We start from the raw sequence: 114,719 nt of genomic DNA, 5'->3' as shown, positions 1-114,719 counted from the left end.
GGCGCTGGTACGGGGCCGGGTGCCGGAACAGGACACCGCGCTGTTTATCGCCCTGGATGATCCGCTGGCCCTGATCGATGACCTGACCGTGAACCTGACCGGTCGCCTCCTGGAGCAAAGCCGGTTTGAAAGCCTGCATCAATACCCGGTGGAAAGCGCAATCGCCGTGCAGCGTTTGTGCGGGTTTGATACCGAGGCGTTTGTGCCCGACGCGCTGACCGACCCGGTGCAACGTCAAGCCTGCAACGATGACCTGTATGCGCTCCTGAAAGCCCAGGATGAAGTCGAGTGCGGCAAGGACCTGGCGTCCGCCGACCAGGTGGGATTGGTGACGCTGGGCGCCACCTCAACCGTGGAAGCCGGCATGGCCTCGTTCAAGGCCAGATGGGGCCAGTTGCCCGATCATCGCCAATGGCAGCAGGCCCTGGAAGAGTGGAACGCCAAGCGCTTGTGGCGCGAAGATGTGCGCTTTGACGACGTACAGCAGTACCTGCGTCAGACCACCGCCGAGGCGCGGCGGCTGCGCGAGCATGGCCAGCGCAGCGAGCGCGACCTGCTGACCTGGCTGGATCAGCTGGGTCCGGGCGCGGAGGAGGTCTACCACGATACCTGCGATGAAGGGCACGCCAGTCAGTTACTGGAAACCGCCCACGCCCTTTACACCGTCCTGGGCAACGGCGAAAACGGCCAACTGTGGTTGTGCGCGCAGGCCCGCCAACCGAGCACCCTGTTCGGCATGGCGCTGTTCAATTTCAATGCCGAAGTCGCCACCTTGATCAGGACCGTGTCGCACAACTTCAGCACCACCGGCAAACTGGACTATCAGGGCCGTGAAGGGAACGGCAGCTCGCCGGTCCTGACGCCTGCCTCGGCGGCGGGCGCGACAAACCTCGCCACTCGCTTCAGCGAAATCAAGGCGGTACTGGACCTGGAGACGCTGCGCAACAGCAAGCTCTACCAGGCCATGAGCAGCACGGCCAGGCAGGCCATGACAACCTTGATCAAGGTCGCCAACCACCAGGCGAAGGAGGCCTGGCACGGGCTCAGTGGCATGTTGCTGCCGGCCATGAAGCAGCAGGCAGGGCTTATCCTCGCCGTGCCCCAGGTGCTGATCTCCAGCGAAATCTCCAGCGCCACGCAACTGCTCTTCAACCCAAACTACCCGCGTGATTATCAAGCCTGGCTGCTGGAGGTCGAGGCCGTCAAGAACAGGATCAACGTCGCCCAAAGGGTGCTGCTGCGCCCCGGCGCGGCGTACGATCAACGCGCCGCGCGCATTGCCCAGCAGGCCCATGAAGCCTCACTGAAAAACCTGTTCCTGAGCCGCCCCAACCAGATCCTCGCCCACGCCTCGGGCCACACGCGGCTTGCGGCGGGGCTGGTGCAAATCAACCACTGGCTCGCCGACCTGGGGCAAAGCGAAGTGCTGGCCCAACTCAAGCTGACAGGCACCTATGAGCACATAACCCGCACGAAAGCCTGGATGAACCAGAACCTGGGCCACGCCCTGCCGGCCCTGTTGGTCGGCCTGAACGCCTGGAACCTGCATCACAGCGCTCGGCAGGCGCAGAACGACGGGCGGTTTTCCGCGCAGGAGTGGCGGGTTGTCGGGGCCAATGCGGCGTATGCGGGCAATGCCGTTGCGGCGTTGTGGGTGGGGCCGGCGTGGAGTCGGGCGGGGGGGATGGTTGGTGAGCTGGGTGCGGAAACGCTCAAGGTGGCTCAGGTAGCTTATAAACGTTGGCTGTCTGCCGCTGAACAAGGGCTGGCCAAAGGAGAGGCTGCCAAGGCTGCGGTAGCCAACGAGTTTGCAACGTTTTCGAAAGGGCTGATTTGGCGCACGGTGACGTGGGCGGCCTTGGGGGCTGTTGCGGCCGGGCTTGAGGCTTGGCAGATTTCCCATGATGTCGATAGTGCCACCAGTAAGCAGGAGGAAGCGCTGCTTTGGACAAAATTTGGTGTGGTATTCGGGATGACGCTAGTGTCCGCGAGCCAACTGGCTGGCGCAGGTCTCGGTTACTGGTTTGGTTTTGCCTGGGTCATGTCCACCCCGGTAACAGTCATATTGGCCGGCCTTGGCATCGCTTATCTGATGATCACCATGGCCGCCAACCGTTACAAACGTGAAGGGCTGCGTCTGTGGCTGCACCGTTGCAGTTGGGGGCGCGGGGCTATACCCGAGTGGCAGGGCGATGAAGGCCATGCCCAACAAATGTTCGCCCTGCTGGAAACCCTGCAACGACCCACCGTGATGGGCAGAGCCTTGCATTACGACGGCGACCGGATGCCGAGCAGGGGGCTGGGCTTCTGGGTACAGATCCAGGTGCCCGTCGCAGTGGCGGGCAAAGCGCTGACCTTGCAACCGTGGCTGGTGGAAAAGAGCCATTTTTCCGAAGGTGATCTGCGCACCTTGAACACCGCCGCCGTCCACGACCAGTTTCTTAACGGCAACTGGGTCGACCCCCAGCAGCTCGGCGAACTGCCCAGCGTGCCCGCCCGCACCGTCAGGCCGGCGGACTTCAGTTATGCCGATACAGACCAGCACCGGCTGTGGCAGGTGTGGGTCGAAACCACGACCCGACGGCCGATCCTGGAACTGGAGATTACCTATCCGCCCGGCGTGCGTCAGCGCTCGGACTTTCGAGGATACATGTTTCGACTGGCGTTGGAATGGACCACGAATGAAGCAGACCGACTCAACAATGTCTTTACCAGCGAACTGACGCAAGAGAGTGGTGTGCTGCTGGCCAATAAACACATTCAGCCCTTGCAGTTGATTGTTCCCTTGTCAATGAGCGATGAGCGTGACGATGTTTAACTTTAACAAAGCCCTTGATTTGCCGCCGCAACTGCAATGGAAATACGCCAATGAGCCCGAATTATTGGGCTGGACGATACGGGCGCGTAATTACAATACGTTTGTGGCTAACTGCATGTTCGTATTTATGTCCGTTGTAATAGTTGGGGCTGGATTCATCATGTACTCCGTCTATAGCGGGATGAGTCAGCCTTGGCGTACATTGTCTTGTGTGTTTTTTTGTACGGCCATGTTTTTGGTGATCGTCGGTATGACCCATCAGCGCATGAATTTCGCTTATCGCTTCACGGAATCTGGCGTGGAGTATTGCAAATGGAAAGACTTTCCAAAATGGGTGTTGCCGTTTGTAAAGTGGTTTGCGGGCATAACGGCAGTGATGTTTATTTTTCTTGCAACACTTGATCCTGCGTTCTTGATCGGTGCGCTCATAGGTCCGGGGGGGATGGGGTTGATGTACCTGTCAATGGCGAGCTCAAAGAGCTATCGAGAGCTACATACTCAATATCACAATCATTTTTTTCATTGGAATGAACTGACAAAACTAACGATCGCGACAAATAGAGATATGGTGGAGGTTGACTATAGCGTGCCGAAGGAAGGTTCTATTTACATGACCGAAGGGAGTCTGTATGTGTTTTTTAAACGCGATAGAAAAAATGAGGTAGTAACCTTGATCAAAACACATTTACCGCCTGCCGTTCCTTGTATTGTCGGAAAAGTGGATGTTCTGAACTAATCACGATGCCATGGGTGTTTAACCGCAAGCGGCGCGAAACGGCTGATATAGATGTCCGTTCCACAACAGCTCGGCGAACTGCCCTGCGTGCCCGCCCGCACAGTCAGGCCGGCGGACTTCAGTTATGCCGCTACATACCAGCACCGGCTGTGGCAGGTGTGGGTCGAAACCACGACCCGACGGCCGATCCTGGAACTGGAGATTACCTATCCGCCCGGCGTACGTCAGCGCTCGGACTTCCGGGGATACATGTTTCGACTGGCGTTGGAATGGCCCACGAATGAAGCAGACCGGCTCAACAATGTCTTTACCAGCGAACTGACGCAAGAGAGCGGTGTGCTGCCGGCCAATAAACACATTCAGCCCTTGCAGTTGATTGTTCCCCTGTCAATGAGCGATGAGCGTGACGATGTTTAACTTTAACAAAGCCCTTGATTTGCCGCCGCAACTGCAGTGGAAATACGCCAATGAGCCCGAATTATTGGGCTGGACGATACGGGCGCGTAATTACAATACGTTTGTGGCTAATTGTATGTTTGCGTTTATGTCTCTGGTGATTATGGGGTGGTCTTATTTTTTGTATGCGACGGCTGATGCAAATGAAAGTGTCGCCTCCAAATTTGTATTTTGCCTGTGTTTCTATATGTTTTTTTCATTTGTGATTTCTTGGATGACCCATCAGCGCATGAATTTCGCCTATCGCTTCACGGAATCTGGTGTGGAGTATTGCAAATGGAAAGACTTTCCCAAATGGGTATTGCCGTTTGTAAAGTGGTTTGCGGGCATAACGGCAGTGATGTTTATCTTTCTTGCAACACTTGATCCTGCGTTCTTGATCGGTGCGCTCATAGGTCCGGGGGGGATGGGGTTGATGTACCTGTCAATGGCGAACTCAAAGAGCTACCGAGAGCTACATACTCAATATCACAATCATTTTTTTCATTGGAATGAACTGACAAAACTAACGATCGCGACAAATAGAGATATGGTGGAGGTTGGCTATAGCGTGCCGAAGGAAGGTTCTATTTACATGACCGAAGGGAGTCTGTATGTGTTTTTTAAACGCGATAGAAAAAATGAGGTAGTAACCTTGGTCAAAACACATTTACCGCCTGCCGTTCCTTGTATTGTCGGAAAAGTGGATGTTCTGAACTAATTACGATGCCATGGGTGTTTAACCGCAAGCGGCGCGAAACGGCTGATATAGATGTCCGTTCCACAACAGCTCGGCGAACTGCCCAGCGTGCCCGCCCGCCCGCACAGTCAGGCCGGCGGACTTCCGTTATGCCGCTACAGACCAGCACCGGCAGTGGCAGGTGTGGGTCGAAACCACGACCCGACGGCCGATCCTGGAACTGGAGATTACCTATCCGCCCGACGTACGTCAGCGCTCGGACTTCCGGGGATACATGTTTCGACTGGCGTTGGAATGAACCACGAATGAAGCAGACCGGCTCAACAATGTCTTTACCAGCGAACTGACGCAAGAGAGTGGTGTGCTGCCGGCCAATAAACACATTCAGCCCTTGCAGTTGATTGTTCCCCTGTCAATGAGCGATGAGCTTGACGATGTTTAACTTTAACAAAGCCCTTGAGTTGCCGCCGCAGTTGCACTGGAAATACGCCAATGAGCCCGAATTATTGGGCTGGACGATACGGGCGCGTAATTACAATACGTTTGTGGCTAACTGCATGTTCGTATTTATGTCCGTTGTAATAGTTGGGGCTGGATTCATCATGTACTCCGTCTATAGCGGGATGAGTCAGCCTTCTTTCTTGCAACCCTTGATCCTGCGTTCTTGATCGGTGCGCTCATAGGTCCGGGGGGGGGATGGGTTTGATGTACTTGTCGATGGCCAATTCGAAGGATTATCAAGCCATGCACACCCAATATCATCACCATGCTTTCAAGTGGGAGGAGCTTACACAGTTGGCCATTGCGACTAATAGAGAGGTGGTGGATTTAAAATATAGCGTCATTTTGGCGGGGAATGACTATAAGACGAACTGGAGTCTAAATGTTTTTTGCAAACGCAAGCATAAGGAAAGTGTGGCTGATTTCATCAGGCCTTATTTATCTCCCGGCGTGCCCTTCATCAAAGCCAAGGTGAATGTGCCAATGAGCACTGACTGACGGTTGCAGGTGGTAAAAGATCTATTTTGGATGCCAGTTGCTGGTCTTTATCAACAGCACCAGCATTTTTACGTGCAGCCGATAATGGCCATCCTCAGCCAATGATTGCCCTGCTGGAAACCCTGTAACGACACATCATCATGGGCACAGCTTTACGGTTGTCAGCTCGAGAGGTAGCGCAACACCCCGGATCAAATTTCAGGGCATTTCCTTCGTTGCTTGCAGATAACTCCTACATCAATGCGTGGCGCAAAACTCAATACTTCCAGTCGCTTTTAGGGGAATCGGTTCAGGGTCAGTCTGGGATCGATTACGCCAAACCGTAGCGTCGTGAATGGAATTAGTATGCAGCGAGTTCACCTCTGATGAGGTCAGTCCGCAAAGCCCTGATTAGCGGGGCGGATCATTTCTGCGCTACCCGGGATACGGTTTTGCCGCGAGCGCGCTGGAGCCTGGGTCCGGGTGGGTCGCAGCTTGATGAGGTGCTTTGCGGCTACCTCCTCGGACCGGTGCTGATCGCTAGCTTTGGCTGCTTGCGGCAGCGCGATCTGTATGGCAATCAGCGGCAAGTAGTGATGGCCGGCAGTTGTCTGGAAAACTTTCAGTCTGTCGCCAGCACTGGTTTTGCGCGTGAACTCACGCTACAGGACGAGCCGTAAATGTCCTATTCAAGCAAGCTATCGGCTCACTATCTTGAACTCGCGAAGTCAGCTATTGGTGAGCAGTCCTTTGCAGGTGAAGACGTTCGTTTTTCGAGCGAGTTCGAGACGTTGGAAAGCGAGTTGGCCAAAGCCCGATCGATGCATGAAAGCGGGCAGGTTGACTGGCTGAAAGTGCAGGAAGTCGGTGAGGCGTTGCTACGTACTCAGTCCAAGGACTTGCGGGTTGCGAGCTGGGTAACGTGGGCGCTGTACCAGCGTGAGTCCTTTTCCGGCCTGGTGGCCGGCTGTGGGCTCATGCATCACTTGTGTAAGCACTCGTGGTCGCAGATCCACCCGGTCAAGTGGCGAACCCGCGCTGCGGCTGTCGGCTGGCTGGTGCCGCGGCTTGAGCAGGTACTCACTGACAGTGTCGCAATCAAAGAGCAGTTGCCGGTGTTCCGCCAACTGGTTGAACACCTTGAAGGTCTCGATGCCGCCTGCGCAGAGCATCTGGGTGGCGATGCGCCGCTGCTGTTGCCGATCACTCGCCGCTTGAGAAGCAGGGTTCTGCGTGCTGCAAACAACCAGCCAGAGCCTGGTGTGGTGGGCGCAACAGTGGCTCAGGTCAAGCAAGCAGCTACACAGTTGTTTACCCCTGGCGCTACGATCGACAACGAAAAAGACGCCCATAAGGCCCTGCGCGATCAGCAGGAGGCGGCACGGCCTTTATGCGCGTGGTGGCTCAAGCAGAAAGCCACCGACCTGCGGGCCTATCGCCTCAATCGAACGCTTCTGTGGTTACCCATTGACGTCGTCCCTGAACGTAATTCCGAGCAAATCACTGCATTGCGCGGTTTGCCGACGGACAGGCTGAAGGCCTATCAGGCCCAATATGACCAGTCCAAGTACGCCGACCTGCTGGTGGAGCTGGAGGCGAGTGTCGCAAAGGCCCCGTTTTGGTTTGATGGCCAACGGATGGTTTGGGAATGCCTTCAGGGCTTGAGCGCGGAAATGGCGATGCGAGAAGTGGAAATCCATTTCGCGCTGTTGATTCAGCGCCTGCCAGGCATTGTCGAATTGCGTTTTCATGATGGCTCCCCGTTTGCCGATCCAGCCACTCAGGCATGGATCGCCGCCAACGTCATGCCACACCTGCAATCCGCCAGTACGCCGCGCAAGGTCGAAGCCATCGACGCGCAGTCCGCCTGGGAGCTGGCCCTGGAAGAAGCCCTGCCGATTCTGCGCACGGAAGGCCTCAAGGCGGCCGTGCAGTCCCTCAAGCCGGGCTTGCAAGGCGCCCAGGGCGGGCGCGTTAGATTCTTCTGGCAGTTCGCTCTGGCGCGGCTGTGCTTCATGGCAAAAAAGTACGAATTGGCCAAGACCCAGCTCGAAACACTGGACCAGACACTACAGGGCTCGGGCCTTAACGCCTGGGAGCCCGACCTTGTACTGGACGTGCTGCATTTGCTGCATAGCTGCTGCGAGTTGTTGCCACAGAACCATGCCGTACGTGAATGCAAGGAAGAGATTTATCGCAGGCTGTGTCACCTCGATCTCGAAGTGGTACTGCAATAGGCCTCAGGGCCACAACCGCAAGGAGAAAAGCCATGGCCAAAGAAGGCTCGGTAGCCCCCAAGGAACGCATCAACGTCACTTTCAAACCTGCCACCGGTGCTGCCAGGGAGGAGATCGAACTGCCGTTGAAACTGCTGGCAATCGGTGACTACACCCACCGCAAGGATGAGCGCAAGGTCGAAGATCGCAAGCCGATCAGCATCGACAAGATGACGTTCGACGACGTGCTGGCCAAACAAGAGTTGAACCTGACACTTAGCGTACCGAACCGACTGCAGGAAGACAGCGACACGCAAGAGCTGGCGGTGAAGCTGCATGTGAACTCAATGAGGGACTTCAATCCGGCCAGCCTGGTCGAGCAAGTGCCTGAGCTCAAAAAACTGATGGAACTGCGCGATGCGCTGGTAGCCCTCAAGGGGCCGCTGGGTAACGCACCGGCATTTCGCAAAGCCATCGAAGGCGTACTCGCCGACGACGAATCCCGCGCTCGCGTTCTGGGTGAGCTGGGCTTGAGCACCGCCGCTCAGGATGCCTGAGTCCCCATCAGCCAAGGAAGCCAAGACAATGAGCACTAGCGCAGCACAGCAGAACAACAACGAGCAGGGCGAATTCAGCATTCTCGACAGCATCATTGCCGAAACCCGCCTGACGCCGGGCGACGAAGCCTACGACATCGCCAAGCGCGGCGTGTCAGCGTTCATCGAGGAGCTGCTCAAACCGCAGAACGATGGTGAACCGGTCAAGAAAGCCATGGTTGACCGCATGATCGCCGAGATTGATGCCAAACTCAGCCGTCAAATGGACGAAATCCTCCACCACTCGGACTTCCAGTCTCTGGAATCCTCGTGGCGTGGCCTGCAATTGCTGGTCGAGCGCACCAACTTCCGCGAAAACATCAAGATCGAGATTCTCAACGTTTCCAAAGAAGACCTGCTGGACGATTTCGAAGATTCACCGGAAGTGATGCAGGCTGGCCTGTACAAGCACATTTATACCGCTGAATACGGTCAGTTTGGTGGTCAGCCGGTGGGCGCGATCATTGCGGACTACTTCATGACTCCAAGCTCGCCGGACGTAAAGCTGATGCAGTACGTGTCCAGTGTGGCCTGCATGTCCCACGCGCCGTTCATCGCCGCAGCCGGCCCGCAGTTTTTCGGCCTGGAAAACTTCACTGGTTTGCCGGCCCTGAAGGATCTCAAAGATCATTTCGACGGCCCGCAATTCGCCAAATGGCAGAGTTTCCGCGAATCGCAAGACGCCCGATACGTAGGTCTTACCGTCCCGCGTTTTCTGCTGCGCAACCCCTACGACCCGGAAGAAAACCCGGTGAAGTCGTTCGTGTACAAGGAAACCGTAGCCAATAGCCACGAACACTACCTGTGGGGTAACACCGCCTACGCGTTCGGCACCAAATTGACCGATAGCTTCGCCAAATTCCGCTGGTGCCCGAACATCATTGGCCCGCAAAGCGGTGGCGCGGTGGAAGACCTGCCGTTGCACCATTTCGAAAGCATGGGCGAAATCGAAACCAAGATTCCTACCGAAGTGTTGGTTTCCGATCGTCGTGAATATGAGATGGCGGAAGAGGGCTTTATTTCTCTGACCATGCGCAAAGGCTCCGACAACGCGGCGTTCTTCTCCGCAAGCTCGGTGCAAAAGCCAAAGTTCTTCGGCAACAGTGCAGAGGGCAAGACGGCCGAACTGAACTACAAGCTCGGCACCCAACTGCCGTACATGATGATCGTCAACCGCCTGGCTCACTACTTGAAAGTACTGCAGCGCGAGCAGATCGGGTCGTGGAAAGAACGTACTGATCTTGAGCAGGAGCTGAACAAATGGATCCGTCAGTACGTGGCCGACCAGGAAAACCCCAGCGCCGAAGTCCGTGGCCGCCGTCCACTGCGTGCTGCCCAGATCATCGTCAGTGATGTCGAAGGCGAGCCAGGCTGGTACCGCGTGAGCCTGAACGTGCGGCCCCACTTCAAATACATGGGCGCAGACTTCACCTTGTCACTGGTCGGCAAGCTGGATAAAGAGTAAGCGGAGCCTGACTCATGACTGGATACGGCAGCCTTTTCGAACGCCTGGGTGGCGATGCTGGAAAACGCATCGATTGCAGCCTCGAGTTTTGCGCCATGGCGTCGGTGGCTGCCCATCTGGCCAAGATGTTGAGTACACGTGCGGGCAGTGTGCAAACGCTGTCCGATTACGGGCTTCCCGATCTCAATGACATGCGTCTGAGCCTGCACGACGCCTTGAGTCAGGCCCGTTTGGCTATCGAGAAATTCATAGAAGCCTACGAGCCACGCCTGAGCAACGTGCATGTCATCTCCCTACCGCCTGACCACGAACAGCTCCGCTTGTCCTTCAGCATCAACGCGCTTATGGAAGTTGAGGGTTTCAAGCGACGGGTCAGCTTTGCCGCGCGCCTGGATGGCAACGGCCAAGTCAAAGTCAGCACATGACGGAGATCGAAACAATTTTATTGATTGATCGGCATCGACGTTCGGGACGTTTCTTTAACGCCACTGACCTCACACCTTTCGCGAACAAGAAAAGCGGGTAGCCGACTGTGTCCTTTAACCATTACTACCAAAGCGAACTCACGGCACTTCGCCAGTTAGGCCGCCGATTTGCCGAGCGCAACCCTGCGTTGGCGCCTTTCCTCGGGCAGGCCGGACGTGATCCGGATGTTGAGCGGTTGCTGGAAGGCTTTGCGTTTCTGACCGGTCGTCTACGGCAGAAGCTCGACGATGAATTGCCTGAGGTCAGCCACTCGCTGATGCAATTGCTGTGGCCGAACTACATGCGGCCGCTGCCTGCGTTCAGCATTTTGCAGTTCGACCCGCTGAAGCGCTCCGGACCTGCATTGATGGTTGGGCGCGATACGCCGGTCCAGAGTCAGCAGATCGACGAGGTACATTGTGGTTTCCGCACCTGTTACCCGACCGAAGTTCAGGCACTGGATCTGACCGGACTGACGTATTCGGTGAAGGGCAGTGGTTCGTTGCTGAACCTGCGCCTGGAGATGAGCGCCGACGGCCACCTTGGCGAGCTGGAATTGAACCGCTTGCGTCTGCACTTGGCTGGCGAGCGTTACATCAGTCAAATGCTGTACCTGAGTTTGTTGCGTAATCTGGAAGGTATTGAACTGATTCCGCTCGATAGCGCCGGCATGGCAATCAAAGGTGTCGACGGCAAGCCAATGGCGTTCAAGATGCCATGCAACCGCGTACAACCGGTGGGGTTTGCCGAAGACGAGGCGTTGATCCCTTATCCGCTGAACACCTTCCGCGGTTACCGCTATCTGCAGGAATACTTCGCCTTCCAGGACAAGTTCATGTTCGTCGATGTCCTCGGTCTGGATCTGCTCAAGGCGCTGCCGCAAGACACGCTGAAACAGATGCGGGGACTGGAGTTGCGTTTCGACATTCGCAAGAGCGGCAACCTGCGCATGCCTCCGACCCTGGACAACGTGAAGCTGCATTGCACCCCCATCGTTAATTTGTTCAAGCACGATGCGTTACCGATTCGTCTCGATGGAAAGCAGGACGAATACCTGCTACTGCCCACAGAACATAACCTGGAAAGCTGCGGTGTGTTTTCCGTGGAAACGGTGACCGGCTGGAAGCCCGGCGGCACCGGTTATCAGGAATACGTGCCGTTCGAATCCTTCGAACACGATCCGAGTTTCGACGTGCCCAACAGCCGTCCGCATTACAGCGTCCACCAGCGTTCGTCATTGCTCCACGACGGCCTCGATACCTATCTGAGCTTTGGCATCCGCCACACCGAAGCTCACGAAACCTTGTCAATCGAGCTGATGTGCACCAACCAGAATCTGCCGCGCAGACTCAAGCTCGGTGATATCAACATGGCCTGCGAAGGCACGCCGGAGTTCCTCGGTTTCCGCAACATCACCCCGGTCACCGCAAGTTTCGCGCCGCCGCTGAACGGTGACTTCCTGTGGAAACTGATCAGCAATATGTCGCTTAACTATCTGTCCCTGGCCGACGTCAACGCGCTGAAGGTCATTCTCGAAACCTACGATCTGCCGCGTTACTACGATCAGCAGGCAGAGAAGGTCAGCAAGCGTCTGCTCGACGGGCTCAAGTCGATTGAGCATCAGCATGTCGACCGATTGCATCGCGGTTTGCCGGTGCGAGGACTGCGCACCGAGCTGACCATCGACCCGCAAGGCTATATCGGCGAAGGGGACCTGTTCGTGTTCGCTTCGGTTCTCAACGAGTTTTTCGCGCTTTACGCCAGTCTCAATTCGTTCCACGAGCTACGGGTAAAAAGCACACAGGGAGAGGTGTACCAATGGGCGCCACGTATGGGCTTGCAGCCCCTGCTTTAAGCGGGTTGACCCGGGTAATACGCGAGTATTCGCTGTTTCAGGCCGTACTGCTGGTACTCGACCGGCTGCGTGTGGCTCACCCGTACATGAGCGAAGAGGAGCTGTACGACCAGCTGGAGTTCCAGGCCAACCCGAGTCTGGGTTTCCCTGGCAGCGACGTCGATCGCGTGGAGTTTTTCGAAGAACACGGGCAGATGCGCGCGCGACTGCGATTCAACCTGATCGGCCTGGTGGGGTCCGGTTCGCCGCTACCGGCGTTCTATGGCGAACAGGCTCTGGGCGACAGCGAAGAAGGCAATTCGACGCGCAACTTCCTCGATCTGTTTCACCATCGCCTGCACCGGCTGATGTTGCCGATCTGGCGCAAGTATCGCTACCGCGCGCGATTCCTGAGCGGCGCGCTCGACCCGTTTTCCTCACAGCTGTTTGCCTTGATCGGTCTAGGCGGCGAAGAGATCCGCAAGGCCGGGGAACTGAACTGGAAGCGCCTGCTGCCGTACCTCGGGTTGCTCAGCTTGCGGGCGCACTCTGCGGCGCTGATTGAGGCGGTACTGCGTTACTACTTCAAGCACGAAAACCTGTTTATCGAGCAGTGCATCGAGCGTCGCGTGGAAATGCTCGACGAACAGCGCAATCGTCTGGGTCGTGCCAACAGTCTGCTGGGCGAAGACCTGGTACTGGGCGAACACGTACGCGACCGCAGCGGCAAATTCCGCATCCACATCACCCAACTCGATTGGCAACGCTTTCACGAATTTCTGCCGATCGGTTTCGGTTACCAGCCGTTGCGCGCGCTGGTTCGGTTCACTCTGCGTGACCCGCTCGATTACGACATTCGCCTGGTACTGCGACAGGACGAAATTCCCGAGCAGCGCATCGGCGAGCAGAACGCCTGTCGTCTGGGATGGACCAGTTGGCTGGGCCGCGAAAGAGCGGACGGCGTGGTGACGCTGGGCAGCAAAATTCATTAAGGACAGATGATCCATGATCAACGTAGACCTGCAACAACTTATCCACGCCCTGGATGCCGAAACCCGTCGCGATCTGGAGCGTTCGGCTGAGCGTTGCGTCGCCCGCGGCGGCAGCAAAATCCTGATCGAAGACTTGCTGCTGGGTTTGCTGGAGCGCCCGCAAGGCTTGCTCGTCCGTGCATTGCAAGATGCCGGGATGGACGCCGGTGTATTGAGCGCTGCATTGCACTCCCGGATGGAACACAGCGGCTCGCGCAATCCGGTGTTCGCCCCGGAACTGCTGCAATGGCTGCAAGATGCGTTGCTGGTGGCCAACCTCGAACTGGGGCAGAGCCAGGTTGAACAGGCTGCGCTGATCCTCGCGCTGCTGCGCAACCCGATGCGTTATGCCGGCAGTCGCTACCAGCCGTTGCTGGCGAGGCTGAACATCGAGCGTCTCAAAGAGTTCGCCTTGTCACAGAAAGAACCAGCGGCCACTGGCAAACCCACCGCACCGGGTGAATCGCTGTTGGAGCGTTTTACCCACAACATGACTCAACAGGCTCGCGACGGCAAACTCGACCCGGTGCTGTGCCGTGATGGCGCGCTCCGGCAGATGATCGATATCCTCGCTCGTCGGCGCAAGAGCAACCCTATTGTTGTCGGCGAAGCCGGTGTCGGTAAAACCGCGGTCGTCGAAGGCTTGGCCTTGCGCATCGCCGCCGGTGAAGTGCCCCCTGTGCTCAAAGGCGTCGAGTTGCTCTCGCTGGACGTTGGCCTGTTGCAAGCGGGCGCCAGCGTCAAAGGCGAGTTCGAACGCCGCCTCAAGGGCGTCATCGACGAAGTCAAAGCCTCGCCGCATCCGATCATCCTGTTCATTGACGAAGCTCACACGCTGATCGGCGCGGGTGGCAATGCCGGTGGCTCCGACGCGGCCAACTTGCTGAAACCGGCCCTGGCCCGTGGCGAGTTGCGCACCATCGCCGCCACCACGTGGGCGGAGTACAAGAAGTACTTCGAAAAGGATCCCGCACTGGCTCGTCGTTTCCAACCGGTGCAATTGCACGAGCCGACGGTCAGTGAAGCCGTCACTATTCTGCGTGGCTTGGCTCAGGTTTACGAAAAGAGCCACGGCATCTACCTGCGCGATGACGCAGTGGTTGCTGCCGCTGAACTGTCCGCCCGTTACCTGACGGGTCGCCAGCTGCCGGACAAGGCGGTCGACGTGCTCGACACAGCCTGCGCCCGTGTGCGCATCAGCCTCGCGGCTGCCCCGGAAAGCCTTGAGCGCCTGCGTAGTGAACTGGCTGAAAGTGGCCGTCAGCGCCAGGCTCTGTGCCGTGATGGAGACGCCGGTTTGCTGATCGATTACCCAGCGCTGAAGGCGTTGGAGCATCGCCTCGACGAAGCCGAAAGCGAAATGATCGCGCTGGAATCGCTGTGGACTGAACAGAAAGCACTGGCCGAGCAGCTGCTGGATCTGCGTCAGCGACTGGCCATGGCCCGTGAAGCCAGCGCCGTCGAGCCGACGATTGAGCAAGGCGCGGTGATCGAATCCCTTCATGCCGATGAATTACAAAGCGTTGAGTCTCTGGAAGCATCGCTGAACGCCGCCCACCGCGCCTTGACCGAGGCTCAAGTAAAAGAGCGTCTGGTGAGTTTCGAAGTCTGCCCGCGCCTGGTGGCCGAAGTCATCAGTGCCTGGACCGGCGTGCCATTGGCGCAACTGGCCCGCGAACACAACACCAAGGTCGCCACTTTCGCCACCGAACTGCGCATGCGCATTCGTGGTCAGGAGCAAGCCGTTCGCGCCCTGGATCGCACTATGCGTGCCACTGCGGCAGGTCTGAACAATCCGCAAGCCCCCGTTGGCGTATTCCTGTTGGTCGGCCCGAGCGGTGTCGGCAAGACCGAAACCGCACTGGCTCTGGCTGACTTGCTGTATGGCGGCGATCGTTTTATTACGACCATCAACATGTCCGAGTTTCAGGAGAAACACACTGTGTCGCGCCTGATCGGTGCGCCACCGGGCTATGTCGGTTACGGCGAGGGAGGCATGCTCACTGAAGCGGTGCGCCAGAAACCGTATTCCGTCGTCTTGCTTGACGAAGTCGAGAAAGCCGACCCGGACGTGCTGAACCTGTTTTACCAGATCTTCGACAAAGGCGTGGCCAACGACGGTGAAGGACGCGAAATCGATTTTCGCAATACGTTGATCCTGATGACCTCGAACCTGGGCAGCGACCGCATCATCGACCTCTGCGATAACGGCGCGCGGCCCGCCGCCGAAGTGCTGGAAGAAACCATTCGCCCGATACTCAGCAAACACTTCAAGCCGGCGCTGCTGGCGCGCATGCGAGTGGTGCCTTACTACCCGGTGGGAGGTCCGGTGCTGCGTGAACTGATTGAAATCAAACTCGGCCGGCTGGGCGAGCGTCTGAACCGTCTTCAGCTGGCTTTCACCTATTGCCAAAGCCTCGTCGATCATTTGGCCGAACGCTGCACGCAGAGTGACAGCGGCGCACGCCTGATCGACCACTTGCTCGATCTGCATGTGTTACCGCTGGTGGCCGACCGCTTGCTCGATGCGATGGCCTGCGGTGAAAGCCTCAAGCGTGTGCATGCCACGCTCGACGGTGGCGCCAGCGTGATTTGCGAGTTCGCCTGAGGTGGGTGTGATGTTCACTCAGGTATCGCAACCACTGGCCTATGCCGAAGCTTTGCTGGGGCAGTTTACCAAGTTGTCACGTGCGGCGAACGATGCTGCGCTGCTGGGTGAATTGGTGCAAGGGGTGGCCGAGCTAAGCGGTTGCGAACTGACGCAACTCTACTTGCTGGATGCGACTCACACATGCCTTGGGATGAACGCCGAGTGCCTCAACGGCATACTGCAATCACGCGAAGTGGCGAGCCTGCCAGCGGATTACAGCGGTGGGCAATTGCTGCAATTTTCTCTGTGCCAGAACCGCGTGGTAAGTCTCGAGGGGTTGAGCAGCAGCCTCCACGAAACCAGTTTCATGCCGCCACAGGCATCACCTTGGCAATCTCTGTTGTGTGTGCCGCTGGTCAATCAACTCAAAGCGGTCAAAGGCTTGTTGCTCTGTGCGAGTCACCGGCACATTGATTTGCAAGTCTTTGCAGACTCGCTCGGGCAGTTAGGCTCGTTCGTGCTGGGCCAACTGAATCTGCTGCAACGCTCGCGTCAGCCCGCCGTGGATTTGTCGCCAGTGCCTGTCAGCCTGCCCTGTGCCAGCGGTTACGGATTGATCGGTGAGAGTCTGGCCATGCGCCAGACCCGTGCGTTGATCAGCAAAGTCCTGCACAGCCCGTACACAGTGCTGCTGCGCGGTGAAACCGGCACTGGCAAGGAAGTGGTCGCGCGGGCGATTCACGATTGCGGCCCACGACGCTCGCAGACATTCATCGTGCAGAACTGCGCGGCGTTCCCCGAAAATCTTCTGGAAAGCGAGCTGTTCGGCTATCGCAAAGGTGCGTTCACCGGTGCCGACCGTGACCGCGCCGGACTGTTCGACGCGGCCAATGGCGGCACTTTGTTGCTCGATGAGATTGGTGACATGCCATTGTCGCTGCAAGCCAAGTTGTTGCGCGTGTTGCAGGAAGGCGAGATTCGCCCGCTGGGCTCCAGCGACACTCATAAAATCGACGTGCGCATTATCGCCGCGACTCACCGTGACTTGTCGGTACTGGTGAGTGAAGGCAAGTTCCGTGAGGACCTGTATTACCGTCTCGCGCAGTTTCCGATTGAGTTGCCGGCCCTGCGTCAGCGCGAAGCCGACATTTTCGACCTGTCCCGACACTTTGCCGATAAAGCCTGTTCGTTTTTGCAGCGCGATGCGCTGCGTTGGTCCGAAGAAGCGCTGGATCATCTGTCCGGTTATGCCTTCCCAGGCAACGTGCGCGAACTCAAAGCGATGGTCGAACGCGCGGTTTTGCTATGCGAAGACGGCGAGTTGCTGGCCGAGCATTTCTCCCTGCGCACGCAAACCTTACCGCCAGACAGCCGCTGGAGCCTGCGTGAACGCCTGGAGCAGGTCGAGCGCAGGCTGCTGCTCGATAGCCTGCGTAAAAACGACGGTAACCAGACTCTCGCCGCCCGTGAACTCGGCCTGCCACGCCACACGCTGCTCTACCGACTCGGGCGCCTCAACATCAGTTTGGGAGATTTCGATGGGTAGGCAAAGGACCTCACTGGCTTTTAACAATGCCACCCAAATGGGTTGGCGCTTTGTCCATTCTGGAGAACCTCAGATGCCTGTTCGTTGCTGGCAAGCCTTCCTGCTGACCCTCGTCGTTCTATTTGGCCTTGGCGGGTGTAGTGGCAATTACAAACATGACGACAACACCTATCGCCCATTGGGTGATCCGCAAGCGGTCAATCGCGGCAAGTGACCGTAAGGAGTATCACCATGGAACTGGTTCTCGAAATACTGAGCACCCAGCAATTCGCGTCCACGGACTTGTGCCGCAAGACCTTCAAACAGACCGGGGGCGTCGTCGGCCGGGGCGAGGATTGCGACTGGATCATCCCTGATCCAAAGCGTCACGTGTCCAATCACCACATGATCATCAGCTACCGCGAAGACATGTTTTTCCTGACCGATACCAGCAGTAATGGAATCCAGGACGGGGAGAGCGGTGCGCGCCTGCGCAGAGGCGAAGCGGTGCGCATTGAGCACGGCAGCACCTATGTACTGGGTGACTTCAAGATTCTCGCGCGACTGGTGCGTGATCCGACGACCTTTGGCGAAGTCGGCCGTCCACGCGCTGCGGGCAGTATCATTCCGGATGAAGCCTTCCTCGACCTTGATCCGCTGAAGATCCTCGAGCAGCAAGAACGCGTGTATTCGCAAATCGAAGAGCTGATCTCCCCGAACACCACCATCGAGGACGCCCGCCAGCGCGCCGATTGCGCGCGTATTGACATCGAAAACCTGCTGGTTCCGGAACTGGTCAAGGCCACAGTAGGACCCGCGCCGGCGGCGAAAGTGGTCGAACGTCAGAGTGAAGGGTTCTGGGAACGTTTCGGGACGACGCTGGGCGTGGATGTGAACGGCCTCGACCATGACGCCCGCGAAGCATTGGCGCTGAGCGCGGCACACTTGCTCAAGCAAAGTGTCGGCGGTTTGCAGCAGAGCCTGCACACCCGCAATGAGCTCAAGAACGAATTGCGCCTGGCCCGGACCACCTTGCAAGGCGGCAACAAAAACCCGCTTAAAACGACCGGCGATGCGGTTGAAGCGTTGGGCATTTTGTTGCAGCCAGACAAGCCTGGTCAATTATCGGCCGAGCAGGCGATCTCTCGCGCATTCCGCGATTTGCAGGCCCATCAAGTGGCCTTGCTCACTGCCAGCCGCGCCGCCGTACGCGCAACGCTGGAGCATTTCTCGCCGCAGCAGCTGACCCTGCGTTTCGAGCGAGATAACAAGCCGTTATTCGCCACCTCCGGCAATCGCTGGAGAGCCTACGGTCGTTATCACCAGGGCCTGCGTGAGGACGATGACTGGAGCGAGCGGCTGCTGGCCCGTGACTTTGCTCAGGCTTACGAAGAACAGATTCGCCTGATTTCCACCCTATACACCGACCACCAAGGATGATGCGCATGTCCCGCTGTTCGACCACTTTTTTCAAGACGGTGCTAACGGTCATGACCTTGGTGCTGCTGGCCGGGTGCACGTCGTTGTCGCCCTATTCGAAAATGACCAAGCTCAACCTGAAGCTGACTGCCAGCGATCAGTTGAACCCGGACCTGAACGGGCGTCCGTCGCCAATCGTTGTTCGTCTATTCGAGCTAAAGCACCCGGTGACCTTCGAAAACGCCGACTTCTTCAGTCTGTATGAACGTGCCAGGAAGTCTCTGGCTCCAGACCTGGTGACTAGCGAAGAACTTGAACTGCGCCCCGGCGAGACCGTCGAGCTGAAACTCAGCGTGGGGGAGGGCAGCCGTTATGTTGGTGTACTCGCCGCCTATCGCGACCTGCCGGAAACCAAATGGCGCTATACCGTGCAGATCTCTGCGCTGGCGGTCACGAATGCTGATCTGACGCTCGATTCTGCCGGTATCCGCAACAACCATGATGTGCTTTCCAGGGTAGATGACTGACCATGAACATCCATAAAGTCATTTGGCAGGAAGGTATGCTGCTGCGTCCACAGCACTTCCAGCACAATGATCGCTACTACGACCACCAGATGAAGAGCCGCACTCAATTGCTGGGTGGTTACACCTGGGGGTTTCTCAATCTGGATATCGACTTGCAGTTCCTCAATATGGGTAAGCTGGTAATCAGCCAGGCCTCGGGGATACTCCCGGACGGCAGTCTATTTGAGCTCGGCGGAAGCACCGAGCCACTGGCGCTGGACGTGCCACCAAACACCTGCAACACACCCATCTATCTGGCGCTGCCGCTGGTCACCGGAAATCACATAGAGTCGCGCCGCCCAGAACAATCTGATGTGTTGGCGCGTTACACCACCTATGAAACAGAAATCGCCGACTCCAATGCCGGTGATGCTTGCGTCAGCCAGATTTATTGCGCACGCCCGGACTTCAAACTGTTGCTTGGTTTGCAGGAGAGCGACCAGACCTATGTAAAACTTAAAATCTGCGATGTACTCGAAGCGACGCCCGACGGCGTGATCAGCCTCGATCCGGATTTTTTGCCGACCTATATTCAGGCGCATTCCTCCAGCTACCTGCTGTCGTGTCTCAAGGAAGTGATCAGTATGCTCGCCCATCGCGGCGACACTATCGCTGACCGGATTCGCTCCAGCGGCAAGGTCGGTGGCGCCGAAGTCGGCGACTTCATGATGCTGCAACTGATCAACCGTACTGAACTGCTGATGCGTCACTATCTGGAACTCGAGCAGGTACATCCGGAGGAGTTATACCGCACGCTGTTGACCATGCTCGGCGATCTGGCGACCTTTTCCAGCGAAAGCAAACGCCCGCGCCTGCACAGCCGTTACCAGCACAGCGATCAGGGTGCCAGTTTTCGCGAGCTGATGGAGGCGATTCGTCAGGTGCTATCGATGGTGCTGGAGCAGCACGCCATTGAACTGGACCTGCAGGAGCGTCAGTACGGGATCATCGTTTCGCCGCTGCACGATCATAAACTGCTGGGCTCGGCTACTTTCGTGCTGGCGGCCAGTGCCAATTGCGATTGTGAAGAACTGCGCCACCGCCTGCCGGCACACCTCAAGGTCGGCCCGGTTGAGCGCATCCGCCAACTGGTCAACCTGCACCTGCCAGGCATCAAGGTCAAACCGTTACCGGTGGCTCCGCGACAGATCCCGTTTCACTCCAACAAAACTTATTTCATCCTCGAACTCAGTTCCGAAGACGTTGCACAACTGGAGCGCTCTGGCGGTTTCGCCTTCCATGTGGCCGGCGAATTCTCCGGGCTTGAGTTGAAATTCTGGGCCATCAGGAACTGACAGACATGACCAGGGACACGGAACACCATCAGGACGATAAAACCGTCCTGCTCGACCGCCAGGGCCACAGTCCGGCACAAAGTCCGATGACCGACTTCACCGCGCCACCGCGCTTCGAGCAACTGGAAGAGCGCATGATCTACGCCGCGCGCCTGCGCCCGGCCGAGGCGTTCAACATCAGCCTCAACTCGCTGGTGGCCGCCGCGTCCGGGCTGTTTTCTGACGTGGTGCGGCTCAAGCATAGCGACATCCGCGAAGACCTGACTGCGCTCAACGAGCGACTGACCGCCGGGATCAATCTATTTGAGGTGCAGGCACTGCATAACGGTGTCGAAAGCAGTCAGGTAATGACCGCGCGTTACGTGTTGTGCACCGTTATCGACGAAGCTGTCGTGACCACGCCGTGGGGCAACGAAAGCGAGTGGTCGCAAAAGAGCCTGCTCAGCAGCTTCCACAACGAAACCTTTGGCGGAGAGAAGGTCTTTCAGCTGCTGGAACAGCTGTCGAAAAGCCCGATCAAACACCTGCCGTTACTGGAGTTGATGTACCTGTGCCTGTCCCTCGGTTTCGAGGGCAAGTACCGCGTGCAAGCGCGTGGCCTGCTTGAGCTCGAAGGCCTGCGCGACGCCTTGTATCGGCAGATTCGCCAATTGCGCGGCGACGTGCCACGCGAACTGTCGCCGCACTGGGAAGGATTGAACGATCAGCGCCGCAGGCTGGTGCGCATTGTGCCAGCGTGGATGGTGGTGCTGTTCACCTCCGTCTGCCTGGTGGTGATGTATTCAGGTTTCGCCTGGGTTCTGGGCGAGCGGCGCGACACTGTTCTGCAAACCTTTCAGCCGCTTGATCCGGTCGTAGTCCAGCCGCAGTCGCAGCCGTAAACAGGAGCGCGTGATGAAAAAGTATTTCAAGAAAGTCGGCGCATTCTTGCGCAAAACCTGGGTCTGGACCTTGCTGGTGGTGCTGTTCGTCGCGCAACTGGTGTGGTTCGTCGGGCCGCTGTTGGCAGTGAATGACTACAAGTTCTGGGAAGGTTCGAGCTCTCGCTTGCTGACCATCAGCGTGCTGTTCCTGACCTGGGGCCTGACCATGGTCTTCGTCAGCTGGCGCGCCGGTGTGCGTAGAAAAGCCGTCGAAGAAAGCGAAACCGGCCAGGAGCGTATCCGCCGTGAAGAGCAGATCGACCAAGAGCAGACTGAGTTGAGGACACGCTACAAGGATGCCCTGAAAACCTTGAAGACTTCGAGCTTGTATCGCGGTCGCAGCGAGGACTGGCGCAATGACTTGCCGTGGTACCTGGTGATTGGCCCTCAGGGAAGTGGCAAGACAAGCCTGCTGGATTTCTCGGGTCTGGACTTTCCGATCAACAAGATCGACCGCAAGCTGACCCGCGACACCGCCGGCACTGGTCATTGTGACTGGTACTTTGCCGACCATGCTGTCTTGATCGACACCGCCGGGCGTTATCTGACACAGACGGATGTCGACGTCGACGGCAGTGCCTGGAGCACCTTGCTCGACCTGCTGAGCAAACGTCGCCGCAACCGTCCATTGAACGGTGTGCTGGTGACCATTGAAGTGGAAACCCTGCTTTGCCCCGATGAGAAAAGCCTCGATCCCCTGGCCCGCCAGGTTCGTTCGCGTTTGCAGGAGGTGCATCAAAAACTCCACGTCGACGTGCCGGTTTATCTGGTACTGAGCAAGGCTGACAAGCTGCTCGGTTTCAATGAGTTCTTCGATCAACTGACCCGTGAAGAAAGCGATCAGGTGTTCGGCGCCAGCTTCCGCAAAGAAAAGAGTGGCACCGATACTGTCGTGCTACGCGCCGAGTTCGAAGAGCTGCTGCGTCGCTTGAACAGCCAGGTGGTCATGCGCATGCACCAGGAACGCGACACCCGGCGCCGTGGCCGCATCCTCGACTTCCCTCATCAACTGGAGCGGGTCGGTGAGCGGCTGTGCGTGTTCGTCGACATGGCGCTCACCGGTAATCGCTACCAGCGTGCCAGCCAGTTGCGCGGTTTCTATTTCACCAGCGCACCGTATCTGACCCAGGAAATGGACACGACCGCCGCTGCTATGGGCGCCAAAGCAGGCGTGAAAACCAGCATGCTCCCAACCCTTCGCAGCGGGCGCTCGCGGTTCATTCACCACGTGCTCAGCCGGGTGATCTTCCCTGAGGCCGATCTGGTTGGCCTGGACAAACGCGAACGCCGTCGCATCCATTGGGGCCAGCGTGTGTTGTACGTAGGTGCGCTGGGGACGTTGACACTGTTTGGCATGCTGTGGGCAGGTGGTTTCTCGGCCAACTATGAGCGCTTGGAAAACCTGCGCAATCTCGCACAGATCTGGACGCAAAAGCGCTTGGCATTGACTGCGCAAGATGACTCCCTGGTCGTGCTCAAGACCCTCGACGCCAGCTATGCGGCGACTCAGGTCTTCCCGAAGATAGATGACGTGTCGTACCACGAACGAAGTGGCCTGTACCAAGGCGAAGACGTCAATCCAGTGGTCAATACCGCTTACGAACGTGAGCTCGAAACACAACTGCTGCCCAAGGTCGCGACGCTGCTCGAACGGCAGATTCAGGCCAACATGCAAGACCGCGAACGCCTGCTCAACAGTCTGCGCGCGTACCTGATGCTGAACATGAAAGATCGCCTTGATGCGAAGTGGCTCAAGGATTGGGTCGCCACGGATTGGTCCCAACGTTACGCCGGCAACACCGCGGTGCAGAATGGTTTGAACACTCACTTGGAGCGATTGTTGCTGCAGCCGTTTTCCTATCCGCTGAATGAGAAACTGGTGGATCAGGCGCGTCAGGTATTGCGCAGCGAATCGCTGGTCAACGTCGTTTACCGAATGCTGCGCGAGCAGGCTCGCAGCCTCCCCGAGTACCGCCTCAGCCAACACCTCGGCCCACAGGGCTCGCTGTTTGTCGGTACCGCTTACGGGATTCCGGGCTTTTACACCCAGCAGGGTTATCGGCAGTACTTCTCGGTGCAGGGTTCTGCGCTGGTCACCCATATCCTGCGAGACAACTGGGTGCTGGGCGATGGTTCTGGCATCAGCGGCATGGACTTGCGTCGCCTGATGGTTGAGCTGGAGCAGCTTTATTTCCGCGACTATGCCACTTTCTGGAGCGAGGCGGTCGGCCAGGTTGCGCTGCCACCGATCAACGACGCAGGCGAGGGTGCCGAGCAACTGGCGGGCCTGACCTCGGCCAATTCGCCGGTGCTGCAACTGCTGGTGGAAGTGCGAGAAAATACCCGGTTTTCGGTGGTTGCCGACAGCGTTGATGTGGCTGCTGCGACCGGGGCGCTCACCGAGAAAGGCAGCAAGCTCGGCAAGCTGGCCTCGGCGGCAGCGGACAAAGCGGTGGACATGGCGAATAACCTGCCGGACACCGCGAAGAAGTCCCTGCAACGTCGCTTCGAACCGCTGCACCGTCTGCTGGATGACAACAATGGCCCGGCCGCTGATTTGATTCCGGTCCTGACAGCACTCAACGACCTGCAGCTGCAGCTGGCAAGCCTGGCCCGCGCCAGCGTGCCGGAGCTTGCGGCGTTCGAAATGGCCAAGACCCGCATGGGCAATCAACGCGACGCACTGAGCGCCATGCGCAATGCCTCCAGTCGTTTGCCGCGTCCGGTCAGCGTGTGGTTCAACGTGCTGGCCGAAGACACCTGGCGGCTGGTGCTCAGCGATTCCTATCGGTACTTGAACCAGCGCTATCAGAGCGAGCTGTACAATTTCTATGGCAAGGCGATCAACCAGCGTTATCCATTCAACGCCCACAGCGCCAGTGACGTGGCGCTTGGCGACTTCCGCGAATTCTTCAAGACCCAGGGCATCAATGACCGTTTCTTCGACACCTATATGCGTCCTTTCGTGAGCGGTGATCCGGGCAACTTCCGTCTGCGCGTCATTGATGGTCAAAGCCTGCCGATGTCCAGGGGTTACCTCGACCAGATGGCGGCAGCACAAGTGATTCGCCAGAGCTTCTTCTCGATCAACCCAGCCGAGCCGCAAGTTCAGTTCAAATTGGAGCCCTACACCCTTGATCCGGTAGTCAGCCGTTCCGAGTTCAGGTTTGGCGACAAGACCATCGAATACCGCCATGGTCCGATTGTGTCGGTATCGTTCCTATGGCCAACCGACGCTGAAGACGGTCGTACCAGTCTGGTGCTGCACAAGATCGCGGGCCGCCCGGTCGGCATAGAGAAAAACACCGGCCCATGGTCGTTGTTTCGCCTGTTTGACCTGATGCAGACCGAGTACTTGACCGGTCGCGACGTATTGATATTGAAATCCGACGTGGGCGGCCTGCGCGCTAACTACTTGCTCAGCAGCCAGCGCGCGCCGAACCCGTTCGATATGGGCGTGCTGCGTACTTTCCGTATGCCGGCACAGCTCTGATGGCTGACGGCCGCTGGCGAAGCGCTGCGCGAACCGACGCCGGCAAGGTTCGCACGCATAACGAAGATGCTTTTCTGGACTGTCCAAATCTGGGGCTGTGGGTGGTCGCTGACGGCATGGGCGGTTATCAGGGGGGCGATATCGCCAGCCAGTTGATCGTCGAAAGCCTGTCGGAGCTACCGTTACAGGATGACTTTGACGAACGCCTCAAAGGCATTCGCCAGTGCCTGCACTGGCTCAATCGCCGTTTGGGCCAGGAATTGACCGTCACCGCCGGGCACCACGACAGCATCATGGGCAGCACCGTCGTGGCGCTGCTGGTGGAGGGCAATCGCGCTGCCTGCATCTGGGCTGGCGACAGCCGTTGTTACCTGTGGCGCAACCAGCGTCTGTATCAGCTATCCAGGGACCATTCGCTACAACAGCAACTTATCGACCAGCAAAACATGAGTGTCGAGGATGCCAAGGCTCACCCTGATGCCCACGCCCTGACCCGTGCGGTCGGGGCGACGGATCGGTTGACGCTCGATGTTATCGAGCTTGAGGTTTACCCCAGCGATGCTTTTTTGTTGTGCAGCGATGGTTTGTACAACTGTCTGAACAGCGACGCCTTGGGTAACGCCTTGAGCCTGGCCGCGCCACAGGTTGCACTGGAGCGTCTGTTTGACGGCGCTCTGCGTGGCTTGGCGCGGGACAACCTGACTGCCGTAGTGATCCGCCAATGACCCCACTCATGCCGCCACTCGACGACATTCTGATGAAGCAAGCACATGCCAGTAACCTGACTTACTTTGCGTTTGACGCTGCGCAAAATGGAAAACCGCGAAACGCCAAATCGGCTAAGGCACCCACAAAGGCCAGCATCGGCACACTGCCGGACGTTTTGGGGGGACGTTATAGAATAGAGCGCCTGCTCGGTGCTGGCGGCATGGGTGCGGTTTACCGCGCAAAGGACCTGCTGAGCGAACAGTTTGGTGATCCCGATCCCTACATCGCGCTGAAAATTCTCAGTGAGGAGTTTGCCGAGTCACCGGACGCCAGCGTCTTGCTCTACAGCGAGTTCGCCCTGACCCGACTTCTGCGCCACAACAATGTGCTGCGCTTGCACACCTTCGAAGTGGACGCGCACTGCCAGCGCCCCTTCATTACCATGGAACTCATGCGCGGCTTTACTTTGGACAAATTGCTCTGCGAACGCCCCCTGGGTCTGCCGTGGAAAGAACTGCGCGACATCGCGTTGCCGCTACTCGATGGGCTTGCCTACGCCCACGCTCGCGGTGTGGTGCACGGCGACATGAAACCGAGCAACGTGATGCTCAGTGATGACGGAGTGCGTTTGTTCGACTTCGGTCTGGGGCAGGCGCAGGAAGGGGTCCTGCCCGGTCTGCCGCGACTGAACCGCAAGTGCTTCAACGCCTGGACTCCCGGTTACGCTGCTCCCGAACTTCTTCAAGGTGAACCGCTAACGGCTGCTGCCGACGTGTACGGCGTAGCCTGTCTGTTGTACGAATTGGCGGGTGGTAAACACCCGTTCCGGCGCTTGCCGTCGACCGAAGCCCGCGACGCTAACCTGGAGCGCGAGTTGCGTGCACCGCCGAATCTGCCGAAACACTGCTGGCCAGAATTGCGAGAGGCGTTGAGCTTTGATCCGGTTGCCCGGGTCACCACGGTTTCCCGTCTTCGGCGTGCCTTGGGAGAACCGGCCTCGTGGTGTGAAAAGTGGTCGTATCGGATGCACCTGACAAAGAGCTGAGCGACAAATGCCCGTAGGCGCGAGCTTGCCCGCGTTCAATCAGTAAGCACGCGTTATCGTTAACAGCTTCGCGAGCCAGCTCGCTCCTATGGTTCCCCGAAGATTTCGATCAATTCGTTGAGAAAAGCACTCACCAGATCCCGCTGACGCGCCGAGTGTCGCACCGCCGCATGAAACCCCACCTCATAACGCAGCAGTTGCGGATTCAACGGATGCAACTGCCCCAACTGTTCATGCCGGGCCGCATAGTGCTGAGGCAGAAACCCCAGGTGCTGGCCCGAAAGGATGAGCAGCGCAGCGCCGTCCATGCTGTCGGTGAGCACGGTCAGGCGTTCGATTGAGGTGGGGGCGGGCATTTCCGGCAGGGGATGGCTCGGCCAGACCCAGTCAAACGCACTGACATCGGCGCGGGTCAAGGCGCCTGCCTGTTCCGATAGCGGATGCGACGGCGCGCAGTAGGCGATCTGGGTTTCCTCGAACAACGGAACGTAATCGATGTTGGGCAAGCGGTGCCAGAAGTAACCGATGGCCAGGTCGATGTGGCCGTTAATGATTTTTTCTTCCAGCAGCGAGGAGGACAGTTCGGTGAAATGAAAGTACAGGCCTTCGTGCCGGGCCCTCAAGCGTGCAATGGCCAGGCCGATTTTCTTGTTCGCCACCGGGTCGATCTGCCCGAGCAGACCGATGTTGATGTTGCCCGAGACTTTACGGTTGATGTGCTGGACTTCGACCCGAAATCCTTCGGCGGCCGCCAGCAGACGGCGAGCCGCCTCGATGAATTGCTCGCCCTTGGGCGTCACTGAAAACCCGCCGCGGCCGCGCTCGCACAAGCGAAAACCGACCCGCGCCTCCAGCGTGGCCAATTGCGCGCTGATGGTCGGTTGCGTGGTATTGAGAGCGGTTTGCGCCGCCGAGATCCCGCCCGCTTCAACGACGGTCAGAAATACCCGGATCAAACGCAGATCCAGCTCCGTAACAGTTCCCAGCATGGGGTCTCCAGATAATCACTTACATAGGTTTGGATCTATGTGAACAGTGTGCCTGCGATATTTTATCGCCCAGTTCGACGGCCTACATTGCCGTGAAACCAGCGTCATCGTCAGATTTTTCTGGATTTTCACCTGAACCGGACCTCGAAACGAGCGCTGCACCCACAAAAACAATAAACAACTGCATAGGAACAATCGTATGTCAGGTTCCCCAGTGTCTGCGCACGCCACCGAGGCGAGCGGCGGGTTGGCCATCGAAGGCCACTCCATCGATTACATTCCGCAAAGCGAGCGTCACGCCAAACTCAGCAGCCAGGGGCCGTTCTGGTTTCTCGGCAATTTTCACTTCTTCACCATTTCCATCGGATTTGTCGGCCCGAGCCTTGGCTTGTCGGCGATGTGGACCCTGCTGGCTGGTGCGCTGGGCATCATGTTCGGCACTATCTTCATGGCCTTTCACGGTTCCCAGGGGCCGGAAATGGGCTTGCCGCAGATGATCCAGTCCCGCGCCCAGTTCGGATACCGCGGGGTGATCCTGGCCTTGATGGCGACGATGTTTGTATTCGTCGGCTTCAACGTGGTGAACATCTCGCTGATCATGAACGGCCTGGAGCATGTGTTCGGCATCGACCCCACCATCGTCGCCGTGGTCGTAGTGCTGATTGGCGCATTGTTATCGATCTACGGCCACGACCTGATGCATAAGGCCTTCAAGTGGGCGTTGCTCGCGACCTTGCCGCTCTATGCGCTGGTGACCATTGCCCTGATGTTCGGCGCCGGTTCCGAAGGCGTTACGCCGGCGTCCGACCTGGGCTTCAACTGGGTCGCGTTCGCCACACTGTTTGCCATCGGCGCCAGCTACAACATCTCCTATGCGCCGTATGTATCCGACTATTCCCGCTACCTGCCAAAGAACACCAGCCGCAAAAAGCTCATCGCCGCAGTGTTCATCGGCGCCTCGTTGTCGGGCAGCTGGATGATCGGTCTCGGTGCCTGGTTGGCCCAGGAGTTGAAAGCGGCGGATGCGTTGGTGGCGTTGAATCAGGTCGGCTCGTCGATGCTGCCTGGGCTGGGCAATCTGCTGGTGATTGTCTCGGTACTGGGCTTTCTGCCGATCATTGCGCTCAACACCTACAGCGCCATGTTGACGCTGCTGACCGGTGTCGACTCGATCCGGAGAATCACCCCGACACCCCGCGCCCGAGTCCTGTCGATCAGTGTGATCAGCCTCATTTTGCTGACCTGTGTGTTGTCGATCAAAGGCGACGGCATTGCCCTGTTGAACACCTTCCTTGTGCTGCTGTTGTACTTCCTCGTGCCGTGGACAGCGGTGAATCTGGTGGACTATTTCTTCGTGCGCAAAGGTCGCTACGCGATCCCGCATTTCTTCACGCCGAAGGGCATCTACGGCGCCTGGCAGTTTCGCGGGATCGTCTCGTACCTGATCGGCTTCGCCGCCATGGTGCCGTTCTTCTACATCTTCGATGCCGCCGCCGGCAAAGAGGTGTTCGTCGGCCCTGTGGCACGAGTGCTGGCAGGCGTGGACATCGCCTGGCTGGTGGGTCTGTTGGTCTCGGGCCTGACGTATTACCTGCTCAGCCGCTCGCTTGATCTGGTGGCCGAACGTCGAGTGATCGACGCGCTGACCGAGCATGACATTGTCGCCATGACCCATTCATCTGCGGAGGCAGGGCGTTGAACAACGCAAGAAATACCGTGGTCGCCTGCTGCCAACTGGCGCCGAAAATAGGCGATCTGGCCTACAACCGAACACTCACCGAGCGTGCAATTCGTCAGGCAGCCCATCAGGGCGCCCAAGTCGTGGTGCTGCCCGAGCTTGTGCAGAGCGGCTACCTGTTTGCCGATCGAGAGGAAGCGCTGTCTTTGGCGGAAACGGTCGATGGGCCAATGTTGCAGTTGTGGCAAGCGCTGGCCCGCGAGTTGAACCTGGTGATCGTCGGCGGGTTCTGCGAGCGCCTGGAAGGTGACGAACTGGCCAACAGTGCGGTGATGATCGACGCCAACGGGCTGCGTGCGGTGTACCGCAAGGCGCATTTGTGGGATGCGGAGAAAGACCTCTTCACCCCCGGCGATGCCGCGCCGCCCGTGGTCGAGACCGTCCATGGACGTCTCGGCATGCTGATTTGCTACGACCTGGAGTTCCCCGAGTGGGTGCGCCTGCCCGCATTGGCTGGCGCTGACTTGCTGTGCGCGCCGGTCAACTGGCCCGACGGCCCGCGACCGCAGACCGAGCGTCCAGCCGAGGTCCTGCGGGTGCAGGCCAATGCCTCGGTCAATCGGATGTTCATCGCCGCGTGCGACCGTTACGGCCACGAACGCGGGGTCGGCTGGGTGCAGGGCTCGGTCATCGTCGACGCCGACGGTTATCCGTTGGCCGGACCGGCAGAGCAGGGCGGCGAACAAATCCTGCTCGCGACGCTGAATCTCGCCGAGGCGCGCAACAAACGCATCAGTGCGCGTAATGACCTGCATCAGGACCGTCGACCCCCGTTGTACGGGCTGGACAGCGGTTTGTAACCGTTGATGTCAAAGTGAGCTGGACCCGTTCCCGGCCCTATGGCATCGTCAAGCCACCAGACCATGCAGTGAACGGGATCGCAATGATGGAGGAGGGGATCAAGGCCGGTGACAACACGTCCATGGCCACGCTGAAGGCGTTCAATCGCTGCGTGTTGCACGTTGGACGGCTGGCGCGGGATAGCGGTGCGTCGCGCTTCATCGCCGATGGCTTGCAGGCCTTCGGTGAGCTGGTGCCGTTCGCGTCGGCCTGGTGGGGCGAGATGTCCACTGCGGGTCCCAATGTTGCACCGCAGAGCTGGATGCACGGCAGCATCAATCTTCCTGAGTCGTTTGCCGCCGAATGGCACCCGGTGGCGGCCAACGATCAGTTCTCCCATGCCACTTTGAGCCAGCCCGGCGAGGTGGTGCGTGATACGGGGTTCAACGACCCGTGCGAGGCGGTCAACGATTTCGCCCGGCGCTACGATCTCTACCACTTGATGAGCATCACCTTTGAGTTGCCCGAAAGTGGCTTGATGTTCTTTGTCTGTCTCTACCGTGGCCTGCATGAGCAGTCGTTCGATGAACACGAGGCCCAGTTGTTTTCGGCGTTCTGCGATCACCTGTTCCAGCTGTGGCGGTTTCAGGTGCAGGACATGATTCGCTTCGATACCGACGATGGCGCGAGCGACTTCGGTGTTGCGCGCCTGGACGGCAGCTTGCTGTATGTCGGTGCGCGGTTATGCGCGGCGATTCAACGTGAAATGCCCGGCTGGAATGGCTCGATACTGCCGGTCGAGGTGGTCTCACAGCTGCAAAAAGCACCTTGCGTGGTGCGTCTGGGTCGTTGCGCGTTGACCCTGAGCCCCAACGCCGAGCATGTGATCCTGTCTCTGGAAGCGCCGTCGCGGGCCGAAGGCCTGGCCCCTCGGGAGCGCACGGCGGCGATGTTGTTCGCCGCGGGTCACTCCTACAAGGAAATCGCCAAACTCCTGTCCCTGAGCCCGGCCACCGTGCGCACTTACCTGCGCAACTGCTATTTGCAGCTCGGCGTCAAAAGCAAGGTGGAGCTCGGTTCGGTGCTGCGCTATGCGGGTCCGCCGACGGAGTCTGCACGCCGCGATTAATCGCGTCTTTTCAACTATTTGCCTCACCCCTCCTCATTTGCAGAGGTCCATTCGAACGCTGCGCCCTATAGGGTAGGCCCTGTCTATCAGGGGCTGGCGCAGTCGCTTCGGGCCGCTTCAAAACAATAAGAACAGGGGTGTGGCATTTGAGACTTTCCAGGCTTTTTGTCGCCATTGCGGCGACGACGGCGATTTCCGGCATGGCGTTGGCGGCGACACCCGCCGACATGGTCATGCGCAATGGCTACGTCTACACCGTCGATGGCCAGAACTCCGTGCAGCAAGCGATAGCCGTTTCGGCTGGCAAGATTGTCTATGTCGGCAGCGACGCCGGCATCGACGACTACATCGGCAAGCAGACGCGATTGATCGACCTGGGCGGGCGCATGTTGATGCCGGGCTTCGTCGATGCGCACATGCATCCGGGCGACGGCGGTCGCGCCATGACCTTGTGTGACCTGAAGTACCAAACCCTGACCCGCGCACAGTTTCAGGCCAGCATTCAGGCCTGCCTTGATGCTGACAAGGACAAGGGCCCGGACGTGTGGCTTGAAGTCGGCAGTTGGGACCGCATGGGCATGACCGGACTCGACGGCGACGCCGATAAAGCGACCCTAGACGCGCTCAAGACACAGCGTCCGATCCAGGTGCGCTCCACCGATTTCCACACCATCCTGACCAACTCCCGGGGTCTGGAACTGGCCGGGATCAGCAAGAGCACCGCTGATCCCGAAGACGGCAAGTACCGTCGTGACAGCGCCGGCAACCCGAACGGCATTTGCGAAGATGGCGCCGCCGAGTCGATGGCCGCCGTAGTGCCGCCTGCGACCGACGCAGAAAAACTCAACCAGCTCCGTGCCGCCCTCGACGCCATGCGCCAGCAGGGCATCACCAGTTTCTTCGATGCGCTGTCAGGGCCGGAAAACGGCAAAGCCTTCACTGGCCTGCAAAACTCCGGCGAGCTGACCGCCCGGGCCTTACTGGCCATCAAACTTGACCCGGCTGCCGCCATTGCCGATCCAGCGAAGACCATCGCCGAGGCCAAGGCACTGGCCAGCACGTACGATCAGGGCGAGGTGAAGGTCGCGCCGGGCGTGAACATGCGGCACGTCAAACTGTTCATGGACGGCATCATCAACGCCCCGGCAGATACCGGCGCCATGTTGAGTCCCTACCTGAGCAACACTGGCTCCGAGGCCGCACCGAAATGGACGCCTGGGCACAACGTCGGCGAGCTGTATTTCCCGCCGCAAGTGCTCAAGCCGTTGCTGTTGCAAGCGGTGCAGGCTGGTTTCGACCCGCACCTGCATGCGACCGGCGACCGGGCGGTCCGCGACTCGCTCGATGGTATCGAGTACGTGCGTCAGCAACTTCCCGGCAACGGTTTTCGCCCCACGATCACCCATGCCGAATCGGTCGACCCCGCGGACTACCCACGCTTCAAGGCACTCGACGTCACCGCCAACATGTCTTTCCAGTGGGCCCAGCAGGCACCGTCCACGGTCGACGGCACCAGCGAACACCTGGGCACCGCCCGTTTTGCGCGCATGGAACCCTCGGGCAGCATCGCCCGGGCCGGTGGCCGAGTGGCGTATGGCAGTGACTGGCCGGTCGATCCTCTCGATGAATTCCTGGCGCTGAAAGTCGGTGTCACCCGCTCCGGCGATCCGACCAATCCGCACAGCTATGGCACCAAATACGCAGGACGGTTGAACGCCGACCCGGCGCTGTCGCGCAGTGACGTGTTGCGCAGCATCACCCTCAATTCCGCCGAACAGTTGAAGCTGGACGCGGTGCTCGGCTCGGTCGAAGTCGGCAAATTCGCCGACCTGATCGTGCTGGACAAGAACTTCATGCAGGTGCCCGAAGACGAACTCGGCCGTAACCAGGTGCTGTTGACGGTGGTCGGCGGCAAGGTCGTCTGGGCCAAGGCACCGTTCCTGGGGACTGCGCCGCAAGTCGCTTCCCAGTCTGTCATTTCCCGATCCGCCCAATAAAAAAACCAGAGAGCGTTCTGATGCGATTGATTCCAAACCTGTTGGCCGCTGCGTTGGCCATCTCCTCGGTGCCGGCGATGGCCGCCGCTGACTTGGTGTTGTTCAACGGCAAGGTCTTCACCGCCGAGCCTGGACAAGGCCTGGTGCAAGCCGTGGCAGTCCAGGACGGCAAGATTCTTAAAGCCGGCAGCGATGCCGAAATCAATGCCCTGGCCGATGCCAAGACCCAGCGCATCGACCTGGCGGGCAAAGTATTGATGCCTGGCATGATCGACACCCACAGCCACCCGGTCTCGGGCGCTTTCGACAGCATGAAAGCCAACCTGTTGGATGAGGTCAAACCCATGCCGGAACTGGAGCAATGGTTGATCGAAGAGGACAAGGCCGGGCGTGCCCGGTCCGGTGACGTGATCAGTGTGGCCGGGGTCAGTTCGGCCTATTGGGAGAAAGCCCGTGAACTGGGCAAGGTGTTCAACCAGGGGCGCTGGGCCGATCAGCCGATTGTGTTCAGCGGCATCGACGGCCACACCGGTTGGGCCAACAACGCGATGCTCAAGCGCTTGAACATCGACGCGGCGCTGGTGAAAAGCCTGCCGGAGAAAGAGCGCGGTTACATCGGCCATGAAGCGGACTTCACCCCTAACGGCTACTTTGCCGAATCCCGCTGGGACGTAGTGCGCAACGGTGTTCCGGCACCTACCCCGGAAGCGATGCTCAAAGCCGCTCGCGAGGCGGTGAAAATCAACAATCAATACGGCGTCACGGCCTGGATGGACGCAGCGGCGAACGGCGGCAGTGAGGATTCGCTGTTCGATTTCCATGCCACCGCGGAAAGTGTCGGCGTACTGCCGCTGTACAAAGAGCTGTCGCAGAACGGCGAGCTCAGCGCCCACGTAGCGGCGTTGATGGTCACCAACCCGAAGAGCAAGCCCGCTGATCTGGAAGTGATCTCCACGGTCATGAAGCAATTCGAAGGTGTGCCTAACCTCACGTTCCCTGGCATCAAGATTTTTGTCGACGGCATTCTCGAGTTCCCGGGACAAACGGCGGCGGTCGTCGTGCCGTACAAGAACAGCCACAAGGACGGCCAACTGCTGACCGACCCGGCGCACTTTGGCGAACTGGTAGTGGCGGCGGAAAAACGCGGCTGGATCGTGCACATGCACGCTGTCGGCGACCGCGCAGTGCGTGAGGCGCTCAATGGCGTGGCGTATGCGCGCAAGCTCAGCCCGACGCCGGTGCCGCACAGCATCGCGCACTTGCAACTGGTCAATCCGAAAGAGTTTCCGCGCTTCAAGCAACTGGGCGTGATCGCCTCGATGCAACTGCTGTGGGCCACCGGCGAGTCTTACACCGTCGAACTGGTCAAGCCTTACATCAGCGCGTTTGCCTACGGTTATCAGTACCCCGCGCGGTCCCTGCATAACGCCGGCGCGATGATTGCCGGTGGCAGCGACTGGCCGGTGTCGAGCAACAACCCGTTCAACGCCATCGCCCAGGCCAGCACCCGCAAAGGGCCGTTGGGTGTGCTCAATGCCAAGGAAAGCATCGACCGCCAGACCATGTTCTACGCCTACACCATCAACGCCGCCAAAACCTTGCGCCTGGATGAGCAGATCGGTTCCCTGGCACCGGGCAAGCAGGCTGACCTGATCATCCTCGACCGCGATGTGTTCAAGGTCAGCGATGACGAACTGTTCGAAACCAAAGTCCTGAAGACCTTCTTCGCCGGCAAGCAGGTCTACGCCCCCGCGTCCTGACCTGCGTACACCCGACACCTGTAGAAAACGGCCAGCCCCTCGTAGCGCGAGGGGCCTGGCTTCGCCATGCCTGAAATTTCCCGTACGTCATAACAACAAGAGAACTGTATGAACGCATTTTCAGCATTGACCCTCGCGACACTGGCACTGATCCCCCTGACCAGCCAGGCCCTGACCCTCAACGATGATTTCAGCCTGGAGATGACCCTCGGCGTCGTCAGCGATTACCGCACCCGGGGCATCTCACAAACCCTGGGCGATCCAGCGGTGCAGGGCGGGGCTACGCTGTTGCACAGCAGCGGCCTGTACATCGGCGCCTGGACCTCCAACGTCGATTTCGGTGGCGGTTTCGACACCCGTCAGGAACTTGAGTACTACGCCGGTTACTACTGGCAGGCAACGGACGCAATCAGCCTGGACCTGGGCTACATCAAGTACGACTACCCGAAAAATTCCGAATTCAACCTCAGCGAGGTGTACGCGGTTCTCGACCTGTACGGCGTGAAGCTCGGTGCCTATTACTCGGACGATACGCCGAACGTTTTTGGCGAGGACCAGGACACCCTTTACACCTACCTCAGCTACAAAATCGACTTGCCAGCCGAAGTCGCCCTGGACCTGCGTTTCGGGCGCAACGACGTGAAAGACCCGGCGTTCTGGACCGCCGACGGTGACAACCGCGAGTCCTACTACGAGTGGGAAGCCAAGCTGACCCGCGACTTCGTCGGCGTGACCTGGGGCCTGAGTTACGTCGACACCGACCTGTCGAAAAGCGAGTGCTCCGGCTGGTACGGCTATGACGACCTGTGCTCGGCCACGGTGGTCGCCAGTGCAACCAAGACGTTCTGAGTTTTTCCCTGACAACAAAAACAGTTCCTCAAAGGAAACACTGTCATGAGTGCGCAACGAAGTCCGCTGATCGAGTCCCGCTCGATCGATTTCATTCCCGAGGCCGAACGTCACGGCAGCCTCTACAGCCAGTTCACTTTGTGGCTGGGTGCCAACCTGCAAATCACCGCCATCGTCACCGGCGCGCTGGCTGTGGTGTTGGGCGGCGATGTGTTCTGGTCGCTGATCGGCTTGCTGATCGGGCAGGTGCTGGGCGGGGCTGTAGTGGCACTGCACGCGGCGCAAGGGCCCAAACTCGGGTTGCCGCAAATGATCTCCAGCCGTGTGCAGTTCGGGGTGTACGGGGCGGCCATTCCGATTGTGCTGGTGTGTCTGATGTACCTCGGGTTCAGCGCCACGGGTGCGGTATTGTCGGGGCAGGCGATTGCGCAGTTGATCAGTGTCAGCGACAGCGCCGGCATCCTGATTTTTGCGGCGTGCATCGCCTTTCTGACGATCTTCGGCTATCGGGTGATTCACCTGGTCGGTCGGGTGGCCAGCGTGTTGGGCATCATTGCCTTCGTCTACCTGTTCACCCGTTTGTTGACCCTCAACGACATCGGCCTACTGCTGGAAAACCGTCATTTTGCCTGGAGCACCTTTTTGCTGGCGGTGTCGCTCTCGGCGTCCTGGCAGATCGCGTTCGGGCCGTATGTGGCGGACTACTCGCGCTACCTGCCGAGCAAGACGTCGTCATGGAAAACCTTCGCCGCCGTCGGCCTGGGCACGGTGATCGGGGCGCAGGCTTCAATGGTGCTTGGGGTGTTCGCCGCAGCGCTGGCGGGGGCGAATTTCCGCGGGCACGAAGTGGCGACCATCGTCGGTCTGGGCAGTACCGGCGTGATCGCGTCGTTGCTGTACCTGAGCATCGTGTTCGGCAAGGTCACGGTGTCGACCCTCAATGCCTACGGCAGCTTCATGTGCGTGGCGACCATCATCAGTGGTTTTCGTCGCCGCCTGGAAATCACCGCCGGCCAGCGCATGCTGTTCGTGCTGCTGATTGTCGCGGCGTCCACCACTGTGGCATTGCTGGGGCAGTACTCGTTCCTCAACTCGTTCAAGTATTTCATCCTGTTTTTGCTGACGTTCTTCACCCCGTGGAGCGCGATCAACCTGGTGGATTACTACTTCATCAACAAGGAGCGTTATGACATTGCGGCACTGTCCGACCCGAACGGGCGTTATGGTCGCTGGAACGTGCCGGGGATCAGCGTCTATGTGATCGGCGTGCTGATCCAGCTGCCTTTTGTCGACACCCATTTCTACTCCGGGCCGATGGTTGCGCAACTAGGTGGCGTGGATATTTCCTGGATTGTCGGGCTGGTGGTGCCGGGGCTGATGTATTACGCGTTGGCCAAACCGTCGATGAGTGCGGTGGTGGAGCGGGGTTCGAAGGCCTGAATCAACGCTCGGGAAGTGTCCAGCGCTGGCGCAACTGCTCGTACTGCGCTTGCGGCAGTTGCACCAGCACCGGGGATTTGCTCGGGTCGAGCCAGTCGAACAGCTGCACGATGTTCGCCGGGTCCATGGCCGTACAGCCACGGGTCGGCGCGCTGGGACCGCGCCAGAGGTGGAAGAAAATGCACGAGCCGGCAGCGGGCGTGGCCGGGGTGTTGTGCTGGATGAAAATGCCCTGGCGATACAGCTCATCCGAACGGCGCATCCGTTCGGAACTGCTCCAGTCTTTGTCGACGACCGCGCCGTCGACCAGTTCGTTGTAACGCCTGGATTGGCTGTCATCCACGCATTCGATGGTCGGTGTCAGCGACAGATAGGGCAGGCGGGTCTCGGCCGAAGGCGCGTAGCCGAACGCCGATCCCAGCTTGAATATCCCGGCCGGTGCCTTGCCATCGCCTTCCTGCTTGACCGGCCCTTCGCGTTGTTCGATGTCGAGTAAACCTCTGCCCCAACCCATACCGTTCTTGCCAAGGACAATCGCGAATGGCGCGTCGAATTTTTCAAAGGTCTGCCCGTGTCGTTCATAGCGCTGGGCCACGCCCTGAGTGTCATTCCAGTTTTTACTGGTGACCACGATCAGTTGATCGCTGCCGTCGAGTCCCTGGGCCATCGCGGCCAATGGAAACAACAGCGTCAGCAGGGTGTTGATCAGCGTGTTCATGGCTGCAACGGCGTAATGGGGAAATCCATCACGTCCGGCTTGGGTGGATTCCCGCTGAAGGTAAAGTGCCACCACTCGGTGGAATAACCGTTGAATCCTGCTTTTGCCATCGCGCTGTTGAGTCGCTGTCGATTGGCTTTGGCGGTTGCGCTGATTTGCGCCGAATCCGTATGCGCACGTTCATCGAAGCAATCAAACCCGGTGCCCATGTCCTGCGCACCATCTTTCCAGCGCTGGCCGTAAGGCGCGGTGCAATCGACCGGTGTGGCGGAAGGTGTCCAGGTGTCGGCGGGCGGGGCGCCGGGGCCGGTCAGCGTCAGGTCGACGGTGTTGCCCCGGGAGTGATTGGACACGCGAGCCACATAACCCAGGCGCCAGAAATCCTGCTTGTCGACGCGGGGGTAAAACTCGGCCTTGAGTGGGTCTCCCGGCTCGTTGGCGAAGCGGCCCATGTCCGCCACCGCACGAGTCGGTCGATAGCAGTCGAACACCTTCAAGCCATAACCCTCGGCTTTCAGCGCGGCTTGCACCCGGGCGAGGGCCCTGGCGGCGTCCACCGTCAACAGGCATTCGGGCGCCTGATAACCCTCGAGCGCATGCCCGGTGAAGTTGTGGGCGCTGGCGTAGCGGATGTCCTGCTCGATGCCTGGATCAATGGCGCGCAAGTACACCATGTGCTCGGGCTTTGGCGCGTCGGCCATGCACGGTGCGGCGAGGCTCAGGCACAGCATCAACAGACAGGGTGAACGCGACATCGGGAACGGCTCCATGCATGACCAGTCTGCTCATGATGGCTTGAAACCGTCGGCACCTCCATGAAGTTGTTGATCGGCATGGTACGACGAGCGCACCAGCGGGCCAGACGCTACGTTCCTGAACCCCATCCGTGTGCCTTCCTCGGCGAACCAGGCGAACGTGTCCGGATGCACGAAACGCTGCACTGGCAAGTGGCTGCGCGACGGTTGCAGGTATTGGCCGAGGGTCAGCATGTCGATGTCGTGCTCGCGCATGCGCTGCATGACTTCGATGACTTCGTCGTCGGTTTCGCCAAGGCCGAGCATCAGGCCGGATTTGGTCGGCACGTGCGGCACCGATTGCTTGAATTTCTGCAGCAGGTCCAGCGACCACTCGAAGTCCGAACCCGGCCGCGCTGCCTTGTACAGACGCGGCACGGTTTCCAGGTTGTGGTTGAACACATCCGGTGGCTCAGCGGCGGTGATCGCCAGCGCGACGTCCATGCGCCCGCGATAATCGGGCACCAGGGTTTCCAGTTGAATGCCGGGCGAGAGCTTGCGGATCTCACGCAGGCAGTCGACGAAGTGTTGGGCACCACCGTCGCGCAGGTCGTCGCGGTCCACCGAGGTGATCACCACGTACTTCAAGCGCAGCTCGGCGATGGCCACGGCCAGGTTCATCGGCTCGTTGGCATCCAGCGGCTTGGGCCGGCCATGACCGACATCGCAGAACGGGCAGCGGCGGGTGCAGATGTCGCCCATGATCATGAACGTCGCCGTGCCCCCGGAAAAACACTCACCGAGGTTGGGGCATGAGGCTTCTTCGCAGACGCTGTGCAGCTTGTGTTTGCGCAGCAGTTGCTTGATCCGGTCGACCTCGGGAGAGATCGGCATACGTACGCGAATCCAGTCGGGTTTGCGCGGCAATTCTTCCGTGGGAATGATCTTCACAGGAATCCGCGCAACCTTTTCCGCGCCGCGCAGTTTGGTGCCGATTTCTACTTTGGCTGGACTATTGCCGGTCGATTCGACAATGGCATTCATGATGCTTTCCTTTTACGCGAACGGGAGGGTGATTTGCCCTGATGCTTCCTGTAGGAGCCCGGCTTGCCGGCGATGACATCCTTCAGGGCACCATCGCCAGCAAGCCGGCTCCTACAAGAGCGGATCACCGCGTGGTCAGTCGCGGTAGACGGGGAAGTCGGCGCACAACGCGGCGGCCTGCCGGGCAACATTGGCTTCGATATCGGCATCGCCCAAGTGATCGAGGATGTCGCAGATCCAGCCCGCCAACGCAATGCTCTGCGCTTCCTTAAAGCCACGGCTGGTGATCGCCGGCGTACCGATGCGCAGGCCCGAGGTCACGAATGGCGACTGCGGATCGTTGGGCACGGCGTTCTTGTTCACGGTGATACCGGCACGTCCGAGAGCGGCGTCGGCGTCTTTGCCGGTAAGGCCCTGGCGGATCAGGCTGACCAGGAACAAGTGGTTATCCGTGCCGCCGGACACCACGTCGTATCCACGCTCGATAAAAACTGCGGCCATGGCTTGGGCGTTACGGATCACTTGCGCCTGATAGGTCTTGAAGCCTGGCTCCAGCGCTTCCTTGAAGCACACAGCCTTGGCCGCGATCACGTGCATCAGCGGGCCGCCCTGACCACCGGGGAACACGGCCGCGTTGAACTTTTTCTCAAGTTCAGGATTGGCCTTCGCCAGAATCAGACCACCACGCGGGCCGCGCAGGGTCTTGTGGGTGGTGGTGGTAACCACGTCGGCGTAGGGCAGGGGATTGGGGTACAGACCGGTCGCCACCAACCCGGCAACGTGGGCCATGTCGACGAAAAAGTACGCGCCGACCTTGTCCGCAATCTGACGGAAGCGCGGGAAGTCCAGGGTCTTCGAATAGGCCGAGAACCCGGCGATGATCATTTTCGGTTTGTGCTCAACGGCCAGGCGCTCGACTTCGTCGTAATCGATCAGACCGGTCTTGGTGTCGATACCGTACTGCACCGCGTTGTAGAGCTTGCCGGAAAAACTCACCTTGGCGCCGTGGGTCAGGTGACCGCCATGGGCCAGGCTCATGCCTAGCACGGTGTCGCCGGCTTGCAGCAGGGCCAGATAAACCGCGGCATTGGCCTGGCTGCCAGAGTGCGGCTGGACGTTGGCGTAGTCGGCGCCGAACAATTGTTTGGCGCGGTCGATGGCCAGTTGCTCGACCACATCGACGTGCTCGCAGCCGCCGTAGTAACGCTTGCCCGGATACCCTTCGGCGTACTTGTTGGTCAGGCCGCTGCCTTGCGCTTCCATCACCCGTTGGCTGGTGTAGTTCTCCGAGGCAATCAGTTCGATGTGGTGTTCCTGCCGCGCATCCTCGGCGTTCATCGCCGCCAGCAGTTCGTCGTCGTAGCCTTTGATCTGGTCGTGCTTGCTGAACATGGTGTGGTCCTTATTCGGAATTCAGGGAGGGGGCTTCAGGCGTCGGCGTGTTCTGCGGTCAATTGCTCGTAGGCGTCCTGATCCAGCAGTTCGCTCAAAGCTTCAGGGTCTGCGGGTTTGAAGCGAAAGAACCAGCCTTCGCCCAAGGGGTCTTCGTTAACCCGTTCCGGGGTGCTTTCCAGCGTCGTGTTGATCTCGACCACTTCACCGTCCAGCGGCATGCCGATGCTGCTGGCGGCTTTCACCGATTCGAGCACCGACACTTCAGCGCCTGCATCGAAGGCGCCCAGTTCAGGCACCTGAACGAACACCACATCCCCCAGCGCCTGCTGGGCAAATGCGGTGATGCCGACGGTGACCAGGCCATCGGCGTCAAGCCGCAGCCATTCGTGATCGACTGTAAAACGCAATTGGCTCATCTCAGTTCCTTATTATTTTTGGACGCATTCAGGGCTCGTGGCAGGGCAACGAGCGGAGCTGAGGTTGAGTTAGCAAGGGCGGTGCCAAGGTTGATTAGTTGTTTTAAATCAATGGCTTGATGTTATCTCGTTAAGTGCGCACCATTTCATTTGTATTGAAATCAATACAGCCAAGCAGGGATGTGAGCGCAGACACCGTAAAGGCGGCTGGGAAGGAGATTGTCTTGATTTCGCTACGCTGTATCGATTTTCATACGAGAAGTGCAGAAGCAACACAGTCTCCTGTAGGAGCGAGCCTGCTCGCGATGAGGGCGTGTCAGTTGAAATGTAGGTTGACTGTCAGGCCGCTATCGCGAGCAGGCTCGCTCCTACAGGGGAATGTGATCCGGCAGATCACTCAGGGCTTGGCTGGAATGCCGTACTTGCGCAAGCGAATCGCAATTGCGCTATGGGATGTCTGCAACCGTGCAGCCAATAACCGGCTCGACGGATAGCTGCGATAAAGCTGCTCCAGCAGGTTCTTCTCAAAGTCGCCAACCGCTTCTTCCAGGCTGCCGACTTCGCCGTCGTTCTGCCGCTCCACCGCTGTGCGGGCGATGTCCAGGTCGTCGATGTCCACCAGCGGGTTTTCGCAAATCGCCGCCGCGCGGAAAATCACGTTTTGCAGTTGTCGCACATTGCCCGGCCAGCGGTTGCCGAGCAGGGCGCTGAAGGTGCTCGGCGCCAGGCGACACACCGGTCGCTGGATCTGCGCGCACGCCTGTTGCATGAAGTGATTGGCCATCAGCAGGATGTCGTGACCGCGCTCGCGCAGTGGCGGCACTTGCAGGTTGAGCACATTGAGGCGGTAGAACAGGTCTTCGCGAAACCGCCCTTCGGCGACCATTTTTTCCAGGTCGCGGTGGGTCGCGCTGAGCACCCGCACATTGACCCGGACCTCCTTGTCGCCACCGACCCGCCTGAAGCAGCCATCGCTCAGGAAGCGCAGCAATTTGGCTTGCAGGTAGGGCGACATTTCCCCCACTTCATCAAGGAACACCGTGCCCTGATCGGCCAGTTCCAGCAGACCGAGTTTGCCGCCCCGTTGCGCGCCGGTGAAGGCGCCAGGGGCGTAGCCGAACAGCTCGCTTTCGGCCAGGCTTTCAGGCAATGCCGCGCAGTTCAGCGCCAGGAACGGAGAGTCGTGGCGGGCACTGATCGCATGGCAGGCGCGGGCCACCAGTTCCTTGCCGGTGCCGGTTTCGCCTTGAATCAGCAGCGGCGCATCCAGGGCCGCCACCCGTTGCGCACGGGCCTTGAGCGCACGGATTGGCGGCGATTCGCCGAGCAACGCATCGAAACCTTCGGCATGGTCGTGGTGCAACGCCGACAGTCGCTCACCGATGCGATTGGGTTGATACAGGGTGAGCAGGGCGCCGGCATCAGTGATCGGCATCGCGTCGAGCAGCAAAGTCTGGCCACCGAGACTGACCTCGTGCATCGGCAGGCGGAAATGGTGAGCGATCAAAGTGCGTTGCAAATCGGCATCGTCAAACAGGGCGGTCAACGACTCACCGGCCGGTTCACGCCCGCAGAGGGCAATCAGTGCCGGGTTCGCCAGCAGCACATGGCCGCGGTCATCCACCGCCAGCACCGGGTCGGAACTGGCGGCCAGCAACGCGTCCAGTTGCAGGCGGCGCCGTTGCCCCGGAAGGATGTCGACCATGGTCACCGCTTGCACGCCATGCACACCAAACAGTGCTTCGCGCAACTCCTCCAGCACCTCGGCGCCAAGGGTTGGCGCATCGATGTAGACGTTCGGCGGCACCATTTCCACGGCGTCCAGGTTGAAGCTGCGCCCGCCGAGCAGGGCCAGCACTTCCTGGGTGATGCCGACGCGGTCGATGAAGGTGACGTGGATGCGCATGGGGGGCCTGCAAGGTTGGCGAACTAAAATCAGTATGCCCGGCAAAATTTGAATTTGGCGAGTGTCACATCACGGCTGGCCGGTTTTACGGGCGCTGGTGGCCAGATCCTCAAGGAACGCTTGCAGGATCGGCGGCGGTGCCGTGCCGCGCCGGGTGATCACATCGAACGGCGATTTCAGGAGCAGGCTCGTCGGGGCCAACTGGTGCATCTCGCCGTTCTTGACCCACTGGGCGGCGAAGTGCTCGGGCAGAAAACCCAGGTAGGCGCCGGAAATGATCAGGATCGCGGTGGCCTCGATGTTGTCCACGGTGGCGGCCGCCTTGCTCACGCCCAGGTGTTCGAGGTCGTGTTGCTGCATGTAGCCGCGCACGACAATCCGCCCCGCAGCGACTTCTTCGAGCAACTCCTCACCTTCAGCCTGACTGCCATACAACGGGTGGCGCCGTCCGCAATACAAGCCCAAAGCTTCCTGGTACAGCGGTGATTGCAACAACCCCGGCACATGGATCGGGAAGTGCCCGATGGCCAGGTGCAAGCGGCCGTCGAGTACCCGTTCTTCCAGTTCCGCCGGGGTGCCGACGTACACGTTCAGGTGCACGTCATGGCCCCGTGAAACGAAGCGCTGGGTGGTGCGCGGGATCGGCGAGTCGGGGTCGGTGATCGTGGTGTCGATGATTCCCAGGTTGAGCTTGCCGCTGATGTGCTGCTTGAGCACGTCGGCGTCCATGCAGAAATTTTCCACCGCCGACAGCAGGCGCTGGGTGGCTTCATGGATCGCCACCCCTTGTTCGGTCAGGCGAAAGCCGCTGCGCCCGCGCTGGCAGAGCTTGACCCCAAGGCGGGTTTCCAGATGGGTCATCTGTTCGCTGATGGTGGACTGCCCGGCGTTCAACGCGGCTTGTGCGGCGGAAAACCCGCCGCAACGGACAATCGTGGCAAACACCCTGAGCAACTTCAGATCGACATCGTGCAGTTGAATCACCTGGAACCTCCCGCCTGTGGATGCATCGGTAATGCCGATATGAGTATCTGATGTTTAGCATTTTTTCCACGAAAACCTGCGCCCATAGTCTTTCCAACGGCGGTCGCCTTGCAGTTCCGCCAAGCCGATAACAAGAAGTGGAGAGGCTAGAAATGTCGAACAACGGTTATGAATCCGGTCGTCTGAACCTGCCATTCGTGGGTCATTGCACCTTTGGCAAATCCCCGGTGTGCACCGATTGGGATGCACTGGATGCCGACGTCGCGGTGCTTGGCGTACCCAATGACATGGGTACCCAGTGGCGCTCCGGTGCACGCTTCGGACCACGCGGGATTCGTGAAGCATCGACGCTGTTTTCCTTCGGCCACGCTGGCGCCTACGATCACGAAGATGACGTGATGTACCTCACCGCATCGGACGTGCGCATGGTCGACGTCGGTGATGCCGACATCGTCCACACCGACATGGTCACCAGCAACAAGAACACCGAATACGCCGTGCGCAAGATCCTCGATGCCGGCGTGATGCCGGTGGTACTCGGCGGCGACCACTCGGTGCACGCGCCAGTGATCAAGGCCTTCGAAGGCCGCGGTCCGATCCACATCATTCACTTCGATGCGCACCTGGATTTCGTCGACGAACGCCACGGTGTTCGCTACGGCCACGGCAACCCGCTGCGCCGCGCTTCGGAAATGAATCACATCGTCGGCATGACCCAGATGGGCATCCGCAACGTCTCGTCGTCCAACCGCGACGACTACGAAGCGGCTCATGAAGCAGGTTCGAAAATCCTCTCGGTACGCGACGTTCGCCGTCTCGGGGTCGAAGGTGTGCTGGCGCTGATCCCGCAGAACATCAACTACTACATCACCATCGACATCGACGGTTTCGACCCGTCCATCGCCCCCGGCACCGGCACCCCGAGCCACGGCGGTTTCCTCTACTACGAAGTGCTGGAAATCATCCAGGCCCTGGCCAAGCGCAGCAAAGGCAACATCGTCGGCATGGACCTGGTGGAAGTGGCACCGGTCTACGACCCGACCGGCATGACCTCGATCCTCGCCGCGCAACTGCTGCTCAACAGCATCGGTTTCATCTTCCACGAGCGGGGCAAGGTGCGGGCCGCCGCCGAGAGCGAATCGACTCCAGCCTGAACATCGAAACCAGAGACCCGGCAGGCTCTGACTGCCGGGCAGAGAGAATAAAAATGGATACGATCGTCAAGAGTTACCTGCAAAAATTCGGCGTCAGCGAAGCCACCCAGACCTTCCTCAGCAAGGTCCAGAAAATGTTCATCGGCGGTGCCTGGGTCGAAGCCAGCGACGGCCAGACGTCCGATGTGATCGAACCTTCGACCGAAGGCCTGATCACCCGCATTCCCATGGGCACCACCGACGACCTGGACCGCGCTGTGCAGGCTGCCCGTGCGCAGTTCGACGGTGGCGCCTGGCGTCAGGCCAAACCGGCCGAACGCGAGCGCATGATGCAGCGCCTGGCTGACCTGATCGAACAGAACGCTGCCGAGCTGGCGGAAATCGAATCCATCGACATGGGGAAATCGGTTGCCTTCGCCAAGGACGTGGACATCCAGGGCACCGTCGATACCTTGCGTTACTTCGCCGGCTGGGCCACCAAGCTTCACGGGCGCACCGTCGAGCCGTCGCTGCCGGGCAATTACCTGGCCTATACCCGCAAGGAAGCGGTCGGTGTGGTCGGCGCCATCGTGCCGTGGAACTTCCCGCTGCAAACCATGGCCTGGAAGCTCGGCGCGGCGCTGGCGACCGGTTGCACCGTAGTGGTCAAGCCTGCTGAACTGACCTCGTTGTCGGCCCTGCGTTTTGCTGAACTGGTGCAGGAAGCGGGCATCCCCGACGGCGTGATCAACATCGTCACCGGGCGCGGCAGCGTGGTCGGTGCCGCCATGGCTACTCACCCGGGCATCGACAAACTGACCTTCACCGGCTCGACTCCGGTCGGCCAGACGGTTGGTCGCGCAGCGCTGGATGACATGAAGCGCCTGACCCTCGAACTCGGCGGTAAATCACCGGTCATCGTCTGCGCCGACGCCGACATCCCGGCCGCTGCCCAGGCAGTCGCCAACGGCGTGTTTTTCAACTCTGGGCAGGTATGCGACGCCGGTACACGGGCCTATATTCATAGCAGTGTCTACGACGAATTCCTGCGCGAACTGATCGCCTACACGCGCACCCTGAAAATGGCTCCGGGCCTGGATCCTGATTGCTTCATCGGCCCGCTGGTCTCGGCCCTGCAAAAGCAGCGTGTGACCGAGTACATCGAAACCGGCAAGGCCGAAGGCGCCGAACTGGTCTACGGCGGTCAACCGGTCGATGGCCCTGGCTTCTTCGTCGAGCCGACCATTTTTGCCAACTGCCGCAATGACATGCGCATCGTCCAGGAAGAGATTTTCGGGCCGGTGCTGGTCACCGCACCGTTCGACGACGAGGAAGACGCGCTGGACCTGGCCAACGACTCCCCCTACGGCCTGGCGGCGGCACTGTACTCCAACGACCTGGGCAAAGTGCACAGCCTGATTCCACGCTTGAAGGCAGGCTCGGTCTACGTCAACGCCCACGGCACCCTTGATCCATCGATGCCGTTCGGTGGCTACAAGCAGTCCGGGTTTGGCAAAGACCTGGGCGCCGAGCAGCTCGACTACCTGCTCGAAACCAAGGCGGTGTGGATCACGCTGCCAAGCTGACACCAGCCCCTTGTAGGAGCGAGCCTGCTCGCGATGAACCCCAGTACACCACGGGGTGTCAGGTTGCCAGCATTATCGTTGGCGACCATCGCGAGCAGGCTCGCTCCTACAGGTTTTACACCATTGAACATCAGGAACGGCATGGAGGCCCAACGGGCGTCGTTCACCCGAAACAACGCGGTTATCTCGTCATGATCTTCCAACAATAAGAGTCCATCATGAACACTAACGCCAAGTCCGCCACGAGCGTGCCTGCCCTCGACGAAAAGTCTGTCGTCGAGGGGCATTCGATTGACTTTATCCCCGAAAACGAGCGCACCGACAAACTGGCCAGCCAAGGCCCGTTCTGGTTCCTCGGCAACTTCACCTTCTTCACCATGACCATCGGCTTCGTCGGCCCAAGCGTCGGCTTGACCGCGCTGTGGACCACGCTCGCCGGTACGCTGGGCATCATGTTCGGCACGCTGTTCATGGCGTTTCACGGTTCGCAAGGCCCGCACCTTGGCTTGCCGCAGATGATCCAGTCACGGGCGCAGTTCGGTTATCGCGGGGTGATCCTGGTGCTGCTGGCGACGCTGTTCGTGTTCGCCGGCTTCAACATTGTCAACCTGGTGCTGATGATGCAGGGGCTGCACACGCTGTTCGGGTTCAACCCGGCGGTGATCGCGGTGGCGGTGACCATTCCGGCGGCGGTGCTGGCGATTCTCGGCCATGACTGGATGCACCGCAGCTTCAAATGGGCGCTGTTTCTGTCATTGCCGCTGTATGGCCTGGTGACCGTGGCGGTGGTGATGGGCTGGGTGCCGGATGCGGTGCTGCCGGCACTCGCAGAAGGCGAAGTGGCCCGTGAGCCGCTGGGTTTCAACTGGACCGGTTTCATTGCGCAGTTTGCGGCGGCCGCCAGCTACAACATCGCCTATGCGCCTTATGTGTCGGACTACTCGCGCTACCTGCCGAAGAACACCTCCAGCGGCAAGCTGATCGCCGTGGTGTTCCTCGGGGCATCGCTGTCCGGTGCGTGGATGATTTCCGTGGGTGGCTGGCTGGCCGATCACCTGCACTCCACTGACGTGCTGGTAGCCCTCGGGCAAGTCGGCAACACCGTGTCGCCGCTGGTGGGTACGGCGGTGGTGGTGGTCACCATCCTGGCGTTCCTGCCGGTGATCGCGATGAACATCTACAGCGCCAAGCTGACCACGCTGACCTGCGTCGACTCTATCAAACACATCGAACCCACCCGCAAGGCCCGCATCCTGGCCATCGGCTTCGTGATCCTGCTGCAACTGGGCGTGGCCCTGAGCATCCAGAGCACGGGCAAAGGCCTGTCGGTTCTCGGCATCTACCTGGTGGTGATGCTGTACTTCCTGGTGCCCTGGACCTCGGTCAACCTTACCGACTACTTCTTCGTGCGCAAGGGCCGCTACGCCATCCCGCACTTCTTCATGCCCCACGGCAACATCTACGGCAGCTGGGGCCTGCGCGGAATCGCCGCCTATGCCATCGGTTTTATCTCGATGATCCCGTTCTTCTACATCTTCGACGGCGTTGAACAACGCGAGGTGTATGTCGGCCCTCTCGCCAAAGCGCTGGGCAGCATCGACATCGCCTGGCTGGTCGGGTTGATCGTCTCGGGCGTGGCGTATTACTGGCTGAGCCGCTCGATCGATCTCAAACACGAAGAAGTGGTGATCCAGCAGATCGAGAAAACCTCTCCTCAATACACCACTGGCGACACGCTGACCCACAAACAGCAGCCACTGCCGGTATTCACTGAATCGACGGTCGGGAGATAACTATGACCACGCAAAGAATGACCACGCAAAAAATGGCTACGCAAAAATACGACTACATCATCATTGGCGCAGGCTCGGCAGGTTGTGTGTTGGCCAACCGCCTGAGCGAAGACCCGGCGACCTCGGTGCTGGTCCTGGAGTTCGGCGGCAGTGACAAGAGCGTAGTGATCCAGATGCCGAGCGCATTCTCGATCCCGATGAACACCAAGAAGTACAACTGGCGCTACGAAACCGAGCCGGAAACGCACCTCAACGGCCGACGCATTCACTGCCCCCGGGGCAAGGTGCTGGGCGGTTCGTCGTCGATCAACGGGCTGGTGTACATCCGTGGGCACGCACTGGATTTTGACGAGTGGGAATCCCTGGGTGCCGAAGGCTGGGGCTATCGCAACTGCCTGCCGTACTTCAAGCGCGCAGAAAGTTATGAATCGGGTGGCGACAGCTATCGCGGGCAGACCGGGCCGCTGCACACCACCAACGGCAATCACATGAAAAACCCGCTGTACGGGGCCTGGGTGGAAGCTGGGGCGGAGGCGGGCTACATCAAGACCGAAGACTGCAACGGCTACATGCAGGAAGGGTTTGGCGCGATGCACATGACCGTGAAAAACGGTGTGCGCTGCTCCACCGCCAACGCCTATCTGCGCCCGGCCATGGGCCGTCCGAATCTGACGGTGGTCACCCATGCGATGACCCGTCAGGTCATCCTCGAAGGCAAGCGTGCGGTAGGGGTCATGTATGACCACGGGGGGCAGACCCACCAGGTGTACTGCAACCGCGAAGTGCTGATCTCGTCCGGGCCGATCGGCTCGCCGCACCTGCTGCAACGCTCGGGCATCGGCCCGGCGGCCGTCCTGCGCAAGGCCGGGATCGGCGTGCGGCATGACCTGCCGGGCGTAGGGGAGAACCTGCAGGACCATGCCGAGGTGTACATCCAGTTCGGCTGCAAGGAACCGGTGACCCTCAACAACAAGATGGACCCGCTGAGCAAGCTGATGATCGGCCTGCGCTGGTTGCTGTTCAAGGACGGCCTGGGCGCCACCAACCACTTCGAGGCCGGTGGTTTCATCCGCTCCGAGAAAGGCCTGCGCTGGCCGGACATCCAGTTTCACTTTCTGCCGGCAGCGATGCGCTACGACGGCAACAAGCCGATCAAGGGCCATGGCTTCATGGTGCTCACAGGTCCCAACAAGCCGAAAAGTCGCGGCTATGTGCGCGTACGCTCGGCCGATCCGTACGAGCATCCGGAAATCCGTTTCAACTACCTGGAGCGGGAAGAGGACCGTGAAGGCTTCCGTCGTTGCATTCGCCTGACCCGCGAGATCATCGGCCAGAAAGCCATGGACCGCTTCCGTGATGGTGAGATCGCCCCGGGCGCCCAGGTGACCAGTGATGAAGACCTGGACGCCTTCGTGCGCGACAACCTGGAAAGCACCTACCATCCGTGCGGTTCGTGCCGCATGGGCGAGGACGATATGGCGGTGGTCGATTCCGAGTTGCGCGTGCGCGGCATCGCCGGGCTACGGGTGATCGATTCGTCAGTGTTCCCGACCGAGCCGAACGGCAACCTCAATGCGCCGACCATCATGCTTGCCGAGCGTGCCTCCGATCTGGTGCGTGGTGCACAGATGTTGCCGTCTGCGGATGTGCCGGTGGGTCTGGTCGAAGGCTGGGAAAGCAGTCAGCGCACTTCGTTGCCGGGGCGTAACGTGCGCGTGTAACCCTTGTAGGAGCTGGCTTGCCGGCGATGGCGGCCGGCCTGACACACCGAGTCGCCTGGTTCGCCAGCAAGCCGGCTCCTACGGGTGATCTTCGTCGGAAAATATTACGTCGTTGTTCCGTTGCCATTGCTAGTCTGTAATTCCTTGAGACCGCAATGGAGCAACCTCATGGCTATTCAGGCCCTGCGCGCCGACGCATCGCACATCGATCAAATCGCCCCTTTGTTTGACGCTTACCGGATGTTCTACGAGCAGCCGTCGAACCTTGCGCAATCCCGCGCCTTCATCGCCGAGCGTATCGCCCGGGATGAATCGGTGATTTTTCTTGCCCAGGACGCTGACGGTGAAAACCTCGGCTTCGTCCAGTTGTTCCCGACCTTTTCCTCCATCGACGCCCATCGCACCTGGCTGCTCGGTGATCTGTTCACCACACCTGCCGCCCGGGGCAAAGGCGTCGGCACGCTGCTGATGAACACCGCTCGCGACTTTGTGAAGCTGGCCGGTGGCAAAGGCATGACTCTGGAAACCGCCACCGACAACTTCACCGCCCAGCGACTGTATGAATCACTGGGCTGGGTGCGCGATCCCGGTTACTACACCTATGGGCTGGATTTGAGGAAAGCCTGAATCAGCGTGCCTGATCGCCGAACACCGGCCGCATGAATGAACGCTCGTAGCTGAGGATGAACTTCCTGTCCTCGGCGTACTTGAAGGCGGCGATGCAGTCTGGATCGTCCATCGACTGCTGGCGGTAATGTTCATACGTCGCCAGGCTCGGGAAGGTGAACAGCGCCAGGGCGATGTTGTTGGCGCCCTCCGACGGCAGAAAATAGCCGTGGTGCTGGCCGCCGAATTTTTCCACCAGGGGAATCCACAACTTGCCGTAATGCTCGAACGCTTCGAGCTGGTAAGGGTCAAGCACGTACTTCAGGTAGCAGGTCACCATTGCTTCGTTCCTTGTCACGTTGTGTGGGCAGTCGCCACTGTAATCAACGCAGCGCGCAATCGACAAATGTTAGTGAATACCCGGCGATCCCTTGTAGGAGCGAGCTTGCTCGCGATGGTCGCCAACGATTACGCGTGCTATCTGGCTAGCCGTGGCGCATCTGAGTCCATCGCGAGCAGGCTCGCTCCTACAGGGGGGCGATTTGAAGAAATTGCGGGCAAAAAAAAGCTGCCTTAAGTGGCAGCGGAAGATAAAGCACGCATTTGATAGGCCGAGTATGGCGCCCGGTACATGACAATTCGATGACGGATGAACAATTGAGCGGATGGCCGGTGCTGTCATCTGGATGTCATCGAAGAGGGTGCAAGATCCTCGCAAACCGTCCTGAGTGCCCGGCGACCAGAAATCGGCCGGCAGACGAACTTGCAAGGAACCCTTATGAAAGACGTCCCCCTGTTTGCCGCCATCGACCTGGGCTCCAATGCGTTTCGCATGATGATTGGCCAGTCGGTACGGCGCAACCAGCAGATGGTTATCCTGGAAGTCAGAACCCTGCGTGAACCGGTGCGGTTGGCGGAGGGTTTCCAGGGTGGGGCGCTGGATGAACTGGCGCTGGATCGCGGTTGGCAGGCGCTGGCGCGATTCGGCAAGAAACTGCGCGGTTTCGAGGCGGTTCGCGTGCGGGCCGTGGCGACCAGCGCAGTGCGCGAGGCGGACAATGCACCGCTGTTCCTGGCCACCGCCGAGCGTCACCTGGGGTTTCGCATTGACGTTATTTCCGGGCATGAAGAAGCACAACTGGTTTACGCCGGTGTGGCCCACACGCTGCCGGATGCGCAAAGCACGCGGCTGGTGGTGGACATCGGCGGCGGTTCGACGGAAATGATCATCGGCCGTGGCGACCGGGTGCTCAGCACCGAGAGTATCGCCATCGGCAGCGGGACTTTTGGCGCCCGTTACTTTTACGGCGGGCGGATCATGGCTCAAGCGCTGCAGGAGGCCGAGCGCGTGGCCACGTTGCAGTTCGAGCAAGTCGCCCGCCGTTACCGCGTCATGGGCTGGCAGCAAGCGATTGGTTCGTCAGGCACCGCGCGGATGCTGGCCAAGGTGCTCAAGGCCAACGGCTTGAATGACGAGGGACAAAGCGGCATCACTTACGGCGGACTGTTGCGCCTGTCCCTGCGCCTGCTGGAAGTCAAACACGTCAAGCACCTCAAGTTGGCAGGCCTGCCCACCCATCGCATGAGCATGTTGCCCGGTGGTCTGGTGGTGATGCTGGCGGCGTTCAAAGTGTTGGGGATCACGCATATGACGGCGTCTGAGCCGGGTCTGCGGTTCGGCGTGCTGCATGGGTTGATGAGCAAACCTCGGGGCTGATCGACGAGCGCATCAAGGAACTGGGAGGCTGACGCGGGGAAACCCAGGCCCGTGTCCGCACCATTGATTCAGGAAGCGATCGAACTCATTGCCTCCCGAACCAAAAGGTAACCCCTGTAGGAGCGAGCTTGCTCGCGATAGCAGTGGGTCAATGAATAATCCGTTGTCTGATACGCCCTCATCGCGAGCAAGCTTGCTCCTACAGGTTTGGCGTTCACCTGACCGTTTTGGATATCCGTAGCCGTCATGTTCCAATAGCCAGCAATCGCAGTCCGGAACCGGAACATGAAGAACATCGCCGCATTGATCCTCTACTCAGCGCTCGTGCTCAGCACTCCCGCCCTTGCTGCCGGCGATGTACAGGCCGGGGAGAAAGTCTACAAGCGCCTCTGCAGCGGCTGCCACCAGATCGGCGAATCGGCTCGCGCCTTCTTCGGCCCGCAGCTCAATGGCGTGATCGGTCGCCAATCCGCCGTCACCACGGACTACGTGTATTCCGATGCGATGAAGTCCGCCAACCTGGTCTGGGACCGCGAAACCCTGATCGCCTACCTCGAGGCGCCGAAGAAAGTCGTGCCCGGCACCCGCATGATTTTCTGGGGCCTCAGCGATCCGGAAAAAATCGAAGACCTGCTGGCCTACCTGCAAACCTTCCCGGCCCAAGGCCTACGATCTACTGTCCGAGCTCTACCCGGACCGTGAAGTGGTGCAGCTCAATATTCGGCGGGCGGGGGCGGCATCCACTGTGTGACCAGTCATCAGCCGCTGGCCTGATCGGTTGCCCTCAATTTCCGGCACCACACAAAACCGTAGGAGCAAGCTTGCTCGCGATAGCGGTGGATCAGTCCATAAAGATGCAAACTGACCCCCCGTCATCGCGAGCAAGCTTGCTCCTACAGGGGGCTTTGGTGGGTCAGGCTTTACTGGCTTTCAGATAAGCCCCCAACCGTTGCCCCATCTGCTCACCCAGTGCCTGCAAGCCACTCAACGGCCGCACCATCACCTCAAACTCGACAATCTTGCCCTGGTCATTGAAGCGAATCATGTCGATGCCCTTCAGCTCCTTTTCACCTACCCTGGCGCTGAATTCGAGAATCACGTTCAAGCCATCCCCGGTTGCCAGCTCGCGGTGATAGGCAAAGTCTTCGAACACGTTCATCACCGTATTGAGAATCATCGATACCACGGGCGCACCCGGATACGGCGTGTGCGCCATCGGCGAGCGGAACACCGCTTGCGGGTCGAGCAGCTCGGGCAGGGCGCTCAGGTCCTTGCGGCTGATCATTTCGTGCCACTGCTCGAGCGTGACGGCAACGTTGGCGTTCAAGTTCAGTTCGGCCATGTTCAACTCCTGTTTTTTATTGTTGTTTGCTTCGAAAACGCTGGTGGATGACCTGGGCTGCGTCGTCCGCCCATTGACTGTAAATCATTGGTCCCGGATGAAAACCATCGCTGGCCATCAACCCCGCCTCGGGTGCGAGCGGGGTGCTGAGCATCGTACATTGATCCACGTTGGCTGCCAGTTGCGCCAGATGCGCGTTGAAACGACGGGCTCGAAAACCCAGGTACCAGCGCAGCGGCTGTGGCAATGCGGGAAACAGGTGCATCGGTGGAAGCGGGGAGACGACAATCTGCTGCACAGCGAATTTTTCGCACAACAGCGCCATCAGTTGTCGCTGCCGGATCAACCACTGATCCAGTGAGAGCGCGCTGGTGACATCGTTGACACCAATCGACAGCAGCACCACATCGAACGGCTCTGGCGCGTGCTGTTGAAGCAAGTCGAGTAATGCTTGTGAATCCAGACCCGACTGCGCCCAGAGTTTCCACGACACACGAAAGTCAGCCGCCAAACGCCCGACCAACCGGCCGCTGAGGGCGTCACACTGAGTCAAAGCACCAACGCCCGCCGCCGCACTGTCGCCGACGATCAACAGGCGCAGGGCATCGCCGATGCCCGCCACACCCTGACGCTCGCCCGCAGCCTCCGGCAACCTGGGCGTCACCCGGCGGGTATACAGCCCTTGGGCCAACAGCAGCGGGCCGAGGATAATTTTGGCCAGGGTTTCAACGTGGCTCATGAGGGGATTATCCGGAGAACTCATCGTCGAAAATGCTTTCGATCGGCAACGCAAAGACCCGGGCGATCTGGAAAGCCAGCGGCAGGCTGGGATCGTAACGACCGTTTTCGATGGCATTGATCGTCTGCCGCGAAACCTTCAGCAGCGCCGCCAGATCAACCTGCGACCACTTGCGTTCGGCGCGCAGTTCCTTGAGGCAGTTGTTCATTGATAACGTCGCTTGGCCAGCCTGAGCCCGACCATCCACATCAAGCCCATCACCGGCCATACACAGACCCATGACACGTGGGGAAAGCCGACGTTTTCCAGAAAACCGTAGGTGAACGTCAGCAGCGCCGACGCGGCAAAGGCGAAACCCAGGGCTTCGTACTGGATGCGCAGGTGCATTTCGTCCAGCGTGCGCATGTTGCGCACCACCGCCCAGCACATCAGCCCCGCGGGGATCATCGGTAGCAGGGTGATGATGATCTTCAGCGCAATCGCCATGTCCTGCTGGTCTTTGAGCAAGATCAGCGAAGTGATCAAAAGTATCGTGTACAGCGCCATCGCCGCGCCCATTTCCATATAAAAGCGTTTCATTGCATCCTCCTGATGTAAAAGACCCTTTACATGTTCGCCGGAGTTTTTCCGGATGTAAAGGGTGTTTTACATACGACAGCTGTAGGAGCGAGCACGCTCGCGATGGACTTGAGAGCGCCGCGTGTAAGCGGTCACACGCGTTATCGTTAGCCTCCTTCGTCGGAACGCCGCCCGGAGCATGCTCACCCCTACACTGGTTCGGAACTAGATCCGCTGAGAATTCAATGCTTGTCCACCACACACAACTCACCCGTCGCCCGAATCATCGCCTGTCCGTGCAGGTAATCCTTGATCAACGCAGAACGCCCTTTGGCCAGCCACTGCGGGCAATTCGGGTCGTTGCGGTAGGGCAGGAACGCGGCGTATTGCTTGAGCAAAGTGATTTGCAGTTTGTCGAGCTTTGGTCGGATCTCGGTCTCGAGGTTTGGCCGGGGCGTATCCGGCGCCTTGTGCGCAGCTTGCCACTGGGCGATGCGACCGTACTGCACCAGTTTGCTGGCTTCGATCTGCGCGGCGATCAGGTCGGCGACATCGTCCGGGTCGAGTTTGCGCTGGGCGGCCTGCTTGCGGGCGTTGGCAATCACTTGCGCTTCCCGGGCGCTGTCCTGAATCGGCTTGCCGCTGTCCCATTTGGTCAGCGCCACTTGCTCACTGATCTGCAAGCGCTCGTTCATCGTCGCCAACAGCGGTTGCAAGGCATCGGGCGCGGGAGGCGGTGCACTCGCCTGGGCGCCATGGGCGAGGCAGACAAGAAAGGCACTCGTCAGCAGGTGCGGCAGGCATGGGGAGCGGGGCATGGACAGAACCTCCTTGGACGCTGAATTCACTTGCGCCTGTGTAACACAAGGCAACCGACGAACGATAGGCTGCGAAGCATTCAGCCCAGCAACCGCTCGATCTGCGCCAATTCCCAGGTACTGAGCAGACTCACCGGATCGGTGCCGAAGCGTTGCCCATTGTCGAACGCATACTCGCGGCCATCCGGGCTTCGCCCCTGTAAACAGTGGCGCAGGTGTTTGCCGTCGACCTCGAGTATCAGGCGCCAGCCATCGATGTCGACCTGTACATGAGTCGATTCCGGCGATTGATCGACACGCTCGAAAGCGCGAATGCCTTGGGCGGCATCACGCAGTTGCTGATAAACCTCGCGGGCGGTGAGGGGGGGCACGGGTGTCTCCGGCTTGAATTCGGGGAGGCACAGGATAGACCAGTCGCCCAAGAAAAAGCCCGGCTGATAAGGCCGGGCTTTTTCGTTGAGTCCTGCGTTAGAGCACAGCATTCAGGCGGTGCGGTTTTCGATCAGGCGATCCGAACCACCTTCGGCGACGCGGTTTTGCATGAGTTTGTCGGAGCCGTCAGCGGCGACGCGGTTTTCGATCAGCTTGTCGGAGCCGTCAGCAGCGACGCGGTTTTCGATCAGTTTGTCGGAGCCATCAGCCGCCACACGATGCTCGATCAAGCGATCCGAACCACCCTCAGCCACACGGCTTTCAATCAGACGATCCGAGCCGCCTTCAGCGACAACCGGGTGAGCAGAGTTAGCGGCGAAAGCGTTGACTGCAAAAACCGAGAATGCGATACCGAGAAGGGTTTGGCGTTTCATGAGGGTGTGCTCCGGGGTGCTTATGGGTGGGTATGGAGCCGATGTTACGCCGCGGATTTTTTATGAGAACTTCATTGAGATGATGGTGACTATCGATGCCAGCGATGGATCGAAATCTCTGGGCGTAAGCACCCCTCGCCACAGCACTTTCGCAAGAGTTCAAGCCTCGCTGATCTGACTGACACTGGTGATCTGCCCGTTCCACACCATTTCGTAATGCGCGGTTTGCACAATCGATGTCACCGGTCGCGGCGTCATCAGCGCCCAGCAATCACTGCCCGGCAAACGCACCGAGCGATAGCGCAAACCGGGGCAAGCGGCCTTCCTGACCTCCCGGCCGAGGCGCCGGGAAACGCTGTAATCATCCGGCGCATACACCGGGTCCGTCATCGGCAGTGCCGTAGCGTCATTCATCCCGGCATCGACAAAGGCACAAGACAATCCCCGGAACACAAAGCGCTCGTAGTTCAGGCTCGGCACCTTCGACCAGTACAGGCTCTGGTGATGCCGCACCTCGGCCAGCGCCGCTTCCATCGAGTCCGCCAGGTACAACACCCCGAAACTGCCATCACTGAACCGCGAGCCCGCCGGGTTCACGTGGGTAAACGGCGCCGTCGCATAGGAGCAACCCGTGATCCCGAACGGAATCTCGCGCCGTGGAATCAACTCCAGTTGACCCACTTCATTCTTCAAGCGCGGATTGGTCAGCGCCTGAATCTCGAACAACATCTCGAATTCATCCGCATCCGCCACGTCATCGAACAGGGCAATGGGGGGAAACTTCGAATTGACCAGCCGATAAGCCTGCAACGCCTGCCCGGCAAACGTCGGCAACTTACCCACGGTCACCATTGCGCGCCCCGCAGCATGTCGATGCGGCGGAAGGTTTCATACAACGAAACCATGTCGCCCTGCGCCATGATCTCCAGCGGACTGCGGCCATTGAAAAAATCATTGTCATTGGCCATCGACGCAAAGCCGTAGACGTTGTCCGGGTTATCGAACACCAGGCGCAACGTCCCGTGAATGTTCAGCACAAAACTGATGCGCTGCATCTGATCCGCATCCAGCGCCACCGCCCACTCGGGATCATGCTGTCGTGCGCGGGTGTAAGTGCTGCGCGAGATGCGCAGGATGCGGCAGGCTTGATCGCCGCTGGCTTTCCACTTTTCCAGAATGCCGACGGCAGCGCGCAGGCCGGTGACGCATTGGTTTTTGGTGAAGGATTGGAGTTGCAGAGGAACGGCCATAATCAATATCTACTTTGATTCCGTAGATTCAAAGATAGTTAATCTGAATCTGTAGATCAAGTTGGTTCGACCGACGGAAAATTCCCATCGAGAATCACCAGTGAGACGTTCGCCGTTTTTCTTTACCCCGCAGCCTGCGCCCGCAACCGCCGACCAATCACATCCATCAAATCACAGCCATCGCGCAACGCAATCACCAGAAGCCTGGAAAAGTCCTCCAGCACCACCGTGTCGCATCCGAGTTCGGATCGATAGGCGATGTTTTCCAGCACCTGCGTGACTGTACGAATGCGGTAATCCGCCATGGCTTGCAGGACGTCGAGGGGGGCTTGGGTGTCGATGAGCAGGGAGGCCGGAACCAGGTCGATTCCGGTGAGGGGCATGTATCGATTCATTTTGAAGATCTCTGTTTGATTGGCTCAAGGCCGTCACGCAGTCGTCGCCAAACGATTGGGTGGCAGCTGTGCGCAGGTTGGCGAACCGGCAACAGAGAAAACCGGCAGACCCGAAAGTCTCCCGCGCACAGCCGCCATAACAGCGGCTTTGCGGGTGCGATGATACCTGCAATAAAGCGGATAGCCTTCGCATTCTCTGAAGTCAGGTCGCCAAACCCGAATCGCCATTTGGGCGACGGCGCCGACTATAAGCCGCACGGGATCAGCGCGGGAAGGTGAGGGATTCTGAGCTTCGTGTAGGACTTGCACTGATAAAACTTCAGACCTTTCACATATCGTCACTGGAAATATAACCACAGACCTGAGATGGTCTTCGCCCCTTGGATTCAGCCACCCACGCTATCCTTAATCATCGCTCCCGCCGTCAAGATGGATCTTTCCCCCCATGCAAAACCCGAACCCCCAACGCCCCCTCTGGAAAACCTACCTGTTTTTCCTCGCCCCGATGGTGTTGTCGAACTTCCTGCAATCGATGTCCGGCACGGTCAACAGCATCTACATCGGCCAGATGCTCGGCACGCAAGCGTTGGCGGCGGTGTCCGGCATGTTCCCCATCGTGTTTTTCTTCATCGCCCTGGTGATCGGCCTCGGCGCGGGTGCGGGGGTGTTGATCGGGCAAGCGTGGGGGGCGCGGGAGACGCATCTGGTGAAGGCGATTGCCGGGGCGACATTGTTGCTGGGGGTGCTGATCGGGTTGGTGGCGGCGGTGGTCGGGAGTGTGTTTGCGCGCTCGGCTTTAGTGGGGTTGGGTACGCCGGCGGACGTGCTGGACGATGCGGTGGCGTACGCCCATGTGATGTTGTGGATCATGCCGTCGCTGTTGGTGTTTGTACTGTTCACGCAGTTGCTGCGCGGGGTCAGCGATACGTTGTCGCCGCTGTTGGCGCTGGTGGTGTCGACCATTGTCGGGCTGGCGCTGACACCGGCGCTGATCCGTGGCTGGTTGGGTTTTCCTCCGATGGGGATTCAGAGCGCAGCGTTTGCCGGGCTGGCGGGGAATCTGGTGGCGATGGCGTTGTTGGCGTGGCGCTTGCTCCGCAAAGGGCATCCGCTGGCACCGGACCGTGAGTTCTTTGCCGCAATGCGCCTGGACATGACGATCCTCGGCAAGGTGCTGCGCATCGGCTTGCCCACAGGGTTGCAGATGGTGGTGTTGTCGTTGTCGGAACTGGTGATTCTGGCGCTGGTGAACCAGCATGGGTCCCAGGCGACAGCGGCGTATGGCGCGGTGACGCAGATCGTCAATTACGTGCAATTCCCGGCGCTGTCGATTGCGATCACCGCGTCGATCCTCGGGGCGCAGGCGATTGGGGCCGGGCGCATCGAGCGCATTGGGCCGATCCTGAAGACCGGGCTGATGATCAATGTGTGTTTGACCGGTGGTCTGGTGGTGTTGGGTTACTTGTTGTCGAGCTGGTTGCTGGCGTCATTCCTCACTGAGGAGGCGACGCTCAACATGGCTGAGCATCTGCTGCACATCATGCTCTGGAGCCTGTTGGTGTTTGGCTTCCAGGCGATCATCGGCGGCATCATGCGCGCCAGCGGCACGGTGATGGTGCCGGTGGCGATTTCCATTGTCTGCGTGGTCGGTGTGCAGTTGCCGGCGGCTTATTTGCTGGATGCGAAGTTCGGGCTGCAAGGGGTGTGGATGGCATTTCCGGTGGCGTATCTGGGGATGCTGGCGTTGCAGACGCTGTACTACAAACTGGTGTGGCAGCATCAGAAGATTGAGCGTTTGGTGTAGGCAGGGTGGCTCCCTCAGGTGGCTTTGATGTTCGCGGGGCTTGATGGCAACCATTGTCGAACCGACAATCCATTGGTGGGGGAGTCACCGACAGGCGTGATCGCCTGGGGAGGTTTTCCATGAGCCCCTTGTCCCATTCCATCCTGCAAGACCGGCCAGCGGCCGGGCGGCGTTTGATTGAGCCGCTGCAGCCTTACGCGCATCGCTCTGACGTCATCGTTCTGGCCTTGCCCCGTGGCGGTGTGCCGGTGGCCTATGAAGTGTCCACGGCGCTGGGCCTGCGCCTTGACCTGATGCTGGTGCGCAAGCTCGGCGTGCCGTCGCGTCCGGAGTACGCCATGGGCGCGATTGCCAGTGGCGGCATTCAGATCCGCAACGAAGAAGCATTGCGCAGTTACCCGATGGCCCCGGCCGCGTTCGAGGCCGTGGTCGAAAGGGAAACCCGCGAGTTGCTGCGCCGGGAACAGGTTTATCGGGGAAACCGGGCACCGGTGCAGCTCAAGGACCAGGTGGTGATCCTGATCGACGACGGTCTGGCGACCGGCGCGTCGATGAAGGCAGCGATCCATGCGCTGCGCTCGCAGGCACCCTCGCGCATCGTGGTGGCCGTGCCCGTGGCGCCGATCGAGACGGCAGAGGCGCTGCGCCGTGAGGTGGATGAGCTGATCTGCCCGTTGATGCCCGAATGGTTTACCTCGATTGGCCATTGGTACATGGACTTTACCCAGACCAGCGATGCCGAGGTGATCGCGTTGTTGCAGCGGGCGTGGCAACGGGAGGCAGACAGGACAGATTGAGGTGGATTGAAGGGTGGTCGTCAATCGGCGCTCGAAGTGGAATAAACGTCGATTGTTTGCTTAAGTCCTTTTGATGCCGATCGGTGTACAGCGCTGCAACTCATGACGGGAGCCCGCCCGGAGAGTCCGATGAACCCTCGAATACTGCGTTTCGTCGCGTTGGCCGGCGTTGCCACGCTTGGCGTTGTGCCGCGTGCCGACGCCGTCGAATACACCGCCGTGAACAACACGGCCAGCACCATCAGTTTCACCTATCAGCAGATGGGTTCGAAGGTTTATGGCACCTTCGGCAAGTTCGAAGGGCAAATCGAATTTGATACGCAAAACCCCGCCGTCGCCCATGCCGCGCTGACGATTGACCTGGCGAGCATTGATATCGACAGCAGCGACGCCAAGACCGAACTGCAAAAACCGGCGTGGTTCGACACACAAAACTTTCCCAAGGCCGTTTTCGAGTCGACGGCCATTCAGGACCTCGGGAACGACCGCTACACCTTCACTGGCAACCTCACCCTCAGAGGTCAGACGCGGCAGGTGATTGTGCCGGTGGTGCTCAAATCAGAGAACGCCATTGGCATTTTCGATGGCGAACTGATCCTCAAGCGCGACGATTTCAAGATGGGCGAGGGGGAGTGGGCGGACAGCATGGTGTCCAACGACATCAACATTCGTTTTCGCATGGTGGCGCCGCAGCGGTGAAGCGATCCCCCCGTCATTTGCGCGCCGCTGCTTTTTTTGGTTTGGCCGCCGGTGCCTTCGCCCCGACCGGCGTCTGTCCCGCCGAACCATTGATGTTCGCCAGGCTTTTGTGCACTTGTTCAACAATGCGCCGTTGCGTCGGTCGGTCGTTGTCGAACCCGCCGTGGCTTGCGTTGATTGACGCATTCGACGGTGTGGTGATGTAGGTGAAGTTGGGCAGGTTGAACACCGGCGAAGCGTGGATGTATTTGTCCATGCCCAGAATCGGCGTGCGCACGCCGGCCTCGAACGACTCGGACACCAGGTACAGCAACGACCGCAGGTAAGGGCGGCAGGTCGGGTCCTGGTTTTCCGCCATGTCGGTCAGGGAAAATTGCAGGCAGTTGTCCACGGTTTTGCTGATCAGGTGCGGCATAACCAAACGCTCGAAGGTGTCGACGCGCACGGCGGGTGCCATCAGGTTCAGGGAGGCAAATCGCAGCCCGGCGCTCGCCAGGCGATCAATGATGAAACTGTGGACGATGGAACCTGCCGAGTGGCCGATCAGGTGCAGGCGAAACTTGCCGATCTTGCCGGAGGTAAGGAACGCCTTTTGCAAAATTTGCAAACCGCTGCGCGGGTTGCCGCTCAAGGCATCGGCGTTTTGCTTCATCTCGCCCCATAACAGTGTGCCGGGCGTGGCGAGGGCACGTTCCAGGCGTTTGTCATAAAACTGTTTGACCGCATCGCCCAGTTCCGAAAAGACCCCGCCGGTACTGCGCGGTACTTGCCGGTAGGCATCGACGATCAGGTTGAGAATGGTCTGCATGGCGCCGGTTTCCCACATCAGGAAGATCGGGAAAATTTTCGCTTCGTAGAGCAGCGGCACCCATTGTTTGGCGGCGGCGGCCGCGGTTTTTTCGTCATTGAGCCCACCATGGGCATAGAGCGCGATGTCGATCGCCTGGTTGGCCGCCAGCCCCCAGCGTTTGCGGGCTTCGCCGAGGTGAAAGTCGACCAGGTCCTCGACGTCTTCGGGGCGCGTGCGAAAATCACCGGTCTGGCTCAGTTCGCCGTTGTTGCCCAGGTCGATGATGAACGGGTTGATTTCACGGTTGGCCAGCACATCCGAGGTGGCGACCACCACGTTGCCCGCCGGGGTTTCGCGTAGCGTCGAGGCTTGGGAAATCGCCATGTGTTCGGCGGTGACCACGCCCAGTTGTGGCACCCAGCAGTCCATGGCGTTGAGCTGCCAGTCGGAGTACGTGAGGATCGCGTAGCCGGCGCTGCCCCAACCGCTGCCCCACGAGTTATGAATCAGAAAGCCGTCCTGGTTGTAGCCGACGATCACGAAGGCATGTCCGCCGTCGTCGAGTTCGGCTTTCTGGCAGGGGATGCGCCAATAGTCGTCCCACGTGGCAGGCGGTGCGGCGAGTTGCGCAGCCTCGCTGGCGGCGATGGTCCAGCCTGAGTGGCAAGCGGCGCTGGCGTACAACACGCCGAGGTCATTGAGGGCGACGTGCATGTCGCTGATCGACAACGGGTCGACCCGATAATACGCACCGAGCGGGCGTTGCACCGAGTCGATCCACCAATCGGTGTCGGGTCGGTTGGTGGCGGCGGGCATGTCAAGGTTCGGCCACAGATAGGAGGCGCAGGCACCTTGCTTGTACCAGCCTTTAAGTGCGCCGCGCAGGGTCGAGCCGCTGTCGGACAGCTTGGGGTCGGGGTTCGGTGCTTCGGGAATTTCGTCGTAGCGCCGCGCCATGCTGTAGAGCATGAACGGCGAAATGCCCGGCTTGTCTTCGCGCTGGCCTTTGCTCAGCAGAAATTCGATGACCGTCGACAAGGCGAAACCGGTGCAGGCATTGGTCTGCATTTGGTTCTTGATACTCATCCAGTGCGCCGGCAACAGCGACTTGGCCGGTTGCAGGCCGACAGGTGGCTGGTAGAGGCGGTCACGCAGATCCAGTTGATCGGGGCAGACCGGGCGACGCCGGGCAAGGTGTTCGGCGCTGGCTTTTGCGCGGCTGGTGCGCTGTTTGGATTTGGGTTGGGGTTTTGGGGTGCTGGCGCGGGCGGGTGCAGCCTTGCGAGGTGAGGTGGCCATCGTGGCTCCTTGGAAACTCGGCAGTCGCGGGTTCAGTGATGGCCATTGCTGGCGCGCAGGCACCTGCAATGGCGCGTCACAAAACGGTAGATGATGTGCACGAGGTTTCAAGGCTTGCCGACAGACACCCGGTCCACATTGCATGGACCGGGTGTTCATCAAGGCCGTTTTAGTGCGCCGCTATCGGTGCCGTGACGGTCTTGCCGAGCGACGAGGTGACGGTCGCGGTCGGGTTCGGCGACGGGCCGGCGCCGGTGGTCGTGACCGACACCCGCCAGCGAGCGCCGGTGCCGATTGGCGTGAGGGTCGCCGTGCCAAGGTTGAGTAACCCGGCAGTGGTCGAGACTTTCACCGTGATGGTGTTGCCTGTGCCGCGCGAGGTGGTGCCCGTCAGATCCCAGGTGTAGCGACTGTTACTGCGGGAGGTGACCGCGGCGCTACTGATCACCAGGTCTTCGTTGACCGTCGGCGCAGCGGTGACCGACACCGAGACCGTCGCCGGATCCGAGAGCGCATCCTTGGTGTCGCTGGCCTGATAGGTGAAGGACGCGGTGAACGCTGCGGCGATCGTGGCCGGCGGTGTGTAGACCACTCGCACGCCATCGGTGCTGACCATGCCCTGGCCGGAGTCCGGTTGCGCCAGGCCCACGACTTTGAGCGGTACGTTGCCGTCCGGATCACTGTCGTTGGCCAGGACGTTGATGGTCACCGGTTGGCCGTTGCTGCTGGTGGCACTGTCGTTGAGGGCGATGGGTTTTTTGTTGGTCACGTCATCGTCGTCATTGCCAGGGCCTTCGCCACTGCGGAAGGTTGGCAGGGCAGCGGAGTTGACGTAGGTGACACCGTCCCAGCCAGGCAGGGGCGTTGGCATCAACTGGAACTGACCCGGGTTCTCGATATCCCAACGCAGTAGCATCGAGTTGTCTTCGTGCTGGGTATTGTGGCAGTGCTCCATGTAGGTCCCGGCGAATTCGCGGAAGTGAATCGCCATCTCCACATCCACCGAACTGTCGATGCCTTCGCCGATGCGATAGACGTCTTTGCGCGCGCCTTTTTCCCATTCCGGCGGCGCCTTGCCGTCGCGGCTGAGGATGATCCCTTCTTCAAAGTGCACATGCACCGGGTGGTTCCAGCCGTTGCCACCGTTCACGATTTTCCATACTTCCAGCGTGCCGTCGCCGCTGTAGCCGCCATCGGTCGGGCCGTTGGCCAGTTGCGGCGCCGCGTCGATCCGGCGAGGGTCCATGGAGTATCCGAAACCACCGTCCGTCTTGATGGTCCACGGAGCTTCGTCGGTCCCGTCGGAGCGGCCGAAGATGAACTCGCGATGGCGGGCCTGTTTCAGCTTGGCTTGCACCACCGGATCGTCACGATTGAGGGTCAGCGGGATCATGGTTTTGCCGGCCGCTTTACCCGGTTTGGCAGGTTCATAGTCGGCGGGGTTCATGCTGACATCCGTGCCGGAATAAGGCTGGACGATCATCTGCATGAATTTGCCCACCACAGGGTCGCCTTTGTCCCATTCAGGGCCTTTGCTGCCCTGTTTGATCACCGCTTTGTACTGTTCGGACAACACGTCGGCCAGGCTCAGTGGATCGTCCTCCGGACCCTTGCCGGTCTGGTGTTCCATCAAGTTGACGAAGTACAGCTTGTCGCCGACCTTGATCCCGTTTTTCGCGAAGTTGACGATGATATCGAACCGCTCGGCGATGCCCTGGGTAGGCAGGATCGCGTTGTGGTCCTGTTTATCGCCGTCGCCATCCAGGTCCATGCTGCCGTCGAAGGGCACGGCGTGTTCCATGAGGTTGCCGTCGTTGCCGACCATGTGGAAGGGCACGCGGGCATAGGACACGCCGGAACCTGCCGGCCCTGGGAACTCGCCACCGGTACCGGCAATTTCACGCACCAGCGCAATCCTGAAGTAGCGTGACACCGAGCCGTTGAGGATACGGAAACGATAGCTGCGCGCCCGCACTTTCAAGCGCGGCTGGTACTGCCAGTTGACCAGGATCTGATCGCCAAGAAAGCCGTCGGTGTTGAACGGGTTGAACCACAGTTGACCATTGGCGTCCCAGGCCTTGTCGGCCACCAGCAGGTTGACGTCGTAGTCGCGGTTACCCCAAGGCAACGCCGAACCGCTGGGCAGGCGCAGGTTGACGCCGTCTTCGATCGCTTCGTTACCGCGATCCAGGGCGCTGTAGTAGTTCATCATCACCGCGTTGCCCTTGTAGACGTTTTGTGCGGTGAAATCGAGCATGTGGTCGTGGAACCAGTGGGTGCTCATGGTTTCGCGCCAGTCGCCGCGGATCTTGATGGTGCCGTTGTCGCAGGTTTTCAGGCCCGGGCTGGCGTCATTGACGAACAGGGTTTCACCCGGGGCGCAGGGGAACGCCGCGCGCGGGTCATGGGCGTCGGTGTTGATGGTGTCATAGCCGGCCAGTTGCATCGGCCAGCGATAGTCGTAGTACTGCCCCGGAAAGAAATACGCGTTGGTGTAGCCGTCGCTTTCTGCCGGGTTGTGACCGTTGTGTTCGTGAGTACTGATGGTGTGCAGGCCGAACCCCATGTTGGCCGCAGGGTCGATCGGCAGGGCGTTGTAGTGACGCATCAATACAGGCTGACCGTATCGCACCATCAGCAGTTTTGCCGGAAAGGTGCCGTCAAAGGTCCAGAGTGCCTTGTGGTTCTGGATCGGCATGCTGGGGTGAAAGCGCGTGTCGATGCCTTTGGTCGTGCCTGTTGTGGTTGGAATGTCCGAGGTCTGGTAGTAGAGACCGCCAGGCCCGAACTCACCGACGGCGTAGTTGTGCAGCTGCCTGCGGTCGCGCATGCCGCCATTGAGTTTGGCGCCCGCTTGCACGGTTTTAAACGCGACCTGAGGGTAGAACTCGTTCCAGCGCTGGTGCGACCAACCCTTTCCTGGCGGACGACCTTCGGCGGGCGAGCCGACCGGGTGGCGGTTGAGGAAGGCTTCGATCTGCGCTTTCCACGGGTTGCGGTCCAGCACGTTGGAGTACTGCGACGGAAACGGGTACAGCCCCGGCTGGCGCATGAAGGCTTCCAGTGCCGAACTCGACGGGCCGCTGCGGGCGATGCTGTCCGGGTCTTGCACCGGCGCCGGGCCGGCGGTGGGCACAGGGAACGTCAGCGGTGGCGCGGGCAGGGTAGGGTCGAGTTTTTCCGTGCCGAATTCTTCGAACAACAGCAATTGCTGGGTGTACGGCTGGGCCCCGAACAAGGGGCTGGGCTTGCCGTTAGTGGGGATTTTGAATGAGGTCTGCAGGGCCGGCGGCAGTACGTTTTCGGCTGTTGGCGTGGTGCGGGTGCCATAGACGCCATTGGGCAGGGCAATTGCACCCTGGTTGGCTTCCGGCATGGTTTTCAGGGCTTCCAGCGCGGCGGCGGCGGCCGCGGGATCCGCGGGCGGATTTGAGTAATACGAGGGGTCTGTCGGGGGCGGTTGGCTGACATCGTCCAGTGGTACAGCATGGGCGCTGCCAAGGTTGATATTGAGCAGTAGCGCGGCGGTGATGCTCGGCCTCCGGAGAAAGCCGAACGATGGGTACTCGGGTATGTTTTTCATGATGGTTCTCTCGGGGCTCGCCGGTGCAGGGCTGGCGCTAGCAATTCGATATCAGCAAAACCCGAGCCAAAACAAAAAGCCCATTTGTATCAATTTGTTGAGACGTCTAACCCGTTGTCAGGTGGGGAATTTTCCGCAGATACGGGGAAAAGAACGGCAGGCTTATACCCATTTCCCCCCCGTTTTTCCCGGGCTTGCCAAAACCCCTCGGTCTCGACGAAAATGAGAGTCATTATCAAATAACGTTTTGTGTCGGGTCTTTCCATGTCCTCCGCTGATCTCTCCCTGCAACACGCCGTGCATACGCTTTACGAGGACCATCACAGTTGGCTCTGCGGCTGGCTGCGCAAACGTCTTGGCTGTGTCGAGCATGCGGCGGACCTGGCCCAGGACACCTTCATCCGCGTGCTGACCCAGCGTAAAACCCTCGAACTGCGCGAACCGCGGGCCTACCTGAGCACCATTGCCTGCAGCCTGATGATCGACATGTTTCGCCGCCGGGCGCTGGAGCAGGCGTGGCTGGAAACCCTGGCGGCCATTCCCGAACCGGTTGCGGTGTCGCCGGAAACCCGTGAGCTGGTGATCGAAACCCTGATGGAAATCGACCGTCTGCTCGATGGCCTCGGTGAGCGTACCCGGGAGATTTTCCTTTTGGCGCAGCTCGATGGGTTGAGCTACGTCGAGATCGGCCGGCGCATGAACGTCTCGGTCACCACCGTGAAGAAGCACGCGGTGCGCGCCCTGACGCACTGCCTGTTGTTGATCGAGGACTGAGCCGTGGCGAGTTCAAAGTCGCTGGATTACGCCACGCTGGAAGCGGCGGCGCGCTGGTATGTCGACCTGCGCGACGACGTGCCGGATGAGGAGGTTCGTGAGGCGCATCGTCGCTGGCTGGAGCGTGATCCGCGGCATATGCAGGCCTGGGAACGCCTCGGGCGCTTGCAGGACAAGCTCGGCCAGGTTTGCCCCGGTGTCGCACGGCCAACCCTCGCCAGCGCCCGGGCCAAGCGCCGGGATGTGCTCAAGGTGTTGTCGCTTTTGCTGGTGGCGAGCGGGGCGGGCACGCTGGCCTGGAACACGACTCCACTGCCAACGTTGATGGCGGACCAGCGCACCGGCACCGGGGAACGCCGCCGCGTACGTCTGGACGACGGCACGAACTTGCAACTCAACACCGCCACGGCAGTGGACGTGCGCTACAGCGCCAGCCTGCGCGAGGTGCGTTTACTGGCAGGGGAAATTCAGATAGAAACGGCCCGCGACACTCACGCCCGGCCATTCATTGTTCACACCGCCGAAGGCAGTATCCGTGCGTTGGGCACCCGGTTCATCGTGCGCAGTGAAGCGGGGCGTACGCAGGTCAGTGTTCAGGAGCATGCGGTGGAGGTGCGCAGCGCCGAACTGCCGAATTGCGCCGTGCGGGTCGATGCCGGGCAGCAAGTGAGTTTGCGTGAAGACCGCATCGACTCTTTACTGCCTGCAAATCCACAGGCCGATGCCTGGACCCGCGACATGCTGGTCGCCAACGATTGGCGTCTGGCGGATTTCATTACCGAGTTGCAGCGCTACCGTCCCGGACACTTGGGCTGTGATCCGGCTGTGGGTGCGCTGCGAATTTCCGGGGCGTTTCATCTCGGCGACACCGACACGGTGCTGGACAACCTGACGTCCACTCTGCCTGTGCGTATCCGTCGTTTCAGCCGTTACTGGACCACGGTGGAAGCGGTTTGAGGACGGTTGCAAAAAAATCGCAGCAGGGGTTATTGATTTTGATTCTCGTTCGACTTGGTAGATAGAGGCGCAACAGACGCCGCCATTTGACTGCCAACGGGCGAAAGGAAACTGCATGACCCCTCGCAATCCCCAACACCGCATTGCTTCTTCCCAGCCATCCATCAAACCCTTGAACCGTGCGGTGCACGCGGCACTGCTGGGTATGGCGCTGGCCGCTCCATTGGCGATGACGATGGTGGCACAGCCGGCCTGGGCGCAAACCAGGGACGAGGCGCAATTCAATATTCCGGCCGGCCCGTTGGGTTCGGCGCTGACTGAATTTGCATCCATCGCTGGCGTAACCGTTTCGTTCGATCCGGCCTATGCCAACGGTCAGAAAACCGCGGGTTTGCAGGGTCGCTATACGACAGACGCGGGTCTGCGACAATTGCTGGCGGGGAGCAAACTGGAAGCGGTGCGCCACGACAACGGTAGCTACTCGCTGCTGCCGATCCAGGTCAGTGGTGCCGCGCTGCAGCTAGGCGCCACGAGCATTTCGGGTGTCGTCACCGAATCGGCCTACGGCCCGGTAGAGGGTTACGTCGCGACCCGCAGCGCCACCGCCACCAAGACCGACACACCGATCCTGGAAATCCCGCAGACCATCAACGTGGTCACCGCCGCCCAGGTGGAAACCCAGGGCGCACGCAACCTGACCCAGGCCCTGCGCTACACGCCGGGGCTGAACACCGGGGGCTTCACCGACCGCAACTCGATTGCCGATGAGATCACCAGCCGTGGTTTCGCACCGACGCCGTTGTATCTGGACGGCGCCTACATCCCCTACGCCGGCAGCCTCGGCGGCGCCCCGCAAATCGATCCCTACACCCTGGAGCGCATCGAAGTGCTCAAAGGCCCGTCGTCGGTGCTGTACGGGCAGAACCAGCCGGGCGGCCTGATCAACATGGTGTCCAAGCGTCCGACCACCGAGCAGCGCAGCCAGGTCAAGCTCGGGGCGGGCAGCTACAACCGGGTGAACGGCGCGTTCGACACCAGCGGTCCGCTCGACGAGCAAAAGGAGTTCAGTTACCGCCTGATCGGTGTCGCTGACAAGGGCAACGAACAGGTCGACCACAACAACAGCCAGCGCATGCTGCTGGCGCCGAGCCTGACCTGGGCAATCAACGATGCGACGGCCCTGACGCTGTTGGCGCAGGCGCAGCGCGATGACGGCGTGCCTGACTATCAGTCGCTGCCAAGAATCGGTTCGCTCGACCGTGCCCCCAACGGCGAGAAGATCAACCGCCACTTTTTCTCTGGCGATACCAATTTCAACGACTACAAGCGTGACCAGTATGTTTTCGGCTATGACTTCACCCACGATTTCAGCGAAGACCTGAAGTACCGCTCCAGTGCCCGCTACACCGACGTGCGCGACCGCTACAAAGGTTTCTACCTGCGCAGCTTCGTCACCGATGCCGATGGCGTGACCGATTACACCCGGGCCAATCGTGCCAAGGTCGATTGGCATCAGCACAACATCGCCTACACCATCGATAACAACCTGGAATACACATTCAATACCGGTGCGCTGGAACACACCACGCTGGTGGGCGTGGACTACCGCCATTTCACGCGCAAATACGATGGCTACAATGCCAACAACGTGTTGCCGGTCGACCTCTACGGCAAGAACAACTACGACACCAGCAGCGTGACGCCGACGCTGACCACCCAGTGGGACAATACCCTGCGCCAGACCGGCGTGTACGTGCAGGACCAGATCAAACTGGACCAGTGGATCCTGACCATTGGTGGACGTCAGGATTGGGCTGAAATCGACAACAAGGACTTGCTTGCGTCTACCCACGAAGCCAAGCGCGACAACAAATTCACCGGCCGTGTGGGCCTGACCTACGTCACCGAATTCGGCCTGGCGCCGTATGTCAGCTATTCCGAATCCTTCCTGCCGACCCTGGGCACGGCGGCGCCTCAACGCGGAGGCAGCGCCTTCGAACCGACCGAGGGCGAGCAATACGAAGTGGGTGTGAAGTATCAGCCGTTCGAGAAGACGCTGATCACCGCGTCGGTCTATCAGATCAAGCAGAAGAACGTGCTGACCGGTGATGACGACTATCCGGAGTACATGTCCCAGAGCGGTGAAATGCGCTCCCGTGGTGTCGAACTGGAAGTCAAATCGAGCCTGGATAATATCGACGTAATGGCCGCCGCCAGCTACATGGACTCGTTCTACACCAAGGACACCTGGGGCAACGAGGACAACCGTAACGAAGCCCAGTCGCCGGTGTCCGCGTCGATGTGGGTGGACTACCACTTCACCCAGGCCAACCTCAACGGCCTGACCTTCGGTGCCGGTGCGCGCTACACCGGGCGCAAGCCGGGTGATGCCGCCAATTCGTTCGACGTGCCGTCGTGGGTTGTCTACGACACCACCGTCAGCTACGACATGGGCAAACTGGACCCGAGCCTGCGCGGCTTGCAGACCCGACTGAATGTGCAGAACATCTTCGATCGTGAATACGTGTCGGACTGCAACTATTCGTTTGGCTGTTATTACGGGCAGGAGCGGGTGGCATCGGTTGAGATGACGTACGACTGGTAAGTCTTGTGATTATGCGGTGCGATCACTGACGCCATCGCCGGCAAGCCAGCTCCTACAGGGGATTGGGTCGTCCGCAAATACCAGACTCACCCCAAAACCTGTAGGAGCTGGCTTGCCAGCGAAGGGGCCGGCACATCCGGCCTCGTTGTCGCCTGACACACCGCCATCGCCGGCAAGCCAGCTCCTACAACCCTCGATCGATCAAATCATCTGCGGCAATTGATCCAGCATCTTGTCCAGGGTAATCGGGTAGTCCCGCACACGAATCCCCGTCGCGTTGTAGATCGCATTTGCAATTGCCGCGCTGACGCCGCATATGCCCAGTTCCCCGACGCCCTTGGCTTTCATCGGTGATGAAATCGGGTCGGTTTCGTCGAGGAAGATCACTTCCTGATGGGGGATATCGGCATGCACCGGAACCTCGTAACCCGCCAGGTCATGGTTGACGAAAAAGCCCAGGCGCTTGTCCACGGCCAGTTCTTCCATCAACGCCGCGCCGACGCCCATGGTCATTGCTCCGATCACCTGGCTGCGTGCCGAGGTCGGGTTGAGGATGCGCCCCGCGGCGCACACGGCCAGCATTCGGCGCACGCGGGTTTCGCCGGTGGCGCTGTCCACGGCGACTTCGACGAAGTGCGCGCCGAAGGTCGATTGCTGGTATTTCTTGCTCAGCCCGGCAAACTCGATGGTGTCCTCGGCCACCAGCTCACCCGCTTGAGCGGCATCACGCAGCGGCACACGTTTTTCGCCGGAGCGCACTTGACCGTCGACGAAAGTTGCCTCGTCTATCGTCATGCCCAGTCGTTGAGCAACCGCCTCGCGAAGCTTGACGCACGCGGCATACACTCCGGCCGTCGAGCAGTTGCCGCCGAACTGGCCACCGGACCCCGCCGAGACCGGAAAGCTCGAATCACCCAGGTGCACCACCACCTCTTCGAGGGTAACGCCGAGCATCTCCGCGGCGGTCTGGGCGATGATCGTGTAGCTGCCGGTGCCGATATCGGTCATGTCGGTTTCCACGGTCACGATGCCTTGATCGTTCAGCCGCACCCGTGCGCCGGATTTCATCAGCAGGTTATTGCGAAACGCCACGCCCATGCCCATGCCGATCAACCAGCGGCCTTCGCGTTGCGTGCCTGGTTGTGCGGAACGTTTGTTCCAGCCAAAACGCTCGGCGCCGGTGCGCAGGCATTCCACCAGGCGGCGCTGGGAGAAGGGACGTTGCGGGTTCACCGGATCGACCTGGGTGTCGTTGAGAATGCGCAATTCGATCGGGTCGAGTTTGAGCTTGTCGGCCATTTCATCCATGGCAATTTCCAGCGCCATCATCCCCGGCGTTTCACCCGGCGCACGCATGGCGTTGCCTTCGGGCAGGTCGAGGGTCGACAGGCGCATGGTGACCCGACGGTTTTCTCCCGCGTATAGCAATTTGCTCGGTTGCGCGGCCAGTTCGACTTTGCCGCCGGGCAAGTCGCCGGACCATCCCTCATGGGCGATGGCCGTGATTTTGCCATCAGCCGTCGCGCCGATGCGGATGCGTTGAATGGTGGCCGGGCGGTGCGTGGTGTTGTTGAACATCAAAGGCCGGGCGAGCATGACTTTCACCGGCCGTTTCGCCATCCGCGCACCGAGTGCCGCCAACAGGGCATCCGAGCGGATAAACAGCTTGCCGCCGAAACCACCGCCGATGTAAGGCGAGATCAAGTGCACGTTTTTCTTCGGCACGCCAAGGGTGGTCGCCAGGTCGGTAACCGACCAGTCAATCATTTGATTGGAGGTCCACAGGGTCAGCTTGTCACCGTCCCACGCCGCCATCGAGGCCATCGGCTCCATCATGGCGTGGGCCTGATCGGGCGTGGTGTAGGTCGCGTCCAGTTGCACCGGCGCGGCGGCAAAGGCGCCCTCGAAATCGCCGTGCAGGGTGTCGGCCATTTGCTCCTTGGCTTCCACGCCGCAATCGCGAACGCTGGCGAGGTCGAACACACCTTCGGCGCGTTCGTAACGGATGCCCAGCAGTTGCGCGGCGGCTTGCGCCTGTTCAAAGGTCTCGGCAACGACCAGGGCGACGGCCTGGTGGTAGTGCTGAATGTCCGGTCCTGCGAGCAGTTTCGCCGTGTTGTACTTGCCTTTGCCGAGCTTGCCAGCGTTGGCCGCCGTGACGATGGCGATCACCCCGGGCGCGGCGCGGGCCGCCTCAAGGTCCATCGAAACGACGCGGCCTTTGGCGATGCCCGACCCCACGACCACACCATAAGCCTGATTTGGCACGGCGCTGTGATGTTCGTAGGCGTAGGTCGCTTGCCCGGTGGTTTTCAGCGGTCCTTCGATGCGCGTGGTGGCCTTGCCGACGACCTTCAACTGGTCGATGGGGTTGGTGGTGGCCGGGGTTTCGAATTTCATGCGTGCTCCCTCGCCTGAGCCATCACTGAAGCGAGCGTGCGCTCGACCAGGGTCAGTTTGAAGGCGTTTTCATGGGTGGGTGTCGCGCCGGTAAGCAACTGATCGGTGAACGTTTTTGCGCCGCTGGGCAGGGCGGTTTCTGCTGATTCGACGCGCCAGGGCTTGGGCGCGATCCCACCGAAAGCCACTCGACCGCTGCCGTCTTTCTGAAGTATCGCGGCGACGGAAACCAGCGCGAAGGCGTAAGAAGACCGATCCCGGACCTTTTGGTAAATGTGCGTACCGCCGATCGGCGCTGGCAACGTAACCGCCGTGATGAATTCGTTTTCCGTCAGCGAGTTTTCGATATTCGGCGTGGTGCCCGGCAATCGATGCAGGTCCGCGATGGGAATGACGCGTGTGGTGCCGTCGGGTTTGACCGTTTCGACTTGAGCGTCGAGGGCGCGCATCGCCACGGCCATATCGCTGGGGTGCGTGGCGATGCAGGCCGAGCTGACGCCGATGATGCCAAGTTGCCGGTTGACCCCGTCGATGGCCGCGCAGCCGCTGCCGGGTTGGCGTTTGTTGCAGGCTTGATGGGTATCGTAGAAGTATGGACAGCGGGTGCGTTGCAGCAGGTTGCCGGCGGTGGTGGCGGCATTGCGCAATTGCCCGGAAGCCCCGGCGAGCAGGGCACGCGCGAGCAAGCCGTAGTCCTTGCGGATGCGCGGGTGGGCGGCGAGGTCGGTGTTGCGCACCAGGGCGCCGATGCGCACGCCGCCGTCCTGCGACGCTTCGATCCGGTCCAGCCCCACATCGTTGACGTCGATCAGGTAGGTCGGCGTCTCGATCTCCAGTTTCATCAGGTCCAGCAGGTTGGTGCCGCCGGCGATGAATCGCGATCCCTTGGCCTGTGCCGCCAGGGTCGCAGCCTCGGCCGGGGACTGGGCGCGCAAGTAGGTGAAAGGTCTCATGCGTTGGCCTCCGCGACTTCGCTGATCGCCTCGATGATGTTGGAGTACGCCCCGCAGCGGCAGATGTTGCCGCTCATGCGTTCCTGGATTTCACCGGCGATCAGTTGCGGCGGTTCGGTCAGGCTGGGGCTGGCGTGGCTGGGAATGCCATCGCGGATTTCCTTCAGCATGGCGACGGCGGAGCAAATCTGACCCGGTGTGCAGTATCCGCATTGATAGCCGTCGTGCTTGATGAACGCTGCCTGCATGGGATGCAGTTTTTGAGGCGTGCCAAGGCCTTCGATAGTGGTGATTTTCGAGCCTTGGTGCATCACCGCCAGGGTCAGGCAGGAATTGATCCGCCGGCCATTGGCAATCACCGTGCAGGCCCCGCACTGGCCGTGATCGCAGCCTTTCTTGGTGCCGGTCAGTTGCAGGTGTTCACGCAGAGCATCGAGCAGGGTGGTGCGGGTATCCAGGTCCAGGTCATGCTGTTCGTCGTTTACCCAGATTGTCACTTTGGCCTTGATCGGGCGCGCCGCGGCATTGGCGGCGGATGCCTGCGCCGAGATGAACGGCGGCAATGCCACGGTCGCGGCGGTCACCGCGCCCACGATCAGGAAGTAGCGGCGGGAAATCGTCATCAGGTCACGGTTTTCCATCGATTCGATTCCTGTGGAGTGTTTACGATTGCAGCGTTCGGTCGACGCTTTTGCGGCCCTCATCCATTGAGTGACCCACGGCGGCGGCGGAAAGTTTTCTTGAATTTCGTGTATGGCGTTATGCGTGTGGCTCATGAATGAGGAAATGCTTGCGGCACACGTTATGATAGGCCGCTCGCAAAGAACGCTTCCTCCGGAGTCAGCCCCCGCAATGCCGCCGATCAGCCACTTCAAAACCCCGTGCCCCGAGCACATCAACAGCCAGATTTTGCAGATGGTGGTCGATAACCTGACCGAGATCAGTGCGGTTGCGATCCCCCCGAGCAACCTGCTGTACAACGTGTACCAGTATGCGATCGGCTACGAAGTGCATCTGTATCTGGAGGCGTTGAGCAGGGCGAAAGGAATCGACGTGGAGTTGATCGTCGCCACCGATCCGGACGACCCTGACACCGTCATCGGTTTTCTGCTGTACCTGCCAGTCAAGGGCGATCCGGATGCCTGCGGCGTGGCCTACATGGCGGTTCGCGCCGAGCATCGGGGCCTGGGAGTGGCGCGACGGATGGTGCGCGAAATGGTCGGTCGTTATCCCCATGCCGAACTGTCCTGCGCAGTGGCGAAGGTGCCGTACTTCGAGTCGATGGGTTTCCAGGTGGTGGGCGTGCGATCGACCCAGGTGCTGATGAACACCCGCGATCACGGCAGCGACGGGCTTATGCCGTTGCTGGATGTGGCGCCGATCTACAGTTCGCTGGAAGTGCGGCAGATTCATACCTACCTGCTGCAAAAGCACGGCAAGCGGTCCATGGTCGATGCGGAGAAACAGCGGGATCGGCATTTGGATCAGCTGACGCGCAAGGCCACTGAGTTTGTGCGTGAGCGATTGGGCGAAAACTTCTGATCGCACTCGACCAGACACTGCAGAACTCTGTGGGAGCGGGCAAGCCCGCTCCCACAGGGGTATGTGTTGGTTTTCAGAAGGTTAAAAAAGAGCCTCAGAGCTCTTTGATGGGGAGGAAGTAGAGCCGTTGAGGCTCAAGATGCGCACGAAGCAAGCGGTGAGCTTATAGGGGTTCAGTGCACCCACCGCTTACGCAACAGCTTGTTGAGCAAACAAGCGGCTGCGTAACTCCATCCTAGAAAGACCGAGTGTTTCACTCAAGTACCACTAGTCGTATCCCCCGGCCACCCGGCGCGGCGCAGCGCCGTGAGCAACGTTTCGGTATCCAGCCCTGGCACCGCGTGGCCGTTGCCTTCGGCGCCGTCGGCGGCCAACAAGGCGTTGATGATCGCTTCTTCCACCGCTTCGGTGGCGGCCAGAAACAACTCGCTGATGTGCTCTTCATTGCCGCCACCGGTGCGCGCCAGGCCGAGGCTGGCGCGTTGGGCCAGACGCGTGCACTGGTGCGACAGCAACGGCGCGTCGGTGGCCAGGCAAACCACAATCGAGCCCATGCCCGGATGCGGCAACGAAGCCTTGAGGAACGGCGAATCGACCGGGTCCATGAAACGCCCGACCGGGTAGCCATCGACGCGCAGTTCATGGCGGATGCCATGGTTGGCCTGAACGATGGCACCGACCGTCCATCCCCCTTGGGCTGCGTTCAAGCGTCGCGAAGCTGTACCGATGCCACCCTTGAACTCATGGCAGATCATGCCGCTTTCTGCCGGCGCGGGGTTCTATCACAGTGACGCCGGTGAGGATGTCGCGACCGTTGGCAGTGCGTCCTCGCACATTGCTGTGGCCAACGCGGACGCCGGGAACGTCGGTGATGGCGTTGAGTGGGCCGGGTTGCAGTTGGCCGAACTGGATATTCAGGTCGCGGGCACGTGGTTTCATGGGATATCTCATTTGAATGTTGGGCAGTAAAAGATCGCGGAGCCTGTGTAGGAGCCGCCGAAGGCTGCGATCTTTTGATTTTTTACCGTGGAAGAGCAGGATCAAAAGATCGCAGCCTTCGACCTTGTTCGACCGCTTCGACGCCCGACTCACGGTGCATGAAATCGAGACAGCACGGCTGATCCTTCAAGGCTTCTCCAGCAAAGCCATTGCCCGGCAGATGGGGATTTCACCGGAAACGGTGAAGGTGCATCGGCGCAATCTGTATCACAAGCTCAATGTAAACGGGCATGGGGAACTGTTTGCGTTGGTGTTGCAGCGGCGTTGAGAGTGGGGTCAAAAGATCGCAGCCTTCGCCAGCTCCGGGATTTTGCATTCACTCGTAGATTTCGTCTTGAACCTCCTGCGCAAGTCGGCTCTACGCGAAATCATGCGCCACGCAAATCCGTGCTCTTCGCAGGAGCTGGCTTGCCAGCGAAGAGGGCGTTGGGATTGGCGCAATGTTGGAGGCCGCCTTCGCCAGCAAGCCGGCTCCTACAGGGAATCATGCCGCTCGGGCTGTTCGCAGGAGCTGCCGAAGGCTGCGATCTTCTAGCTTTCCCCGAGTTTGAACACCAACGCCTTCAACCCACACTCGACATCCGCATCCGGAAACTCCGGTGGATTCTCCAGCCGCTGCTCAAACCGCAGGCTCGGGGCCTCGCGAGTCACGCCGTCAATCAGGAAGTCGGCACCGAAGGCCGGGTCGTTCATGCAGGCCAACACGGTGCCTTCAGGACTGAGCAACTCCGGCAAGCGGCGCAGGACGCGCTGGTAATCCTTGGTCAGCAAAAAACTGCCTTTCTGAAACGACGGTGGGTCGATGATCACCAGGTCGTACGGGCCCTTGCCGATGACCTTGCCCCAGGACTTGAACAGGTCGTGGCCCAGAAAGGTCACCTTGCCGAGGTCGTGGCCATTGAGCCGATGGTTGTCGCGGCCACGGCTCAGGGCCGGGCTGGACATGTCGAGGTTGACCACATGCGTGGCGCCACCTTCGATGGCCGCCACCGAGAAACCGCAGGTGTAGGCGAACAGGTTCAGCACCCGCTTGCCTTCGGCATTGGCCCGTACCCAGTCGCGACCGTAGCGCATGTCGAGGAACAGCCCGGTGTTTTGCTTGAGGCCCAGGTCGAGGCGGTACTTCAGGCCACCCTCAAGGATCGTCAGTTCCTCGATCTCTTCCCCAAGCAGCCATTCGGTGGTGCTTTGCAGCAGGTAGCGATGTTGCAGCAACAGCGTATGGGCACCGGATTGCGTCCACTGCGCTGACCGGGTGATCGCCATCAGCACCTGCTTCAAGTCTTCCAGTTGCGCCGCTTCAGGTTCCTTGAACAGCGCCACCAGCACCAAGCCCTGCAACCAGTCCACGGTTACCTGCTCCAGCCCCGGCCAGCAGCGCCCGCGACCGTGGAACAGGCGACGGGTTTCGGTGGGGGCGGCCGCGAGGGCGGTCAGCAGGTGTTCGTAGAGGGTGGCGAGGGCTTCAGGGTTCATCGGGTCGGGTCGGTCGTTTGTGGGGGCGGCATTTAAACATAACCGAGTCTTTTCCGGGTTACACAAAACACTGTAGGAGCGAGCCTGCTCGCGATGGTGTATCAGGCACCGTTGTGTCGACTGACACACCATCGCGAGCAGGCTCGCTCTCACAGGTTCAGCGCCAGTTATCACGTTTAATTTAACTTTACGTGAGGATTTGGCGATCTCGCGGCTCCCATACTCGGCTTCAACGAACAACAACCGGGAGCCGGACATGACGCAGGCAACGGCTTTATCCAAGGCCAGTCATCCACGCTGGCTGCGACTGACCCATTGGCTCAACGCTCTGGCGGTGCTGGTGATGGTCACCAGCGGTTGGCGCATCTACAACGCCTCGCCGATCTACGATTTCAGCTTTCCCAAGTCGATCACCCTCGGCGGTTGGCTCGGCGGCGCATTGCAATGGCACTTTGCGGCAATGTGGTTGCTGGCGATCAACGGCGTTCTCTATCTGCTCATCAACCTGCTCAGCGGCCGTTTGAAACGCCGCTTCTTCCCGGTTTCGCCCAAAGGCGTGTTGCATGACCTGTGGGCCGCCTTGCGCGGAAAACTGGGCCACGCCGATCTTCGTCACTACAACCAGGTGCAGCGATTCGCGTACCTGTTTGTGATGGTCGACCTCCTCTTTCTGGTGCTCTCCGGACTGGTGCTATGGAAGTCAGTGCAGTTCCCCCTGTTGCGTGAATTGCTGTGGGGATACGAAGGCGCACGTCGCGTGCACTTTTTCACCATGGCGCTGTTGGTGGCCTTTGTGGCGGTGCATCTGGTGATGGTGGCGCTGGTGCCGAAAACGCTGTTGGCCATGCTCGTCGGCCGCAAGGAGCAGGTATGAAAAAGCGCATCGAAGGCACGGGGCTGGACGAGCAATCAATCCTTACCGACGCGCGCAAGATCCTCGCACCACAGATCGAAGACCGCTCGCGTCGTTCGTTCCTGCTGCGTGGCCTGACCCTCGGCGGCGTGGCGATGTTGTCCGGTTGCAACATCACCGACAACGACAGCGTCGAAACCGCGCTGTCATCCATGTCGCGCTTGAACGATCGGGTCCAGGGCTGGCTGTTCAACCCCAATGCCATGGCGCCGACCTATCCGGCCTCAATGATCACCCGGCCGTTTCCGTTCAATGCCTTCTACGGCATCGACGAAGCGCCGACGGTGGAGGAGCAGAGCTATCGCCTGGAAGTCACTGGCCTGGTCGCCGACAAGCGCAGCTGGCGCCTCGAAGAATTGCGGGCCATGGCCCAGACCGAGCAGATCACCCGGCACATCTGCGTTGAAGGCTGGAGCGCAATCGGCCGCTGGGGCGGCGTGCGCTTCAGTGATTTGCTCAAGCGCATCGGCGCCGATATGGATGCCAGATACGTCGGTTTCAAATGCGCCGACGACTACTACACCAGCATCGACATGGCCACAGCGCTGCATGCGCAGACGCTGTTGGCGCTGACTTATGACGGCGTGGTGCTGCCGCGAGAATACGGCTTCCCGATGAAGCTGCGCATGCCCACCAAGCTTGGCTACAAGAACCCCAAACACATTCAGGCGATTTTCGTCAGCAACACCTACACCGGCGGCTACTGGGAAGACCAGGGCTACAACTGGTTCGGTGGCAGCTGAGAGGCGCCTGAACATCACACCGTCCATAAACCTGAGCTTCAAGGAGTTTCATCATGAAAAAGTTGACCACCGTTGTGTTGTCCATGTGCCTGGCTGTTGGCGCCGCTTCCGTGTTCGCGGCTGACACCATGAGCAACGACAGCATGAACAAGGATTCGATGTCCAAGGATGCAATGCACAAGGATGCGATGAAGAAGAGCGATTCGATGTCCAAGGACGCCATGTCCAAAGACAGCATGAAGAAAGACGAGATGAAAAAAGACGCCATGTCCAAGGATGCGATGAAAAAAAGCGAAATGTCGCAGTAACTGCAAGCGCCCACTGTCTGTAGGAGCAAGCTTGCTCGCGATGACTTAGTGTCAGTCGATATCAATGTTGACTGACCCGCCACCATCGTGAGCAAGCTTGCTCCTACAGTTTTTTGCGTCGGCGAATTTCTCGAGTCTCTGGCACCCGCCGCTTATGTTTTTCGATTTGTCGTATCAAAAATGAATTTCCGTCCGGTCCGCTGCTCATACCTTGTAAGTGGCGGACTAGAGCCCGCGAAATCATTGAGGCAATCAGGGAGCGGCAAGGTCATGAGTCGAGTGTCGACGAGGGGCGAATATCTTCCTGGCGGGTTGATTCTGGTGGTTGAGGATGATCCGCTGATCCTGGAATTTCTCTGTGAAATTCTTCAGGAGGAAGGTTTTGTGGTCGAGCCACAGATCAGTGCGGATGCCGCATCGATCTATCTTGAGCAGCATGCGTGCGAAGTGGGATTGTTGCTGACTGACATCACCATGCCGGGCACGCTCAATGGCGCTGACCTGGCCAACCAGTTCGGCGATCGCTGGCCGGACAAGCCGATCATGATCATGTCCGGCTTCGAAACTCCGGCCAGTTCCGGGGTCCGGCATCACGTGGCGTTCATCAAGAAGCCCTGGGCAATCGGTTCTCTGCTCGATTGTGTCGAAGAGGCATTCAAGTCCAGGCCGCTCCACTGACCTCGCTCGCAGATGCTACATTGCCGGACACATTCGCCCGGCACCCTGCGAGGTTCTTTTCTTTGTCTGATCACCGAGTTTTCAATACGCCTTACCGTGCGTTTCTGTTCGACATGGACGGCACCGTCTTGACGTCTATCGCCGCCGCCGAACGGGTCTGGGCTACCTGGGCCATGCGCCACGGGGTGGATGTCGACACCTTTTTGCCGACGATCCATGGCGCCCGCGCCATCGACACCATCACTCGCCTCGGGCTGCCGGGAGTGGATGCCGAAGCCGAAGCGGAGTGGATCACCGAGGCGGAAATCGAGGACGTTGAAGGTGTAGCCGAAGTGCCCGGCGCGGCAGCTTTTCTGCGCGCCTTGCCGACTCATCAGTGGGGCATTGTCACGTCCGCGCCCCGGGCGCTGGCTGTGCGGCGGATGGCGGCGGCAGGGATTCCAGAGCCGGAGGTGATGATCACCGCCGAGGATGTCACTGCCGGAAAACCTGATCCGAGCGGTTACCGCCTCGCTGCACGGCGCTTGGGGGTCGAGCCAGAGCACTGCCTGATTTTCGAAGACGCAACGGTGGGGATTCTGGCAGCCGAGGCGGCAGGGGCTGATTTAATGATTGTCACGGCGACGCATGAGCAGCCGATTCAGACGCGACATGCAACGTTGAGCAGCTATGACCTGATCAGTGTTCAATTGGATTCCGTTGTAGGCGCGAGCTTGCTTGCGATGGTGTGTCAGATACGTTGATATCGACTGATCGATCATCGCGAGCAGGCTCGCTCCTACAGGGGGGCGCTGTTTTTTCAGTAGATGCCCGGAATCAGCCGCCGACTTCGGGCGCAGTAGGCTTCGTATTCGCTGCCGAACTGCGCTTTCAGCAAGGCTTCTTCGGCGTGAATCCGGGCAATCAAGGGGATCACCGTCATTGCCGCCAGTATCAATCCAGTCCCCGAACGAAACGCCAGTGCCCAGCCCACGCCGAGGATCAACATCCCCAGATAGCTGGGGTTGCGCAGGTTTCGGTAAATCCCGTCGGTCACCAGCCTGTGCCCCGGTTGAATCGCCACCAATGCGCTGAACCGATTGCCCAGCACAAACACCGGCCACAAGCGCAGGGCGCCGCCGATGATGAACAGCAGGGCACCCAACCACCGAATGCCCTCGCCACCGAAGGTCCAGACATCAATACGATCGGTATAGGCGGGCAAGAAACCGCTGAGGATGCCGATGATGCCAAAGGCCGGGAGCACCCAGCGGTTGGATCTGTCTTCACGCTCGCCTGAGCTCAAATTGCCCTCGGTGAACACAGAGGCAGCCGCCATGAGCAAGGTGGCAATTGCTACAACAACCAGAGCCTGGTGGGCGAAAAATGCCGCAACGCCGCCCAGTGCCCATATCGCCAGAGCGAGATAGGCGAGGGTACCGACAACGGCGAAAAACGCCAGCGTCACAGAGATTTTCATCGCTGGGTGGACGCACGCAAGGCAGGGCCGCAAAGGCTATCCAGCTATCACAAGCCCCACCGCTGGCGAAAATCTTCAGTGATCGGCTGCAACGCCATCCTGAACCAGAATGGCACGAGCCAGGTCTTCGTCGCTTGCGTTGTTGAGGTCGGGATGGTTTTGCCGGATCCGCTGCAACACCTGCTCCAGATAGACACCGCGAATCGCACCGCCACTGGCCACGAAACTGGAGGCGTCATCCCGGGCGGGAATGACCATTTTGTCATCCTTGAAGGTCGAGTACAGCGAAGCGGAAACCCCGGCCGAGGTGGCAACATCCTCGGCATCGACTTTGGCCATAGCCGAACCGAACGGCAAACAAAGTACCAGGGAAGAAAGGATAAAGAGACGGCGCATGACGGTGTCCTCCGACAGCATGAAGCATAAGGGAAGTACCACATCTTCTAGGATACGCGGGAACGGTAAGGAGTTCCCTGGCGGGGTCAGGTCGGTGTGGGACAGAAAGCCTTTTGTACCGATGATCAGGGTAGCGGATGCTTTTTCGCTATCAGGTCTATGCTAAAGAGTGCGCACACCGCCATCGGAGCATTCTGATGATTACTGCACGCACTGCCTGCCTGCTGGCCGATTACAAACGCTGGGCAAACCAGCGGCTCTTTGACAGCCTCGTGGCGTTGCCGCCGGGGGAGGTCAATAAAAAGCGGGTATCGGTGTTCAAGAACATGATCGGCACCCTCAATCACGTGTATGTGGTGGACTGCATCTGGCAGGCTCATCTCGAAGGTCGTGGGCATGATTTCAAGACTTCACACGATCTGCTGCATTCGGACCTGATCGAATTGCGCATGGCGCAAAAAGAGCTCGATCACTGGTATTGCGACTGGAGCGCACGGCAAACCGATGCGTCGCTGGACAAACCCATCGAATTCAACTTTGTCTCGGGTGAGAGCGGCACCATGAGTGCGGGCGCGATGCTGATGCATGTGGTCAACCACGCCAGCTACCACCGTGGCTGGGTAGTGCAGATGTACTTCGAGATCCCGGCCATGCCACCGGTGACCGACATGCCGGTGTACCTGCGCGAATCCGAACCGGTCCTGCTGAGCACGCTGCAGGTACCGACAGTGACGGCCCCCTGTGCTGTGCAGTATTCGAACGCAACCAGCGTTCTGCCGGATCGTTATCGTTGAGTGCGTTTGCGACCATCGACAGTCCCGACTGCGTCGACCTGCGCTGCGCTGATGAAAACGTGGCCTATCATTGATATCGGATTGAACGCGGTACCCATTTCCCGGCAAATAATTCCTCCAAGACCCAACAGTCCAATGTCAGGGCGCGGTTAACTCATCACTGGAGTTTGAGCATGAAAATCGATCTGAGTGGAAAGCTGGCGATCGTCAGCGGCAGCACCGCGGGTATCGGCCTGGGTATCAGCAAGGCGCTGGCCGCGTGTGGTGCCACGGTGGTGGTGATCGGTCGTGATACGGCCAAGGTCGATCAGGCATTGGCGAGTATTCGCCTGAGCGTGCCCGATGCGCAGTTGCGGGGTGTGACCGCGGACCTGGGTACGGCCGAAGGCGCCGCACAATTGTTCGTCGCCGAGCCGCGTGCGGATATCCTGGTGAACAACCTCGGGATCTTCAATACGGTGGATTTCTTCGATGCGCCGGACAGCGAGTGGACGCGCTTCTATGAGGTCAACGTGATCTCCGGTGTGCGATTGTCCCGTCATTACACGCCGCAAATGGTCAAGCAGGGCTGGGGGCGGGTGATTTTCCTGTCCTCGGAATCCGGTGTGGCAACGCCGGCCGACATGATCAATTATGGCGTGACCAAAAGCGCCAACCTGGCGGTGTCCCATGGCTTGGCCAAACGCCTGGCCGGCACTGGCGTGACGGTCAACTCGATCCTTCCCGGGCCGACCTTTACCGATGGCCTGGAAGACATGCTCAAGGACGCCATCGCTGAATCCGGGCGCAGTGCCCGGGACGAAGCCGACGCCTTTGTTCGCAAGGCCCGGCCGACTTCGATCATCCAGCGGGTGGCCGATGTCGCGGAAGTCGCCAATCTGGTGGCCTACATTGCTTCTCCGTTATCCTCGGCCACCACCGGCGCCGCCTTGCGGGTCGACGGCGGTGTCGTCGACAGTCTGGCGATCTGAACCTTATTCATCGAGAGAGTGCATTACATGGCAACGGCATCAGCAACCATCGACATCCCGGCTTCGGCCGATCAGGTCTGGCAATTGATTGGCGGTTTCAATTCGCTGCCGGACTGGATTCCGTTCATTCCCCAAAGTGAACTGAGCGAAGGCGGGCGCGTACGTCATCTGCAAACCTCCGATGGCGCGGTGGTGGTCGAGCGCCTGCAAGTGTTCGACAACGCGGCGAAAACCTACAGCTATTCGATTTTGCAGGCGCCGTTTCCGGCCACCGATTATCTGGCGACAATCAAGGTCGAAGCACTGGGCGAGGGCGCACGGGTGACCTGGTCTGGGAGGTTTGAACCGGTGGGAGTGAGCAACGAGGAAGTGGAGGCGTTGTTTACCGGCATCTATCAGGGCGGGCTCGAGGCATTGCAGGCCAATTACCCGGTCTGACCGTCAAAACACCAATCACCCTGTGGGAGCGGGCTTGCCCGCGAAGGCGGCGTGTCAGCCAACCAGTTTGTTGAATGAGAAACCGCCTTCGCTAGCAAGCCAGCTCCTACAGAGGGACAGCGGTGTTCAGGCTTGAGGAATCAGACTCTCCCGACAGTCGAGCACCAGACGTGCACCGCCCAGTTCGCTGCTGCCAACGTCCAGCGTAAACCCGTGCAGGCTGACGATCGCGGCGACGATCGACAGCCCCAGCCCGAAGCCACTTTGTTGATTGCCTGCTTCGGCGCGATAAAAACGCTGGAACACGGCTTCGCGTTCGGCCTCGGGGATGCCGGGGCCGGAGTCGAGGACTTCGATTCGAGTATGTCCGCCCTGATTGACCCCACGCAAAATCACGGCACCCCCGGGAGGGGTGAATTTGATCGAGTTGCTCAACAGATTCGCCACGGCCTCGAACAGCAACGCCCGGTCGCCATGCATTGCTGGCAACGACGCTGGCAGGTGCAGTTGAAACACCAGGTTGTCGTCTTCTGCCAAGGGCAGGTAGAACTCGTGCAGTTCTCGCAGCAACGGCACCGGGTCCAGTTCAACGAAGCCGGAACGCCGCTGGCGATCCTCCAGTTCGGAGATCCGCAACAACCCGCGAAAACGCGCCATCAAGGTATCGGCTTCGCCAAGTACCAGGTCCAGTTGCGCGGCTTGCGATGAGCCTTCCCCCGCCTGTTGCTGCATGCGATACAGCTGCGCACGCAGGCGGGTCAGAGGCGTTCGCAAGTCATGGGCAATGTTGTCGCACACGCCCTTGACCTCATGCATCAGACGCTCGATGCGTTCGAGCATGACATTGACGATCGCAGCGAGCATGTCCAGTTCATCTCGACGATCCGACAGCGGCAGACGTCGGGTCAGATCGCCGGCGACGATGGCTTCAGCGCTGGCCTGAATGGCGCGAATGCGCCGCAACGGACGCCGTCGCAGCAGATGCCAACCGATGATGCCCGGCACGATGGTCAGGGTCATGCCCCATAGCAACGCGTGCAGGATGATCCGGGTCACGGCGAACAGCGAGCCGTTGTCCCGCATCAGAACCAGCCAGCGGCCATCCCGGGTCTGGGTCGCCACGGCGTCGCAGCTGTCGGCGGGCAGGGTTGGGTCGTCGGATTCGGCGCAGTCGCCGAGCATGTGGATCTTGCCGTCCAGCGGCAGGCCTTTGGGGATGTGACGCAGCGCGCCGTGGAGGTATTGGTGTTGGGCATCGAACAGGCCATAGGCATCGATGCCGCGAATGTCGAAGGTCATGCTGACGGCAAGAACGTCTTCCAGTTGTTCACCGGAAAATCGCGAGAACAGGTGCTGGCGTTGCATCAGCGAGTGTTTGGCCAGGTTATCCAGGTACGCGGAGACCTCGTAGTACATGACACCCATGAGAATCCCGCTCCAGATCACGAACAGCGAACTGTAGAGCGCCAGCAAGCGGCTGCTGGAAGAGCGCCAGCCCTTAGACGGGTTCGGCAATGACATAACCGGAGCCTCGCACGGTCCGAATCAGTGGGACATTGCCGGGCGGGTCGATCTTTTTGCGCAGACGGCCGATATGTACATCGATCAGGTTGGTGCCGGGGTCGAAGTGATAGCCCCAGACCTCTTCGAAAATCATCATGCGCGAAAGGATCTGTCCGGTGTTGCGCATCAAAAATTCCAGCAGTTTGTATTCGGTGGGCAGCAGCGTCAGCAGCTGGCCGTCACGGCTGGCTTCGTGGCTGATCAGGTTCAACTCGAGATCTGCCACCCGCAGCGTGGTGGCCTGGGCGGTCACGGTATTTTGTCGACGTAGCAGTACTTCGACCCGCGCGGCCATCTCATCGGTGGCGAAGGGTTTGGTCAGGTAATCGTCGCCGCCGGCACGCAAGCCGCGCACTCGCTCATCGACGTCGGAGAGGGCGCTGATCATCAGGATCGGCGTCGCCACGCCCATGGTCCGCAAAGTGGTCACGATCGCCAGGCCATCCAGTTCGGGCAGCATGCGATCGAGGGTGATCAGGTCATAGTGGCCGCTGACGGCGCGCTCCAGGCCTTCGCGGCCATTGTCGACCCAATCGACTTCCAGGCCGTGGCTGCTCAGTTCGGCGACGATTTCCCTCGCGGTCACGGCGTCGTCTTCGATGGTCAAGATGCGGGTCATAGGCGGGCCTGATTCAAGTGTTCACAACGTTGTGAGGCATTTTGCCAAGAAATGACCGCAGGTTTTCTAAATAAAAGTTCATGGACAACCACGAAGGGGTCAATGCAGAAAACCCGCTGTCTTGAGCGGTTCGTTGCATATTGCATGAACACTGGAAGTTCAAACTTTATAAATGATTAAAATATAGCGATTTATTCAAAGTCCGCGACTGGCACGGCGACTGCAATCACTCGAGTGAGAGTTGTAACACCATTTTTCTGCCTGGAGCGATACAACAATGAATAGATCCTCTGATGGTTTCTATCCTGCCGTGGAAGAGTCGAGCACGGTCTCGGGCGTGTCCTGGGGGGCGATCTTCGCCGGGGCCGCTGCGGCGGCGGCGCTATCGCTGATTTTGGTCCTGCTCGGCTTCGGTCTGGGGTTCTCGGCGGTTTCGCCCTGGGCTCATGAAGGCGTGAGCGCCAAAAGTCTGGGCATTTCAACGATTGTCTGGCTGGCGTTCACACAAATCATTGCATCCGGGTTGGGCGGTTACATCGCCGGACGTCTGCGGGTGAAGTGGGCGAATATGCACGGCGATGAAGTGTATTTCCGCGACACGGCCCATGGTTTTCTCGCCTGGTGCGTGGCGACCCTGGTCACCGCAACGCTGGTGGCCGGGTCGGTGAGCAGTCTCGTCAGCGGCGGTGTGCAGGCCGGGGCGCAGGTTGCAGGAGGCGCTGCCAGTGCAGTGACTCAAGTCGCGGGCACGGCGGCTGGCAAAACCGATAGCGATCAGTACGGTTACTTCATCGACAGCCTGTTTCGCGATGATCGTCCGGAAGCCGTCAGCGATGATGCCGCGCGTGGGACGGTCACTCGCATTTTTGTACGTTCGCTAAACAATGGCGGGCAATTGGCCGCTGAAGACCGCACCTACCTGGCACAACTGGTGGCACAACGGACCAACCTGACCCAGGAGGATGCTGAACGTCGGGTCGATGAAGTCTATGCCCGCACCCAGAAAGCTGTGGCCGACGCCAAACTTGCCGCGCAACAGGCGGCGGACACTGCCGCCAAAGTGGCTGCCATGAGCACGTTGTGGATGTTCGTTGCACTGCTGGCCGGCGCGTTCTTCGCCAGCCTCGCCGCGATTTTCGGCGGTCGTCGTCGGGATGCCGTGGTGTATCTGGAAACCGACACTTACGTGACCACCCCACCTGTTCGCTAACCCAGGAGAATCACCATGCGCTCATTACTGCTGTTTTTTCTCGGTGTACCAATCCCGATCATTATTCTGATTGCGTTGTTTGTGCATTGAGTCCACCGCCGCTTCAAGCTTTGGGTGAGGCGGCAATTTTCGCGAGCAGGCTCGCTCCTACGGGAGACTCCAATCCCCCTGTAGGAGCGAGCTTGCTCGCGATTACGCCAGATCAGGCGAAAGGAATCATCAGTCGATCGGCGTGCTGACAAACACTTCCAACCCCTCGGCATAAGCGGTAAAGGCCACGATCCGCGGAAATTGCGCCGCATCCACCTGGTCCGGCACCACTAGATTGGTAAAGCTCCATGCCACGGCGAGGGTGATGCCATCCTGATCAATTGAACCGTCCGTTTTCAACGGATACTTTTCCAGTTCACGCTCGAGTTCCGCATAGGCTGCAGCCAGTTGCCCTTCGACCCTTTGCACCCAGGGCTCGAACTGAATGTCCTCTGGTCGCAAGTTACGCTCGTAATAAAGCTGAACGGATTTTTCGCTGGCTGCCAAGGCCAGGCCAATCAGGCGCAGTGCGCGAAGGCGCGGGATCGCTTCGCTGGGCATCAAGGTGTTGGCGGGTTTGGCCAACGTCTCGAGGTAATCGATGATCAGCGTTGAATCCATCAACACTTCACCATCGTCCAGTACCAGCGTCGGCGCCTTGACCACGGGGTTGATCTGCTGGAATCGCTCAAAGTGGCGGAAAACCGATACCGAGTCATGCTCGAGTGCGATGGCGAGGCATTTGGCCGAGATGGCGACGCGTCGTACGTAAGGTGAATCCAGCATGCCGATCAGCTTCATGGTTCCTTTCCTTTATATGGCCGTTTCGGGAGGGACAACCTTAGCTGACGTTCTGGGCGCTGCAAATGCAGCCGTTTGTCCTCTATATAAAGCCGCTCGATTGAATTTCTTGCTATAAACGCACTCCGATAAACGCCCAAAAGCCTGTCGCAGAGCATTTTCAGGTCTTTGTCGGACAAATTCACTGTCTTTTCGGTTGCTGATGCCTCAAGTCGGCCGTAGACTGCCGCCCCTCGTAAATTGAGTGCCGGGTGGCGCTTTGAACAAACGGCGCCTTTGCGCTGACCTGCTCCGGTCTGCCGGAACGCTCCCTTATTCGCCTTAATGCACGTTTTTTTATAGAGATATCAATGACAAAGGACAAGTTGCTGGCCATGCCGGCGGATGACTACATGAATGCCGAGCAACATGCTTTTTTCTCTGAGCTGTTGCAGAACATGAAAGTCGAAACTCATGAGCGCATCGAACAGAACCGCATCGCCATCGAAAGCCTGGATACCCCGGCCGATCCGGCAGACGCGGCTTCCGTGGAAGAAGAGCGCACCTGGCTGGTGAACGCGATCGACCGCGACCAGCGCATGCTGCCGCAGTTGGAACAAGCACTGGAGCGGATCAAGGAAGACAGCTTCGGCTGGTGCGACGACAGCGGTGAAGCGATCGGCCTCAAACGCCTGTTGATCAGCCCGACCACCAAGTACTGCATCGAAGCTCAAGAACGCCACGAGCAAATCGACAAGCACCAGCGTCAGGCTTGATGACGGTGAGGTAGCCCTTCGAACAGGGCTGCCTTTGGAAAAGATCGCAGCTTTCGGCAGCGCCTGGCTATTGGGGTGCTGCCGAGGCTGCGATCTTGCTTTTGCGCGCCTGTAAAAATTGAGTGTGACGGAGTAGGCGCTCAACAATTGTTACGGGTTGAGCAACAAAGCTGTGCAGAGTGATCGCTTTTTCCTCTTTGGAAAACTAATTAACATATCTACTAGTTAGGTTGCTAATGAAGTTGAGAGGTCAACATGCAAAGCAAAGTCGATGTCGCGGTCATGATTGGCAGCGGTGTGCCCGCCACGCTACGTGCTTTGGGACGCACTGTGTGTTGGGTGGTGTTGCTCAACGGCGAGCGTCGCGGCACGGCATTCTCCAGCCGTACTGAAGCCGAGGAGTGCAAGGCTGCCTGGATGGCGCAATTGAATGCCCGTGCCCCTGACAGCCTGCATTGAGTCCGTAGTCGGGATTACTGGTGCATTCGCAGATTCAAATCATCGACTGCCTTTGCCCAGTCAGCGTCTTCGCGCAGTTGCTCTTTCAGGAAGGCCGCCTGTTGCGGCGACCAGAACTCGGCATCAATGAGTTTTTTGGCGTCGGGCAGAGGGGAATGGCTGGCAATGAAATCGTCGATAGCATTGTCATTGGAGTCCAGGCCGAGCTGGTCGAACAAGCCTTTCAAGTCGTGGGTCGGTGATTCCATCTTCATCTCCTTGCAAGTGATCGGTCGCGTCGGGATACGAAAGCGCGGCTTCATTGCATCTGAGGAGGCCGCGCTTGAGGAGTTCGATCGCGATGTTCAAACGCAGCAATGAGCATAGACCGCAAACCAGACCTCAGGCTTTCAACGCCCCGGCATCCACGGCAGCTTTCAATTCAATGGCCGATGCCTGTGCGGCAAGGGCCGCTATGTCCGAGGTTTTGAACCAGCGATCTTTTTCGACCTGATGGTAAGTAACGGTCTTTAGTGGTGGTTTGGCGCGCATGACAATGACCGCTTGGAACTCGCCATCGATTACTCTGGCTTCGCCCCGGATAAAAAACTCGCCGATATCAAATTCCGTCACGTAACAGCCTTCCCTTGTAAATATATTGTTGTCTTCAACGCGGCCCGGCCTGGTGGGCCGCGTTTTATTGGGCGGGCAGTATGGCAGTAGTTGCCTGTCGGCGGTTGTTAAGTCGTCGGGCAGGTGAAAACAGCTCTTGGCACATTCGGCGCGGGTGAGTCATTAATGTGACTCAAGAAACCGGGCAAGGGCACAGGCTTCGTTATGGCTGGCCCGGAAACCTCTGACGCAGCCCGTGGAAATTTCCTTGATATGGAAAAAGGCCTTGCCCGCCAATATCACCTGAAAACGGGGCTGGTGCGGTTCTTCAAACGGTGGCTGATGGAAGGACAGCAGCACGGAATGCAGCGTCGAATGTTCTCCAGTGGCAGGTGCAAGTGGATGGGCGAAGTGTGTCAACGTACACATATGAAGTCCTTTTCATGAGTTTACCGACGTATGTACGTCGTTTACGGGTAGTCTGGAAGCGCATCGCTGCTCTAGAATCACCCTCACTGGTGGGTGAGCCACGTTTATCTAAAGCAATTTTTCGCGTGTGATATGTAGGAAAAGTGTTTTTCTTGATCGGTTTTTTCCCTGAAGTTGATAGTCCATAATTTCTGGCCGCAGGAAGGGCGTTTTCCTTCAGCCTATGACGAACGCCATGCAGGACGATACGCCTGTCGTTCCAGTATTCTTGCGACGCTTCGTGCTGAATGAGTGCACTGCTCATTAGGGATTTCAACGTGGGTCATCTGGTTTCACCTTCGGCATTGCCGCTATTTTTGGCCGTGCGCTTTTCCTGCGTGCGGCATTCTTTTCAGACGTGGGGATGTTTCCTTGGCAGTAAGTAATCTCGATATGCATGCTTTGTTTGTGTTGGGTGATTTGCGCGCAAAGCTGGTCAAGCTGTTTCAGTCGCGTTTCGTCTACGTCACCGAGCAGAGTGCTGAAGGCATTTACATTGCCGAACTCGACACCGAATCAGCCTTGGTGGTGGACGACAAACCCGGACTCAAACTCAAGGTCGGCGATCATTTCAGTGCATCCGTCTTGCCCAGCCGCGAGGGCGGAAAACTGGACATCAAGTTCCGTGACATCAAGCTGACTGTTTATGGGCTGGGCGATTACGCCTTCGTCACCACTGCCGCCGGTCATGCCATTTTGTTCAGGGAAGGGCACAGCGTAGTGACGGTTTTCGCCGCCCACGAGCAATTGCAGGAAGGCCTGACGAAAACCCTGAAGGCGGTAACCGGCAAGGCAGCCAAGTGGCGCAAGGGCGAACTGGTGACATTCAAGGCCAGCGAGTAATGACTTTGAACCGCGCCGACTTCCACGAACAGAACCTGGTCAGCGCTCAAGCCCTGGCGCAGAAGTTGTTCGAGCAGAGGGCTGTTCTGCAGGGCGCCTGGCTGAACTGGGTGGCCTCACAGATTTACCTGCTGCGGCCGGCGGAGTACGCCAGCATGGTCAGAAGAGAGCTGACCCGCTTGCAGGAAATTTCCGGAAAATGATCCATGCCCCTCGAAAGCAGGAACCTCTACTACAGTCAGTTGACTGAGTATTCAGAGGCTTTGCGGTCTTCTGCCAGGCCATCCTGCTATTGCTGTGAACAGCACGAGGTGCAAAAGCATGAACGGATTTCGACGGTTGCTGGTTGCTGTCACGGCCACCTTCGCGTTGCTGGCAACGCCCGCCCAGGTGTTCGCCGCCCAGGCACCGATCCACTTCGCCGATTTGAACTGGGAAAGCGGCAGCCTGATCACCGATGTCTTGCGCATCATCGTCGAGAAAGGCTACGGCCTGCCCACCGACACCTTGCCGGGCACCACCATTACCCTGGAAACCGCGCTGGCCAACAATGACATTCAGGTCATTGGCGAAGAGTGGGCCGGTCGCAGCCCGGTCTGGGTCAAGGCAGAAGCCGAAGGCAAAGTGGTGAGTCTGGGCGACACAGTCAAGGGTGCCACCGAAGGCTGGTGGGTACCGGAGTATGTGATCAAAGGCGACCCGGCCAAGGGCATCAAACCCATGGCGCCGGATTTGCGAAGTGTCAGCGATCTGCCGCGTTACAAGGACGTGTTCAAAGATCCTGAGGCGCCGAACAAAGGGCGCTTTCTCAACAGTCCCATCGGCTGGACCTCGGAAGTGGTCAACAAGCAGAAACTCAAGGCCTACAAGCTGGACGACAGTTATGTGAATTTCCGCAGTGGTTCAGGCGCGGCGCTGGACGCGGAGATCACTTCGTCTATCCGTCGTGGCAAGCCCGTGCTGTTCTACTACTGGTCACCCACGCCGTTGCTCGGTCGCTTCAAACTGATCCAGCTGGAAGAACCACCCTTCGACGCCGAAGCCTGGAAGACCTTGACCGACGCCGATCATCCCGATCCCCGACCGACCCGCTCGCTGGCATCGAAGTTATCTATCGGCGTATCCACGCCATTCCAGAAGCAGTATCCGCAGATTGCCGAGTTCTTCAGCAAGGTCGATTTCCCTATTGATCCGTTGAACAAGGCGTTGGCCCAGATGAGTGAAAAACACACGTCGCCACGTCAGGCTGCCGAGCAATTCATGAAGCAGCATCCCGACGTCTGGCAGGCCTGGCTGCCCAGGGATGTAGCGGACAAGGTCGCTGCGGGGATGAAGTGATACCGTGAACCTGAGGCTCGTTTTGCATGGTGCGACACGGGTGTTCACATCGCCCGCAAGTGTCGGCGGTGACATGGAACTACCAATGGTCAGCCCGACTGATGCCGCCGCCAATCGGTCGTGCGCTTCATCAAATGCCGACTAGGATGTTTGTTCAGATCCCTTTCAAGGATGCCTGAACATGACCTTGGTGTTGGCTCAATGGCTGGTGACGACGTTTGCCACAATCAGCCTGATGCATGTGTACTGGGCGGTGGGTGGCGAATGGGCGGCAGTCGCTGTGGTGCCGCAAGTGCCGGTCGAGGGCGAGGTGCGATTGCGGCCCGCTTTCAAGCCGCGAGGCTGGATCACGCTGGGTGTGGCGGTGGGTTTGCTGCTGATTGCGATGGTTGTGTGTTTGCGCGTTGGTTGGTGGTTGCCGCAGGTACATCATCCGGCACTGCAATGGTTGATCAGTGCGATTGCCGTGATGTTGTTCGCCAGGGCCATTGGTGATTCGGAACTGGTGGGTTTTTTCAAGGAAGTCAAAAATTCGAAATTTGCCCAGCTCGATACCTGGGTTTACTCACCGCTGTGTGTGTTGTTGGGTTCGGGTTTGCTGGCGGTTGCCTGGGCCTGAGCAAAGGCGGGATCAGCCACCGCTTTCGGTCCTGCGGCTGCTCACCTCGGCCGGCACATCGTCACCGGCCATGCGCTTGCGAAACAGCGCTGCACGTGCCAGCAGCAAAGTGGTCACGGGCACGGTGACTGACAGCAGGATCGGAATCAGCCAGGCATGCAATACCGGCCCGGACTTGAGTGCCGAAAAGTAAATGATCGAAGCCAATGCCACGCACCAGGCACCCAATGTCGAGGCCAGCGCCGGCGGATGCATGCGCTGGAAGTAGTCCTTCATGCGCAACAGCCCGATCGCACCGATCAACGTGAATAGGCCGCAAAGGACCAGCAGGATCGCCACCGGAATTTCCACCCACAACGACAATTCCATATTCATTCGATGACCTCGCCACGCAGAAGGAATTTCGCCAGGGCAAACGAGCCAACGAAGCCGAACAGGGCGATCAGCAGCGCCGCCTCGAAGTAGGTGTCGCTGGCATAACGAATGCCCAGTGCCAGCATCATCAGCATTGCGACGATGTACAGATAATCCAGGGCGAGGACCCGGTCCTGGGCCGACGGCCCCCTGAACAGTCGGACCAGGGTCAGAATCATCGACAGGGAAAGCAGGAACAGGCTCAACAGAATCGCGTTCGACAGTAATGGGCTCATTCGAAGATCTCCATCAACGGGCGTTCGTAGGTCTGTTTGAAATGCTCGATGAAGCGCGCCTCGTCGTCCAGATCGAACACGTGCAGCAGCAGGATGCTGCGATCCAGAGCCAGTTCAGACCAGACAGTACCGGGCACGACTGTGGTGATCATCGACAGTGCCGCGAGGCCATTGGCGTCGCGCAGGTCCAGCGGCACCTTGATGAACCGCGAGCGCGGTGGGCGGCGACCCGCGTGAAGCACGGCCCAGGCGACAGCAAGATTGGACGCCAGCACGTCACGACCGACGATCAGGATCAGACGCAGGATGACTCCGGGCCGACGAATGCGAACAGGCAACGGTCGCAATCTGCGCATCATCAGCGGTGCGCAGAACCCCAGCACACCACCCAGCAGCAAGTTGCCGGGTGTCATCGACAGATTCAGCAGCAACCATAACAACCATAAGGCCAGCGATAGCCACGGTGCAGGAAACAGGCGCTTCACGGTTGCACCTCCAATACGCCAGCCTTGCCTTGCGGGTTAGGCACAACACGGGTGTCGAGCACGGCTGTCACGTATTGCTGAGGGTTGTTCAGGGCGTCGGCGGCTGCCTGGGTGTAGCGCAGCAACGGTTCGGCCTTGAAGGTCAGCAGGATGCTCAAGCCCAGCAAGGCGAAGATGGGGATGCATTCGAGGCGTCGCAACACAGGGGAGGGGCGTTCCGCTGGCGTCCAGAAGCGCTGGATGCCCAGGCGTGAAAAGGTGATGAGCGAGGCCAGTCCTGAAACAATCAACAACACCAGCAAAGCCCATGCAGCGGTCGACACCGGCTCGGTGCCGCCATTGCCCAGACCCTGTGGATTGAGCAGGGCGTTGAGCAGGCCGAGTTTGCCGATAAATCCCGAGAGCGGCGGCATCCCGATAATCAGCAAGGCGCACGCGATAAAGCTCAGCCCGAGAAATGCCATGGTCCAGGGAATCACCTGGCCGACCACGGCTTTCTGTTCGTCATCAAGGTTGATGCCTTTAGGCGGATGCAGGGATTCCAGAGGTCGCGGAAGCAGTTCTGTTTCGTCCTCCAGCAGCAGTTCATTGGCCGAACGCGAGCGTTCGATCAGCTCGGCCAGCAGGAACAAGGCGCTTAACGCCAATGTCGAGCTGACCAGATAAAACAGCGCCGAGCTCACGAGGTTCGGTTGCGCGAAACCGACGGCCGACAGCAGAATTCCCGCCGATACCAGAATGCTCAAGCTGGCCATGCGTTCCAGGCGTTGGGTGGCGAGCGTTGCGACGGCCGCGCAAACGATGGTGGCCATACCGCCATAGATCAGCCAGTCTGCGCCAAAAAACGCCGATGCCCCGGCCTGTGCGGAGAATAGCAGCGTCCACAAACGCAGCAGGGTGTAGACGCCAACCTTGGTCATGATCGCAAACATCGCTGCGACCGGCGCGCTCGCCGAGGAGTAGGCCGGTACCAGCCAGAAATTCAGCGGCCACATCCCGGCCTTGGCCAGGAATGCCACCGCCAGAATCCCCGCGCCGGCATGCAGGAGCCCGCGATCGGCTTGCTCCACCAGCGGAATTTTCTGCGCCAGGTCGGCCATGTTCAGTGTTCCGGTGACGCCGTAGATCAGCGCAGCACCAATCAGAAACAACGACGAGGCCAACAGGTTGATCGTGATGTAATGCAGCCCTGACGACACCCGCGCCCGCCCCGAGCCGTGCAGCATCAGGCCGTAGGATGCGGCCAGCAGCACTTCGAAAAACACGAACAGGTTGAACAGGTCGGCCGTGAGGAAGGCCCCATACAATCCCATCAGCTGGATCTGGAACAGCGCGTGGAAACTCGAACCGGCACTGTCCCAACGCGCCATGGCGAACAGCAGGGCGCTGACGCCGATGATGCCGGTCAGCACCAGCATCAATGCCGACAGGCGATCAACCACCAGCACCAGACCAAAGGGCACTTGCCAGTTGCTCGGCAGGTAGACACCAATGGAGCCCGGCACGCCGGTGGTTTGCGTCCATTGCAGCAGCGCCACCGCAATGCCCAGCCCGAGCAGGCTGGAGACCAGATTGATTTTGGCCTTCAGCGGGCGGTGCTTTTCGCCGAGCATCAGCATGATTGCAGCCGTCAGCAGCGGCAGCAGGATCGGTGCGACGATCAGGTGGTTCATCGCCATCATTCCTTAGGCTCCCGGCCGTCCACATGGTCTGTGCCGGTCAGACCCCGGGACGCCAGCAGCACCACCAGGAACAATGCGGTCATCGCGAAGCTGATGACGATGGCGGTCAGCACCAGCGCTTGTGGCAACGGGTCGGTGTAGTGCAACAAGTCCTGGGGTACGCCGTCCTTGATGATCGGCTCTTTGCCGATAAACAGACTGCCCATGCTGAAGATGAACAGATTGACGCCATACGACAGCAGGCACAGGCCCATGACCACCTGGAACGTCCGTGGTCGCAGGATCAGCCAGACGCCGGACGCGGCCAGTACGCCGATGGCGATTGCGATGACTTCTTCCATCAGACGGCTCCCTTGGCGACAACGGATTTGGGTTGGGCGGCGGTTTTGTGCCCGCGGACCGATTGGTGGGCAAGGGCCGTGAGGATCAACAGAGTCGAGCCGACCACGACGCCGTACACGCCGATGTCGAAGAACAACGCGCTGGCGAGGTGAATATCACCCAGCAACGGCAGGTCGAAATGCCAGGTATGAGTGGTCAGGAACGGATAGCCAACGACCATCGCGCCCAGGCCCGTGACCGTGGCAATCAACAGTCCCGTGCCCATCCAGCGCAGCGGGCGCAGGCTCATTTGTGCTTCGACCCACTGCGTGCCGGCGACCATGTATTGCAGGATGAACGCCACCGACATCACCAGCCCGGCGACAAACCCCCCGCCCGGCTGATTGTGCCCGCGCATGAACAGGTAGAACGACACCACCAGTGCAACCGGCAGCAACAGGCGTACCAGCACCGCCGGTACCATCATGAAGCCGAGGGCGGTGTCGCTGGCGTGGCGCGGGTTGACCAGGTCAGTGACCACGTCCGGAGCCAGCAGGCGTTGCTGGGCCGGCAGTTGCAAGCTTTCTTTGGGTGGGCGGAAGCGGCGTAGCAGGGCATACACCGTCAGGGCCACGGCGACCAGCACGGTGATTTCACCCAGGGTGTCGAAGCCGCGGAAATCCACCAGCATCACGTTGACCACGTTGCTGCCGCCACCCTCTGGGAGGGCACGGCTCAGGTAGAACGAGGAAATATCGTTGGGTGTCTGGCGTGTCAGCATCGCATAGGACAGTAGCGCCATGCCGACACCGACGGCGGTCGACAGCAGCAAGTCGCGGATACGCCGCACACGGGCGCGGCGCAGGCTGCCTGGCAACGGCGAGACTTCCTCGATCCGTCGCGGCAACCAGCGCAGCCCCAGCAGGATAAGCACCGTGGTCACCACTTCGACCGCCAATTGCGTCAGCGCCAGGTCCGGTGCCGAGAACCACACGAAGGTGACACACGTCATCAGGCCGCAGACGCTGACCATGGTCAGGGCTGCAAGCCGGTGATATTTGGCTTGATACGCTGCGCCCAGGGCACAGACGATGGCCAGTAACCAGAGCGTGACGAAGACGATCGAGCCCGGGATTTTCGGCCGGTCGCCCCAGCTCAGGCTGCTGTGCAGCATCGGGGTCAGCCCGGCCAGCACCGCGACGAGGACCACCAGAAACAACTGCGCCTGCAAGCGATGGGTGCCCAGGTGCCGTTCCAGGCGACGAGCCAGGCGCATCATGACCACAAGATTGCGTTCGAACAGACGCTTGCCGTCCAGACGGCCTATCAGGGGCGGCCGCTTGAATCGTCCGCGTTTAAGCTGATTGCGCAGCAGTAGATAAAGCAGGGTGCCGCAGCCCAGCGCGATCAGGCTCATGATCATCGGTGCGTTCAAACCGTGCCAGATCGCCAGGCTGTACTCGGGCAACGTGCCGCCGACCACCGGTTGCGCAGCGGCAGCGAGTATCGGACCGACCACCTGGGCAGGGAAAATCCCGACGATCAGGCACGCCAGCACCAGCAGCTCAACCGGTGCACGCATCCAGCGTGGTGGCTCGTGGGGTGTGTGCGGCAGATCGGTCGCGGTCGGGCCAAAAAACACATCTACGGTGAAGCGCAGGGAGTAAGCCACGCTGAAAGTGCCGGCGATGGTTGCCACGATTGGCAGGCTCAATTCGACCCAGCGGGTGGCGTTGATGAACACGGTTTCGGCAAAAAACATTTCTTTCGACAGGAAGCCGTTGAGCAAGGGCACACCGGCCATCGAGGCGCTGGCGACCATCGCCAGTGTGGCGGTAAACGGCATCAGCTTGTACAGGCCACTGAGTCTGCGGATATCGCGGGTACCGCTTTCATGGTCGATGATGCCGGCCGCCATGAACAGCGAGGCCTTGAAGGTGGCGTGGTTGAGGATGTGGAACACTGCCGCGACGGCGGCCAATGGGCTGTTCAGGCCGAGCAGCAGAGTGATCAGGCCCAGGTGGCTGATGGTCGAGTACGCCAGAAGCCCCTTCAGGTCGTTCTGGAACATTGCGCAGTAAGCACCGAGCAATAGCGTACAGGCGCCGGCGCCGCTGACGATGTAGAACCATTCTTCACTGCCCGAGAGCGATGGCCACAGCCGTGCCAGCAGAAACACCCCGGCCTTGACCATGGTCGCCGAGTGCAGGTATGCCGAGACGGGTGTAGGCGCGGCCATGGCGTGGGGCAGCCAGAAGTGAAAGGGGAATTGCGCACTTTTGCTCAGGGCGCCGATCAGGATCAGGGGTAGCAGAATGGGGTAGAGGGCATGGGCTCGAATCAGATCGCCGGCGGCCAGGACCTTGTCCAGGTCATAGCTGCCGACCACATGGCCGAGGATCATGACCCCCGCCAGCAAGCATAAACCGCCCGCGCCGGTGACCATCAGCGCCATGTAGGCACCGCGACGCGCATCGGCGCGGTGGTGCCAGTAGCCGATCAACAGGAACGAGAAAAGACTGGTCAGCTCCCAGAAAAACACGATCTGGATCAGGTTGCCCGAGATCACCAGGCCGAGCATGGCCCCCATGAAAGCGAGAAAAAACGCGAAGAAGCGCGGCACCGGATCGTCCGGTGACATGTAGTAGCGGGCGTATAGCGACACCAGTGTGCCGATGCCCAGAACCAGCATCGAGAACAGCCAGGCGAAGCCGTCCATGCGCAGGATGAAGTTCAGGCCCAGGCTGGGCAACCACAAGAACTCTTCACGGATCACGCCGCCATCGGCGATCTGAGGGTACAGGAGCGCGACCTGAACGGTGCCGATCAAGGCGACCAGGCCTGCCAGCAGCGATTCGGCGTTACGGGCGTTGTGCGGCAACACGGCCGCCAAACAGCTACCTATGAAAGGCAGAAGTAGTAGAACTATCAGGGACATAGGCTTCTAATCTGCGGAAGTTTGTGAAGCATCATACGTGCCAGCTCCCGGATCGCCAAACACCAAGCTGTCGCAGAATCCTACAAGGTAGACGGAAAAGCCCCGCTTCACATTGTTTACTGTCCGTCAAAAAAGATCGCAGCCTTCGGCAGCTCCTAGAGAGGGTTGCATACATCCGTAGGAGCCGCCGAAGGCTGCGTTCTTTTGATCCTGTTAATGACTGCGTTCACTCTCCAGCGATTCGCCAACATCTGCAGCGGCCTTACCCTTGGTCTTCAACTCACTGACAATCACCGCCGCGACAATCAACCCGGCCCCGAGCAAGGCAATTGCTGGCAGCCGTTCGCCAGCGATGCGCCCGACAATCCCGGCCCACACCGGCTCACCGGCATAGATCAGCGTCGCCCGGGTTGGCGAAACACTTTTTTGCGCCCAGTTCATTGCCACCTGAATGGCTGCACTCGCTGCGCCCAGGCCCAGTGCGCTGCACAGTAACAGCCACGAAAAATCAGGAATCGCCTCATTGGTCGGCACCACCAGCAGGAACGACAGTCCCGATGTGACCGCCAATTGCACCACGGTCACTCGGCGCACATCGACCTGACCGGCATAGGTGCTGATCAAAATGATCTCTGCGGCGATGGCCACCGCGCTGATCAAGGTGGCGATTTCCCCGGGACTGAAGTTGAACGAAGCACCGGCAGGGCCGGACACCAACATCAACCCGGCAAAGGCCAGCATGATGCCGATGCTGGGCATCAAGCCCGGACGTCGTCCCAGCACCAGCCATTGCAGCAACGGCACGAAAGGCACATACAGGGCGGTAATAAAGGCCGATTGGCTGCTGGGAATGCTCTGTAAACCGACCGTCTGCAAGCCGTAACCGAGCATGATCGCCACGCCGATAAAGGTCCCCGCCTTGAGTTCAAACAGGGTCAGTTGGCGCAGGTGACGCCATGAGAAGAGCGCCACGATGCTTGCCGCGGCGGCAAAGCGCAGGCCGACGAAAAACATCGGCCCGCTGACGGTCATTGCGTGCTGCACCAAGAGAAACGTGCCGCCCCAGACCATGGTGATCAGCACCAGCACGCATTCGGCCTTGCTGAACCTGGTGAAACGGGAGGAAGCCTGGGGGGAATTCAACGACGTCATGACCTTGCACGCTACTTGAGAGGGACGCACAATGCGTCGAATGTTGCGCAGTATACTGCCCAACCCTACCAAGTGAGCAATATAGTGCACAAAGATTCTCCCCCGCGGGCTTCGGTCCTGCAGCATGTCAGTCAAAATGTTCGACGCCTGCGCCATGCCGCCGACTTGAGCCAGACCGCATTGGCGCAGAAGTCTGGTGTCAGCCGGCGCATGCTGGTGGCCATCGAGGCGGGTGAAAAGAATGTCAGCCTGACCACCCTCGATCGTGTTGCCGAAGCCCTCGACGTTGCCTTCAGCGATTTGATTCAGGCACCCGACGCCCGCGATCCCAGCCGCATCAATGAACTGGCCTGGACCGGAACCCTCCCAGGCAGTAAAGCGGTGTTGCTATCCAAGGCCACCGCGAGCCGGGAAGTGGAGCAGTGGGAGTGGTGCCTGCAACCGGGCGAAGTGTATCCATCCGAACCGGACGCCGATGGCTGGAGCGAGCAGATCTATGTCTTCGAAGGCTGCCTGACGGTCATGCTGGGCGAACACGCGCAGAACATTGCCCAAGGCGAGTTCTTCATGTTCGCCAGCAATCAGCCACATTGCTATCGCAACGACGGGGCGGTGGCGACGCGGTTTGTGCGTAATGTGGTGATCTGAACAGGGAGTGCATGATGGAGCAGGGCTTGAACAGTGACGCGGATATCCTGATTGTCGGCGGCGGGCTCAGCGGCACGATGCTGGCGGCGCAGTTGCTGCGTCTGCCGGGACAGCGGCGCGTACGGGTGATCGAACCTCGGGCGGAGCTGGGGCGGGGCGAAGCTTACAGTGCCGTGGAATTGGGGCATACGCTCAACGGCAATGCCGCGCGGATGAGCGTCGACCCGGACAATGCGGATGACCTGACCCAATGGCTGACTCGCTATATTGCTGACGGCGGCTGGCCAGAGTCGGATCAACAACCTGTGCCGATCAGCGAACTGTTTCCGCCTCGGGGGATTTTCGGTCTTTACGCGCAGCAACGTCTCAGAGAAGCGCAGGCGATGGGGGCTCTGAACGGCTCGACGCTTGAGCACGTGCAGGCCGAAGTGGTCGATTTGCAAACCGATGCCGAGGCCGTGCGGTTGACCTTGAGTGACGGCCGTTGCTTGCGCGGAGCATTTGCCGTGCTGGCCACAGGCATGTTCCCCGCCGCGCGGACACCACAAACCGAATCCAGCGGCCTTAACGCCGCCGCACTCGATCCATGGGATGTTGCGGCCATGCAGCAGCTCGATCCGCAGTCGACGGTGTTGATCATCGGGTCCGGCCTGACCATGGTCGATGCCGTGGTCTCGCTGGAGCAGGCCGGGCATCGCGGGCCGATTGAAGTGTTTTCCCGACATGGCTTGCTGCCCCATGTGCGCCGCCAGCCTCCGGCATGGGAGGATTTTCTCGCTGAGGACTACAGCATTCGCACACCTCGTCAGCTGATGCGCGAGCTTCGTCGGCACTGCCGGGACGCCATCGCCCAAGGCATCGACTGGCAGGCGCCGCTGGACACGGTACGCGCGCATATCGGCCGCTTGTGGCATCAGGCCAGCGACGTGCAGCGTCGGCAGTTTGTGCGGCATGTACGGCCGTGGTGGGAAAGCCATCACCACCGCTCGCCGCCGCTGAGCGCTGAATTGGTGGCGCGCTTATATAAAGAAGGACGATTGCGGATTCACGCCGCTTCTTTCAAGGGACTTGAGTCTTCAACCGGCGACCGGGTGAGTATTCGCCTGCGACGTCGCGGTCAAGCGCACACCGGTGTCGTCACCGGCGCAGCATTGATCAACTCCAGCGGCATCGAATATGACTGGCGCCGGGTCGCACGCCCATTGCCACAGCAACTGCTGGCCCGCGGGCTGGTTCAGCCGGGGCCGTTGGCTTTGGGCATTGCTGCCGAGGTTGACGGCGCGGTGTTGAACATCGACGGTCAGGCTGCCAGCCGTTTGTTTGCCATGGGGCCGCCATTGCGTGGAATGTGGTGGGAAAGCACGGCGGTGACGGATGTGGCGAGTCAGGCAAAGGCGCTGGCGCAGCGGCTTGTCCGAGGCGCGATTGGTTAATCCGCACGGGTCTTTGTAGGAGCGAGCCTGCTCGCGATGGTCGTCAACGATGACGCGTTCTGATTGCCTCAACGCGGCGCTCTTGAGTCCATCGCGAGCAGGCTCGCTCCTACAGGGTGCTACGCCCAGAAAAAAAACCGCGGCTCTTCCCAAGGGCCGCGGTTTTTCATGCCTGGCAATTACTGCTGCAACACGGTTGCCTGGTTGGCCGATCCATATTGCTGCACGTTGGCAGTCTGGGTCATGCCACTCTGATCGACGCTGGCGATGTTGCCGGTGCCGCCCTGGGTGACATAGGCCACGTTCATGGTGTCAGCCTGTTTGACAGTGATCATGTTGTCGCTGCCATACAGCTGGGTGGTATTGGCCAGGTTTCCGGTGCCGGACTGGTCGAACTCGGTGGTGTTGCCGGTTCCGCTGGTGGTGCCGACGGCCAGGTTGGTGGTACCACGCTGATCGGAGATCAGGATGTTGTCGGAGCCGTTCTGGTCGAAATACAGCTCGTTGTAAGAGTCAGCCTGGCTGATCGTGGTTTTGTTGCCAGTACCGCTCTGATTGGTCGTGACGATATGGCCCTCGCCATTCTGCGTAAAGTTGGCGATGTTTTCGTTGCCGTTCTGGTTGATGGTTGCACGTTGGCCGGTACCGAACTGACCGCCGGCTTGCGGGCCCTTCCAATTGCTGGCATAGACCTTGTTGCCGTCACCCACCGAGTTGGCATTGAGCACGTGACTGTCGCCACTCTGATAGGTGAAGTGCACGTTGCCGGTGCCCTCTTGGTACAGCGCGACCGTCGAGCCGATCGACTCGAACTGGTCGGCGTAGATCGCGTTCAGATCACCCACTTGCAGCACTTGGGCCACGTTGCTTTCGCCGTAACTCTGGTCGACCACTGTTTCGTTGCTGTTACCAATCTGGTTGACGGCGGCTTCGCTGGGAAGCTGGCTTTCCTGCCAGACCTCGGTGCCGTTGCCGTTGCCAAACTGGTTGATGGCCACGTTGCCGCCCTCACCATTGCGCTGATCGCCATAGGCATAGTTGCCGTCACCGGTCTGGTCGATGCCGATCTGGCCTCCGTTGTGGAACACCTGCTCGGCGGTGCCGTAGTTGAAGTTGCCGCTCTGCTGGATTTGCGCGTTATTGCCAACGCCTACCTCCATTTGTTCGATGTTGGTTTCGTTGAAGTCACCGAACTGCAAACTCTTGGCCGACGTGCCGTCCTGACTGTCCTGATAGATGAAAGAGAAGTTGCCGTTGCCCTGTTGTTGTTGCAATGCTTCGCTGCTACCCACGCCGATCGACTGACTGGCGTGGCTGACGTTAGTGGTGCCCGATTGTTGTTGGGTGATAGTGCTGCCGTTCTCGTAAAGCTGTTCGGCGTAGCCGGCGTTGAAATCACCGATCTGCGTCTGGTCGATGGTGCTGCTCGCGTTATCCTGCACGGCGGCCGCATCATTACCTTCCCCGAACTGCTGTTGGGTGGCGGTACTGAACGGGGCCAGGTTCTGCTTCACATCGGCGATGTTGGCTGTCCCGACCTGGTCCTGGTTGGACAGGCTGTCGTCAGCCATCGCCTGGGCACTGACAATGACCAGGATGGCGGCGGTAATGGGCGTCAATTTGAACATGATGAAACCTCCAGGTGGTGCAGTGCTTTAGCGATACTGTTTGACCGAAACGCTCATGCCGTTCCCGGACTGGGTCACGGCGCTTTGCAGCCCCGCGCCGGCCTGTTCGATGCTGGCGTCGTTGTTGTTGCCGTTCTGGGAAATCTGCGCGCGGTTATGGCTGCCGTTCTGGGTAATCGAGGCGGCGTTGCCGGAACCTTGCTGGTTGATCATGGCCATCAGGTCATTCCCTTGTTGCAGGATATAAGCCTCCTGGTTGCTGCCCGACTGGACAATGGTGCCGAGCAACGACTGACCGTTCTGTTGCAACAGCGCGAGGTTGGCCTGCCCGTTCTGATCGATCAGAGCGTGTTGGCCTATGGGTGGTGGCAACTCACCGAGATCGCCACCGGGGCCGAGGTCTTCGTTTTCCATCAAGTCATCGGCGCGCACGCCAGCACTGCTGCAGAGCAGAAGCAGGCAGAGCAGGGCAGCGGTCGACGTTTTCATGGCGAAGTCCTTGGGTTGAAGGCTTGCCCCACCGGCTGTACCGGCCGGTGGGGCAAGCGGTTACTGCACGGTGACCGCGACGTTGCGCACGGAGCCGGCGGCGGAACGGATGGTTGCCGTCGGGTTGACCGATGGAACGACCGCGTTGGTCAGGTTCATGGTCCAGCGCCCGGTAATCGCCACAGGGACGGTGCCGAGGGTGACCAACCCGGTCGGCGTGGTGACCTGGATGGTGACCGAGTTACCGAGGAGCGCCGACGACGTACCGGTGAAGGCCCAGGTAAAGCGGCCTCCGGCACGGGCAGTGACCGAGGACGCCGTTACGTTGAACACTTCCAGGACCACGGCTGGCGACACTTGCACGGTGACCGTGGCCGGTGCCGACAGGGCGCCGAAGCTGTCCCGGGCGACGTAGGTGAAGGTCGTGGTGAACGGTGCCAGGATCGTTGCCGGCGGGGTGTAGACGACGGCCGCACCACTGATGCTTACCGTGCCGCGCCCTGCCGCCGGTGGGGTGACACTGGCGACCGCCAGCGGTACGTTGCCCTCCGGATCCGTGTCGTTGGCCAGCACGTTGATCGTGATTGGCGATGAGCCCTGCACCGAGATGTTGTCGACCACGGCCACCGGAGACTGGTTAGGCGCAACGGTGACGGTCACGGTCGCCGCAGTGCTCGAGGCCAGGCCTTTGGCGTCCATCGCCTTGTAGGTGAAGGTTGTGGTCAGCAATCCGTTGACAACGGCCGGCGGGGTATAGACCACCGCAGTCGTACCGCTCAATGCCACGGTGCCCTGGCCTGCGGCCGGTGGAGTCAGCTCCGTGATGCTCAGCGGCGTGTCGCCATCCGGGTCATTGTCGTTGGCCAGCAGGTTGAGGGTGACCGGTACCCCGAAGCCGGTGGAGCCAGCATCAGAGACCGCGATCGGCGCCCGGTTCTCGCCGGTGTCCGGTGCCGAACCAGCCACCACGACAGCTTCTGTGTCCGCGCCGCCCGCCGCCGATTTGACCGTGACAGTGGCCGGTGGTTGGGGCAGATCGGAGACAGTCAGGCGTTGCAGGGTGCCATTCTTCGACAGGCGTCCGAAGCCCTGGGCGACCATATCCGGAACCACGGTTTCATCGGAGGACGTGGCTTCGATCAGCAGGCTGTGATTGTTCCAGTCGTAGCGAGCCGTCTGGATTTTCACGATGTCGCTGAGCTTGCTCGAGACAGCCGTGGGACGAGTGGTGCCGGCCGGGTTGGTCGCGGTGACCACAACAACTGGAGGCACGTTGCCGGTGAACAGGCGATTAGCGAAGAACTGGCCATGGTCGTCGCCCCACATAGTGGTCTGGCACGGCGTTGGTGGCGGTCCGGGGACAAGGGCGACGGATTCGCGGAAGCACAAGCTCGAGCTGTTGCCTGACTTGGCAAAGACCTCTACGCGGGTTCCGGCTCCGGTGCGGCGATAAGAGGCACGGTCGATTTCCACCGGCGTCTGCGCCCGGCTGTCGAGCACCTTGCCGGCCACCGTGAACAGGTTGGTCTGGATGGTCCCGGCCGGGCCCACGATGCGCACGAAGTTGGTGTTGAACGGGCTGCCGGTGACGGCTTCAGTGAGGTTCGGATCGCCGACGTAGGTTTCGACGGCGCCGGTGTCCGGGTTCACTTCGGTGTAGGGCGCGTTGACACTTTTCAGGAACGGCCCGATTGCACCGCCCACGGCGCCGCTGAAATTGCCCGGAGCGCCGATGCCGATGTCCTTGGTGATGTTGATGGCGCGGCGTCCCGGTGTGGTGACGTTGACCGTTTCCACGCCGTACGGGTGAGTGATGGTGTAGGTGCCCGCAGTGGGCACGTTCACGCGGATACGGATCCGCGCGAAACTTTGCTGATCGCCATCGACCGGGTTTTCCGAGGCGAATGCCGCTTCGATACCGGCCACGTAGACGTCCATGCCGTAGCCGGCGCCGTTGTTGGGGATGTTCGTCTCGGCCAGGAACCAGAAGGCTTCCGGTGGCCAGTTGTCAGGGAACACCATGGGCTGGGTGTCGTCGTACACACCAGGTTCCGGCAGCAGGGTGCACATGTAAGCCGGTGGCACGCTGACCGCTACCCGCGAACTCGCCGCCCGTGATTGGCACAATTCCATCGAAAGATTGTTGGTGTCCTGATACCACATGGGGAATTTCCCCGTGGCGAAGGTGTAGGGGCCGGGGTCGACGGCAGCGAGTTGCGCGAATGCACTGCCGGACAGCGATAGAGTCAGTCCCAGGGCGTTGAGCGCCAGGCGTGGCCAATTGTTCATGATGCCTCCTGATGAGGATCTGGGCATGTGAGCGTTCATTGCACGATGACCACTTCTTCGGTGTCGCCGCCGCCATTGGAAGACGACACATGGACCCTGGCTGGCGGATTCGGCGTGATGCCGGTGGCCAGGCTTTTCACTGCGCCGTCACCGCTCAACGCGCCGATGGCGACGCCAGTGCCGGTGGTGGCGGTGAGCACCGGTGGTGAGGTTTCATCGCTGGTCGAGGCCACAATCGTGATAAGCCCGCTGCTCAGGCTGTACTCGGCACGTGAGATCACCACCAGGTCAGTCAAGGGCATGGCAATCGTGGTCGGAGTGCTGCTGGCAATAGCCACGTGGTTGTCAGCGGTGACTTGCAACATGCTTGGCAACGTCGGGTTTTCAGGGGACTGGGTGTACCAGTGGCCCGTGGTGTTGGCTTCAATCAGGTTCAACACCGGGCTGTTGCTGTCCAGGGTCACGGTGGCAGGCGCCGGTGGTGCCATGACGAACACGTCCTGCTGGGCCACCGGAGCGCTGGCGCCGGCTTTGCGCGAATACGTGCTGCGTTCGGCAATGACGGGCGTCGGCCGCACGACAGTCGACAACTTGCCGGAAACGGCGAAGGCGTCGGTACGCAAGTCCAGGCCATTGGGGCCTTCGATGCGGATGAAGTTGGTGTTGAACGGACTGCCGGTGACAGCTTCCGAGAGGTTCGGGTCGCCAACGAATTGTTCAGCGGTACCGGTGAGCGGATTGGTTTCGGTGTAGGGGCCGTTGACACTGCGCAGGAACGGACCGATGTCACCCTTGAGGGCGCCGTCGTAGGTTTTCGGCGTGCCGATGCCGATGTCTCGAGTCATGTTGATGGCGCGGCGCCCAGGAGTATCGATGTTGAAGACGTCGACGCCGTAAGGGTGAGTGATGATATAGGTGCCGGCGGTAGGCACGTCGACGCGAATGCGGATACGGGCGAAGCTGACCTGGTCACCTTCGACGGGTTCTTCAGCGGCGAACGCGGCTTCGATGGCCGACACGTAGGTCAGGTCAATGCCTCGGGCCGCATCGACAATCGCGCCATCGGCGGTAAACCAGAACGCTTCGTCGGGAAAGTTGGTCGGGAAAACGATCGGTTGCGCGTCGTCAAATACGCCGGGGGTCGGCAGCAAATTGCACATGTAAGTGGGGGCGCCCGGCGCACTTGGGACGCGAGAACTGACAGCCTTGGACAGGCATAGATCGAGGGTTCTGCCATGGGTGTCCTGGTACCAGGAGGCGAAGCTCCCATTGGCAGGCAGGTAGGGTCCGGGGTCAACAGCAAACAGCGCCGCCTGGGCAGCGCCTTGGGCAAAAGCGGTAACGATCAAGGCGATCGCGGTTTTCGACAGTAAAGGGTGCATGAGTATTCCCTCTATCAGAGTACCTGTCCCTTGATATGGGCCAGTTGACAGGACTTCGGCAACTTCCATACCAATTTGTAAAAACAGCCTCGAAGTGCCCGCGTCACGGGCCTGCGGGGCGCGTCGGGGAGCAAGTCAGCGATTTCGCTAAAGGGCCACTGTCCCCAGGTTTGGGGGTGGATTGGGAGAGCGGGGGAGGTGCGGAAAGGCATTACCCGAATTGGGGCAATCCGCCATGAGTGGGCTATAAAGCTATGGGGTCTACCGAGAACCACTCGATGAATACAATTGCCGATGCACTTCCGTCCGACAGCGAAATTCGCCTGAGTACGCGCAAGCAGCCGTTCAATCTGTTGCGCTGGTTTTCGTTGATCAGCATGGCGGTGATCGGCACGGTCGCCGTGGCGTTGGGGGCGGTTTCGACGCGTTTTGTCATCACCGAAAGCGTGCAACGTGATGCGTTACTGACCTCGCAATTCATTCAGGCGATTGCCGCGGCGGAGGTGCGGCATGTGTCGATCCCCAACGTGCGGACCATGGGCGAATTGCTCGATCCGCGAAAGGACCGCGACTTTCCCGACGTTGACCCACTGGCCCGGGCCAGTGCCCGAGGCGAATTTCTGGACCATATCGAGCACCTGCCCGACGTGATCCTGGCCAACATCTATGCCCCCGACCGCATGGTGATCTGGTCGACCAATCCGTCTCTGATGGGCACCACGATTCATGCCGACGACGACCTCAATCGGGCGTTCATCTCCAAGACGCCGGTGTCGGCCAGTTATCACGATGTCGACAAGACCCGCATGGAGCAAAAGTTTGTAGTGCCCCCTGAATACATTTTCATCGAGAACTACATTCCGTTGTTCGACGCTGATGGCAGCACGGTCACGGCCATGGTCGAAATCTATAAAGAACCGCAAGACCTGATCAACCGAATGGAGCGCGGGTTGGTGATGATCTGGTTGGCCACTGCCCTGGGCGGCGGCCTGATTTACCTGGGCCTGTACTGGATCGTGCGGCGCGCTGCGATTTTGCTGGCAGAGCAGCAAAAACAACTGATCACCAATGAGACGTTTGTGGCGTTGGGCGAGATGTCATCGGCGGTGGCCCACAGCTTGCGCAATCCGTTGGCGACCATCCGTTCCAGCGCCGAACTGGCGCTGGAGTTCGACACCGGGCCCGCGCACAAGAACATCAACGACATCATCGGCCAGGTCGATCGCATGTCCAAATGGGTACGGGAGTTGCTGCAATCCCTGCGTCCGCTCAACGACGATCCCGAACCGGTCAATCTGGTGGCAGCGCTGCATGACAGCCTGATGGCCTACGAGTATCAAATCACCAAGGCCAAGGTCCGTGTCGAATTCCTGCCGGAACAGACTCCCATGGTGCTGAGCCAACACGTGCAGCTCACGCAGATCCTCAACAGTCTGCTGTCGAATGCGGTGGAGGCCATGGACCGTGGCGGCACCCTGACCCTTAAGATAGAACCGATCAACGCTCAGCGGGTGAGCCTGGTGGTCAGCGACACCGGCAAAGGGATGACCGAGGAACAGCGCCGCATGGCATTCCGCCCTTTCTTTACCACCAAGCAGGGTGGGCTTGGCGTCGGACTGGTATTGGTCAAGCGGATCATGGAGCGGTTTGGCGGTACGGTGACGCTGAACAGCCATGAGGGCGAGGGCACCTCTGTGCGCCTGTCGTTTACGTTGGTTGCCCCTGAAAAGGGTATGAATTCTCCCCGTTAACGGGTGCCAATCCCCAGTCGGTCCCCAAGTCATGGCAGTTTGATGTTGTTAAGCCATTGTTTTGGTTGTGTAAACAAATTTGTATAAGCCGGTTACAAATCTGGCGAGATCCTTGCAAAACCACCAGCACCCCCTTCACGACTTCGAGGCGGCTGGTGATGGACAAAAAAGCGCTCGACCTGGCGAAGCAAACTCCGCGCGCTCGTGCCTTGGGTATGCACCTCATATTGGTGCTGGTGACCGGGTTGCTGGCGAGCCGCATGCTAGTCGCCAACCCAGCGCCGCCCACACCCGCACCGGTCGCCGAGCCGCCTTCTACAGCTGTCGTCGACTCCGCCACGCCGTGGGGTGCCGACTACTTTCCCAACACGCTGTTGACCGATCAGGACGGTCGGCAGGTGCATTTTTTCGATGACATGATCAAGGGCAAGGTGGTGGTGATCAATTTCATCTTCACCTCGTGCAGTGACTCCTGCCCGCTGGAAACCGCGCGTCTGCGCCAGGTGCAGAAGCTGCTGGGGGATCGGGTCGGCAAGGACATCTTCTTTTACTCCATCAGCATCGATCCCTTGAGCGACACACCCGAGGTGCTCAAGGCTTACTCGCAACGTTTCCAGGTCGGACCGGGCTGGCAGTTCCTCACCGGGGAGTTTGCCGACGTCACCGAACTGCGGCAGAAACTCGGATTGTTCATCGAAGGCGTCGATAACGGACGCAGCAAGGACCACAACTTGAGCCTGATCGTCGGCAACCAGGCCACGGGGCGCTGGATGAAAGCATCGCCGTTCGAGAACCCCTGGATTCTGGCGGACCAGCTGGCCAACACCTTGCATAACTGGAAGCAGCAGAGCGTTTCAGAAAGCTACGCCAATGCGCCGCAAATTCGCCCGCCGAGCAATGGCGAAGAACTGTTCCGCACCCGCTGCGCGTCGTGTCACAGCCTGGGGCCAATGGACGGACAGGGCATCGGACTGCGCAGCATCGGCCCGGACCTGATCGGCGTGACCCGTCAACGCGATCCGGCCTGGCTCAACCGCTGGATCCGTGAGCCGGACCGCATGCTGGCGGAAAAAGACCCGATTGCGATGCAAATGTTCGAGCGCTTCAACAAGATCCCGATGCCCAACTTGCGCATCGATGAGCATTCGGCTCAGTCGATCATCGAATTTCTGCAGGCAGAAACCGATCGCCAGCATCCGCCGGTGACACCACTGGCCAGTGGTAACGATGAGCAAGAGCATCATCATGCAGTCGCACCCAAGGACATGACGCAGGTGCAATAGTGTCGAAATACTTACGTTGGCCATTCAATTGCTATCAATGTTACCTACACTGATTCGAAGCGGCTGAAAAGGCTGGATTTCCAGGACCCCAGGACACCCCCATGCAGATGCTGGAACAAGAAAAAGTACCTGCGCCGCAACTGCCGCCAGCGCAACGCAAGGGATGGCGCCCGCAGTTCAATCTGTTGCGCTGGTTTTCCCTGGCAAGCTTTTTGATCATCGCTGGGGTAGCGCTGGGGCTGGGTTATATCTCCACGCGTTTTGTGGTGGATGAAAGCATCGAGCGTGATTCGATGCTGACGGCGCAGTTCATACAAGCCATCGGTGCAGCAGAGATACGCCATGCCGGAATCACCCCGAACCGGACCATGGGTGAAATGCTCGACCCGCGTGACGACAATGCCTATCCCGATGTCAGCCCGGCAGCCCGAGCGTCTTCGCGTGTGGAGTTTCTCGACCATGTGGAACACCTGCCGGACATTTTGCTGGCGACGGTGTACGCCCTGGACCGCACGGTGGTCTGGTCGACCAATCCCGAGCTGATCGGCGTACGTATCAAGGACGATGATGAACTCGACGAATCCTTCGAAATGAAAGAGGCCGTGTCCACCAGTTACCACGAGATCGACGAAGAGCGTCCGGAACAGCGTTTGCTGCGCGAGCCCGAGTATCTGTTCATCGAAAATTACATCCCGATGTTCAACGCCGACCGCAGCAAAGTGATTGCCATGGT

At 59.8% G+C, this 114,719-nt stretch carries 106 protein-coding genes and 3 pseudogenes (2 of these 109 running past the window's edge); 64 read left to right on the top strand and 45 right to left on the bottom strand.

From position 1 onward, the window contains the following. From QMK58_RS19710 to QMK58_RS19610, 21 genes are all read left to right on the top strand, one after another. Positions 1–2,818, top strand: partial view of a T6SS effector BTH_I2691 family protein gene (locus tag QMK58_RS19710; RefSeq protein ID WP_320395300.1) — the 3' portion only. Its footprint begins 689 nt before the window's first position; only the last 2,818 of its 3,507 coding nucleotides appear in the window; its start codon lies beyond the left edge, outside the window; its stop codon occupies positions 2,816–2,818. After that, positions 2,811–3,554: a hypothetical protein gene (locus tag QMK58_RS19705; protein ID WP_320395299.1), complete on the top strand. Its 744-nt coding sequence runs from the start codon at positions 2,811–2,813 to the stop codon at positions 3,552–3,554. The genes QMK58_RS19710 and QMK58_RS19705 overlap by 8 nt, the downstream gene beginning before the upstream one ends. A 51-nt stretch (positions 3,555–3,605) precedes the next feature. Continuing rightward, a complete protein-coding gene (locus QMK58_RS19700; RefSeq protein WP_320395298.1) occupies positions 3,606–3,971 on the top strand; it encodes a hypothetical protein in 366 nt (121 codons plus the stop codon). Beyond that, a complete protein-coding gene (locus tag QMK58_RS19695; RefSeq protein WP_320395297.1) occupies positions 3,964–4,710 on the top strand; it encodes a hypothetical protein in 747 nt (248 codons plus the stop codon). The genes QMK58_RS19700 and QMK58_RS19695 overlap by 8 nt, the downstream gene beginning before the upstream one ends. Before the next feature lie 723 nt (positions 4,711–5,433). Beyond that, positions 5,434–5,688 (top strand): hypothetical protein, encoded by a 255-nt coding sequence (locus QMK58_RS19690; RefSeq protein ID WP_320395296.1) that lies wholly within the window; start codon positions 5,434–5,436, stop codon positions 5,686–5,688. Between the two features lie 659 nt (positions 5,689–6,347). Beyond that, complete coding sequence (tssA, locus tag QMK58_RS19685) at positions 6,348–7,904, top strand: type VI secretion system protein TssA (RefSeq protein WP_320395295.1); 1,557 nt, start codon at positions 6,348–6,350, stop codon at positions 7,902–7,904. A gap of 32 nt (positions 7,905–7,936) precedes the next feature. Further along, positions 7,937–8,440, top strand: a complete 504-nt coding sequence (gene tssB / locus QMK58_RS19680; RefSeq protein WP_053164447.1) for a type VI secretion system contractile sheath small subunit — start codon at positions 7,937–7,939, stop codon at positions 8,438–8,440. A gap of 28 nt (positions 8,441–8,468) precedes the next feature. Then, entirely contained in the window at positions 8,469–9,944 is a 1,476-nt protein-coding gene (tssC, locus tag QMK58_RS19675) for a type VI secretion system contractile sheath large subunit (protein ID WP_320395294.1), read from the top strand. 14 nt (positions 9,945–9,958) lie between these two features. Next, a complete protein-coding gene (gene tssE / locus QMK58_RS19670; protein ID WP_053164444.1) occupies positions 9,959–10,369 on the top strand; it encodes a type VI secretion system baseplate subunit TssE in 411 nt (136 codons plus the stop codon). A gap of 107 nt (positions 10,370–10,476) precedes the next feature. Further along, entirely contained in the window at positions 10,477–12,264 is a 1,788-nt protein-coding gene (tssF, locus tag QMK58_RS19665) for a type VI secretion system baseplate subunit TssF (protein ID WP_053164442.1), read from the top strand. After that, positions 12,228–13,235, top strand: a complete 1,008-nt coding sequence (gene tssG / locus QMK58_RS19660; protein WP_320395293.1) for a type VI secretion system baseplate subunit TssG — start codon at positions 12,228–12,230, stop codon at positions 13,233–13,235. The genes tssF and tssG overlap by 37 nt, the downstream gene beginning before the upstream one ends. Before the next feature lie 13 nt (positions 13,236–13,248). After that, positions 13,249–15,882 carry a type VI secretion system ATPase TssH gene (tssH, locus tag QMK58_RS19655; RefSeq protein WP_320395292.1) on the top strand — a complete coding sequence of 878 codons (2,634 nt, stop codon included), beginning with the start codon at positions 13,249–13,251 and terminating at the stop codon, positions 15,880–15,882. 10 nt (positions 15,883–15,892) lie between these two features. Then, positions 15,893–17,410 carry a sigma-54 interaction domain-containing protein gene (locus tag QMK58_RS19650; RefSeq protein WP_320395291.1) on the top strand — a complete coding sequence of 506 codons (1,518 nt, stop codon included), beginning with the start codon at positions 15,893–15,895 and terminating at the stop codon, positions 17,408–17,410. A 73-nt stretch (positions 17,411–17,483) separates the two neighbouring features. Continuing rightward, a complete protein-coding gene (locus QMK58_RS19645) occupies positions 17,484–17,624 on the top strand; it encodes a hypothetical protein (RefSeq protein ID WP_053164435.1) in 141 nt (46 codons plus the stop codon). 17 nt (positions 17,625–17,641) lie between these two features. After that, the gene (gene tagH / locus QMK58_RS19640) at positions 17,642–18,829 is read left to right on the top strand and encodes a type VI secretion system-associated FHA domain protein TagH (RefSeq protein ID WP_053164433.1); all 1,188 of its coding nucleotides are present in this window, start codon (positions 17,642–17,644) and stop codon (positions 18,827–18,829) included. 5 nt (positions 18,830–18,834) lie between these two features. Further along, positions 18,835–19,335, top strand: coding sequence for a type VI secretion system lipoprotein TssJ (gene tssJ, locus QMK58_RS19635; RefSeq protein WP_053164431.1), 501 nt, complete (start codon positions 18,835–18,837; stop codon positions 19,333–19,335). A 2-nt stretch (positions 19,336–19,337) separates the two neighbouring features. Beyond that, positions 19,338–20,669: a type VI secretion system baseplate subunit TssK gene (tssK, locus tag QMK58_RS19630; RefSeq protein WP_320395290.1), complete on the top strand. Its 1,332-nt coding sequence runs from the start codon at positions 19,338–19,340 to the stop codon at positions 20,667–20,669. Between the two features lie 5 nt (positions 20,670–20,674). After that, a complete protein-coding gene (gene icmH / locus QMK58_RS19625; protein ID WP_320395289.1) occupies positions 20,675–21,550 on the top strand; it encodes a type IVB secretion system protein IcmH/DotU in 876 nt (291 codons plus the stop codon). A gap of 13 nt (positions 21,551–21,563) precedes the next feature. Further along, positions 21,564–25,085, top strand: coding sequence for a type VI secretion system membrane subunit TssM (gene tssM, locus QMK58_RS19620; protein ID WP_320395288.1), 3,522 nt, complete (start codon positions 21,564–21,566; stop codon positions 25,083–25,085). Next, entirely contained in the window at positions 25,085–25,810 is a 726-nt protein-coding gene (locus QMK58_RS19615) for a PP2C family protein-serine/threonine phosphatase (protein WP_053164422.1), read from the top strand. Before tssM ends, QMK58_RS19615 begins: the two co-directional genes overlap by 1 nt. Beyond that, positions 25,807–26,838, top strand: a complete 1,032-nt coding sequence (locus tag QMK58_RS19610; RefSeq protein ID WP_320395287.1) for a serine/threonine-protein kinase — start codon at positions 25,807–25,809, stop codon at positions 26,836–26,838. Before QMK58_RS19615 ends, QMK58_RS19610 begins: the two co-directional genes overlap by 4 nt. 86 nt (positions 26,839–26,924) lie before the next feature. Here the strand turns inward: QMK58_RS19610 and QMK58_RS19605 are convergent, their stop codons facing one another. Further along, positions 26,925–27,827 carry a LysR family transcriptional regulator gene (locus tag QMK58_RS19605; RefSeq protein ID WP_053164418.1) on the bottom strand — a complete coding sequence of 301 codons (903 nt, stop codon included), beginning with the start codon at positions 27,825–27,827 and terminating at the stop codon, positions 26,925–26,927. Between the two features lie 199 nt (positions 27,828–28,026). Between QMK58_RS19605 and QMK58_RS19600 the strand changes: the two genes are divergently transcribed. From QMK58_RS19600 to QMK58_RS19570, 7 genes are all read left to right on the top strand, one after another. Further along, positions 28,027–29,526: a purine-cytosine permease family protein gene (locus QMK58_RS19600; protein ID WP_320395286.1), complete on the top strand. Its 1,500-nt coding sequence runs from the start codon at positions 28,027–28,029 to the stop codon at positions 29,524–29,526. Beyond that, positions 29,523–30,365, top strand: a complete 843-nt coding sequence (locus QMK58_RS19595) for a nitrilase family protein (protein WP_320395285.1) — start codon at positions 29,523–29,525, stop codon at positions 30,363–30,365. Before QMK58_RS19600 ends, QMK58_RS19595 begins: the two co-directional genes overlap by 4 nt. Positions 30,366–30,451: 86 nt before the next feature. Beyond that, positions 30,452–31,474, top strand: a complete 1,023-nt coding sequence (locus tag QMK58_RS19590) for a helix-turn-helix transcriptional regulator (RefSeq protein ID WP_320396554.1) — start codon at positions 30,452–30,454, stop codon at positions 31,472–31,474. 200 nt (positions 31,475–31,674) lie between these two features. Then, positions 31,675–33,471, top strand: coding sequence for an amidohydrolase (locus tag QMK58_RS19585; protein WP_320396553.1), 1,797 nt, complete (start codon positions 31,675–31,677; stop codon positions 33,469–33,471). 20 nt (positions 33,472–33,491) lie between these two features. Then, complete coding sequence (locus QMK58_RS19580) at positions 33,492–35,231, top strand: amidohydrolase (protein ID WP_320395284.1); 1,740 nt, start codon at positions 33,492–33,494, stop codon at positions 35,229–35,231. A gap of 108 nt (positions 35,232–35,339) precedes the next feature. Continuing rightward, positions 35,340–36,080 carry a TorF family putative porin gene (locus QMK58_RS19575; protein ID WP_053164406.1) on the top strand — a complete coding sequence of 247 codons (741 nt, stop codon included), beginning with the start codon at positions 35,340–35,342 and terminating at the stop codon, positions 36,078–36,080. Positions 36,081–36,125: 45 nt separating this feature from the next. Then, positions 36,126–37,520, top strand: a complete 1,395-nt coding sequence (locus tag QMK58_RS19570; protein WP_053164404.1) for a purine-cytosine permease family protein — start codon at positions 36,126–36,128, stop codon at positions 37,518–37,520. A gap of 1 nt (position 37,521) precedes the next feature. On the opposite strand, the gene QMK58_RS19565 is transcribed toward QMK58_RS19570, so the two are convergent. From QMK58_RS19565 to QMK58_RS19535, 7 genes are all read right to left on the bottom strand, one after another. Next, a complete protein-coding gene (locus tag QMK58_RS19565; RefSeq protein WP_053164402.1) occupies positions 37,522–38,238 on the bottom strand; it encodes a L,D-transpeptidase family protein in 717 nt (238 codons plus the stop codon). Then, positions 38,235–38,993, bottom strand: coding sequence for a M15 family metallopeptidase (locus QMK58_RS19560; protein WP_053164400.1), 759 nt, complete (start codon positions 38,991–38,993; stop codon positions 38,235–38,237). Before QMK58_RS19560 ends, QMK58_RS19565 begins: the two co-directional genes overlap by 4 nt. A 30-nt stretch (positions 38,994–39,023) precedes the next feature. Beyond that, positions 39,024–40,016 (bottom strand): lipoyl synthase, encoded by a 993-nt coding sequence (gene lipA, locus QMK58_RS19555; protein WP_053164398.1) that lies wholly within the window; start codon positions 40,014–40,016, stop codon positions 39,024–39,026. A gap of 135 nt (positions 40,017–40,151) precedes the next feature. Beyond that, positions 40,152–41,408 carry a serine hydroxymethyltransferase gene (gene glyA, locus QMK58_RS19550; RefSeq protein ID WP_320395283.1) on the bottom strand — a complete coding sequence of 419 codons (1,257 nt, stop codon included), beginning with the start codon at positions 41,406–41,408 and terminating at the stop codon, positions 40,152–40,154. A gap of 35 nt (positions 41,409–41,443) precedes the next feature. After that, positions 41,444–41,827 (bottom strand): glycine cleavage system protein GcvH, encoded by a 384-nt coding sequence (gcvH, locus tag QMK58_RS19545; protein WP_053164394.1) that lies wholly within the window; start codon positions 41,825–41,827, stop codon positions 41,444–41,446. Positions 41,828–42,224: 397 nt separating this feature from the next. Continuing rightward, complete coding sequence (locus QMK58_RS19540) at positions 42,225–43,733, bottom strand: sigma-54-dependent transcriptional regulator (protein WP_053164393.1); 1,509 nt, start codon at positions 43,731–43,733, stop codon at positions 42,225–42,227. Positions 43,734–43,802: 69 nt separating this feature from the next. Next, positions 43,803–44,717: a LysR family transcriptional regulator gene (locus tag QMK58_RS19535; protein ID WP_053164391.1), complete on the bottom strand. Its 915-nt coding sequence runs from the start codon at positions 44,715–44,717 to the stop codon at positions 43,803–43,805. Between the two features lie 152 nt (positions 44,718–44,869). Between QMK58_RS19535 and speB the strand changes: the two genes are divergently transcribed. The 5 genes from speB (at position 44,870) to QMK58_RS19510 (ending at position 51,577) form a co-directional block, all read left to right on the top strand. After that, a complete protein-coding gene (speB, locus tag QMK58_RS19530) occupies positions 44,870–45,871 on the top strand; it encodes an agmatinase (RefSeq protein ID WP_053164389.1) in 1,002 nt (333 codons plus the stop codon). 53 nt (positions 45,872–45,924) lie between these two features. Continuing rightward, positions 45,925–47,436 carry an aldehyde dehydrogenase family protein gene (locus QMK58_RS19525; protein WP_053164386.1) on the top strand — a complete coding sequence of 504 codons (1,512 nt, stop codon included), beginning with the start codon at positions 45,925–45,927 and terminating at the stop codon, positions 47,434–47,436. 218 nt (positions 47,437–47,654) lie between these two features. Next, complete coding sequence (locus tag QMK58_RS19520) at positions 47,655–49,229, top strand: purine-cytosine permease family protein (protein WP_320395282.1); 1,575 nt, start codon at positions 47,655–47,657, stop codon at positions 49,227–49,229. Between the two features lie 32 nt (positions 49,230–49,261). After that, a complete protein-coding gene (gene betA, locus QMK58_RS19515) occupies positions 49,262–50,950 on the top strand; it encodes a choline dehydrogenase (protein ID WP_320396552.1) in 1,689 nt (562 codons plus the stop codon). 168 nt (positions 50,951–51,118) lie between these two features. Further along, the gene (locus tag QMK58_RS19510) at positions 51,119–51,577 is read left to right on the top strand and encodes a GNAT family N-acetyltransferase (protein WP_320395281.1); all 459 of its coding nucleotides are present in this window, start codon (positions 51,119–51,121) and stop codon (positions 51,575–51,577) included. A 1-nt stretch (position 51,578) separates the two neighbouring features. On the opposite strand, the gene QMK58_RS19505 is transcribed toward QMK58_RS19510, so the two are convergent. Next, entirely contained in the window at positions 51,579–51,896 is a 318-nt protein-coding gene (locus QMK58_RS19505) for an NIPSNAP family protein (protein WP_053164381.1), read from the bottom strand. 438 nt (positions 51,897–52,334) lie between these two features. Here QMK58_RS19505 and QMK58_RS19500 point away from each other — a divergent pair, with 438 nt between their 5' ends. From QMK58_RS19500 to QMK58_RS19490, 3 genes and pseudogenes are all read left to right on the top strand, one after another. Next, positions 52,335–53,273 (top strand): Ppx/GppA family phosphatase, encoded by a 939-nt coding sequence (locus tag QMK58_RS19500; protein WP_320395280.1) that lies wholly within the window; start codon positions 52,335–52,337, stop codon positions 53,271–53,273. Positions 53,274–53,558: 285 nt separating this feature from the next. Then, positions 53,559–53,975, top strand: coding sequence for a c-type cytochrome (locus tag QMK58_RS19495; RefSeq protein ID WP_053164377.1), 417 nt, complete (start codon positions 53,559–53,561; stop codon positions 53,973–53,975). After that, positions 53,935–54,047, top strand: a pseudogene (locus tag QMK58_RS19490) (agmatine deiminase family protein); the annotation flags it as partial. The gene QMK58_RS19495 and the pseudogene QMK58_RS19490, both read left to right, overlap by 41 nt. Before the next feature lie 139 nt (positions 54,048–54,186). Here the strand turns inward: QMK58_RS19490 and QMK58_RS19485 are convergent. The 10 genes from QMK58_RS19485 to QMK58_RS19440 all read right to left on the bottom strand — a co-directional run bounded on the left by QMK58_RS19485 (position 54,187) and on the right by QMK58_RS19440 (position 59,181). Beyond that, on the bottom strand, positions 54,187–54,615 hold the full coding sequence (locus QMK58_RS19485; protein WP_053164375.1) for a nuclear transport factor 2 family protein: 429 nt from the start codon (positions 54,613–54,615) through the stop codon (positions 54,187–54,189). A gap of 16 nt (positions 54,616–54,631) precedes the next feature. Further along, on the bottom strand, positions 54,632–55,354 hold the full coding sequence (locus tag QMK58_RS19480) for an SGNH/GDSL hydrolase family protein (RefSeq protein ID WP_053164373.1): 723 nt from the start codon (positions 55,352–55,354) through the stop codon (positions 54,632–54,634). Positions 55,355–55,361: 7 nt separating this feature from the next. After that, entirely contained in the window at positions 55,362–55,562 is a 201-nt protein-coding gene (locus tag QMK58_RS19475; RefSeq protein WP_053164371.1) for a helix-turn-helix transcriptional regulator, read from the bottom strand. After that, entirely contained in the window at positions 55,559–55,933 is a 375-nt protein-coding gene (locus QMK58_RS19470; RefSeq protein WP_053164369.1) for a hypothetical protein, read from the bottom strand. The genes QMK58_RS19475 and QMK58_RS19470 overlap by 4 nt, the downstream gene beginning before the upstream one ends. Before the next feature lie 221 nt (positions 55,934–56,154). Then, positions 56,155–56,730: a chorismate mutase gene (locus QMK58_RS19465; protein WP_053164367.1), complete on the bottom strand. Its 576-nt coding sequence runs from the start codon at positions 56,728–56,730 to the stop codon at positions 56,155–56,157. Positions 56,731–56,810: 80 nt separating this feature from the next. Continuing rightward, positions 56,811–57,101 (bottom strand): hypothetical protein, encoded by a 291-nt coding sequence (locus QMK58_RS19460; RefSeq protein ID WP_053164481.1) that lies wholly within the window; start codon positions 57,099–57,101, stop codon positions 56,811–56,813. Between the two features lie 111 nt (positions 57,102–57,212). Next, positions 57,213–57,536, bottom strand: coding sequence for a hypothetical protein (locus tag QMK58_RS19455; RefSeq protein ID WP_053164365.1), 324 nt, complete (start codon positions 57,534–57,536; stop codon positions 57,213–57,215). 159 nt (positions 57,537–57,695) lie between these two features. Then, on the bottom strand, positions 57,696–58,388 hold the full coding sequence (locus QMK58_RS19450) for an RES family NAD+ phosphorylase (RefSeq protein ID WP_320395279.1): 693 nt from the start codon (positions 58,386–58,388) through the stop codon (positions 57,696–57,698). After that, positions 58,382–58,786, bottom strand: coding sequence for a hypothetical protein (locus tag QMK58_RS19445; protein WP_320395278.1), 405 nt, complete (start codon positions 58,784–58,786; stop codon positions 58,382–58,384). The genes QMK58_RS19450 and QMK58_RS19445 overlap by 7 nt, the downstream gene beginning before the upstream one ends. Positions 58,787–58,908: 122 nt before the next feature. After that, positions 58,909–59,181, bottom strand: a complete 273-nt coding sequence (locus QMK58_RS19440; RefSeq protein WP_053164359.1) for a hypothetical protein — start codon at positions 59,179–59,181, stop codon at positions 58,909–58,911. 445 nt (positions 59,182–59,626) lie between these two features. Between QMK58_RS19440 and QMK58_RS19435 the strand changes: the two genes are divergently transcribed. The 3 genes from QMK58_RS19435 (at position 59,627) to QMK58_RS19425 (ending at position 62,481) form a co-directional block, all read left to right on the top strand. Beyond that, positions 59,627–60,985: an MATE family efflux transporter gene (locus QMK58_RS19435; protein ID WP_053164357.1), complete on the top strand. Its 1,359-nt coding sequence runs from the start codon at positions 59,627–59,629 to the stop codon at positions 60,983–60,985. Between the two features lie 119 nt (positions 60,986–61,104). Further along, positions 61,105–61,782 carry a phosphoribosyltransferase gene (locus QMK58_RS19430; RefSeq protein WP_053164355.1) on the top strand — a complete coding sequence of 226 codons (678 nt, stop codon included), beginning with the start codon at positions 61,105–61,107 and terminating at the stop codon, positions 61,780–61,782. A gap of 129 nt (positions 61,783–61,911) precedes the next feature. After that, complete coding sequence (locus QMK58_RS19425; protein ID WP_053164353.1) at positions 61,912–62,481, top strand: YceI family protein; 570 nt, start codon at positions 61,912–61,914, stop codon at positions 62,479–62,481. Positions 62,482–62,494: 13 nt separating this feature from the next. On the opposite strand, the gene QMK58_RS19420 is transcribed toward QMK58_RS19425, so the two are convergent. After that, positions 62,495–64,570 carry a C1 family peptidase gene (locus QMK58_RS19420; RefSeq protein WP_320395277.1) on the bottom strand — a complete coding sequence of 692 codons (2,076 nt, stop codon included), beginning with the start codon at positions 64,568–64,570 and terminating at the stop codon, positions 62,495–62,497. Positions 64,571–64,739: 169 nt separating this feature from the next. Then, positions 64,740–68,153 carry an Ig-like domain-containing protein gene (locus tag QMK58_RS19415; RefSeq protein ID WP_053164350.1) on the bottom strand — a complete coding sequence of 1,138 codons (3,414 nt, stop codon included), beginning with the start codon at positions 68,151–68,153 and terminating at the stop codon, positions 64,740–64,742. Between the two features lie 264 nt (positions 68,154–68,417). Here QMK58_RS19415 and QMK58_RS19410 point away from each other — a divergent pair, with 264 nt between their 5' ends. The 3 genes from QMK58_RS19410 to QMK58_RS19400 all read left to right on the top strand — a co-directional run bounded on the left by QMK58_RS19410 (position 68,418) and on the right by QMK58_RS19400 (position 72,489). After that, positions 68,418–68,927: a sigma-70 family RNA polymerase sigma factor gene (locus QMK58_RS19410; RefSeq protein WP_320395276.1), complete on the top strand. Its 510-nt coding sequence runs from the start codon at positions 68,418–68,420 to the stop codon at positions 68,925–68,927. A 3-nt stretch (positions 68,928–68,930) separates the two neighbouring features. After that, entirely contained in the window at positions 68,931–69,884 is a 954-nt protein-coding gene (locus tag QMK58_RS19405; RefSeq protein WP_053164346.1) for a FecR domain-containing protein, read from the top strand. A 115-nt stretch (positions 69,885–69,999) separates the two neighbouring features. Continuing rightward, entirely contained in the window at positions 70,000–72,489 is a 2,490-nt protein-coding gene (locus tag QMK58_RS19400) for a TonB-dependent siderophore receptor (RefSeq protein WP_413817388.1), read from the top strand. A gap of 201 nt (positions 72,490–72,690) precedes the next feature. On the opposite strand, the gene paoC is transcribed toward QMK58_RS19400, so the two are convergent. Genes paoC through paoA form a run of 3 tightly spaced genes read right to left on the bottom strand, consistent with a single transcriptional unit; the run spans position 72,691 to position 76,465 of the window. Next, a complete protein-coding gene (paoC, locus tag QMK58_RS19395) occupies positions 72,691–74,889 on the bottom strand; it encodes an aldehyde oxidoreductase molybdenum-binding subunit PaoC (protein ID WP_053164343.1) in 2,199 nt (732 codons plus the stop codon). Further along, positions 74,886–75,842 (bottom strand): FAD binding domain-containing protein, encoded by a 957-nt coding sequence (locus tag QMK58_RS19390; RefSeq protein ID WP_053164342.1) that lies wholly within the window; start codon positions 75,840–75,842, stop codon positions 74,886–74,888. The genes paoC and QMK58_RS19390 overlap by 4 nt, the downstream gene beginning before the upstream one ends. Then, entirely contained in the window at positions 75,839–76,465 is a 627-nt protein-coding gene (gene paoA / locus QMK58_RS19385; protein ID WP_371259851.1) for an aldehyde dehydrogenase iron-sulfur subunit PaoA, read from the bottom strand. The genes QMK58_RS19390 and paoA overlap by 4 nt, the downstream gene beginning before the upstream one ends. A 229-nt stretch (positions 76,466–76,694) precedes the next feature. On the opposite strand from paoA, the gene QMK58_RS19380 reads away from it, so the two are divergent. Continuing rightward, positions 76,695–77,384 (top strand): GNAT family N-acetyltransferase, encoded by a 690-nt coding sequence (locus QMK58_RS19380; protein ID WP_320395275.1) that lies wholly within the window; start codon positions 76,695–76,697, stop codon positions 77,382–77,384. Positions 77,385–77,641: 257 nt separating this feature from the next. Here QMK58_RS19380 and QMK58_RS19375 read toward each other — a convergent pair. Continuing rightward, positions 77,642–78,323: pseudogene (locus QMK58_RS19375) on the bottom strand (P1 family peptidase). A gap of 118 nt (positions 78,324–78,441) precedes the next feature. Between QMK58_RS19375 and QMK58_RS19370 the strand changes: the two are divergent. After that, positions 78,442–78,651, top strand: a pseudogene (locus QMK58_RS19370) (response regulator transcription factor); the annotation flags it as partial. A gap of 263 nt (positions 78,652–78,914) precedes the next feature. Here QMK58_RS19370 and QMK58_RS19365 read toward each other — a convergent pair. Next, complete coding sequence (locus tag QMK58_RS19365; RefSeq protein WP_320395274.1) at positions 78,915–79,859, bottom strand: class I SAM-dependent methyltransferase; 945 nt, start codon at positions 79,857–79,859, stop codon at positions 78,915–78,917. Between the two features lie 256 nt (positions 79,860–80,115). On the opposite strand from QMK58_RS19365, the gene QMK58_RS19360 reads away from it, so the two are divergent. The 5 genes from QMK58_RS19360 to QMK58_RS19340 all read left to right on the top strand — a co-directional run bounded on the left by QMK58_RS19360 (position 80,116) and on the right by QMK58_RS19340 (position 83,244). Further along, a complete protein-coding gene (locus tag QMK58_RS19360; RefSeq protein WP_053164332.1) occupies positions 80,116–80,733 on the top strand; it encodes a cytochrome b/b6 domain-containing protein in 618 nt (205 codons plus the stop codon). Further along, positions 80,730–81,515 carry a molybdopterin-dependent oxidoreductase gene (locus tag QMK58_RS19355; protein ID WP_320395273.1) on the top strand — a complete coding sequence of 262 codons (786 nt, stop codon included), beginning with the start codon at positions 80,730–80,732 and terminating at the stop codon, positions 81,513–81,515. The genes QMK58_RS19360 and QMK58_RS19355 overlap by 4 nt, the downstream gene beginning before the upstream one ends. Positions 81,516–81,568: 53 nt before the next feature. Beyond that, the gene (locus QMK58_RS19350; protein WP_320395272.1) at positions 81,569–81,823 is read left to right on the top strand and encodes a pentapeptide MXKDX repeat protein; all 255 of its coding nucleotides are present in this window, start codon (positions 81,569–81,571) and stop codon (positions 81,821–81,823) included. A gap of 270 nt (positions 81,824–82,093) precedes the next feature. Then, positions 82,094–82,501, top strand: coding sequence for a response regulator (locus QMK58_RS19345; protein WP_053164326.1), 408 nt, complete (start codon positions 82,094–82,096; stop codon positions 82,499–82,501). Between the two features lie 62 nt (positions 82,502–82,563). Continuing rightward, positions 82,564–83,244, top strand: a complete 681-nt coding sequence (locus tag QMK58_RS19340; RefSeq protein ID WP_320395271.1) for an HAD-IA family hydrolase — start codon at positions 82,564–82,566, stop codon at positions 83,242–83,244. Between the two features lie 56 nt (positions 83,245–83,300). Here the strand turns inward: QMK58_RS19340 and QMK58_RS19335 are convergent, their stop codons facing one another. Together QMK58_RS19335 and QMK58_RS19330 are read right to left on the bottom strand one after the other, a co-directional pair. Next, a complete protein-coding gene (locus tag QMK58_RS19335) occupies positions 83,301–83,960 on the bottom strand; it encodes an isoprenylcysteine carboxylmethyltransferase family protein (protein ID WP_320395270.1) in 660 nt (219 codons plus the stop codon). 75 nt (positions 83,961–84,035) lie between these two features. After that, positions 84,036–84,356: a DUF2388 domain-containing protein gene (locus tag QMK58_RS19330; RefSeq protein WP_053164477.1), complete on the bottom strand. Its 321-nt coding sequence runs from the start codon at positions 84,354–84,356 to the stop codon at positions 84,036–84,038. A gap of 197 nt (positions 84,357–84,553) precedes the next feature. On the opposite strand from QMK58_RS19330, the gene QMK58_RS19325 reads away from it, so the two are divergent. The 3 genes from QMK58_RS19325 to QMK58_RS19315 all read left to right on the top strand — a co-directional run bounded on the left by QMK58_RS19325 (position 84,554) and on the right by QMK58_RS19315 (position 86,559). Beyond that, positions 84,554–85,150, top strand: a complete 597-nt coding sequence (locus QMK58_RS19325) for a DinB family protein (RefSeq protein ID WP_053164322.1) — start codon at positions 84,554–84,556, stop codon at positions 85,148–85,150. A gap of 173 nt (positions 85,151–85,323) precedes the next feature. Next, positions 85,324–86,121, top strand: coding sequence for an SDR family NAD(P)-dependent oxidoreductase (locus QMK58_RS19320; protein WP_053164320.1), 798 nt, complete (start codon positions 85,324–85,326; stop codon positions 86,119–86,121). A 27-nt stretch (positions 86,122–86,148) separates the two neighbouring features. Beyond that, positions 86,149–86,559 carry an SRPBCC family protein gene (locus QMK58_RS19315; RefSeq protein ID WP_053164318.1) on the top strand — a complete coding sequence of 137 codons (411 nt, stop codon included), beginning with the start codon at positions 86,149–86,151 and terminating at the stop codon, positions 86,557–86,559. 126 nt (positions 86,560–86,685) lie between these two features. Here the strand turns inward: QMK58_RS19315 and QMK58_RS19310 are convergent, their stop codons facing one another. Both QMK58_RS19310 and QMK58_RS19305 read right to left on the bottom strand, forming a co-directional pair. After that, positions 86,686–88,080 (bottom strand): HAMP domain-containing sensor histidine kinase, encoded by a 1,395-nt coding sequence (locus QMK58_RS19310; protein ID WP_320395269.1) that lies wholly within the window; start codon positions 88,078–88,080, stop codon positions 86,686–86,688. Next, the gene (locus QMK58_RS19305; RefSeq protein ID WP_053164314.1) at positions 88,058–88,741 is read right to left on the bottom strand and encodes a response regulator transcription factor; all 684 of its coding nucleotides are present in this window, start codon (positions 88,739–88,741) and stop codon (positions 88,058–88,060) included. Before QMK58_RS19305 ends, QMK58_RS19310 begins: the two co-directional genes overlap by 23 nt. Positions 88,742–89,018: 277 nt before the next feature. Between QMK58_RS19305 and QMK58_RS19300 the strand changes: the two genes are divergently transcribed. Further along, positions 89,019–89,951 carry a hypothetical protein gene (locus tag QMK58_RS19300; RefSeq protein WP_053164312.1) on the top strand — a complete coding sequence of 311 codons (933 nt, stop codon included), beginning with the start codon at positions 89,019–89,021 and terminating at the stop codon, positions 89,949–89,951. A gap of 219 nt (positions 89,952–90,170) precedes the next feature. Here QMK58_RS19300 and QMK58_RS19295 read toward each other — a convergent pair whose 3' ends face one another. Next, positions 90,171–90,782, bottom strand: coding sequence for a glutathione S-transferase (locus tag QMK58_RS19295; RefSeq protein WP_320395268.1), 612 nt, complete (start codon positions 90,780–90,782; stop codon positions 90,171–90,173). 350 nt (positions 90,783–91,132) lie between these two features. Here QMK58_RS19295 and QMK58_RS19290 point away from each other — a divergent pair, with 350 nt between their 5' ends. Together QMK58_RS19290 and QMK58_RS19285 are read left to right on the top strand one after the other, a co-directional pair. Continuing rightward, positions 91,133–91,537 carry a TraR/DksA family transcriptional regulator gene (locus QMK58_RS19290; RefSeq protein WP_007907888.1) on the top strand — a complete coding sequence of 135 codons (405 nt, stop codon included), beginning with the start codon at positions 91,133–91,135 and terminating at the stop codon, positions 91,535–91,537. 255 nt (positions 91,538–91,792) lie between these two features. Then, positions 91,793–91,996 carry a hypothetical protein gene (locus QMK58_RS19285; RefSeq protein ID WP_053164308.1) on the top strand — a complete coding sequence of 68 codons (204 nt, stop codon included), beginning with the start codon at positions 91,793–91,795 and terminating at the stop codon, positions 91,994–91,996. A gap of 14 nt (positions 91,997–92,010) precedes the next feature. Here QMK58_RS19285 and QMK58_RS19280 read toward each other — a convergent pair whose 3' ends face one another. The 3 genes from QMK58_RS19280 to QMK58_RS19270 all read right to left on the bottom strand — a co-directional run bounded on the left by QMK58_RS19280 (position 92,011) and on the right by QMK58_RS19270 (position 93,016). Beyond that, complete coding sequence (locus QMK58_RS19280) at positions 92,011–92,244, bottom strand: DUF2789 domain-containing protein (RefSeq protein ID WP_053164306.1); 234 nt, start codon at positions 92,242–92,244, stop codon at positions 92,011–92,013. A gap of 133 nt (positions 92,245–92,377) precedes the next feature. Continuing rightward, a complete protein-coding gene (locus QMK58_RS19275; protein WP_053164304.1) occupies positions 92,378–92,608 on the bottom strand; it encodes a hypothetical protein in 231 nt (76 codons plus the stop codon). Positions 92,609–92,770: 162 nt separating this feature from the next. Continuing rightward, entirely contained in the window at positions 92,771–93,016 is a 246-nt protein-coding gene (locus tag QMK58_RS19270; RefSeq protein WP_082344581.1) for a hypothetical protein, read from the bottom strand. A 411-nt stretch (positions 93,017–93,427) separates the two neighbouring features. On the opposite strand from QMK58_RS19270, the gene QMK58_RS19265 reads away from it, so the two are divergent. The 4 genes from QMK58_RS19265 (at position 93,428) to QMK58_RS19250 (ending at position 95,855) form a co-directional block, all read left to right on the top strand. Continuing rightward, positions 93,428–93,898: a hypothetical protein gene (locus tag QMK58_RS19265; RefSeq protein ID WP_053164302.1), complete on the top strand. Its 471-nt coding sequence runs from the start codon at positions 93,428–93,430 to the stop codon at positions 93,896–93,898. Then, positions 93,898–94,101 (top strand): hypothetical protein, encoded by a 204-nt coding sequence (locus QMK58_RS19260; RefSeq protein WP_053164300.1) that lies wholly within the window; start codon positions 93,898–93,900, stop codon positions 94,099–94,101. Before QMK58_RS19265 ends, QMK58_RS19260 begins: the two co-directional genes overlap by 1 nt. 118 nt (positions 94,102–94,219) lie before the next feature. Further along, on the top strand, positions 94,220–95,236 hold the full coding sequence (locus tag QMK58_RS19255; protein WP_320395267.1) for an ABC transporter substrate-binding protein: 1,017 nt from the start codon (positions 94,220–94,222) through the stop codon (positions 95,234–95,236). Between the two features lie 181 nt (positions 95,237–95,417). Beyond that, positions 95,418–95,855: a DUF3995 domain-containing protein gene (locus QMK58_RS19250; protein WP_053164296.1), complete on the top strand. Its 438-nt coding sequence runs from the start codon at positions 95,418–95,420 to the stop codon at positions 95,853–95,855. 12 nt (positions 95,856–95,867) lie between these two features. On the opposite strand, the gene QMK58_RS19245 is transcribed toward QMK58_RS19250, so the two are convergent. From QMK58_RS19245 to QMK58_RS19215, 7 genes are all read right to left on the bottom strand, one after another. Beyond that, the gene (locus tag QMK58_RS19245) at positions 95,868–96,230 is read right to left on the bottom strand and encodes a Na+/H+ antiporter subunit G (RefSeq protein ID WP_053164294.1); all 363 of its coding nucleotides are present in this window, start codon (positions 96,228–96,230) and stop codon (positions 95,868–95,870) included. Then, complete coding sequence (locus QMK58_RS19240; RefSeq protein WP_053164292.1) at positions 96,227–96,505, bottom strand: K+/H+ antiporter subunit F; 279 nt, start codon at positions 96,503–96,505, stop codon at positions 96,227–96,229. Before QMK58_RS19240 ends, QMK58_RS19245 begins: the two co-directional genes overlap by 4 nt. Then, on the bottom strand, positions 96,502–96,990 hold the full coding sequence (locus tag QMK58_RS19235) for a Na+/H+ antiporter subunit E (RefSeq protein WP_053164290.1): 489 nt from the start codon (positions 96,988–96,990) through the stop codon (positions 96,502–96,504). The genes QMK58_RS19240 and QMK58_RS19235 overlap by 4 nt, the downstream gene beginning before the upstream one ends. Then, positions 96,987–98,672, bottom strand: a complete 1,686-nt coding sequence (locus QMK58_RS19230) for a monovalent cation/H+ antiporter subunit D (protein WP_053164288.1) — start codon at positions 98,670–98,672, stop codon at positions 96,987–96,989. Before QMK58_RS19230 ends, QMK58_RS19235 begins: the two co-directional genes overlap by 4 nt. Then, positions 98,669–99,013, bottom strand: coding sequence for a Na+/H+ antiporter subunit C (locus QMK58_RS19225; RefSeq protein ID WP_007986256.1), 345 nt, complete (start codon positions 99,011–99,013; stop codon positions 98,669–98,671). The genes QMK58_RS19230 and QMK58_RS19225 overlap by 4 nt, the downstream gene beginning before the upstream one ends. Next, a complete protein-coding gene (locus QMK58_RS19220) occupies positions 99,013–101,931 on the bottom strand; it encodes a monovalent cation/H+ antiporter subunit A (protein WP_320395266.1) in 2,919 nt (972 codons plus the stop codon). Before QMK58_RS19220 ends, QMK58_RS19225 begins: the two co-directional genes overlap by 1 nt. Before the next feature lie 213 nt (positions 101,932–102,144). After that, positions 102,145–103,173: a DMT family transporter gene (locus tag QMK58_RS19215; protein ID WP_082344580.1), complete on the bottom strand. Its 1,029-nt coding sequence runs from the start codon at positions 103,171–103,173 to the stop codon at positions 102,145–102,147. On the opposite strand from QMK58_RS19215, the gene QMK58_RS19210 reads away from it, so the two are divergent. Beyond that, the gene (locus QMK58_RS19210) at positions 103,168–103,731 is read left to right on the top strand and encodes a helix-turn-helix domain-containing protein (protein WP_053164282.1); all 564 of its coding nucleotides are present in this window, start codon (positions 103,168–103,170) and stop codon (positions 103,729–103,731) included. The two genes, QMK58_RS19215 and QMK58_RS19210, sit on opposite strands and share 6 nt — an antisense overlap. A gap of 14 nt (positions 103,732–103,745) precedes the next feature. Continuing rightward, a complete protein-coding gene (locus tag QMK58_RS19205) occupies positions 103,746–105,164 on the top strand; it encodes an FAD/NAD(P)-binding protein (protein WP_320395265.1) in 1,419 nt (472 codons plus the stop codon). Positions 105,165–105,343: 179 nt separating this feature from the next. On the opposite strand, the gene QMK58_RS19200 is transcribed toward QMK58_RS19205, so the two are convergent. The 4 genes from QMK58_RS19200 to QMK58_RS19185 are packed head-to-tail and all read right to left on the bottom strand — an operon-like array spanning position 105,344 to position 110,952. Further along, a complete protein-coding gene (locus QMK58_RS19200) occupies positions 105,344–106,792 on the bottom strand; it encodes a curlin (protein WP_053164278.1) in 1,449 nt (482 codons plus the stop codon). Between the two features lie 27 nt (positions 106,793–106,819). Then, a complete protein-coding gene (locus tag QMK58_RS19195) occupies positions 106,820–107,281 on the bottom strand; it encodes a curlin (RefSeq protein WP_053164276.1) in 462 nt (153 codons plus the stop codon). Positions 107,282–107,341: 60 nt separating this feature from the next. Next, a complete protein-coding gene (locus QMK58_RS19190) occupies positions 107,342–109,570 on the bottom strand; it encodes an Ig-like domain-containing protein (protein WP_053164274.1) in 2,229 nt (742 codons plus the stop codon). Between the two features lie 35 nt (positions 109,571–109,605). Beyond that, positions 109,606–110,952 carry a hypothetical protein gene (locus QMK58_RS19185; RefSeq protein ID WP_053164272.1) on the bottom strand — a complete coding sequence of 449 codons (1,347 nt, stop codon included), beginning with the start codon at positions 110,950–110,952 and terminating at the stop codon, positions 109,606–109,608. 278 nt (positions 110,953–111,230) lie between these two features. On the opposite strand from QMK58_RS19185, the gene QMK58_RS19180 reads away from it, so the two are divergent. The 3 genes from QMK58_RS19180 to QMK58_RS19170 all read left to right on the top strand — a co-directional run. Continuing rightward, positions 111,231–112,703, top strand: a complete 1,473-nt coding sequence (locus QMK58_RS19180; RefSeq protein WP_053164270.1) for a sensor histidine kinase — start codon at positions 111,231–111,233, stop codon at positions 112,701–112,703. A gap of 158 nt (positions 112,704–112,861) precedes the next feature. Further along, positions 112,862–113,986 (top strand): SCO family protein, encoded by a 1,125-nt coding sequence (locus QMK58_RS19175; RefSeq protein ID WP_053164268.1) that lies wholly within the window; start codon positions 112,862–112,864, stop codon positions 113,984–113,986. 101 nt (positions 113,987–114,087) lie between these two features. Next, positions 114,088–114,719, top strand: partial view of a sensor histidine kinase gene (locus tag QMK58_RS19170; RefSeq protein ID WP_053164266.1) — the beginning only. 862 nt of this gene lie beyond the right edge of the window; the window shows 632 of its 1,494 coding nt (coding positions 1–632); its start codon is at positions 114,088–114,090; its stop codon lies beyond the right edge, outside the window.

Origin of the sequence: Pseudomonas sp. P8_241, from assembly GCF_034008315.1 — a bacterium.
GTDB lineage: Bacteria > Pseudomonadota > Gammaproteobacteria > Pseudomonadales > Pseudomonadaceae > Aquipseudomonas.
This window is presented reverse-complemented; position numbering and strand designations above follow the sequence as displayed.

Excerpts from the sequence above, each read along its gene's own strand:
- QMK58_RS19705 (WP_320395299.1), top strand. The coding sequence starts at position 2,811 with ATGTTTAACTTTAACAAAGCCCTTGATTTGCCGCCGCAACTGCAATGG.
- QMK58_RS19700 (WP_320395298.1), top strand. The coding sequence starts at position 3,606 with ATGTCCGTTCCACAACAGCTCGGCGAACTGCCCTGCGTGCCCGCCCGC.
- QMK58_RS19695 (WP_320395297.1), top strand. The coding sequence starts at position 3,964 with ATGTTTAACTTTAACAAAGCCCTTGATTTGCCGCCGCAACTGCAGTGG.
- QMK58_RS19690 (WP_320395296.1), top strand. The coding sequence starts at position 5,434 with ATGCACACCCAATATCATCACCATGCTTTCAAGTGGGAGGAGCTTACA.
- tssA (WP_320395295.1), top strand. The coding sequence starts at position 6,348 with ATGTCCTATTCAAGCAAGCTATCGGCTCACTATCTTGAACTCGCGAAG.
- tssB (WP_053164447.1), top strand. The coding sequence starts at position 7,937 with ATGGCCAAAGAAGGCTCGGTAGCCCCCAAGGAACGCATCAACGTCACT.
- tssC (WP_320395294.1), top strand. The coding sequence starts at position 8,469 with ATGAGCACTAGCGCAGCACAGCAGAACAACAACGAGCAGGGCGAATTC.
- tssE (WP_053164444.1), top strand. The coding sequence starts at position 9,959 with ATGACTGGATACGGCAGCCTTTTCGAACGCCTGGGTGGCGATGCTGGA.
- tssG (WP_320395293.1), top strand. The coding sequence starts at position 12,228 with ATGGGCGCCACGTATGGGCTTGCAGCCCCTGCTTTAAGCGGGTTGACC.
- tssH (WP_320395292.1), top strand. The coding sequence starts at position 13,249 with ATGATCAACGTAGACCTGCAACAACTTATCCACGCCCTGGATGCCGAA.
- QMK58_RS19650 (WP_320395291.1), top strand. The coding sequence starts at position 15,893 with ATGTTCACTCAGGTATCGCAACCACTGGCCTATGCCGAAGCTTTGCTG.
- QMK58_RS19645 (WP_053164435.1), top strand. The coding sequence starts at position 17,484 with ATGCCTGTTCGTTGCTGGCAAGCCTTCCTGCTGACCCTCGTCGTTCTA.
- tagH (WP_053164433.1), top strand. The coding sequence starts at position 17,642 with ATGGAACTGGTTCTCGAAATACTGAGCACCCAGCAATTCGCGTCCACG.
- tssJ (WP_053164431.1), top strand. The coding sequence starts at position 18,835 with ATGTCCCGCTGTTCGACCACTTTTTTCAAGACGGTGCTAACGGTCATG.
- tssK (WP_320395290.1), top strand. The coding sequence starts at position 19,338 with ATGAACATCCATAAAGTCATTTGGCAGGAAGGTATGCTGCTGCGTCCA.
- icmH (WP_320395289.1), top strand. The coding sequence starts at position 20,675 with ATGACCAGGGACACGGAACACCATCAGGACGATAAAACCGTCCTGCTC.
- tssM (WP_320395288.1), top strand. The coding sequence starts at position 21,564 with ATGAAAAAGTATTTCAAGAAAGTCGGCGCATTCTTGCGCAAAACCTGG.
- QMK58_RS19615 (WP_053164422.1), top strand. The coding sequence starts at position 25,085 with ATGGCTGACGGCCGCTGGCGAAGCGCTGCGCGAACCGACGCCGGCAAG.
- QMK58_RS19610 (WP_320395287.1), top strand. The coding sequence starts at position 25,807 with ATGACCCCACTCATGCCGCCACTCGACGACATTCTGATGAAGCAAGCA.
- QMK58_RS19605 (WP_053164418.1), bottom strand. The coding sequence starts at position 27,827 with ATGCTGGGAACTGTTACGGAGCTGGATCTGCGTTTGATCCGGGTATTT.
- QMK58_RS19600 (WP_320395286.1), top strand. The coding sequence starts at position 28,027 with ATGTCAGGTTCCCCAGTGTCTGCGCACGCCACCGAGGCGAGCGGCGGG.
- QMK58_RS19590 (WP_320396554.1), top strand. The coding sequence starts at position 30,452 with ATGGAGGAGGGGATCAAGGCCGGTGACAACACGTCCATGGCCACGCTG.
- QMK58_RS19585 (WP_320396553.1), top strand. The coding sequence starts at position 31,675 with ATGGCGTTGGCGGCGACACCCGCCGACATGGTCATGCGCAATGGCTAC.
- QMK58_RS19580 (WP_320395284.1), top strand. The coding sequence starts at position 33,492 with ATGCGATTGATTCCAAACCTGTTGGCCGCTGCGTTGGCCATCTCCTCG.
- QMK58_RS19575 (WP_053164406.1), top strand. The coding sequence starts at position 35,340 with ATGAACGCATTTTCAGCATTGACCCTCGCGACACTGGCACTGATCCCC.
- QMK58_RS19570 (WP_053164404.1), top strand. The coding sequence starts at position 36,126 with ATGAGTGCGCAACGAAGTCCGCTGATCGAGTCCCGCTCGATCGATTTC.
- QMK58_RS19565 (WP_053164402.1), bottom strand. The coding sequence starts at position 38,238 with ATGAACACGCTGATCAACACCCTGCTGACGCTGTTGTTTCCATTGGCC.
- QMK58_RS19560 (WP_053164400.1), bottom strand. The coding sequence starts at position 38,993 with ATGTCGCGTTCACCCTGTCTGTTGATGCTGTGCCTGAGCCTCGCCGCA.
- lipA (WP_053164398.1), bottom strand. The coding sequence starts at position 40,016 with ATGAATGCCATTGTCGAATCGACCGGCAATAGTCCAGCCAAAGTAGAA.
- glyA (WP_320395283.1), bottom strand. The coding sequence starts at position 41,408 with ATGTTCAGCAAGCACGACCAGATCAAAGGCTACGACGACGAACTGCTG.
- gcvH (WP_053164394.1), bottom strand. The coding sequence starts at position 41,827 with ATGAGCCAATTGCGTTTTACAGTCGATCACGAATGGCTGCGGCTTGAC.
- QMK58_RS19540 (WP_053164393.1), bottom strand. The coding sequence starts at position 43,733 with ATGCGCATCCACGTCACCTTCATCGACCGCGTCGGCATCACCCAGGAA.
- speB (WP_053164389.1), top strand. The coding sequence starts at position 44,870 with ATGTCGAACAACGGTTATGAATCCGGTCGTCTGAACCTGCCATTCGTG.
- QMK58_RS19525 (WP_053164386.1), top strand. The coding sequence starts at position 45,925 with ATGGATACGATCGTCAAGAGTTACCTGCAAAAATTCGGCGTCAGCGAA.
- QMK58_RS19520 (WP_320395282.1), top strand. The coding sequence starts at position 47,655 with ATGAACACTAACGCCAAGTCCGCCACGAGCGTGCCTGCCCTCGACGAA.
- betA (WP_320396552.1), top strand. The coding sequence starts at position 49,262 with ATGGCTACGCAAAAATACGACTACATCATCATTGGCGCAGGCTCGGCA.
- QMK58_RS19510 (WP_320395281.1), top strand. The coding sequence starts at position 51,119 with ATGGCTATTCAGGCCCTGCGCGCCGACGCATCGCACATCGATCAAATC.
- QMK58_RS19505 (WP_053164381.1), bottom strand. The coding sequence starts at position 51,896 with ATGGTGACCTGCTACCTGAAGTACGTGCTTGACCCTTACCAGCTCGAA.
- QMK58_RS19500 (WP_320395280.1), top strand. The coding sequence starts at position 52,335 with ATGAAAGACGTCCCCCTGTTTGCCGCCATCGACCTGGGCTCCAATGCG.
- QMK58_RS19495 (WP_053164377.1), top strand. The coding sequence starts at position 53,559 with ATGAAGAACATCGCCGCATTGATCCTCTACTCAGCGCTCGTGCTCAGC.
- QMK58_RS19485 (WP_053164375.1), bottom strand. The coding sequence starts at position 54,615 with ATGGCCGAACTGAACTTGAACGCCAACGTTGCCGTCACGCTCGAGCAG.
- QMK58_RS19480 (WP_053164373.1), bottom strand. The coding sequence starts at position 55,354 with ATGAGCCACGTTGAAACCCTGGCCAAAATTATCCTCGGCCCGCTGCTG.
- QMK58_RS19475 (WP_053164371.1), bottom strand. The coding sequence starts at position 55,562 with ATGAACAACTGCCTCAAGGAACTGCGCGCCGAACGCAAGTGGTCGCAG.
- QMK58_RS19470 (WP_053164369.1), bottom strand. The coding sequence starts at position 55,933 with ATGAAACGCTTTTATATGGAAATGGGCGCGGCGATGGCGCTGTACACG.
- QMK58_RS19465 (WP_053164367.1), bottom strand. The coding sequence starts at position 56,730 with ATGCCCCGCTCCCCATGCCTGCCGCACCTGCTGACGAGTGCCTTTCTT.
- QMK58_RS19455 (WP_053164365.1), bottom strand. The coding sequence starts at position 57,536 with ATGAAACGCCAAACCCTTCTCGGTATCGCATTCTCGGTTTTTGCAGTC.
- QMK58_RS19450 (WP_320395279.1), bottom strand. The coding sequence starts at position 58,388 with ATGGTGACCGTGGGTAAGTTGCCGACGTTTGCCGGGCAGGCGTTGCAG.
- QMK58_RS19445 (WP_320395278.1), bottom strand. The coding sequence starts at position 58,786 with ATGGCCGTTCCTCTGCAACTCCAATCCTTCACCAAAAACCAATGCGTC.
- QMK58_RS19440 (WP_053164359.1), bottom strand. The coding sequence starts at position 59,181 with ATGAATCGATACATGCCCCTCACCGGAATCGACCTGGTTCCGGCCTCC.
- QMK58_RS19435 (WP_053164357.1), top strand. The coding sequence starts at position 59,627 with ATGCAAAACCCGAACCCCCAACGCCCCCTCTGGAAAACCTACCTGTTT.
- QMK58_RS19430 (WP_053164355.1), top strand. The coding sequence starts at position 61,105 with ATGAGCCCCTTGTCCCATTCCATCCTGCAAGACCGGCCAGCGGCCGGG.
- QMK58_RS19425 (WP_053164353.1), top strand. The coding sequence starts at position 61,912 with ATGAACCCTCGAATACTGCGTTTCGTCGCGTTGGCCGGCGTTGCCACG.
- QMK58_RS19420 (WP_320395277.1), bottom strand. The coding sequence starts at position 64,570 with ATGGCCACCTCACCTCGCAAGGCTGCACCCGCCCGCGCCAGCACCCCA.
- QMK58_RS19415 (WP_053164350.1), bottom strand. The coding sequence starts at position 68,153 with ATGAAAAACATACCCGAGTACCCATCGTTCGGCTTTCTCCGGAGGCCG.
- QMK58_RS19410 (WP_320395276.1), top strand. The coding sequence starts at position 68,418 with ATGTCCTCCGCTGATCTCTCCCTGCAACACGCCGTGCATACGCTTTAC.
- QMK58_RS19400 (WP_413817388.1), top strand. The coding sequence starts at position 70,000 with ATGACCCCTCGCAATCCCCAACACCGCATTGCTTCTTCCCAGCCATCC.
- paoC (WP_053164343.1), bottom strand. The coding sequence starts at position 74,889 with ATGAAATTCGAAACCCCGGCCACCACCAACCCCATCGACCAGTTGAAG.
- QMK58_RS19390 (WP_053164342.1), bottom strand. The coding sequence starts at position 75,842 with ATGAGACCTTTCACCTACTTGCGCGCCCAGTCCCCGGCCGAGGCTGCG.
- paoA (WP_371259851.1), bottom strand. The coding sequence starts at position 76,465 with ATGACGATTTCCCGCCGCTACTTCCTGATCGTGGGCGCGGTGACCGCC.
- QMK58_RS19380 (WP_320395275.1), top strand. The coding sequence starts at position 76,695 with ATGCCGCCGATCAGCCACTTCAAAACCCCGTGCCCCGAGCACATCAAC.
- QMK58_RS19365 (WP_320395274.1), bottom strand. The coding sequence starts at position 79,859 with ATGAACCCTGAAGCCCTCGCCACCCTCTACGAACACCTGCTGACCGCC.
- QMK58_RS19360 (WP_053164332.1), top strand. The coding sequence starts at position 80,116 with ATGACGCAGGCAACGGCTTTATCCAAGGCCAGTCATCCACGCTGGCTG.
- QMK58_RS19355 (WP_320395273.1), top strand. The coding sequence starts at position 80,730 with ATGAAAAAGCGCATCGAAGGCACGGGGCTGGACGAGCAATCAATCCTT.
- QMK58_RS19350 (WP_320395272.1), top strand. The coding sequence starts at position 81,569 with ATGAAAAAGTTGACCACCGTTGTGTTGTCCATGTGCCTGGCTGTTGGC.
- QMK58_RS19345 (WP_053164326.1), top strand. The coding sequence starts at position 82,094 with ATGAGTCGAGTGTCGACGAGGGGCGAATATCTTCCTGGCGGGTTGATT.
- QMK58_RS19335 (WP_320395270.1), bottom strand. The coding sequence starts at position 83,960 with ATGAAAATCTCTGTGACGCTGGCGTTTTTCGCCGTTGTCGGTACCCTC.
- QMK58_RS19330 (WP_053164477.1), bottom strand. The coding sequence starts at position 84,356 with ATGCGCCGTCTCTTTATCCTTTCTTCCCTGGTACTTTGTTTGCCGTTC.
- QMK58_RS19325 (WP_053164322.1), top strand. The coding sequence starts at position 84,554 with ATGATTACTGCACGCACTGCCTGCCTGCTGGCCGATTACAAACGCTGG.
- QMK58_RS19320 (WP_053164320.1), top strand. The coding sequence starts at position 85,324 with ATGAAAATCGATCTGAGTGGAAAGCTGGCGATCGTCAGCGGCAGCACC.
- QMK58_RS19315 (WP_053164318.1), top strand. The coding sequence starts at position 86,149 with ATGGCAACGGCATCAGCAACCATCGACATCCCGGCTTCGGCCGATCAG.
- QMK58_RS19310 (WP_320395269.1), bottom strand. The coding sequence starts at position 88,080 with ATGTCATTGCCGAACCCGTCTAAGGGCTGGCGCTCTTCCAGCAGCCGC.
- QMK58_RS19305 (WP_053164314.1), bottom strand. The coding sequence starts at position 88,741 with ATGACCCGCATCTTGACCATCGAAGACGACGCCGTGACCGCGAGGGAA.
- QMK58_RS19300 (WP_053164312.1), top strand. The coding sequence starts at position 89,019 with ATGAATAGATCCTCTGATGGTTTCTATCCTGCCGTGGAAGAGTCGAGC.
- QMK58_RS19295 (WP_320395268.1), bottom strand. The coding sequence starts at position 90,782 with ATGAAGCTGATCGGCATGCTGGATTCACCTTACGTACGACGCGTCGCC.
- QMK58_RS19290 (WP_007907888.1), top strand. The coding sequence starts at position 91,133 with ATGACAAAGGACAAGTTGCTGGCCATGCCGGCGGATGACTACATGAAT.
- QMK58_RS19285 (WP_053164308.1), top strand. The coding sequence starts at position 91,793 with ATGCAAAGCAAAGTCGATGTCGCGGTCATGATTGGCAGCGGTGTGCCC.
- QMK58_RS19280 (WP_053164306.1), bottom strand. The coding sequence starts at position 92,244 with ATGGAATCACCGACCCACGACTTGAAAGGCTTGTTCGACCAGCTCGGC.
- QMK58_RS19270 (WP_082344581.1), bottom strand. The coding sequence starts at position 93,016 with ATGTGTACGTTGACACACTTCGCCCATCCACTTGCACCTGCCACTGGA.
- QMK58_RS19260 (WP_053164300.1), top strand. The coding sequence starts at position 93,898 with ATGACTTTGAACCGCGCCGACTTCCACGAACAGAACCTGGTCAGCGCT.
- QMK58_RS19255 (WP_320395267.1), top strand. The coding sequence starts at position 94,220 with ATGAACGGATTTCGACGGTTGCTGGTTGCTGTCACGGCCACCTTCGCG.
- QMK58_RS19250 (WP_053164296.1), top strand. The coding sequence starts at position 95,418 with ATGACCTTGGTGTTGGCTCAATGGCTGGTGACGACGTTTGCCACAATC.
- QMK58_RS19245 (WP_053164294.1), bottom strand. The coding sequence starts at position 96,230 with ATGAATATGGAATTGTCGTTGTGGGTGGAAATTCCGGTGGCGATCCTG.
- QMK58_RS19240 (WP_053164292.1), bottom strand. The coding sequence starts at position 96,505 with ATGAGCCCATTACTGTCGAACGCGATTCTGTTGAGCCTGTTCCTGCTT.
- QMK58_RS19230 (WP_053164288.1), bottom strand. The coding sequence starts at position 98,672 with ATGATGGCGATGAACCACCTGATCGTCGCACCGATCCTGCTGCCGCTG.
- QMK58_RS19225 (WP_007986256.1), bottom strand. The coding sequence starts at position 99,013 with ATGGAAGAAGTCATCGCAATCGCCATCGGCGTACTGGCCGCGTCCGGC.
- QMK58_RS19220 (WP_320395266.1), bottom strand. The coding sequence starts at position 101,931 with ATGTCCCTGATAGTTCTACTACTTCTGCCTTTCATAGGTAGCTGTTTG.
- QMK58_RS19205 (WP_320395265.1), top strand. The coding sequence starts at position 103,746 with ATGGAGCAGGGCTTGAACAGTGACGCGGATATCCTGATTGTCGGCGGC.
- QMK58_RS19200 (WP_053164278.1), bottom strand. The coding sequence starts at position 106,792 with ATGTTCAAATTGACGCCCATTACCGCCGCCATCCTGGTCATTGTCAGT.
- QMK58_RS19195 (WP_053164276.1), bottom strand. The coding sequence starts at position 107,281 with ATGAAAACGTCGACCGCTGCCCTGCTCTGCCTGCTTCTGCTCTGCAGC.
- QMK58_RS19190 (WP_053164274.1), bottom strand. The coding sequence starts at position 109,570 with ATGAACAATTGGCCACGCCTGGCGCTCAACGCCCTGGGACTGACTCTA.
- QMK58_RS19185 (WP_053164272.1), bottom strand. The coding sequence starts at position 110,952 with ATGCACCCTTTACTGTCGAAAACCGCGATCGCCTTGATCGTTACCGCT.
- QMK58_RS19180 (WP_053164270.1), top strand. The coding sequence starts at position 111,231 with ATGAATACAATTGCCGATGCACTTCCGTCCGACAGCGAAATTCGCCTG.
- QMK58_RS19175 (WP_053164268.1), top strand. The coding sequence starts at position 112,862 with ATGGACAAAAAAGCGCTCGACCTGGCGAAGCAAACTCCGCGCGCTCGT.